The organism is Paenibacillus fonticola DSM 21315 (assembly GCF_000381905.1).
Classification (GTDB): Bacteria; Bacillota; Bacilli; order Paenibacillales; family Paenibacillaceae; genus Fontibacillus; species Fontibacillus fonticola.
This window is the reverse complement of the sequence record NZ_KB907254.1, coordinates 44,854-160,196: the sequence shown is the minus strand read 5'-3', so window position 1 is coordinate 160,196 and position 115,343 is coordinate 44,854. Positions and strand designations below refer to the sequence as shown.

General features: G+C 49.3%; 100 protein-coding genes and 4 pseudogenes (1 of these 104 running past the window's edge). 67 read left to right on the top strand and 37 right to left on the bottom strand.

From position 1 onward, the window contains the following. The 3 genes from G358_RS0112070 to G358_RS0112060 all read right to left on the bottom strand — a co-directional run. Window positions 1–1,442: the 5' portion of a serine hydrolase domain-containing protein gene (locus G358_RS0112070; protein ID WP_276203564.1), read on the bottom strand. Its footprint begins 37 nt before the window's first position; 1,442 of the gene's 1,479 nt are visible here — the first part of the coding sequence; the start codon lies at window positions 1,440–1,442; its stop codon lies off the left edge, out of view. Window positions 1,443–1,785: 343 nt separating this feature from the next. Continuing rightward, window positions 1,786–2,490 (bottom strand): purine-nucleoside phosphorylase, encoded by a 705-nt coding sequence (deoD, locus tag G358_RS0112065; RefSeq protein ID WP_019637484.1) that lies wholly within the window; start codon window positions 2,488–2,490, stop codon window positions 1,786–1,788. A gap of 184 nt (window positions 2,491–2,674) precedes the next feature. After that, the gene (locus tag G358_RS0112060; protein ID WP_019637483.1) at window positions 2,675–3,391 is read right to left on the bottom strand and encodes a Crp/Fnr family transcriptional regulator; all 717 of its coding nucleotides are present in this window, start codon (window positions 3,389–3,391) and stop codon (window positions 2,675–2,677) included. A gap of 334 nt (window positions 3,392–3,725) precedes the next feature. Between G358_RS0112060 and G358_RS0112055 the strand changes: the two genes are divergently transcribed. The 6 genes from G358_RS0112055 to G358_RS0112030 all read left to right on the top strand — a co-directional run bounded on the left by G358_RS0112055 (window position 3,726) and on the right by G358_RS0112030 (window position 11,676). Further along, the gene (locus tag G358_RS0112055; RefSeq protein ID WP_019637482.1) at window positions 3,726–4,781 is read left to right on the top strand and encodes a BMP family ABC transporter substrate-binding protein; all 1,056 of its coding nucleotides are present in this window, start codon (window positions 3,726–3,728) and stop codon (window positions 4,779–4,781) included. A gap of 62 nt (window positions 4,782–4,843) precedes the next feature. After that, a complete protein-coding gene (locus tag G358_RS0112050) occupies window positions 4,844–6,379 on the top strand; it encodes an ABC transporter ATP-binding protein (protein ID WP_019637481.1) in 1,536 nt (511 codons plus the stop codon). Further along, entirely contained in the window at window positions 6,372–7,445 is a 1,074-nt protein-coding gene (locus G358_RS0112045; protein ID WP_019637480.1) for an ABC transporter permease, read from the top strand. Before G358_RS0112050 ends, G358_RS0112045 begins: the two co-directional genes overlap by 8 nt. Before the next feature lie 3 nt (window positions 7,446–7,448). Further along, entirely contained in the window at window positions 7,449–8,402 is a 954-nt protein-coding gene (locus tag G358_RS0112040; protein ID WP_019637479.1) for an ABC transporter permease, read from the top strand. A 168-nt stretch (window positions 8,403–8,570) separates the two neighbouring features. Then, window positions 8,571–9,857: an NCS2 family permease gene (locus G358_RS0112035; RefSeq protein ID WP_019637478.1), complete on the top strand. Its 1,287-nt coding sequence runs from the start codon at window positions 8,571–8,573 to the stop codon at window positions 9,855–9,857. A gap of 148 nt (window positions 9,858–10,005) precedes the next feature. After that, a complete protein-coding gene (locus G358_RS0112030) occupies window positions 10,006–11,676 on the top strand; it encodes a M20/M25/M40 family metallo-hydrolase (protein WP_019637477.1) in 1,671 nt (556 codons plus the stop codon). A 129-nt stretch (window positions 11,677–11,805) separates the two neighbouring features. On the opposite strand, the gene G358_RS30045 is transcribed toward G358_RS0112030, so the two are convergent. The 3 genes from G358_RS30045 to G358_RS33960 form a co-directional block, all read right to left on the bottom strand. Next, window positions 11,806–12,294 (bottom strand): MarR family winged helix-turn-helix transcriptional regulator, encoded by a 489-nt coding sequence (locus G358_RS30045; protein WP_019637476.1) that lies wholly within the window; start codon window positions 12,292–12,294, stop codon window positions 11,806–11,808. 18 nt (window positions 12,295–12,312) lie between these two features. Then, a complete protein-coding gene (locus G358_RS0112020; RefSeq protein ID WP_019637475.1) occupies window positions 12,313–12,987 on the bottom strand; it encodes an N-acyl homoserine lactonase family protein in 675 nt (224 codons plus the stop codon). Between the two features lie 258 nt (window positions 12,988–13,245). After that, a complete protein-coding gene (locus tag G358_RS33960) occupies window positions 13,246–13,941 on the bottom strand; it encodes a 4'-phosphopantetheinyl transferase family protein (RefSeq protein ID WP_019637474.1) in 696 nt (231 codons plus the stop codon). Between the two features lie 228 nt (window positions 13,942–14,169). Here G358_RS33960 and G358_RS0112010 point away from each other — a divergent pair, with 228 nt between their 5' ends. Together G358_RS0112010 and G358_RS0112005 are read left to right on the top strand one after the other, a co-directional pair. Further along, window positions 14,170–14,520 (top strand): ASCH domain-containing protein, encoded by a 351-nt coding sequence (locus G358_RS0112010; protein ID WP_019637473.1) that lies wholly within the window; start codon window positions 14,170–14,172, stop codon window positions 14,518–14,520. Between the two features lie 345 nt (window positions 14,521–14,865). Next, window positions 14,866–15,747 (top strand): alpha/beta fold hydrolase, encoded by an 882-nt coding sequence (locus tag G358_RS0112005; RefSeq protein WP_019637472.1) that lies wholly within the window; start codon window positions 14,866–14,868, stop codon window positions 15,745–15,747. 72 nt (window positions 15,748–15,819) lie between these two features. Here the strand turns inward: G358_RS0112005 and G358_RS34280 are convergent, their stop codons facing one another. Continuing rightward, window positions 15,820–17,646, bottom strand: a complete 1,827-nt coding sequence (locus tag G358_RS34280; RefSeq protein ID WP_019637471.1) for an S-layer homology domain-containing protein — start codon at window positions 17,644–17,646, stop codon at window positions 15,820–15,822. A gap of 307 nt (window positions 17,647–17,953) precedes the next feature. On the opposite strand from G358_RS34280, the gene G358_RS0111995 reads away from it, so the two are divergent. Both G358_RS0111995 and G358_RS30035 read left to right on the top strand, forming a co-directional pair. Further along, a complete protein-coding gene (locus tag G358_RS0111995) occupies window positions 17,954–18,715 on the top strand; it encodes an AAC(3) family N-acetyltransferase (protein WP_019637470.1) in 762 nt (253 codons plus the stop codon). A 71-nt stretch (window positions 18,716–18,786) separates the two neighbouring features. Beyond that, window positions 18,787–19,014, top strand: a complete 228-nt coding sequence (locus tag G358_RS30035) for a hypothetical protein (protein ID WP_157274344.1) — start codon at window positions 18,787–18,789, stop codon at window positions 19,012–19,014. A gap of 64 nt (window positions 19,015–19,078) precedes the next feature. Here G358_RS30035 and G358_RS0111985 read toward each other — a convergent pair whose 3' ends face one another. After that, a complete protein-coding gene (locus G358_RS0111985; protein WP_019637468.1) occupies window positions 19,079–19,930 on the bottom strand; it encodes an AraC family transcriptional regulator in 852 nt (283 codons plus the stop codon). Between the two features lie 220 nt (window positions 19,931–20,150). On the opposite strand from G358_RS0111985, the gene G358_RS0111980 reads away from it, so the two are divergent. From G358_RS0111980 to G358_RS0111965, 4 genes are all read left to right on the top strand, one after another. Beyond that, window positions 20,151–20,654, top strand: coding sequence for a GyrI-like domain-containing protein (locus G358_RS0111980; RefSeq protein ID WP_019637467.1), 504 nt, complete (start codon window positions 20,151–20,153; stop codon window positions 20,652–20,654). Window positions 20,655–21,428: 774 nt separating this feature from the next. Next, window positions 21,429–22,505 (top strand): ABC transporter ATP-binding protein, encoded by a 1,077-nt coding sequence (locus G358_RS0111975; RefSeq protein ID WP_019637466.1) that lies wholly within the window; start codon window positions 21,429–21,431, stop codon window positions 22,503–22,505. 79 nt (window positions 22,506–22,584) lie between these two features. Further along, the gene (locus tag G358_RS0111970; protein ID WP_026342219.1) at window positions 22,585–23,379 is read left to right on the top strand and encodes an ABC transporter permease; all 795 of its coding nucleotides are present in this window, start codon (window positions 22,585–22,587) and stop codon (window positions 23,377–23,379) included. A 17-nt stretch (window positions 23,380–23,396) separates the two neighbouring features. Continuing rightward, window positions 23,397–24,185: an ABC transporter permease gene (locus G358_RS0111965; RefSeq protein ID WP_026342218.1), complete on the top strand. Its 789-nt coding sequence runs from the start codon at window positions 23,397–23,399 to the stop codon at window positions 24,183–24,185. Between the two features lie 288 nt (window positions 24,186–24,473). On the opposite strand, the gene G358_RS0111960 is transcribed toward G358_RS0111965, so the two are convergent. Both G358_RS0111960 and G358_RS0111955 read right to left on the bottom strand, forming a co-directional pair. Then, window positions 24,474–25,448 (bottom strand): glycerophosphodiester phosphodiesterase family protein, encoded by a 975-nt coding sequence (locus tag G358_RS0111960; protein ID WP_019637463.1) that lies wholly within the window; start codon window positions 25,446–25,448, stop codon window positions 24,474–24,476. A gap of 60 nt (window positions 25,449–25,508) precedes the next feature. Then, window positions 25,509–26,396, bottom strand: coding sequence for a TIGR01777 family oxidoreductase (locus tag G358_RS0111955; protein WP_019637462.1), 888 nt, complete (start codon window positions 26,394–26,396; stop codon window positions 25,509–25,511). Window positions 26,397–26,615: 219 nt separating this feature from the next. Here G358_RS0111955 and rlmN point away from each other — a divergent pair, with 219 nt between their 5' ends. The 6 genes from rlmN (at window position 26,616) to G358_RS0111925 (ending at window position 31,927) form a co-directional block, all read left to right on the top strand. Further along, window positions 26,616–27,686, top strand: a complete 1,071-nt coding sequence (gene rlmN / locus G358_RS0111950) for a dual-specificity RNA methyltransferase RlmN (protein WP_026342217.1) — start codon at window positions 26,616–26,618, stop codon at window positions 27,684–27,686. Between the two features lie 120 nt (window positions 27,687–27,806). After that, entirely contained in the window at window positions 27,807–28,037 is a 231-nt protein-coding gene (locus G358_RS0111945) for an LSm family protein (protein WP_019637460.1), read from the top strand. Between the two features lie 205 nt (window positions 28,038–28,242). Continuing rightward, on the top strand, window positions 28,243–29,349 hold the full coding sequence (locus G358_RS0111940) for a glycosyl hydrolase family 8 (protein ID WP_240480010.1): 1,107 nt from the start codon (window positions 28,243–28,245) through the stop codon (window positions 29,347–29,349). A gap of 203 nt (window positions 29,350–29,552) precedes the next feature. After that, complete coding sequence (locus G358_RS0111935; protein ID WP_019637458.1) at window positions 29,553–30,425, top strand: diguanylate cyclase domain-containing protein; 873 nt, start codon at window positions 29,553–29,555, stop codon at window positions 30,423–30,425. Between the two features lie 61 nt (window positions 30,426–30,486). Continuing rightward, window positions 30,487–30,639, top strand: coding sequence for a hypothetical protein (locus G358_RS33455; RefSeq protein ID WP_019637457.1), 153 nt, complete (start codon window positions 30,487–30,489; stop codon window positions 30,637–30,639). Continuing rightward, window positions 30,632–31,927, top strand: a complete 1,296-nt coding sequence (locus G358_RS0111925; RefSeq protein WP_019637456.1) for a glycosyltransferase family 2 protein — start codon at window positions 30,632–30,634, stop codon at window positions 31,925–31,927. Before G358_RS33455 ends, G358_RS0111925 begins: the two co-directional genes overlap by 8 nt. Window positions 31,928–31,964: 37 nt before the next feature. Here the strand turns inward: G358_RS0111925 and G358_RS0111920 are convergent, their stop codons facing one another. Beyond that, window positions 31,965–32,327, bottom strand: a complete 363-nt coding sequence (locus G358_RS0111920; RefSeq protein WP_019637455.1) for a DUF423 domain-containing protein — start codon at window positions 32,325–32,327, stop codon at window positions 31,965–31,967. A gap of 132 nt (window positions 32,328–32,459) precedes the next feature. On the opposite strand from G358_RS0111920, the gene G358_RS0111915 reads away from it, so the two are divergent. The 5 genes from G358_RS0111915 (at window position 32,460) to G358_RS0111895 (ending at window position 37,652) form a co-directional block, all read left to right on the top strand. Continuing rightward, complete coding sequence (locus tag G358_RS0111915; RefSeq protein ID WP_019637454.1) at window positions 32,460–32,912, top strand: carboxymuconolactone decarboxylase family protein; 453 nt, start codon at window positions 32,460–32,462, stop codon at window positions 32,910–32,912. 72 nt (window positions 32,913–32,984) lie between these two features. After that, window positions 32,985–33,923 carry a sigma-70 family RNA polymerase sigma factor gene (locus tag G358_RS0111910; RefSeq protein WP_420836057.1) on the top strand — a complete coding sequence of 313 codons (939 nt, stop codon included), beginning with the start codon at window positions 32,985–32,987 and terminating at the stop codon, window positions 33,921–33,923. A 162-nt stretch (window positions 33,924–34,085) separates the two neighbouring features. Beyond that, window positions 34,086–34,424, top strand: a complete 339-nt coding sequence (locus G358_RS0111905) for a PadR family transcriptional regulator (protein ID WP_019637452.1) — start codon at window positions 34,086–34,088, stop codon at window positions 34,422–34,424. A gap of 25 nt (window positions 34,425–34,449) precedes the next feature. Next, entirely contained in the window at window positions 34,450–35,478 is a 1,029-nt protein-coding gene (locus G358_RS0111900; protein WP_019637451.1) for an HAAS signaling domain-containing protein, read from the top strand. Window positions 35,479–35,612: 134 nt separating this feature from the next. Continuing rightward, window positions 35,613–37,652 carry a catalase gene (locus G358_RS0111895; protein ID WP_019637450.1) on the top strand — a complete coding sequence of 680 codons (2,040 nt, stop codon included), beginning with the start codon at window positions 35,613–35,615 and terminating at the stop codon, window positions 37,650–37,652. Between the two features lie 129 nt (window positions 37,653–37,781). Here the strand turns inward: G358_RS0111895 and G358_RS0111890 are convergent, their stop codons facing one another. The 6 genes from G358_RS0111890 to G358_RS0111865 all read right to left on the bottom strand — a co-directional run bounded on the left by G358_RS0111890 (window position 37,782) and on the right by G358_RS0111865 (window position 42,775). Then, complete coding sequence (locus G358_RS0111890) at window positions 37,782–38,873, bottom strand: copper amine oxidase N-terminal domain-containing protein (protein WP_019637449.1); 1,092 nt, start codon at window positions 38,871–38,873, stop codon at window positions 37,782–37,784. Between the two features lie 83 nt (window positions 38,874–38,956). After that, window positions 38,957–39,778 (bottom strand): phosphonate ABC transporter, permease protein PhnE, encoded by an 822-nt coding sequence (gene phnE, locus G358_RS0111885; RefSeq protein WP_019637448.1) that lies wholly within the window; start codon window positions 39,776–39,778, stop codon window positions 38,957–38,959. Continuing rightward, window positions 39,775–40,575, bottom strand: coding sequence for a phosphonate ABC transporter, permease protein PhnE (phnE, locus tag G358_RS0111880; protein ID WP_019637447.1), 801 nt, complete (start codon window positions 40,573–40,575; stop codon window positions 39,775–39,777). The genes phnE (G358_RS0111885) and phnE (G358_RS0111880) overlap by 4 nt, the downstream gene beginning before the upstream one ends. Next, window positions 40,572–41,345, bottom strand: coding sequence for a phosphonate ABC transporter ATP-binding protein (gene phnC / locus G358_RS0111875; protein ID WP_026342213.1), 774 nt, complete (start codon window positions 41,343–41,345; stop codon window positions 40,572–40,574). Before phnC ends, phnE (G358_RS0111880) begins: the two co-directional genes overlap by 4 nt. Window positions 41,346–41,462: 117 nt before the next feature. Further along, window positions 41,463–41,771, bottom strand: coding sequence for a hypothetical protein (locus tag G358_RS0111870; RefSeq protein ID WP_019637445.1), 309 nt, complete (start codon window positions 41,769–41,771; stop codon window positions 41,463–41,465). Between the two features lie 8 nt (window positions 41,772–41,779). Next, window positions 41,780–42,775: a phosphate/phosphite/phosphonate ABC transporter substrate-binding protein gene (locus G358_RS0111865; RefSeq protein ID WP_019637444.1), complete on the bottom strand. Its 996-nt coding sequence runs from the start codon at window positions 42,773–42,775 to the stop codon at window positions 41,780–41,782. Window positions 42,776–42,995: 220 nt separating this feature from the next. Here G358_RS0111865 and G358_RS0111860 point away from each other — a divergent pair, with 220 nt between their 5' ends. From G358_RS0111860 to G358_RS0111850, 3 genes are all read left to right on the top strand, one after another. Further along, the gene (locus G358_RS0111860) at window positions 42,996–44,603 is read left to right on the top strand and encodes a bifunctional metallophosphatase/5'-nucleotidase (RefSeq protein ID WP_019637443.1); all 1,608 of its coding nucleotides are present in this window, start codon (window positions 42,996–42,998) and stop codon (window positions 44,601–44,603) included. Between the two features lie 235 nt (window positions 44,604–44,838). Next, complete coding sequence (locus tag G358_RS0111855) at window positions 44,839–45,117, top strand: hypothetical protein (RefSeq protein WP_019637442.1); 279 nt, start codon at window positions 44,839–44,841, stop codon at window positions 45,115–45,117. Between the two features lie 210 nt (window positions 45,118–45,327). Further along, on the top strand, window positions 45,328–47,202 hold the full coding sequence (locus G358_RS0111850; protein WP_019637441.1) for an SLC13 family permease: 1,875 nt from the start codon (window positions 45,328–45,330) through the stop codon (window positions 47,200–47,202). A gap of 136 nt (window positions 47,203–47,338) precedes the next feature. Here the strand turns inward: G358_RS0111850 and G358_RS0111845 are convergent, their stop codons facing one another. The 7 genes and pseudogenes from G358_RS0111845 to G358_RS0111815 all read right to left on the bottom strand — a co-directional run bounded on the left by G358_RS0111845 (window position 47,339) and on the right by G358_RS0111815 (window position 54,547). Next, entirely contained in the window at window positions 47,339–48,331 is a 993-nt protein-coding gene (locus G358_RS0111845) for a PHP domain-containing protein (protein WP_019637440.1), read from the bottom strand. 170 nt (window positions 48,332–48,501) lie between these two features. After that, window positions 48,502–49,359, bottom strand: a pseudogene (locus G358_RS30030) (alkaline phosphatase family protein); the annotation flags it as partial. Between the two features lie 44 nt (window positions 49,360–49,403). Then, complete coding sequence (locus tag G358_RS0111835) at window positions 49,404–50,186, bottom strand: DeoR/GlpR family DNA-binding transcription regulator (protein ID WP_019637438.1); 783 nt, start codon at window positions 50,184–50,186, stop codon at window positions 49,404–49,406. Between the two features lie 3 nt (window positions 50,187–50,189). Continuing rightward, window positions 50,190–51,506 (bottom strand): ATP-binding cassette domain-containing protein, encoded by a 1,317-nt coding sequence (locus G358_RS34410; protein ID WP_019637437.1) that lies wholly within the window; start codon window positions 51,504–51,506, stop codon window positions 50,190–50,192. Beyond that, a complete protein-coding gene (locus G358_RS0111825) occupies window positions 51,503–52,300 on the bottom strand; it encodes an ABC transporter permease subunit (protein WP_019637436.1) in 798 nt (265 codons plus the stop codon). Before G358_RS0111825 ends, G358_RS34410 begins: the two co-directional genes overlap by 4 nt. Further along, window positions 52,297–53,265, bottom strand: coding sequence for an ABC transporter permease (locus tag G358_RS0111820; protein WP_019637435.1), 969 nt, complete (start codon window positions 53,263–53,265; stop codon window positions 52,297–52,299). Before G358_RS0111820 ends, G358_RS0111825 begins: the two co-directional genes overlap by 4 nt. Window positions 53,266–53,416: 151 nt before the next feature. After that, complete coding sequence (locus G358_RS0111815; protein WP_019637434.1) at window positions 53,417–54,547, bottom strand: ABC transporter substrate-binding protein; 1,131 nt, start codon at window positions 54,545–54,547, stop codon at window positions 53,417–53,419. A 326-nt stretch (window positions 54,548–54,873) separates the two neighbouring features. Between G358_RS0111815 and G358_RS0111810 the strand changes: the two genes are divergently transcribed. From G358_RS0111810 to G358_RS0111765, 10 genes are all read left to right on the top strand, one after another. Then, window positions 54,874–55,557, top strand: coding sequence for a response regulator transcription factor (locus G358_RS0111810; RefSeq protein ID WP_019637433.1), 684 nt, complete (start codon window positions 54,874–54,876; stop codon window positions 55,555–55,557). Continuing rightward, the gene (locus tag G358_RS0111805; protein WP_019637432.1) at window positions 55,554–56,654 is read left to right on the top strand and encodes a sensor histidine kinase; all 1,101 of its coding nucleotides are present in this window, start codon (window positions 55,554–55,556) and stop codon (window positions 56,652–56,654) included. The genes G358_RS0111810 and G358_RS0111805 overlap by 4 nt, the downstream gene beginning before the upstream one ends. Before the next feature lie 160 nt (window positions 56,655–56,814). Then, the gene (locus G358_RS0111800) at window positions 56,815–57,513 is read left to right on the top strand and encodes an ABC transporter ATP-binding protein (protein WP_019637431.1); all 699 of its coding nucleotides are present in this window, start codon (window positions 56,815–56,817) and stop codon (window positions 57,511–57,513) included. Continuing rightward, a complete protein-coding gene (locus G358_RS0111795; RefSeq protein ID WP_240480009.1) occupies window positions 57,510–60,224 on the top strand; it encodes an ABC transporter permease in 2,715 nt (904 codons plus the stop codon). Before G358_RS0111800 ends, G358_RS0111795 begins: the two co-directional genes overlap by 4 nt. 223 nt (window positions 60,225–60,447) lie before the next feature. After that, window positions 60,448–61,467, top strand: a complete 1,020-nt coding sequence (locus G358_RS0111790; RefSeq protein WP_026342211.1) for a YiiG family protein — start codon at window positions 60,448–60,450, stop codon at window positions 61,465–61,467. Between the two features lie 4 nt (window positions 61,468–61,471). Continuing rightward, window positions 61,472–62,512 (top strand): DUF3829 domain-containing protein, encoded by a 1,041-nt coding sequence (locus G358_RS0111785; protein ID WP_019637428.1) that lies wholly within the window; start codon window positions 61,472–61,474, stop codon window positions 62,510–62,512. A 744-nt stretch (window positions 62,513–63,256) separates the two neighbouring features. After that, window positions 63,257–65,563 carry an ATP-dependent DNA helicase gene (locus tag G358_RS0111780; protein WP_026342210.1) on the top strand — a complete coding sequence of 769 codons (2,307 nt, stop codon included), beginning with the start codon at window positions 63,257–63,259 and terminating at the stop codon, window positions 65,561–65,563. 223 nt (window positions 65,564–65,786) lie between these two features. Next, window positions 65,787–66,194 carry a MarR family transcriptional regulator gene (locus G358_RS0111775; protein WP_019637426.1) on the top strand — a complete coding sequence of 136 codons (408 nt, stop codon included), beginning with the start codon at window positions 65,787–65,789 and terminating at the stop codon, window positions 66,192–66,194. Between the two features lie 18 nt (window positions 66,195–66,212). After that, window positions 66,213–66,965, top strand: coding sequence for an SDR family NAD(P)-dependent oxidoreductase (locus G358_RS0111770; protein WP_019637425.1), 753 nt, complete (start codon window positions 66,213–66,215; stop codon window positions 66,963–66,965). Between the two features lie 90 nt (window positions 66,966–67,055). Then, window positions 67,056–67,811: an SDR family NAD(P)-dependent oxidoreductase gene (locus G358_RS0111765; protein WP_019637424.1), complete on the top strand. Its 756-nt coding sequence runs from the start codon at window positions 67,056–67,058 to the stop codon at window positions 67,809–67,811. A 134-nt stretch (window positions 67,812–67,945) separates the two neighbouring features. Here G358_RS0111765 and G358_RS0111760 read toward each other — a convergent pair whose 3' ends face one another. The 4 genes and pseudogenes from G358_RS0111760 to G358_RS33065 form a co-directional block, all read right to left on the bottom strand. Then, on the bottom strand, window positions 67,946–68,617 hold the full coding sequence (locus G358_RS0111760) for a hypothetical protein (RefSeq protein ID WP_019637423.1): 672 nt from the start codon (window positions 68,615–68,617) through the stop codon (window positions 67,946–67,948). Window positions 68,618–68,656: 39 nt separating this feature from the next. After that, a complete protein-coding gene (locus tag G358_RS0111755) occupies window positions 68,657–69,328 on the bottom strand; it encodes a GNAT family N-acetyltransferase (protein WP_019637422.1) in 672 nt (223 codons plus the stop codon). A gap of 32 nt (window positions 69,329–69,360) precedes the next feature. Further along, a complete protein-coding gene (locus G358_RS0111750; protein ID WP_019637421.1) occupies window positions 69,361–70,218 on the bottom strand; it encodes a carbon-nitrogen hydrolase family protein in 858 nt (285 codons plus the stop codon). 166 nt (window positions 70,219–70,384) lie between these two features. Then, window positions 70,385–70,836 (bottom strand): annotated as a pseudogene (locus G358_RS33065) (zinc-binding metallopeptidase family protein); the annotation flags it as partial. A gap of 46 nt (window positions 70,837–70,882) precedes the next feature. Here G358_RS33065 and G358_RS34535 point away from each other — a divergent pair. From G358_RS34535 to G358_RS0111710, 8 genes are all read left to right on the top strand, one after another. Beyond that, entirely contained in the window at window positions 70,883–70,975 is a 93-nt protein-coding gene (locus tag G358_RS34535; protein WP_084662776.1) for a hypothetical protein, read from the top strand. Between the two features lie 280 nt (window positions 70,976–71,255). Beyond that, window positions 71,256–72,269 (top strand): LacI family DNA-binding transcriptional regulator, encoded by a 1,014-nt coding sequence (locus G358_RS0111740; RefSeq protein WP_019637419.1) that lies wholly within the window; start codon window positions 71,256–71,258, stop codon window positions 72,267–72,269. Window positions 72,270–72,382: 113 nt separating this feature from the next. Continuing rightward, window positions 72,383–73,285 (top strand): pseudouridine-5'-phosphate glycosidase, encoded by a 903-nt coding sequence (locus G358_RS0111735; protein ID WP_019637418.1) that lies wholly within the window; start codon window positions 72,383–72,385, stop codon window positions 73,283–73,285. Further along, entirely contained in the window at window positions 73,282–74,157 is an 876-nt protein-coding gene (locus G358_RS0111730) for a carbohydrate kinase family protein (protein ID WP_019637417.1), read from the top strand. The genes G358_RS0111735 and G358_RS0111730 overlap by 4 nt, the downstream gene beginning before the upstream one ends. Window positions 74,158–74,187: 30 nt before the next feature. Next, window positions 74,188–75,282 (top strand): BMP family lipoprotein, encoded by a 1,095-nt coding sequence (locus G358_RS0111725; protein ID WP_019637416.1) that lies wholly within the window; start codon window positions 74,188–74,190, stop codon window positions 75,280–75,282. Window positions 75,283–75,366: 84 nt separating this feature from the next. Continuing rightward, window positions 75,367–76,893 carry an ABC transporter ATP-binding protein gene (locus tag G358_RS0111720; protein WP_019637415.1) on the top strand — a complete coding sequence of 509 codons (1,527 nt, stop codon included), beginning with the start codon at window positions 75,367–75,369 and terminating at the stop codon, window positions 76,891–76,893. Continuing rightward, entirely contained in the window at window positions 76,890–77,960 is a 1,071-nt protein-coding gene (locus G358_RS0111715) for an ABC transporter permease (protein WP_019637414.1), read from the top strand. Before G358_RS0111720 ends, G358_RS0111715 begins: the two co-directional genes overlap by 4 nt. 2 nt (window positions 77,961–77,962) lie before the next feature. After that, window positions 77,963–78,904: an ABC transporter permease gene (locus G358_RS0111710; protein WP_019637413.1), complete on the top strand. Its 942-nt coding sequence runs from the start codon at window positions 77,963–77,965 to the stop codon at window positions 78,902–78,904. Between the two features lie 36 nt (window positions 78,905–78,940). Here the strand turns inward: G358_RS0111710 and pepT are convergent, their stop codons facing one another. Beyond that, a complete protein-coding gene (gene pepT, locus G358_RS0111705; RefSeq protein ID WP_019637412.1) occupies window positions 78,941–80,179 on the bottom strand; it encodes a peptidase T in 1,239 nt (412 codons plus the stop codon). 190 nt (window positions 80,180–80,369) lie between these two features. Here pepT and G358_RS0111700 point away from each other — a divergent pair, with 190 nt between their 5' ends. From G358_RS0111700 to G358_RS0111670, 7 genes are all read left to right on the top strand, one after another. Beyond that, the gene (locus tag G358_RS0111700) at window positions 80,370–80,747 is read left to right on the top strand and encodes a hypothetical protein (protein WP_019637411.1); all 378 of its coding nucleotides are present in this window, start codon (window positions 80,370–80,372) and stop codon (window positions 80,745–80,747) included. A gap of 430 nt (window positions 80,748–81,177) precedes the next feature. Continuing rightward, a complete protein-coding gene (locus G358_RS0111695; protein WP_019637410.1) occupies window positions 81,178–82,146 on the top strand; it encodes a LacI family DNA-binding transcriptional regulator in 969 nt (322 codons plus the stop codon). 153 nt (window positions 82,147–82,299) lie between these two features. After that, entirely contained in the window at window positions 82,300–83,250 is a 951-nt protein-coding gene (locus G358_RS0111690; protein ID WP_019637409.1) for an ABC transporter permease, read from the top strand. A gap of 13 nt (window positions 83,251–83,263) precedes the next feature. Continuing rightward, window positions 83,264–84,160: a carbohydrate ABC transporter permease gene (locus tag G358_RS0111685; RefSeq protein WP_019637408.1), complete on the top strand. Its 897-nt coding sequence runs from the start codon at window positions 83,264–83,266 to the stop codon at window positions 84,158–84,160. A 115-nt stretch (window positions 84,161–84,275) separates the two neighbouring features. Further along, complete coding sequence (locus G358_RS33450; RefSeq protein ID WP_019637407.1) at window positions 84,276–85,898, top strand: ABC transporter substrate-binding protein; 1,623 nt, start codon at window positions 84,276–84,278, stop codon at window positions 85,896–85,898. Between the two features lie 48 nt (window positions 85,899–85,946). Continuing rightward, complete coding sequence (locus G358_RS32300; RefSeq protein ID WP_019637406.1) at window positions 85,947–88,412, top strand: PfkB family carbohydrate kinase; 2,466 nt, start codon at window positions 85,947–85,949, stop codon at window positions 88,410–88,412. A 3-nt stretch (window positions 88,413–88,415) separates the two neighbouring features. Beyond that, entirely contained in the window at window positions 88,416–90,695 is a 2,280-nt protein-coding gene (locus G358_RS0111670) for a GH32 C-terminal domain-containing protein (protein ID WP_019637405.1), read from the top strand. A 343-nt stretch (window positions 90,696–91,038) separates the two neighbouring features. Here G358_RS0111670 and G358_RS0111665 read toward each other — a convergent pair. Then, window positions 91,039–91,311: pseudogene (locus G358_RS0111665) on the bottom strand (substrate-binding domain-containing protein); the annotation flags it as partial. Between the two features lie 106 nt (window positions 91,312–91,417). Further along, window positions 91,418–92,278, bottom strand: a complete 861-nt coding sequence (locus tag G358_RS0111660; protein ID WP_019637403.1) for an AraC family transcriptional regulator — start codon at window positions 92,276–92,278, stop codon at window positions 91,418–91,420. Window positions 92,279–92,540: 262 nt separating this feature from the next. On the opposite strand from G358_RS0111660, the gene G358_RS0111655 reads away from it, so the two are divergent. The 6 genes from G358_RS0111655 (at window position 92,541) to G358_RS0111630 (ending at window position 99,581) form a co-directional block, all read left to right on the top strand. Further along, window positions 92,541–93,857: an ABC transporter substrate-binding protein gene (locus G358_RS0111655; protein ID WP_026342209.1), complete on the top strand. Its 1,317-nt coding sequence runs from the start codon at window positions 92,541–92,543 to the stop codon at window positions 93,855–93,857. A gap of 80 nt (window positions 93,858–93,937) precedes the next feature. Then, a complete protein-coding gene (locus tag G358_RS0111650; RefSeq protein WP_019637401.1) occupies window positions 93,938–94,822 on the top strand; it encodes a carbohydrate ABC transporter permease in 885 nt (294 codons plus the stop codon). Between the two features lie 2 nt (window positions 94,823–94,824). After that, window positions 94,825–95,682, top strand: a complete 858-nt coding sequence (locus tag G358_RS0111645; protein ID WP_051107677.1) for a carbohydrate ABC transporter permease — start codon at window positions 94,825–94,827, stop codon at window positions 95,680–95,682. A 58-nt stretch (window positions 95,683–95,740) separates the two neighbouring features. Then, window positions 95,741–97,090: a glycoside hydrolase family 172 protein gene (locus G358_RS0111640; RefSeq protein ID WP_019637399.1), complete on the top strand. Its 1,350-nt coding sequence runs from the start codon at window positions 95,741–95,743 to the stop codon at window positions 97,088–97,090. Between the two features lie 4 nt (window positions 97,091–97,094). Then, window positions 97,095–98,597 carry a glycoside hydrolase family 32 protein gene (locus G358_RS0111635; protein ID WP_019637398.1) on the top strand — a complete coding sequence of 501 codons (1,503 nt, stop codon included), beginning with the start codon at window positions 97,095–97,097 and terminating at the stop codon, window positions 98,595–98,597. Window positions 98,598–98,618: 21 nt separating this feature from the next. Further along, window positions 98,619–99,581, top strand: coding sequence for a carbohydrate kinase family protein (locus tag G358_RS0111630; protein WP_019637397.1), 963 nt, complete (start codon window positions 98,619–98,621; stop codon window positions 99,579–99,581). A gap of 155 nt (window positions 99,582–99,736) precedes the next feature. On the opposite strand, the gene G358_RS0111625 is transcribed toward G358_RS0111630, so the two are convergent. Together G358_RS0111625 and G358_RS0111620 are read right to left on the bottom strand one after the other, a co-directional pair. After that, window positions 99,737–100,567: a carbohydrate ABC transporter permease gene (locus tag G358_RS0111625; protein WP_019637396.1), complete on the bottom strand. Its 831-nt coding sequence runs from the start codon at window positions 100,565–100,567 to the stop codon at window positions 99,737–99,739. Beyond that, complete coding sequence (locus G358_RS0111620; protein ID WP_019637395.1) at window positions 100,567–101,454, bottom strand: carbohydrate ABC transporter permease; 888 nt, start codon at window positions 101,452–101,454, stop codon at window positions 100,567–100,569. Before G358_RS0111620 ends, G358_RS0111625 begins: the two co-directional genes overlap by 1 nt. 177 nt (window positions 101,455–101,631) lie before the next feature. Between G358_RS0111620 and G358_RS0111615 the strand changes: the two genes are divergently transcribed. The 5 genes from G358_RS0111615 (at window position 101,632) to G358_RS0111595 (ending at window position 107,863) form a co-directional block, all read left to right on the top strand. Next, window positions 101,632–103,455 carry a cache domain-containing sensor histidine kinase gene (locus tag G358_RS0111615; protein WP_019637394.1) on the top strand — a complete coding sequence of 608 codons (1,824 nt, stop codon included), beginning with the start codon at window positions 101,632–101,634 and terminating at the stop codon, window positions 103,453–103,455. Continuing rightward, window positions 103,448–105,094, top strand: a complete 1,647-nt coding sequence (locus G358_RS0111610; protein ID WP_019637393.1) for a response regulator transcription factor — start codon at window positions 103,448–103,450, stop codon at window positions 105,092–105,094. Before G358_RS0111615 ends, G358_RS0111610 begins: the two co-directional genes overlap by 8 nt. 123 nt (window positions 105,095–105,217) lie before the next feature. Next, on the top strand, window positions 105,218–106,534 hold the full coding sequence (locus G358_RS0111605) for an ABC transporter substrate-binding protein (protein ID WP_019637392.1): 1,317 nt from the start codon (window positions 105,218–105,220) through the stop codon (window positions 106,532–106,534). Between the two features lie 556 nt (window positions 106,535–107,090). Beyond that, complete coding sequence (locus G358_RS0111600; protein ID WP_019637391.1) at window positions 107,091–107,525, top strand: SRPBCC family protein; 435 nt, start codon at window positions 107,091–107,093, stop codon at window positions 107,523–107,525. 2 nt (window positions 107,526–107,527) lie between these two features. After that, complete coding sequence (locus G358_RS0111595; protein WP_019637390.1) at window positions 107,528–107,863, top strand: ArsR/SmtB family transcription factor; 336 nt, start codon at window positions 107,528–107,530, stop codon at window positions 107,861–107,863. A gap of 113 nt (window positions 107,864–107,976) precedes the next feature. Here G358_RS0111595 and G358_RS0111590 read toward each other — a convergent pair whose 3' ends face one another. Further along, window positions 107,977–108,900 (bottom strand): LysR family transcriptional regulator, encoded by a 924-nt coding sequence (locus tag G358_RS0111590; protein WP_019637389.1) that lies wholly within the window; start codon window positions 108,898–108,900, stop codon window positions 107,977–107,979. Between the two features lie 908 nt (window positions 108,901–109,808). Here G358_RS0111590 and G358_RS0111580 point away from each other — a divergent pair. Continuing rightward, on the top strand, window positions 109,809–110,939 hold the full coding sequence (locus G358_RS0111580; protein ID WP_019637387.1) for a YeiH family protein: 1,131 nt from the start codon (window positions 109,809–109,811) through the stop codon (window positions 110,937–110,939). A gap of 311 nt (window positions 110,940–111,250) precedes the next feature. On the opposite strand, the gene G358_RS0111575 is transcribed toward G358_RS0111580, so the two are convergent. Next, window positions 111,251–112,003 (bottom strand): SDR family NAD(P)-dependent oxidoreductase, encoded by a 753-nt coding sequence (locus G358_RS0111575; protein WP_019637386.1) that lies wholly within the window; start codon window positions 112,001–112,003, stop codon window positions 111,251–111,253. Between the two features lie 385 nt (window positions 112,004–112,388). Here G358_RS0111575 and G358_RS0111570 point away from each other — a divergent pair, with 385 nt between their 5' ends. Beyond that, on the top strand, window positions 112,389–112,913 hold the full coding sequence (locus G358_RS0111570; protein ID WP_019637385.1) for a hypothetical protein: 525 nt from the start codon (window positions 112,389–112,391) through the stop codon (window positions 112,911–112,913). A 124-nt stretch (window positions 112,914–113,037) separates the two neighbouring features. On the opposite strand, the pseudogene G358_RS31290 reads toward G358_RS0111570, so the two are convergent. Further along, a pseudogene (locus G358_RS31290) lies at window positions 113,038–113,349 on the bottom strand (antibiotic biosynthesis monooxygenase). A gap of 206 nt (window positions 113,350–113,555) precedes the next feature. Between G358_RS31290 and G358_RS0111560 the strand changes: the two are divergent. After that, complete coding sequence (locus tag G358_RS0111560) at window positions 113,556–114,956, top strand: sensor domain-containing diguanylate cyclase (protein WP_019637383.1); 1,401 nt, start codon at window positions 113,556–113,558, stop codon at window positions 114,954–114,956. A 182-nt stretch (window positions 114,957–115,138) separates the two neighbouring features. Here G358_RS0111560 and G358_RS33665 read toward each other — a convergent pair. After that, window positions 115,139–115,343, bottom strand: a 205-nt coding sequence (locus G358_RS33665) for a hypothetical protein (protein ID WP_205621533.1), incomplete at its 5' end; no start/stop codon positions are given.

Sequence of the window (115,343 nt, the reverse complement as noted above, 5' to 3'; positions counted from 1 at the left end):
TTTTGCCGCAATACAGATCTGCAGGCGAGAGAGAGGCTGCAGCTAAGCCAGGCTCCGGACAGCAGCATTAATCCATTTACGGTGTCGGGCGCCGTCGTGAGACGGTGTAAAGCAGGGACGCCGCTCTCATAAGGAACATAGATGTAAATATAATAGAGAACACTGACTAGTACGAAGCCATTTAGCACGAAGCAAATGAGTACAGCAGGCAGTGACGGTTTTACAAAGCAAAAGCCGCCTTTCTTCCCAGCGGGCCCAAAGACAACGGGCAGCCACATAAGCAATGCAATTAAGGTCAAGAAAGCGCTTATATATAGAATGAGCTTATTTTCAAGAGATATCGTAGGAAAATCGTCTTTAGCTAGATACGCAGGAGCCGCCCCTTCCAATATCCGGGCGATGTTAAAGTTCGTTTCGTCGGTGATGCTTTGCTTGGAGTTGGCGAGCAGAGCGAAGCCGTATGATTTTCCCGGAAGTACGATAAGATTGGCGGTAAACCCCGGCAGTCCCCCTTTTTTCTCGACCGTATTTGCTGTGATCTCCCAGCCGAACCCATACCCGATAGAGTGATCGGATATAACGGCCGTATGCATTTCGTGCAGACTTTCTGAGCGAAGTACGGAGCTGTCCACCCCCGCAGAGCTGGTGAGAAGAAAAGAGATGTATGCCCCCAAATCCTCAGCATTTGTCGCTAAGCCGGCAGAGCCCAAAGTGGCGAAGGCTGGCTGTTCGTGAAACGGGCGAAGCTCACCCCATATATACCGGTGCCCTGTAGCTGAATTGTCCAGTCCCGCTTCCCGCGAGAACGAAGTTCGGTTCATGTCCAACGGTTGAAATATGTAATGATTCATATAGTCGGGAAAAGATTGCCCGCTGACCTTCTCGATAATGAGCTGCAGCAAATCATAGTTCATATTGGTATATTCATAGGTTGTGCCCGGTGAGGCGACAAGCTGCACCTTCTGGAGCTTGCGTTTAATTTGCACGGCGATTGTATCCGCATCGGAACTTTTCACATCATGGGTATTGAGCCGTCCTGGCAGTCCGCTCGTATGGTTGAGCAGGTCGTGGATCGTGATCAGATCAGAGAGGGAGGTGTCCTCCGTAGTGAACCAAGGCAAATAATTCGTGACAGGAGCGTCCAATTGGATGAGCCCTTCATCCCGGAGCTGCATGATGGCTAAAGACGTAAACACTTTGGAGATGGAGCCGATTTGAAAATTTGTTGCGGCATCTACCGGTTGATCTCCTCCCTGTCCCTGCAGCCCGTATCCTTTAGCGTAGACAATGCCGTTCTCATTGGCGAGTACAAAGGCCATGCCTGGAATATTGAATCGCTGCATGTTTTGGGTAATTTCTTCATCTATTTGAACTAACTTATCCTTTGAAAAAGCAGCCGGGCTTGAGAATGCCGTTGAGAAACTGAAGAACCAACACAACATCATAATTGGAAGCAAAATAAGACAGCGGCGAATAAAATGACCTCCTTGTCTGAGAGAGTAAGTCGCATTCGTAGAGTGAATGATACTCATAGAGTGAATGGCATTCGTGAAATTAATGGTACGCCTAGAATTCAAAGCTTCCATCTATTTTACTAGATCGAATCATACATATAAAGGAAATAGCATAAAAATTACTGCTTATCTACAAATAAGAGGTACATATAAAAAACTAAAGGACTACCCAGCACAGCATATGCACATACGGGGCATGCTGCTGGCCGGGTAGTCCTGTTTTATTTGTTTGTGATGGGATTTACTCACTCAAAAGAGTGGGCTTTCAAGCTTACTTCGACACCGTCTCCAAGGCTACTTCGATCATATCGTTGAACGTCGTCTGTCTTTCGTGAGCTGTCGTTTGCTCTCCGGTCAGGATATGGTCGCTTACCGTGAGCAGACTTAATCCTTTTACACCAAATTTGTTGGTAAGGAAGTACAGCGCTGCGGTTTCCATCTCTACGGCCAACACGCCGTGTTTTCCGAGCTTGGTGAACTCATCGCTGTTGTCCGTGTAGAACAGGTCGGAAGACAAGACGTTGCCGACGCGCAGATTTAACCCTTTGCTGCTGCCGACTTCATATGCTGTTCGAATGGAATCGAAGTTCCCGATTTGCGGGAAATCGTATCCGGGAAACTGGTTGCGTATAATTGCGGAATTGGTAGCCGCAGCTTGAGCAACAATGACGTCGCGAATTTTGACGTCGTGCTGAATGGCCCCGCATGTCCCGATCCGCACCAGATGTTTGGCCCCGTAGTCGTTAATCAGTTCATGGATGTAGATGGATGCGGAAGGCATCCCCATGCCGGTGCCCTGAATCGACACGCGTTTGCCTTTATAGGTTCCTGTGAAACCCAGCATACCGCGAACCTGATTGTAGCAGATGGCACCCTCCAGAAAAGTCTCGGCAATATATTTGGCGCGCAGCGGATCGCCAGGCAGTAAGACGGATTCTGCAATTTCGCCAGCATTGGCTTCGATGTGAAAGCTCATGTCAAATCCCTCCAGGTTAGTTATATTGTGCCTGTGGCAACATTACACGAAAAGCATAGCACAATGCAACCAGCGCAACTGTTAGGGGGTTAACCCCAGCTTTGTGAAGTGGTTAACAAAATAATCGTTAGGCCGCTAACGGAAGTGAAGCGCTGTCATTTGATATATTGAGAGCACAGCAAGCCTAATTGTTATACCACTTGCGAAGCGTAGGAAACTCTTCCGTTTCATGACAGATGGACTCTAACAGTTTCATATCAAGGAGGTAAAGATACTTGTCACGAATGTCGATTAATCCTTCGGATTGAAATTCACCCAGCGTCTTGGAGATCGACTCCCTGGTGATTCCGATCATATTGGCGAGCAGTGACTGATTAATTTTCAGATCAATTTTGTAAACGTTATCATGTGCCGTACCAAAATTATAATAAAGATCCATAATTAAGTTAGCCACCTTACCGCGGACGTCATAGAAGGTTAAATAGCGAATCATGCGATTGAGCATCCGAGTGCGCTCTACAAGTATTTTGTAAGCGTTTCGCAGAACAATGGGATATTTATCGACAACGTGCAGGAAGTCCTGACCCGAAATTTGCCAGACGGAGACAATCTCCAGCGCCTCGATGGATGAAATTCGATGATAGCTGTTGGACAGGGGCTCCACCTCACCGATAATATCGCCGGGCAGCGTAATGCTGAGAACGACTTCTTTTCCTTCGTACATGCGATAAATTTTAACCATACCTGAGCGCAAAAGGTAGATCTCATCACTCTCGTCATTCTCAAACATCAGAATATGGTTTTTCTTGAATTGCCTTTCCTTGAGAAACGAGGCAATATACTGCAAATCCTCTTCAGGAAGGCCGGAAAAAATGTGAATGTCTGAGATGTTGTCAATCATACATTCTACGTCCTTTCAGTTTCGTTGTAGGAGCAGCTTGTTTATGACAGTGTAAGAAGCTCTACAGATTATTGTATCACGATTTTACTAAATCATATCACAATGTCATTTTATGTAAAATAAAAGGCGAGGCAATCGCCGCTATAACGTCATCTTGGTTGGGAAAGCTTATGACATCTTTACAGGACAAGGAATAAAGCAATCCTTCCCAACAAACAATAGTTTACACGGTATGTTCCAGAGCTGATGCAGGGGACGGGAAACGAAGATAAGCGGACAAGCAATCATTTCAGTGAAGATCCAAAGGCAAATTAACAATAGGGAGGAACTCCAAATGAAAAAAACAATAAAGACCGTTTTGCCGTTGTTGCTCGTATTTATGCTGATTCTTTCGGCGTGCGGGCAAAAGGGCAATAATCAGGGCGGACCCGGTGCCGGGAATGCAGGCGCACCGGGCGCTGGTAATCAACCAGCGCTGAAGAAGCTGAAGGTCGGCATGGTCACTGACCTTGGCAGCGTAAACGACAAATCCTTTAACCAGAGCGCATGGGAAGCGTTGCAGCAATTGGAGAAGGACCATGGCTTCAACGTGAAATATTTGGAGCCGAAAACCGATGCGGATGTGGTACCGAGCCTGAATCAATTTGTAAAAGCGAATTATGATTTAACCTGGGCGACTGCCTATACGCTGGCAGATGCCATAACGCAGCTGGCGAACGAGAATCCGAATTCGATGTTCGGAATCGTCGACTCCGATCTGACCTTGCCGAACGTGGCAGCCGTGTCGTTCAAAGAGCAGGAAGGATCTTACCTCGTAGGCGTTATTGCCGGCCTGACGACCAAGACGAACAAAATCGGCTTTGTTGGCGGCATGGATATTCCGGTGATCAAACGCTTTGAAGTCGGCTTCCGCGAAGGGATCAAAGCGGTTAATCCGGATGCAAAGTTGATTGTCAACTACACGGGGCTGTTTAACCGGGTAGATATGGGGAAATCAGCAGCATCGACCATTTACAACGATGGCGCCGACATTATTTTCCACGCAGCGGGCTTGACGGGGAACGGCGTGTTCAATGAAGCGAAAGAGCGCAATAGCAAAGGCGGCAAGGTATGGGTCATCGGGGTCGATAAAGACCAATCCTTAATCTTTGGCGATGATGTCACCCTGACATCCATGGTGAAAAAAGTGGATGAAGCCGTTTACCAAATTTCCAAAAGCTTAGCCGAAGGGAACTTCCCGGCGGGCCAGGTCACCCTGATGGGACTAAAGGAGAACGGGGTCGACATTGCGCCGACTTCCGATAAAAATGTAGCCGCCGATGTGCTTGCCAAAGTGGAGGAATATCGTCAGAAAATTATTAACGGTGAAATTGTTGTTCCTCAAGAATAAAAAAATTCGTCCCCTGTCACATACGGTGGCAGGGGACGGAGACTTTAATGGAGGGGTCTAGTGTGACTAAGGCGGATATTGCGTTAGAGCTGAAAGGAATCACGAAGAGATTCCCCGGAGTAGTGGCCAACGATTCGATCAGTTTTCAATTAAAACGCGGGGAGATTCATGCATTGCTCGGAGAGAACGGTGCGGGGAAATCGACTTTGATGAGCATCGTTTTCGGACTGTATCAGCCTGATGAAGGGGAAATTTACGTAAATGGACAAAAGGTATTGATCGATAGTCCGAACAAGGCGATTGACCTTGGCATTGGCATGGTGCATCAGCATTTTAAATTAGTCGAGCCTTTTACGGTGACGGAGAATATCATTCTTGGCATGGAGCCGAAGAAGGGCATGAAGATTGATATTAGAGGCGCCAGCCAGCAGGTGAAGAAGCTGTCGGAGCAATACAGGCTGGACGTGGATCCCATGGGCACGATCGAGTCGATCAGCGTAGGGATGCAGCAGCGCGTAGAAATTATCAAGACGCTTTATCGGGGAGCGGATATTCTGATCTTTGACGAGCCCACGGCGGTGCTGACTCCTCAAGAGGTAAGCGAGCTGCTGGACATCATGCGGCGTCTCGTAGCCGAAGGCAAATCGATCATTCTCATTACCCACAAGCTGAAGGAAATTATGGAGATCGCCGATACTTGCACCATTATTCGCCGGGGGAAGGTCGTTGAGAGCGTTGAAGTCGCCAAGACGAATCCGCAGGAGCTGGCGGAGAAGATGGTCGGCAAGGCGGTAAATTTCAAGACCGAGAAGGAGCCAGCCAAGCCTGACGGCATCTTATTGGAAGTGAAGGATTTAGTCGTTGAAGGCGGCAAGGGCAAAAATGCAGTAGACGGGCTGTCGTTCTCGGTTCGCGCAGGTGAAATTGTTGGCATTGCCGGGGTAGACGGGAATGGCCAGACTGAGCTGATCGAGGCGATTACAGGAATGCGCAGCATCAAATCAGGTGAAATAATTATGCAGGGCAAGAGCATTACGAACCAATCTCCGAAAGCCGTCTCAGAAGGCGGGATATCGCACATTCCGCAGGACCGCCATAAACATGGACTCGTTCTGGATTTTACCGTCAGTGAAAATATCATTTTGCAAACGTACGACCACCCCCAGCTAAATGAGCGCGGCTTCATTAACATGAAGGCGAGGGATGAGATGGCCGCCCGTCTGGTGAGAGAGTTCGATGTCCGTACTTCGGGCATTGATACGAAGGTTCGCTCTATGTCGGGAGGGAATCAGCAGAAAGTTATTATCGCCCGTGAAATCGATAAAAATCCGCAGGTCCTCATTGCCGCCCAGCCGACACGGGGGCTTGATGTGGGAGCGATTGAATTTGTGCACAAGCAGTTGATCAGCCAGCGAGATCAAGGCAAGGCTGTGCTTCTAGTATCGTTTGAGCTCGAGGAAATCTTGAATGTGGCTGACCGGATTCTTGTTCTTTTTGGAGGGCAGATTCTGGGTGAGACGACGCCGGAATCAACGAACGATCAGCAGCTGGGGTTGATGATGGCAGGCAAGCGTGAAGGAGAGGGCGCACATGAATAATAAAATATTGGATATTTTCAGGCGTGAATCTGCTGTTATTCCTGTTGTCTCCATTATTATTGGTTTGCTGCTTGGTGCAATTATTATGTTGATTGGCGGGTATGATCCGCTGCTGGCCTATGACTCCTTAGTAGCCAAAATATTTGGCAGCAGCTATGACTTCGGCGAGGCGCTGCGGACGATCGTTCCGCTTGTTATGTGCGGACTGGCGGTAGCCATTGCGTTCCGCGCGGGCTTGTTCAATATCGGGGTAGACGGGCAAATTATTATGGGGTCGCTCGGTGCGCTTATAGTAGGAACGAAGCTGAGCCTGCCTCCTCTGCTGCACGCTTTGGCCGCGATCATTTTCGGTGGGATTCTCGGAGGATTGTGGGGAGCCCTGATCGGGTATATTAAGGCGAAGCGAGGCATCAATGAAGTTATAACCAGCATTATGTTTAACTTTATTGCCCTGTATTTAAGCCATTACCTGATCCGCAACTTCATGCCGCAGGCGGGCACGCAGCGGTCTGCGATGATACAGGAATCAGCCAGCATTCAAATCGGCTGGCTCTCCCAGCTGATGGGCGGCGCGCGTATTCACTGGGGATTCCTCATTACGATTATCGCCGTCATCTTCTACCACATTTATTTGAACAAGACCAAATGGGGTTACGAGCTGCGCGCGGTTGGATTTAATCCTGATGCAGCACAATATGCAGGTATGAAGGTGTCGGGCGTAATCGTACGCACGATGTTCATCTCCGGTGTATTTGGCGGCTTGGTGGGGACATTCGAAGTGCTGGGCGTATTTAAATATATCGCCATCAACTCGGTCACATCAGGTCTTGGGTTTGACGGGATTGCGGTTGCTTTGCTCGGCGGAAATACAGCGCTCGGCGTACTTCTTTCCGGCATGCTGATCGGTGCGCTGACCTACGGCTCGCAAGGGATGAGCTTTGGAGCGGATGTACCGGGAGAGATCATTCGCATGGTCATCGGGTTTATCATCTTTTTCGTTGCCGCTCCGGGTATTGTGAAGCTGTTTTTCCGTCCACTCACTAATAAAATGAAGAAGAAGGTGTAAGCGATGGAGATTATCAGCAATCTTATCAATGGAACGCTTGTATTCTCTACAGCCTTTATCTTTGCGGCTCTCGGTGGGCTGATATCCGAGCGCTCGGGCGTCATTAACATCGGGCTTGAAGGTTTTATGGTGTCGGGGGCATTCTTCTCCGCTATCATTGCTTATTATGCGGAAAACGCTGGATTAGGCGGATTGTCGCCATGGCTGGGGGTGCTGGGAGCCTTTATATTTACAGCGATTTTCTCCAGCATTCATGCGGTCGCATCGATCCGGTTCAAGGCTAACCAGGTCGTCAGCGGGGTTGTCATCAACATTCTTGCGGCCAGCTCTACCTTCTTCCTGGTCAAGCTGATCTTTCAAGGCTCGGCGGAAACGCCGCTGTTAACGACGGTGTTTCATAAATTATACATTCCTGTGCTCAGTGACATTCCGTTTTTCGGCAATGCGTTCTTTAACACGTATTCGACGACATACATCGCCATTGCGCTTGTGATCGTCATTTATTTCATGCTCTACAAAACTTCATGGGGGCTAAGACTGCGTGCCGTCGGCGAGCATCCGGGGGCTGCGGACACGGTAGGGGTCAAGGTAAACCGGATGCGCTATATGGCTGTCATCCTCAGCGGCTCGCTTGCCGCGCTGGGAGGAGCCACCATCGTGCTAACCTCGAACGGCAATTTTGCGTTTAATACGATTTCAGGACAGGGTTATATCGCGCTTGCGGCCGTTATTTTCGGAAAATGGAATCCCGTGGGCGCTATGCTGGCCTCCTTATTTTTTGGCTTGGCCCAAGCGGTGAAGGATCAGCTGCAAATTTTCGAGTTTGCGGCCAGCATTCCGAATGAATTTTTCTACATGCTGCCGTATGTACTGACGATGCTTGTACTGATTGGCGCGGTAGGGAAGGCCCGTGCACCGAAGGCGCTAGGGGAGCCTTATGACGTAGGGAAACGATAGGAAACAGGCATGTTTGATTGAGGCTTGTTGTGATTCACCATTAAGATAACAAGCAGGAGTAAAGGGGCTGGAGTCGTTTAAGACCTCCAGCTCTTTTAAAATTATGGGTGTTATCAACGAAGATAGACGAAGATAAACGATGCAGTGTCACATAAAGAGGTGTTTTTATTGGATAGCAGATGGGAAAGATGGTTTCAGCTTCGCGAGGAAAAAACAACGGTACGCACTGAAATGGTAGCCGGCTTAACTTCATTTATGACAGTAGCCTACATTATTGCCGTCAACGGAGCTATTCTGAGCCTGGCGGGCATGCCATATGAAGCGGCTACGATCGTGACGGTGATTTGCTCCTTTATCGGCTGTATGCTGATGGCGCTGTGGGCCAATTCGCCTTTAATTCTCGTTCCGGGCATGGGAGATAATGCGTTCTTCGTCTTTACGCTCGTATTTTCGCTTGGACTGAGCTGGCAGCAGGGACTGGCTGCGGTATTTTTGGCGGGGATCATATTTATGATCACGACGGTAACGAAGGGAGCTGACTATTTATCCCGGTCGATCCCCGGGTCGATGATTCATGCGATGACGGCAGGGATCGGATTTTTCATTGCCTTTTTGGGCTTGAAAAACGGGGGGATCATCGTAGCTAGCGAAGGCACCTTCGTAAGCCTCGCTAATTTAAGTGAACCGCATGCGTTAACGACGATTGCTACTCTGGTCATTGCCCTGCCGCTCTTTTTGCGGAATGTGAAGGGGAATTTCTTGATTGCAATCATCGCGGGAACGGGGATTGGCGCGGCGCTGGGCATTGTGGATTTTACGGTGCTGCGTGACTTTAACCTCTCTTTTGGGGGATACGGGGAGCTGTTTCTCGCTTTGGATTTTAGCGGGATCGGGACGTTCCCGTTTTGGACTGCCGTGTTCTCGCTGTCGATGGTCATTATATTTCAAAATATGGGGGCCCAGCTCGGCATGCTCCCGAATAAGTCGAAGTTCAGAAAATCCTTTCAGGCGAATTCCATCTCAGTCATCAGTGCGGGATTGCTTGGCTGCAGCCCGATGACGACGGCGGCGGAAGGGGCGACCGGCATCGCTTCAGGCGGAAGAACGGGACTTACCTCATTCACCGCAGGTCTGCTGTTCATCCCGGCCTTATTCCTTGTTCCCTTGTTCAAAGTCATCCCGAGCAGCGCCATTGCGCCGGTGTTGATCATTGTAGGATGCCTGATGATTATGTCGATGAAGGAAATTCCTTTCGATGACTTTACCGAGGCTTTCCCGGCCTATTTGATGCTGGCGATTATGCCTTTATCTTTCAGCATCGCCAATGGGATTGCGTTCGGCTTCATTGCCTATCCGATCGTGAAGTGGGTGACTGGCCGCCGGGCGGAAGTATCGGTGACGATGTACGTCATCGCCTTTTTCTTCCTGCTGTATTTCATCTTAGGATCGATTTAGAAACGTAGAAACGGGACGAGAATGGTTAATGAACGTGGAAGGCTCTGAGAGCGTCGCAGTTAAATTCCTCACTTGGCAAGTTGATTTTTCACCATTATGATGAGAGGGATACAAGATTTCCTCAAGTTGAAAAATCAGGAGGGGTATTGTGGCTTCATATTATTCATCCCCATCCATCAGGACGGGGTATCAAACAGGCTCAAAGCTTGCTAAGTGGATCAAAGGAATAGGAATACCATTACTACTCATCGGCGCCATCCTGGTCGGCATACTGCAGATCCAAGCGCCGCAGGCGGTTGGGCCGGATGCGCCTCTCACGGAATTCTCCGCTGCACGTGCGATGGAGAAGGTAAAAGTAATTGCAAAAGAGCCTCATCCCGTAGGATCACCTGCTCATGCCGAGGTCAGGGATTATCTTATGGCGGAGCTGAAGGGGCTTGGGCTTCATCCCGAAATTCAGGAGATCGTGGCCTTGGACCGGCATGATCAATCCTGGACGCTGGAGAATATCATGGTACGGATTCCGGGCACGGATAACAGTAAGGCATTGATGATTGCCGCGCACTATGATTCTGTTCCTACTGCGCCGGGTGCCGCAGATGATGGGGCAGCGATTGCAGCAATGCTGGAGACAGTCCGAGCCTTACAAGGATCTGGGCCGCTGAGAAATGATCTGATTGTGCTCATGACCGACGGAGAAGAATTGGGTATGCTAGGCGCACGGGAGTTCATGAATGAGCATCCGTGGGCTAAAGAGGTTGGATTGGTATTCAATTTTGAGGCCCGGGGGAACAAGGGTCCGTCATTTATGTTCGAGACCAGCGACCAGAATGGTTGGATCGTTAAGGAGTTCATCAAAGCTGCTCCTCAGCCGATCGCATATTCGCTCGTATATAACGTATATAAACTGATGCCTAACGATACCGATCTAACGATGTTCCGGGCCGGGGGATTAGCCGGGCTGAATTTTGCCTTTGGCATGGGGTTGAATTCTTACCACACAATGCTCGATACCCCGGAAAATTTAGACCTGGCCAGCTTGCAGCACCATGGAGAGTATATGCTGAGCTTGACGCGGCATTTTGGCGATCTTGATTTGAATCAGCCGGAAATGCAACAGGAGAATCGGGTGTATTTTAACGTGTTTGGCTGGAAGATGGTAAGCTATCCCGAATCCTGGGGAATTGGGCTCATGATATTTGCGGGAATATTATTTACGGTAACACTCTGGTATGGGATGTACCATAGGAGGATTAATTTTAAAGGGCTTGTTGGAGGCTTTATGATTACTCTACTCAGCTTGGCAGCCGCAGGTGGAGTGATTACTTTGGCGTGGAGCCTGTTGCGTTCTAACATGCCGGCGGATCAATATGAAGCGACGGTTACCGATCCTGGCATCAGCATTTACTATTTTATCGGCCTACTGGTGTTTACTGTTGTGATGAATCTGCTGTTGGTCCGCTGGATTTCACGATATATTCGCGCAGAGAATCTTTGGGCGGGCACACTGCTATTGTGGTTCTTGTTATGCGTACTGACAACGTTGTATTTACCGGGCGGAGGCTATTTATTTATCTGGCCGCTGCTATTCAGCTTAGTTGGCTTAAACCTCTCCTTTCGAATGGAGCAGGGGGCCTGGACATGGGTGTCCGCTCTATTTGCTATCCCGGGTCTTATTCTGTTTACACCAATTCTGTACCTCGTATATATGATGATGACACTGGACGTGGCAGGCATATTATTCACTGTGGCTGCGCTGGCGCTCTCATTGATTTTTCCCGTATGCTGTAGAGCGGTGAAGAATCGCAGATGGGCCTAGGGCACGGGCTCGGTGGCAAGCCTACAGTCAAGTACACAGGCATATAGGCAACCATCTAATTGAAAGAACAATATCCTAACTTCTAGGGAGTATTCTCGTGTTATAGGGGATACTCCCTCGCGTTTTACTTTAGCTTTTCTCTTCAGGGGACTTCATTAGCTTGCGATTTTGCAGAGTTGCGGCGATGGGAAAATGGGACAACAATTTCTCAAGTGTGACGCTTACGGCGGATAACTCCTCATCAGAGAACAATTTACCTAGATCCTCGTGCAGCGTGTTTTCAAAATGTACTATTTTCTCGTACTTTTCCCTGCCGAGGTCAGTTAGTTGTAATAACACGTATCTGGCGTCTTTGGGATCGCTAATTTTATGTACCAGTCCATCTTCCACCATTCTATCAATTAACCTGGAAGGGCTCCCCGTTTCACAGACAAGCAATGAGCCGAGATCTTTCAGATTTACAGGCCCCCATTGCTTCAGTACTTGGATAACCTCGGATTGAGAAGCGGTTAAATTGATTTTTTTCATATACTCATTGAGCTGTCGGCTTCCTAATCTTTGGGCGGCCAAAATATAATAGCGGAACCGCTCGGCCTCGAAGCGAGATAGTGGTGGCATAGAAAAACCTCCAAATAATTACGTAAGTATTTGCGGCGTAACCTCAGGATCATGATTAGCGATAATCCGCCTGCAATCGTCTCTTAACGAGAACTCTTGTACCCAACGAAGGGATTGGATCGCCTCTTCCTTATTTGTTATGGCGCCCGGTAATACGAACTGCGTCCAGGAACGTCTTGAATAGCCCACATCGCTAATCAGTAACACCCATCCTTTACTCGTCTGTACCATGACTGTAAATTGGCCTTTGCTGTGGCCGGGAGTATGCACTAAATAGAATGAGCCGTCCTTAAATAAATCGATACCTTTATTATAAGGGCCGAAGGGGATCACTTCCAGCTCGAATGTTTGAATAGGCAATCCCCGCCACATCGAACGAATATAACCGAGGTCTTTATTGGCCGCATCCCACTCCGGCTTGCTCGTTAATATCGTCTTGGCATGACGAACATGTTCAACTCCACTGACATGATCTAAATGAAGATGGCTCAAGAGTACAAAGTCGAGATCGGTATCCGTTAGCCCTACTGTCTTTAAATGCTCCCGTACAGATTGCCCAGGCGGCAGTTTCCCTTTGAATAGAGCGTTGGCGACTAAGCCCAAGTGTCCTCGGGGATTGCTGCGAATCGCTTCGCTCCATCCTGTGTCTACAAGAATTTTTCCTTTAGGGTGGTTTATAAAATAAGCGGACACGGGAAACCAGCTCTTCTTCGAGCTTGGACGGAAAATTCCAGTGTGTGGAGCGGGGTGCACGGTCTTCTCTTGGTAGGCAAGTGCCCGATCAATATAAACCTCGCCCGTATGCCAAATGTGAATGGTTGTTATATGAATCTCCTCCTAATAGATGATGTGTCATTTAATGTGTTGATCCTATAATAAATGACATGTCATCTATTTGCAAGAGAGAGTTTATGAGTTATATGAAACAATACAATCCTCTCAATATCATCCTCATATATAAGCCATAAATTGTTCGTACAGCTCCTCCATGCTCAGCATGCGGATATGATCAGGAAAACGGTCATGCATTGCGCATACGGACAGTTTGTATGCGGGATCAATGTTATATTGCTTGAATGAGCAGCGATTGAGTTCGTTGCAAGTACTCAGCTCAATCCGCTCGTGATCGATACGGATGGTGAAGGAATCGAGCGGCAGGGAAAGCCCCATGCCCGCTGCTTTAATATAGCTCTCTTTTAACGTCCATAAATCGAAAAAGAAACTTAATTTGGCCTCACCCTGCCTGCTATAAAGATCAAGGCACTCCTGCTTGGAGAAAAATCGTTCGGCGATGATTAAATCCATCTCCTTTATCTCTTCTACATCGATACCGACAGGTGCATCGTCTATGGCGCAAACTACCCATTTGCCCGAGTGGGAGTTGTTAAAGTGCAGCTTGTAGTCTTCCCTCAACGACGGCTTGCCGTACGCATTTTGAATCAGGTGTATATCCCTGTTCTTCATGTTCATCTTGCTGCAGATGATCAGCCTGGAGAGAATATCGGCTGTTAAAGTTCTAAGCGCATCTTCTTTATGTATAAATCTATAAATTCGTTCCTGTCTCTCCATGGGGAGTACATTTATGAGTCTCCAAATGGAGAGCGAGGCAATATTCGGTTCTAACTGCACACCGTAGATCTCGGTCATGTTTACTCCCACCTAATCTATTCCATCGATAAATCACATTAACTTCCATTATAAGGGTATTGGTGCATAGAGCAAATGCAAATTACATGCACAACACATGTCACCTGAACATTGCGCGTATTTTCCGCATACGTTGTTGTACCAGAAGGGAAAATGGAGTGCTTGCTGTACGGTAAATTTACAATTGTGATAAAGTTAAGTTGAAGAATTGATGAGGAGGGTAACACTATGCTGAATCATGCGGAACACGATGCCTTGCCGCCTAAGACTTGTTCTATTGAACGCCTGGTCACCTTGCCGGCCGATGTGGAGAAGGTATTGGCAGGGCGAAAAACAGCTGCCCGCCGCAACGGCCGTTATGCGGATGTGGGTGAAATTATGACGCTGAAGGGCCGGGATTTTGTAGTGGAGCAAGTATATTCCCAAGCCCTCGGTGATTTGTCCGAAGAACAGGCTGTGCAAGAAGGCTATGCAAGCCTTGATGAGTACAAGCAGTCCATCCTTTCGTTTCACCCGGGTATGCGTTGGGTGCCAACAATGCGGGTCTGGGTTCACGAATTCAACCCTATACAGAAATAAGTTCATTTGGAAACATTGCGTTTATCCTTATGTACATTCTTGTGCTAGGGCAATTACATCAATCGGTCCATTTTTTGTCCTGATTCCGCTTCTCCTCCGGAATCTTCTCCGATTATGGTGAGGCGAAGCGGGGACATCAAGGCCTATTTATACGTTCAGACCGGATCCGGTCCGGCATGCGAAGTTTATAGTTGCCAACTATAGTTATGGTAGTATTAGGGTTGATAGGTTATAATACCCTAAAGCAATACGGCTTACTACATGCGCCCTACATCTATGTTTGTACACAGATGCGAGAGCGCTTTCTTTTTTTTCATAGTAAAGTAGAGCAGGAGGTTTTTTGAAATGGTAAAGGTTTATAAAAATGAGCGTGCCAAGCAGAAGGTCATGGCATCCTATCAGCGGCTGTTAGACATGTGGCCGGTAGACTTCAGGGAACATGACGTCCCCACCAAGTACGGCATAACCCATTGCATCACGGCAGGCAGCCCAGACCGGCCGCCACTGCTTCTGTTTCACGGGGTTGGCGATAACTCGGCGGTAATGTGGGTGCTGAACATTGAACAATTGTCCCGCCATTTTTATTGCATCGCCGTAGATACTCTCGGGGGTCCTGGCAAGAGTACGCCTAACGAGCAATTTACGAAAAACAGCTTTGTTCAGGTGGACTGGATCAATCAGATTATCGATCATTTTCAATACGAGCGCGTTTATATTGCCGGTGTATCCAATGGGGCATACATGGCGTACAATTACACAGCTTCGAATAGTACAAGAGTACATAAGGCCGTTTGTATGGAAGGCGGGATGGTTACCAACCCATTAAAAACGATGATGCGGACGCTGTTAATGATGTTTCCGGAAATATGCATTCCAACCGAACGAAATTTGCTGCGCATATTGAAAAAACTCAGCTCGCCCAATTCCGATCTTTTTGATACATATCCATTAATAGGTGATCATTTGGCTCTATTAATGAAAACCCATAATCAGCAAGCGATGTTTGTACATAAGGTGGAGAAATACAATCCGGAGGCGGGGATCGCCGCGGGCAGCCAGCTGTATTTTCTTGTGGCTGAGCACCGGATTGATTTGCAGCGGGATTTTCTTCGCATATTGGATGAAGGGAAATATCGGTATAAGGTCATTCCGGATACAGGCCATGGAATTAACCATGAACAGCCTGAACGGGTAAATGAAGAAATCGTTAGCTTCCTGTTAGCGTAATGTAATAGACAAGAGGGGCTGGTCTCTCGGTTATACAACCGGAAACCAACCCCTCTATGTTTTGTTGCTCAATTACTGGATTATTACAGGGATCTCTTCTTCGCTGATCATATTGTAAGCGTAGTCCCCAATCCGTTCTAAGGTAATTAAAAACTTATCGCCAGGCTGCAATTGCAGGGATGCCACTGCTTCGTCCTTTAAAGTAATGAGCAAAATCCCATCCTCGAGGCTTAGAGTGAAATGCTCACCGAGAACGAAATCCTCACTGCTGCTTTCATCAGCCGACTGGTATTTAATGTCTATATGGAAGTCAGCATACCCAACCAGCGGTTCGTCGGCGATTATTGTAATTGTCCCGGCACTGTATACAGAGTCCGTGACTGCCGGCGCTGTTGTATCCATGATGACAGTCAGGAGAGAACTGTCGACTACGGCATCATTTTCATAGAGAGTCAGCTTTAAGGAAGCTGCAATGCCTTCGTTGGCCCCCTCCTTAAGAGAAACTTGCAATCCGCCTTCAGCTCCTTCGACATCGATAAGCTCAGATTCCGAAGTTATCTCGAGATAGCCGATGACCGTCTCACTATCCTCAAGTATTTCGAAATGATGAGTTTGATCATTGTATGCTAATTCCAGCACGTGATCTCCCCTTTGAACTTGGAGGAGGCTGCTGGCATTGCGGAAATAGTATGGATCCGGTGAACTTATTTTAGAGCTGTCTGTAAAAATCAGTATGGGATCGTAATTAACGCGACTGCTGTTGAGTACAAAAGCCGATGCCATGGTCAAGGATAAAGGATGTTTCAATTCAATGACTGAGCTAGGTCTGGAAAGATTGCCGGCTGGATCCACGGCAAATACGCGGTAAAGTCCTGCCTCCAGTTCGGCCGTGCCGATTGGCGTTTCGGTGTTTGCAGCAGCGATCCGTTCCTTTCTGGCGATCTGCTCAGCGACGAGACCTTCCAGATCAGCTTGATTCACCGGTTCGTATATTTCCGGAACAAGGTATAAAAAGCCGGTCTCACTGCTGGCTGCCATGAGATTGCTGCCTATGTATACAGGAGTTTCGGATATGATGCTTACGCTAGGGGCGATTGTATCCCGTTCACTTTCATTTCCGCTGTTTCCAGAACCTGAGCCGCCGCTACTGCTGCCGCTGCCGGTACTGCTGATAAATGGTGCTGGTGTATTGGTCTCTGGTGTTGTTGGTGGTGTTGGAGTTGAAGGAGGCGTTACCTCATCTGAAGGCGTGGCTGGAGACGGCTGGGAATTCCGTCGCTCTTCTAATTGCTGTATGAATTTATTCGCTACAAGGGCCGCAGATTGGCGGTCAGCGCTTTGGAGCGGGTTAAAGGTGCCATCAGGATTACCTTTGATTAATCCTAGTTCGACGGCTGCGGCTACCGCATCCCTGGCATAGCCGGAAATCGAATTACTATCGGTGAAGGTGAGACTGGCCCCCTTGCCGCTGGCATCTATGCCGAGAGCCCGGCAGAACAAAACGGCCATATCCTGTCTTGATAAACTATCGCCATTCCCGAATTGAGAGTTGCCGTATCCATGAATAAGCCCGGCTTTAGCTGCGGCTTCTACAGCTGCAAAAGAATAATGACTCGCAGGAACATCATTGAATGTAGCGGTTCCCGGCGCACTGGTTACATCCAGTCCCATCGCCTTGGCGAGAATAATCGCGAAATCCTGCCTCTGGATTTGTGAGGTTGGATTAAAATTACCATTCGCATCACCGGTAATAATTCCTCTCTCGGCCAAATTTAAAATAGCATCCCTCGCGTAGGAACCGTCGACTTCCATAATGAAGCTGGTTGCGGACGCGGGTGCAGCTAACGTGCTGAGCAAGGCCGTTGTAGTTAAGACTTTGGCCACAAGCTTTTTGCTCACAATTATACCTCCTTTTACATAAAAATTATGTATATTCTGTGACTATATCAACCATCTTAGAGTATCGTTTCACAAATGGCAATCATTTCACTTGCTAGCAGTATATTCCCCTCGTAACACTAGAAAAGATTTTTAGAAGAGAGGCTGTACTTGGCTTCTATCCGGTTTCTTTTCAGCTGTTCTATGATAAGTTCTGCATATTGTGCGAATTCCCCCGATTGCTGTCCCAATCCACACTTGTTGTTACAACCAGGAAAGGTATAATGATGATAAATCATTTCAATTTATCCACAGTTGGAGGTTTGTCATGCACACGAAAAAAAGTTTGCTGGAACAGCTTGAAGGCGCTGGCATTAACCGGCATGGGACCGTGCTGATGCACTCGTCTATGAAAAGTATTGGCGAAGTAGAGGGAGGAGCAGACACGGTTCTGGATGCCCTTTCGGAATATATGAAAGACGGGCTGCTAGTTTTGCCCACACATACTTGGTCTTATATCAATAAGGATAATCCGAAATTTTATGTCGAGACCTCGGAGGTATGTGTCGGTATTCTCCCTGAGTTATTCCGTAAACGTCCAGGCGTGATCCGCTCGCTTCACCCGACGCACTCCGTAGCGGCTCTTGGAAAGGATGCAGCCGAGTTTACTAGTGGAGACGAGCGTTGGGATACGCCCTGTCACCGGGAGTCGGCCTGGGGCAAGCTGCTGGATAGAAAAGCAACGATTTTGCTCGTAGGGGTAGACTTACGCAGAAACACGTTTATTCATGGAATTGAAGAATGGGTCGATATTCCGGGAAGAATGACCGATGGCCATGAGCAGTTGTACACGGTGCTCCCGGACGGTAGAGAGATTCTGGTGCCCTCCCGCCGCCACTGCGGCCTGTCCTGGTCGGAGCACTTCTGGAAGGTCGAAGGTGTACTCGAAGAACAGGGAGCGCTTTATCGCACACGTCTGGGCGATGCTGAGGTTCTGGTTTGCGATACGGTAAAAACGACGGATATTCTCACGGATATGCTGCAGAAAAACCCGGATTTATTCTCGGATAACGAACCATTGGCACAGTAAGCGATTTTTTGCGCCGCGGGAAGTTTCCATCGCGGGGTGTTTCGCTGCATGATGCCGGTAGGTCCGTTGCTGTGCAGTGCTTCATGATGCAGGTCGACCACAATGCTATGCCGTATGATGCGGTCGGCCGCGATGCTATGCCGCATGATGCGGTTGGCTGCGATGCTATGCCGCATGATGCGGTCGGCCGCGATGCTATGCCGCATAATGCGGTCGGCTGCGATGCTATGCCGCATGATGCGGTCGGCCGCGATGCTATGCCGCATAATGCGAGTCGGGCGCGATGCTATGCCGCATAATGCGAGTCGGGCGATCACACATGCAATTATAAAGCCGGCCGTTTTCCGCGGCCGGCTTTGTGGATTATTTTTTTATAATTGGAATCCAAATTTCGCAAAGATAGTCTTCGGCCGAAATGTCGCCCGGCGAATAGACCTCCAGCTCGGGTGCATTCGCGACCTCATAACCGGTAGCTGGGAACCACTCCTGAAATATTCGCTCAAACACGTGCTGGATTGCATAAGGAACCGGCCCGACAGCGTTGAAGATGGCCCAGGTGCTGCTGGGAATGGCAGTTAGATCAAACCCTTCCGCAGCAGTGCTCCGATCTGTTGGCATGGCAATCATATAAGTAAAATCCCCGCTTTCCGGCTGCATGTTCATGCATGCTCCAAGGAAATTCCCGCCGTTGCCGAGCGAAGCGAGCTTATCAATGGAACCATTCTGGTGGCACTCCTGCCAAAATCTTGAGATCTCCTCCTTGTTGTTACATTTTACTTCAATCGATTTGCCGATGACATTAAAAGCCTCTTTGTCTACGATTCTGTAATCCATATCTTGATCTCCCTTCATTGACAGATGGAAGGAAATGCGTGGAAACGCTTTGAGGCTGACACCGGGAGAGCGCGCCTCTGAAGGCGGGACGCCATGAATTTTGCGAAAGGCTTTAGTGAAGGACTCGGGAGAATCGTAGCCGTACTTTAACGCCACATCTATCACTTTGGAGGATGTCATCGCCAACTCCTGGGCAGCTAAAGTCAGTTTGCGCTTGCGCGTATATTCGGCTACAGTCATCCCGGTTAACATGAGGAACATTCGTTGAAAATGAAATGGAGATACGCAGGCTGCCTTAGCAACCTCCTCAATGTTCAGACGTCCTTCCAGCCTTTGCTCGATTAACTCTAAAGCATCCATCATTCGCAACAACGCATCCAATCGTATAACCTCCTCTTACGTAACATCCTATCACCCGCAGGTGGGGTTCTCCTGTCTTTTTGTGCTTGCTTTGAACAGGTCATACGGACAGGTCCATACAGCTATGGTACCCTAACTTTTCTCGGTATTCTATGAAGATTACAGATTTTGTAAGGATCCTGTAGTAAAATAGTATCTGTGAACTCACAACAATAAATTCGATGATAGGGAGAGTGGGCAAATGGTGCAGGTGAATGAGACAGTGATCGTAACAAAACAGGCCTTCAGCGCGGTTGGGCTGCGTTGGGAAGGGACGTTTGCCGAGGCGGGTGCAGGCGGTATACGTGTAATTCAGCGGGAACTGCAGCATCGATGCGGTGAAATTCGCGGTATCGCAGATCCGGGCCATTTCTACGGCTTATCTTACCACGCTTATCCGGGTGGAACGGGGTTTGTACACTATGCGGTATTTGAAGTGACCGATGCCGACCAAGAGGAAGTTCCCGAAGGCATGGTCATGGTTCATGTTCCAGCAATGAAATATGCGAAATACGAGCACCGGGCCGGTCAGAATATCGGCGATTCATATAGCGGCATTTACGCCTGGATTGAGCAACAGCAAGACCTTCGGACGCTCCCGCAGGAAGGGGATGAACTGACGCATTTTGAAATCTATCCGAGCAATCAGGATCCTGACAGCACGCACCCGGAGTTTACGATCATGATTCCTGTTCTGGAGGGTTAATCCACTGCTCCCCCTTAATAGCATGACCTATAGCACGGCTTATGTGGCTCATAGCTTGACTCAGAGTTATGACTCAAAACATATTTATAACTTTGACACATGGCGTGACACATGGTGTGACACATGGCGTGACACATGGCATGACACATGGCATGACGTATAGCATGCCCTTCCATAGAAACACTGAGAGTGACTGTTGACCAAGAGTGGGCTAAAGGGATTAATCCCCAGCCCACTCTTATTTTTTAATGACAAAAGAGTGCATACGCATGAGAGTTTCGATCCAGGGGGTTGGTAACGGACTTAGGATCCGCTATTTCGCCGGGAATGGGGTAGAGCATGGAGCTTACGGACCCTGGTTCCGCTATTGCACTCAAACATAAGCTAAATACAGCGTGTTGTGGCAAATAGAGGCTTCTGTGTCCGATACGAACCCAAAATATGCAAAAAACCTCAAATAGCAAATCGTCTGTCCGTTAGCTAACCTAGCTCACCTCCCCCACCTACCTTACCTACCACACCTCACCTCACCTCACCTTACCTTACCTAACTTCATCTACCCAAACTCCCTCCCTACCTCCCTACCTCCCTACCTATCTACCCTACCTCACCTCAAATCACCTAAACTACCTTACCCTACAGATAGAACCTTACGATGAAATATTCCTTTTACATACAGCTGATCATTTATTGTAGAGGTTTCGGAAGTTGTAATTTATAATAGGAGCTTGGGACGGGACATTATCAAGACTTAGTTTAGCGAGGTAGGTAAATATGAACGCAATAGAAGTGCAGGATTTGCGCAAAGCATTTAAAATACAAAAAAACCGCGAAGGCCTCAAAGGGGCTTTCGCAGACTTGTTCAAGCGGCAGTACCAGGAGGTCGTTGCCGTGAAGGACATTTCGTTCGCCATTCCTCAGGGCGAAATTTGCGGCTACATCGGGGAGAACGGCGCGGGCAAATCGACGACCATCAAGATGCTGACCGGCATATTGGTGCCGACCTCTGGCAGCCTCAACGTTGGCGGATACGTTCCCTATGAGGAGCGGGAGCGCTTCGTGCAAAATATCGGCGTCGTTTTCGGGCAGCGCAGCCAGCTATGGTGGGATATCGGCGTCATCGAATCGTTCCAGCTGCTGCGGAAGGTGTACCGCGTATCCGAGCAGGATTTCAAGAAGCGGCTGGATGAGCTCGTCGAGCGCCTGGATCTCCAGGATCTGCTGAACCGTCCGGTGCGCAAGCTCAGCTTGGGTCAGCGCATGCGCTGCGAGCTGGTCGCCGCGCTGCTGCATAATCCGTCGATCCTGTTCCTCGACGAGCCGACGATCGGGCTCGATATCGTGGTGAAGTCGGAAATTCGCGACTTCCTAAAGGATATGAACCGCGAGCATGGCACGACGATCCTGCTGACGACGCATGATTTGCAGGATATCGAGGCGCTCTGCTCACGCGTCATCATGCTGGATGACGGGCGGATCATTTACGACGGTGGCCTGGAGGAGCTGAAGCAGCGCTGGGGAACGGGGCGCGAGGTGCTGTTCCAATTCGGAAGAGCGACGAAGCTGGAGACGCTGCGGCAGTGGACCGCAGGACTGGCGGTGGAGTGGTCGGCCGAGAACGATCTCAATGCCAAGGTCTGGATTCCGCTGGAGCTCAACGTATCCGATGTGCTCGGCCGGGTGGTGGGACAAGCGGACATTACAGATATCAAAATCATTGAGACGAATACCGATGAAATCGTACGCAGCATATATCAATCCGGTTCGGCGGAGAAGGCCGATGAAGCGGCAGAAGCGGCAAAAGCGGCTGATTCCCTGGCGGATGACACCAAAGAGGTCAGCCATGTCTAACCGTCTTTCGTCCGAGCTGCCTTCATCCAGACAGACCCGCCCAGAAGGGCGGAAGCCGCACCAGAGCGGGAGGCGTCTGCTGCTTGACGCGTATTTGGATTTTATCCGCATCCGTTTCCTGACCATGCTTGCTTATCGAATTAATTACTATACCGGTATTCTAATCTATACCCTCAATATCGGGGTCAACTACTTCACCTGGAAAGCCATTTACGGTGATGGTGATTCCTTGGGCGGCTTTACCGCCGTGCAGATGACGACGTATGTTGCAGTATCCTGGATGGCCAGGGCATTTTATTTCAACAACCTGGACCGGGAAATCTCGTCCGATATCCGCGACGGCAGCATTGCCATTCAATTTATACGTCCTTATAACTATGTATTTGCCAAAATGATGCAGGGGCTCGGGGAAGGCATGTTCCGTTTCCTGCTGTTCATGATTCCCGGCATGGCCATCGCGATGCTCTTGTTCCCGGTGCAACTGCCAACCGCCCCGTCGGCATGGGCTGGCTTTCTTGTCATGCTGATCTTCAGCTTCCTGATCAATTCACAGATTAACGTCATTACCGGCCTTTCCGCCTTCTTCATTGAGAATAATGAAGGCGTCATGCGGATGAAACGAGTGCTCGTCGATCTCTTCTCCGGGCTTATCGTGCCGATCAGCCTGTTCCCTGGCTGGCTGTCCAAGGTGCTTGAGGTGCTGCCATTCCAAGCGATCACCTATTTGCCGGGCTCCGTCTTTACGGGCAGAGTGCAGGGCGTAGGCATCTGGAACGTGTTGGGCATTCAGGTGTTCTGGTTTGCGGTATTAATCATCCCGATGATCCTGTTATACCGAGCGGCGCGGCAGCGCCTGTTCGTGCAAGGAGGTTAACGAGAGGCATGACGAGGATGTTGTATTATTTAGGATTGATTATGGAATATTTCAAAAATTACATGAAAACCCGGCTCACTTACCGCGCCGATTTCTGGGTTGAGGTCATCTCGGATTTGCTGTTCCAGGCGACGAACTTTATTTTTATCCTGGTCGTATTCATGCATACCGATAGCCTGGGCGGCTGGAGTCAAAACGAGGTCATTTTCGTCTACGGCTTCTTCATGGTGCCGTATGCCGTGTTCAGCTGCTTCGTCAACATGTGGAATTTCAGCGAACGCTACATCGTCAAAGGGGAGATGGACCGCGTACTGACGCGTCCAGCGCATCATTTATTTCAAATTTTCCTGGAAAATATCGACCCGCCAGCCCTGATCGGCGGCCTCGTCGGCATCATCATTATGGTGATGAGCGGCGGGCAGCTCGGGCTGCCGTTGGAATGGTGGACCATTCCGGCGCTAATTATTTTGACGCTTAGCGCGGTCGCGATTTATACAGGGATTTACACCGCGCTCACCTCGTTGTCGTTCTATTCAGACGCGCCAACCGGGATTCTTCCGCTCATGTTTAATATCCAGAACTATGGGCGCTATCCTGTGACGATTTATAACCGGGCGATCCAAATTTTGCTGACTTGGGTTATCCCGTTCGCCTTCGTCGGCATATATCCAGCGGCGTTATTCCTTCAGCGCGAAGAAATGACGGGCATGGCACTGCTCACCCCGGTGATGGGGGCAATCTTTTTGGGCATCGGCCTGCTGACATGGAACATGGGAGTCAAACGCTATAAAGGCGCAGGTTCCTAAGACGCTGGATTGCAAAGCTTCATAATTGCTGCCCATTATCGTATCTTGGATCAGGATCCAACAGGTTCACGGCATAACGAATCACCCGCTAAATTTACTTTAGCGGGTGATTTTATATTTATAAGAACAGCAATGGGTGATAGATGCGCAGTCCCCGGTGTTTTCATATGTTGTGCCGTCCCTGGTATTTTCATATGTTGCGCAGTCCCTGGTGTTTCCATTTGTGTCCCTAGTGTATATTTGTGCAGCTAGAGATCATTTGCCATATTATGCGGCAACGGTTTTATGTTATTTAGCGTACAGCGGTGCGATCCGGTCGATTCGGTTCGTCCAAATTCCACCCGTATAGCCTTGGGGAAGCCGCGTTAAATCCTCTTTAGTATCAAAACCTTCCGACCACTCACCGCTGCCACCGACAACAATCACCCGCGTGCCCGCATCATCCATCCGGTTGAGAAATTTATTCGGCCAGCCCCACAGCCAAGTAGCAAATTTCACGGGGATATGCAACTGTGTGTTTCTGCATGCCGCAGGTATATAGCCGCTCCAGCCGACCCCTTCATAAGCAAGAAGGCAGCTTTTGAGCGTTGCCTTCGACATTACCCTCAGCCCGGGCAATTCCTCCTGTAAGGCAGCTATAGGTTCGTCGCCTCCGTAGACGGTTAGCCCAGCTAAACGTTCTTCCGGCAGATCGGCAAGATATTGCGCGAGCTGGCGGCCCTCCGCCGAATCATTGCTCTTAATATGAATCAGGAAGGTTCCGTCCGGAAAATGCTCCAGCACCTCATCCAGCGACGGCATCATTCCAATGCCTTTTCCGCGAAAAGGGTATGTCGCGCCGTTGTCCGCCGTATAGCCATAGCCGATATCGATATCCTTCAGCTCGTCCATCGTATAGTCGCCGACCATACCCTGCACATTCGTCCGGCAATCCAGTGTCCAGTCATGGAATATAGCGAATCGGCCATCCTTCGTCGGCTTGATATCCAATTCCACCATGTCCGCTCCGGCATCGAAGGCAGCCTGCATCGAGGGGAGGGTGTTCTCCAGGTAAGGGTGTTCCGGCTCAAAAATCCGGGTGGCCGTGCAAGTATCCCCTTCCATTCCCTCCATGCTGAACGTTTGACCGAGACCGCGGTGCGCCAGCAGGAAAGGTGAGCCGCTGCGTTCCTTTGTCAGCAGGGAGGTGTTGTTCAAATAAATAAAAGCCGACAAAATAAGCAGAAGTACAATAGGTCGTTTCCATTTTCTTAAAAATTTCATTTATAGCCCCCATTTAATATAAAATTAATACATTGATCGCGCTTTAGCCCCTCCGCCGGTTTAATGCAGAATGCTGCGCAGCGTCTGATCCAGCCTGGGAAATTTAAATTCATAGCCTTCCTGCACCAAGCGTTCCGGAATTACCCAGCGGCTTTTCAACACCAATTCGGTTTCCGTCCGGATGATGACGGCACCGAGCTCCAGCAGCCATTTTGGCGCAGGCAGGCCGAATTTGCGGTTCATCGCTAGTCGCATTCCGCCCATGAGCTCCCGGTTGGTAACAGGGTTCGGGGAGGCGCAGTTGAATACGCCGCTCAAATCCTCCCTGGCCTGCAGAAATGAAATAATGCCGTAAATATCCTCGAGATGAATCCAGCTGAAGCGCTGGGTTCCCGGACCTTGGATACCGCCAAGCCCGAAGCGGACAAGATTTTTGTACGGCGTCATGACGCCCCCGTCTTCTCCAAGGACGATGGAGATCCGCAGCGCCGCTTGCCTAGTGGCGGGCAATTTAAAAGAGAAAAAGGCCTGCTCCCATGCTTGGGCCACCTCGACGGAGAAGCCGGCCCCAATATCGCCTTCAGCTTCCGTCATAGGCCGGTCCTCGGCATGCCTGTAAATCGTGGCCGTACTGGAGTTGATCCAGAGGGCAGGCGGCTGTTTGCAGGCAAGTACGGCAGCGCCGAGAAGCTGGGTCGTCTCCGTGCGCGAGTCCATAATGGCCAGCTTGTTCTTCACGGTATAACGGCAGTTGACGGACTTTCCTGCCAGATTGATCAGCATGTCCGCTTGCTCCAGCGACTCTACGATTCCCTTGTGGTCCCGCCATGAAATATGGCCCGGCTGCCTTGAAATATGTATGACTTCATACCCTTGCTGTTGATACTTCTTACTGAGATAAGTTCCAATGAAGCCGGTGCCCCCGGCTAAGACGATTTTTCTGACCATAAACGCAACAACTCCGTTTCTGCCCGGTAATTTATGGGCGGGTTGATTTATACGCGGTTTCTGATGATTGCAGCGCCGTCTATTCAATGATGTAGACGTTATAAAGGTTACAAAGTTACACTTGCGGAACTATTTCTCAGTAATATGGCCTTGTATTCACAAAAAAGATTTGGGACAATAATAAACAGAATTTTAAGTTCTGAAAAGAGGATAAATATGATGAACACATCATCCATTTATGGATTTACGCTAAATCAGCTCATTGCCTGGCTGGAGGAGCGTGGGCATAGAAAATCGCGCGCACTCCAGGTATGGGATTGGCTTTACCGCAAGCGGGTACACAGTTTCGCGGATATGAATGACATTAAACCGGAGGTTCTTGCGCTGCTTGAAGAGCATTTCGTGATGGAGACGCTGACGGAGCAGGTGAAGCAGCAGTCGGCGGACGGGACGGTCAAGTTCCTTTTTAAGCTGGCGGATGGCAATCTGATCGAGACGGTTTTAATGCGCCATAAATTCGGTCTCTCCGTCTGCGTCACTACGCAAGTCGGCTGCAATATCGGCTGCAGCTTCTGCGCGAGCGGCTTGCTGAAGAAGAGCCGGGATTTAACAAGCGCCGAAATCGTGGAACAAATTATGAAGGTACAGTTCCATTTGGATCAAGCCGGACAGGAAGAGCAGGTGAGCCATATCGTCGTTATGGGCATCGGCGAGCCGTTTGATAACTTTACAAACGTATCCAACTTTATTCGCACGGTGAAGGACCATAAAGGTCTGGCTATCGGGCCGCGGCGCATTACCGTATCGACAAGCGGCCTTGCGGACAAAATTATTGAATTTGCCGACTCCGACCTGCAGGTTAACCTGGCGATTTCACTGCATGCCCCCAACAATGAACTGCGGACGCGCATCATGAAGATCAACCGGGCTATCCCGATCGAGCAGTTGATGGAGGCTACAGACTACTATTTGGCGAAATCGAACCGCAAGGTTACTTTGGAATACATTTTGCTTAGAGACGTAAACGACGGCACAGAACATGCGCAGGAGCTTGCTGAGCTGATCGGCGACCGCCGAAGCGGGGTTACGGTCAATCTCATTCCCTATAACCCGGTCGATGAACACGGCCAGTACCAGAGAAGCCGCAAGGAGTCGATCCTGGCCTTCTACGATGTGATGAAGAAGCAGAAAATCAACTGCAGCGTTCGCCTGGAGCACGGTACGGATATAGATGCAGCCTGTGGCCAGCTGCGAAGCAAGCAAATTAAGAAGGATAGAAAAATATCATAAAAAGTGGTTATAAGTAAGTGCTATAAGTAAATGGTCTCCTTATCTATAGACCTGTGCCGTTACCGTCCCTCATTCTCCTCATAGACTAATATGTAACATCAAAGAAGGAGGATGAGGATCTTGAGTGAGATTTATTATAATTGCTTGCGATGTAAAGATAGAAGAGTCCGCATACTGACCCGGGACGGACGGCGTTATTCCGGAACAGTGGTGGGCGTAGACTACAATAATGTCTATTTGCGTCCCGATGCTAGAGGCGTCGTCACCACCTCGGCCTTTTATCCAGGCTTTTATGGAAATCAAATTTTAACATTAAGCTTGTTTACTTTGTTGGCAATTGCCTTAATTTAAAAGGAATAACTGATTCTGCTCCCCTAAGGAAGGGGAGTTTTTTCCTTTTTTATCCTTCAGACGGACTAATCTAGTCTGAAATACATAGAGCATGTTTAGTAAATATAGGATAGAATGGAGGCGGCATATCCACAATTTAGAAATAAAACTCAAGGAATTTTGCATTACATCAGGTAAAAAATTTATAGAAATAGGACAGGTGAAGATGATGCCAATACGGCTCTATAGCTTCAAAAATTTGCTGATTATCCTGACAATCGTCAGTATGGGGCTTACTACGGCAATCAGCGTATATTCCAAGGAGGCGGCTTTGAATAACGAAAGCTCACCTACCGAGCAGTTTGTAAGGAAGCATATGACGAATCCGAACGGAACCTTGGCTACTTATTTGCAGTCTGGAACCTCTTCCAATCCGGACCTTGTGGCCGGTCGTGAGGCGTTGTCCGAGTCGCTGGGGCTGTGGATGCAATATGCGATCATGAGGCAGGATCAGGCTTTGTTTGACGTCAGCTATCAAATATTGCTCGATCACTTCTTAACGGAGCAGAAATATGTTGCCTGGAAGCTGGACCCGAATGGCCAAATTAAAGTAAACACCAATGCGCTTGGCGACGATTTCCGGATCATCGGCAGCTTGCTGGAGGCCTCCAAGCTGTGGAAGCAGGACAAGTACTTGATTACAGCGCGGGAAATATCAGATGTCTTACAGATGCATGTCCAGAACAACGGCTATTTCGTAGATTTTTATGATTTTGCCAGAGCGGAGGCTCCGTCCACGCTGAGTCTGGTTTATGTAGATACAGCCGCGCTCGGTTTAATGAAGGATCATCAGCTTATTGATTCGGGAACCTATGAGCAATATCAGCAGATGCTCGCGAAAATGCCGAGCGATGGCATTTTTTATCCAAAAACATTTGATGTAAAGCGTTTGAAATATTCGTTTGACGATAGCGTTAACCTGATCGATCAGCTGATCGTAGGCATCCACCTTGCCGAGATGGGGAGGGAGCCCGCGCCGCTCATTTCGTTTCTAAAAAGGGAGTTCCAGCAGCACAAAAAGCTAAAGGGGCGGTATACCCGGGCGACCCGTAAAGCAGAAGTCGCTTATGAATCTCCCTCCGTGTATGGGCTTGCGATACTGCTTGCCTTGGAATGCGGGGATAAGGAATTTGCGAAACAGCTGCACAAGCATATGATTTCTCTTAGAAATAGGGATAATTCCTATTCCGGCGGGTATGTCTTTAATAAGAATACCCACTTTTTCGACAATGTTTTCCCTTTACTCGCCGAAACAGCGCTGAAAAATTCCTGATTTAGGAACCTTGTTTAGAATTTGTATAGTATTCCATTTTACAATGATATTACTTGGGGTGAATAGATTTGTTTCTTCAATAGTAAAAATTAACCCATGGTATTTCCTCATATGAGCTGTTATATGGGGAATGCCTGTTTTTTATATATCCATGGCTGTGTTTGACCCTATGGACCGATAACGTTTAACAAGGAAGGTTGATTATGAGCAGAATACCAACGCATCGAATGGCATGGGGTTATTACATCCTTATATTTCTCGCCATTGTTCAGCAGTTTTTCATCTACCTTAACGTCTACATGGAACAGAGCTATACAGGGACGGAATTTATTCTCAGCGCCGCAGCATTGGCCGCCCTTGTTATAGGGCTGCTGATTCCGTTAGGGTTTACTGTTGTCGGTGTGTTTGTTTTTCTTGTCAGTTATTTTGTATGGCTGGCTACATATGCGCAAATGAATGTGTTGGCTTTTGCCTGGATTTTACTGATTCCAGCCAATGTTGTCTTCGCCGCTGTTATCAAATCAACGCTCATTCGCAGCAAGATTATGATGGACCGATTGCAAGAGCTCCAGCAGCGGGACCCGCAGATCGACCTCGATACGACGCTCAGCAACAAGGAGGCGCTGGCTGAGATCGTAATCAAACAGTCCAATTTGGCTAAACGGTATTCAGACACTTACGGCTTTTGTATGGCCATGTTCAAAATCGATTTCCTGCCGCTCGTGCAGGAATCACTGGGATCAGAGCGGTATGCTCAGCTGCTGCTGGAGCTGTCGCGTACGATTCAGCAGCAGATACGCTACGAGGACTATAAGTTTTTTATCGATAAAGGGCGGTTCATTATTTTGTGTCCGATGGCAAATCATGAGTTTTTGCAGGCGCTGACGGACAGGATTAAGCAGGCCTTGATGGATATTCACTTTCTCGATAAAAAGGGGCAGCCGCTCAAACTGGTCATCCGCGCCGGGGCAGTCGTGTTCCAAAAGGAGCAATTCAGCAAGTATGCGGATATAGAAGCGGTAATTGCTGCGCTGGAAAGACATACGGAGACGGATCTGATCGGAGAGTATATTTAATATCGTATTCTATCACGCCTATTACAAGCATTGATATTGCGGGAGGGAGGTGGGGAGGTCCGTGCTTGCGAAGACATATATTAACTGGTTCATTCCGCTATCTATAGGAGTCAGTATTATTTTTGCAATTATGGTTGTCATTTTGACGATTGCCACCCTTGTTTTCCGCGCCAGGGTAAATAAAAAGTACGATCGGGGGAAGTTCAGTGGCTGATTTCTTGTTGATTGCATGTATGGTTAGCATCTGGATCGCTGTGCTTCAATCGATCGTCATTATGATCGGCGCCATCCGCTTTGTCATGAGACAGAGCAGAACGCCGCTGGTGCTGCCGGATAATATGGCCGATTTTCCTACCGTGACGGTCATCGTTCCGGCGCACAACGAAGAGGTAGTCATCGTAGCTACGGCAAGGCATGTACTGCATTTGAACTATCCCGCGGAGAAAATCCAGTTCATCGTCGTAGCGGATAATTGTACGGACGGTACGGCCGCGAGATTGCAGGCGCTTAAGGCTCAGCCTCAATATGAGCACCGGGATTTCTTCATTATGGAGCGCACCGGGACCGGCGGAAAATCCGGCGCTTTGAACGATGCAATGAAGCTCGCTAGGGGGGAATGGATTTGCATTTTTGATGCGGATGCCGCCCCGGAGCAGAACGCTTTGCTGTTTTTGGTGCAAAAAGCGATGGAGGAGCCTGAGCGGTATGGCGCGGTATTCGGCCGTAACAAAGCCCGCAATCGCGGACAAAACTTCCTCTCCCGGTGTATTAACCTGGAACTGGTGACGATGCAGCGCGTTCTTCATACCGGGATGTGGGAGCTGTTTAAAATAGGGACGATCCCGGGGACGAATTTTATTATTAAAACCTCGCTTATCAAAGATATTGGCGGATGGGACGAAAAGGCACTCACCGAGGATACGGCTGTTTCATTTGAAATCCTAACGCGGGGGCAGTTGATTGCCCTGGCCTCGCAGGCGGAGGCCTATCAGCAGGAACCCGAGGAGCTGAGCGTATATATGAAGCAGCGCGAACGCTGGGCGAAGGGTAATTATCAGGTCGTGCTGGACAACATCCACCATTTGTTCAAACCATCCAGCTGGCGTATCAAGCTTCATGTGCTTAATTTTGCCGCGAGCTATTTCTGGTTTCTCGTTACGATTGTCATCTCGGACCTGATCATTGTCGCTAACATTGTTTATTGGATCATTGCTTTATTCAAGCCGGAAATATCGTCCCCTTTTCAGTTTGATGGCGATGTCTATATATTTCTGATCATTGCCTGGGGACTGATGTATTACTTGTATGTGCTGCAAATTAATTTAGCCCTAGCCAGCGATATTGGGCAGAGCAATATCCGCAATTTCATCTTGTCCTGTCTGACGTATTTTACGTATGCGCAGCTATTCCTCGTCATTTCAGTCCGGGCATCCTACAATTTGTTCATGGACAAAATTACACATCGGGAAAACAAATGGTACAAGACGCAGCGGTTTGATTAGCCGGTCTTGTACCGGAAGCCTGGCGCAAGGGCGCTCCTTAAATGACCGCCACGATCAACAGCACCCACCCTGCCAAGAAAGCGACACCGCCCAGCGGCGTAATCGCTCCAAGCTTGCGGACGCCGGTTAAGCTAAGCGCGTATAAGCTGCCCGAGAACAGAAAAATTCCAGCCGTTAAAAGCCAGCCGGCCCAAATAACAAGAGAGACTGCCTCAACCTGCGCAGATATTAATCCTAGTAACAGCAAGCCGAGGGCATGAGCGATATGGTACTGGATTCCGGTTTGATAAATTTTCATCATTTCCTCGGACAGCTTCCTCTTCAGTGCATGGGCTCCGAACGCCCCTAAAGCAACGGCCAGGAACATCATGCCCGCTCCGAGCAGCAATAATGTCGTCATCGATACAACACCTCCATTCCAAATAGTAGCGGCTCCTCAGGAAGGAGTCAATTCAAGGAAGGGGAGAGGGTGTCACAAAATCGGAGGCTCATTTGTCTACCTTATATCACATGATGAGGGAGAGATGGACGAATGAGTCTAAGGTTAAATGTTCAGAAAGCCAACCCGGCAGCGTATCAAGCGATGTCCGCATTGGAGAAGTACACGAGGGGGTCCAGCGTGGATCCCGTCACGAATGAACTGATCAAGCTTCGTGCGTCTCAAATCAATGGATGCGCCTATTGTCTGGATATGCATGCTAAAGATTTGATGGCGATGGGGGATCACGCCGACCGGATTTTGCTGCTCAGCGTATGGCGGGAGGTTCCCCACCTGTTCACGGATCAGGAACGGGCCGCTTTGGAGCTGACGGAATGCGTGACGAATATTTCGGTGGAAGGAGTGCCGCAGCCGGTCTATGAGAAGGTGAGGCAGCATTTTACCGAGAGCGAATACGTAGATTTATTGATAGCCATAAATACGATTAACAGCTGGAATCGCCTGGCTATTTCATCAGGACTTTACCCCGGTTGTTTCGAGTCATAAAATGGTAATATAAAAAAGAAGAGGAGATCCCGAAAGGAAGCCGTCCCGGCTTCTTTTTGGCATTTGGAGGAGGTGAGCCGCTTGTCGGCGCCATTGGGAAATAAGGAGGCTCAGAACGGACAGGCTGATATGGATATCGGCGCTCTGTATCGGAACTACCGGGGTTATGCTTTTTCCATCGCCTATCGGATGCTGGGTGTGATAACGGATGCCGAGGATGTCGTGCAGGACTGGTTTGCGGAGATGCAATCCAAGGATATGACAGAAATCCGCGATGTAAAAGCCTATTTGGCAAAAGGGATTACGAATCGCAGTCTGAACGTATTGAAATCGGCGCGCAAGCAAAGGGAAGTATACGTCGGAGAATGGCTCCCCGAACCTCTCGTTGCTGATTACGATTCTCCCGAGCGGACGCTGGAGCGGCAAGACGTCATTTCGTATGCCTATTTGGTCATGCTGGAGCGGCTCACTCCGATGGAGCGGGCGGTCTATCTTCTTCGGGAAGTGTTCCAGTATGATTATCCTGCGATATCGGAGATGCTGGGCAAATCGGAGAGCAATTGCCGCAAAATATGCAGCCGGGCCAAGCAGAGCCTCAATTCGGAGGAGATAAGGATTGACGGCCATCCCGCTCCTGATCAGGAGGGTAAAAGGAAGCTGATCGAGCGGTTTATTGCCGCTTTTGAGCGATACCAGCTGGAGGAGCTGCTGGAACTGCTCTCTGAAGATGCGGTAATGATTACCGACGGGGGCGGACACACTCGTTCCGCTATTTTTCCGATTACAAGCCGGAAGCGCGTGTTGGCTTTGCTGACTTCGCCCAAAGCGTTTAAGGAATTGCGCGGGTGGCAAGCTGTGTTGACAGAGGTAAATGGTGAAGTGAATTTAATCTTTGTGAAAAAGGGGCAATTGAAGGGCATATTATGCCTCCAAATGGCAAGCGAATCAAACCGCATCCAACATTTATATTTGCTGCTCAATCCCCACAAATTGAATCATGTACTTGCATGAGCAAGATCTCCGGATCTTGCTCATTTTTTTTATGTACAAAATTTATAACTTTTCAGCGGAGCATGACAATAGACCTTTTTTTATATTATTTTGAATTTAATAATATTATGAACTTTACAATAGTGTGTGGCATACAGTATATTGAGAGCAGGAGTTGATAAGATGACTGACATTCAAGAGATCGTGAATGGATTACTGCAGGAGCTGCGGCGGGGAACGATCATTATCGGCGTGCTCAGCCAACTGTCAGACCCCCAGTACGGATATTCGCTAGTGATGATATTGGAAGAGAAGGGCATGTTCATTGACCCCGGCACGCTGTATCCTTTGCTAAGAAGACTGGAGAAGCAGGGGTTGCTGGACAGTGAATGGGATACAACGGAGAGTCGGCCGCGGAAATATTACCGCCGGAGCGAGTTCGGCACTGAGGTGTACCGGCAGCTATGCACGGAATGGAGGGAATTGAACAGAAGCGTAGAAGGCTTGCTGGACTTGAATTGAATTGATTTTGGAGGAGGAGTGACTCGTGGATATTGTTCAGAGGTATATTTACGCTGTAACGCAGAAACTGCCCGAAGGGCAGAGGGAGGACATTAGGCTAGAGCTGCAAGGCCTAATTGAAGACATGTTGGATGAGCGCACACAGGGCGAGCCTGCGACGGCTTACGACATTGAGGCAGTTCTCCGTGAGTTGGGGAGCCCGCAGGAGCTTGCCGACAAATACCGGCCCCGGCCAAGATATTTGATCGGTCCAGCATTTTTTGAAGTATACATTTCTATACTGCGGATTGTGATGATCTCTATTGTCATCGGGATTACGGTCAGCTTCGGCGTTCAAGCTCTTATAAACCCGGCGGAGATGCTGCAGCATTTTATTAACTATATTATATCGATGATGACGACTGGCGTGCAGGGTTTTGCTTGGGTGACTGTCGCTTTTGCTATTATCGAATACGCCGGTGTGCGGCCGAAGAACAAGAACAAACGGGAATGGTCTCTTGCCGATTTGCCGGAAATTCCTGACCGCAGACTGCTCATTAAGCGCAGCGAGCCTATCGTGGGGATTATTTTCTCCGTATTGTTCGCCGTATTGTTTACATTCTCAGTAGAACTGATCGGGGTGATTGTTTTTCGAGAGAATCTCAGGGAGGTCGTGCCTATCTTCAATGTAGAGAACTTCGCCCGGTATTTACCGCTCATCTGGGGGCTGACGGCACTTAGCATACTGAAGGAATCAGTCAAAATGATTTTCCGCAAATGGACGCGCGGTGTAATGCTGTTCCATGTGGCATTTAATGCAGCCACATTTATTTTGCTGGTGATTATGTTCAAAGATTCTGCCGTTTGGAACCCTTATTTTATAGAACAACTGGTGCAGTTAAGTATTCTGACTCCGGGCAGTGAGGCGTTCGAGTGGGTTGAATCGATCTGGAACAGTGGGGGCAACTGGTTTATAGCTATCGTGGCTATCGTGACAGTGATTGATATAGTGACGGTATGCTTGAAGGTGTATCCGATTCATAAGGGTGCGGTAGAGAACATCCGGAACCACTAATGGCTCTGCGCTTGTGTCTGTCATAACCCGGCGAGCAAGGGGAATAATTTGTTTGCCGGGACTCCCATCGGGGTAAAGGTTAGCGACGTACTCTGTACGCTGACTAACGATCTCGATCAGGAGGAATCAGTGTTATGGATGACCAACACAAATCAGGCGGTAACCGCAAACAGGAGCAGTTGGAGCAGTTTCGCGTGAAGGACGAAGGCCAGAAGATGACGACGAACCAGGGACTGCGGGTCTCGGAGGACGAATTTTCTCTCAAGGCAGAAGAGAGGGGTCCGACGCTGATGGAGGACTTTCATTTCCGGGAAAAAATGACGCATTTCGACCATGAACGCATCCCGGAGCGCATCGTGCATGCGCGGGGGTTTGCGGCTCACGGAGAGTTCGAACTATATACATCGATGAAGCCGTACACGAAGGCCAAATTTCTGCAGGACCCCGGGACTGTAACCCCCGTGTTCGTACGTTTCTCTACGGTTGCAGGCTCTCGCGGCTCAGCGGAGACGGTGCGTGACGCTCGGGGGTTTGCTACGAAGTTCTATACCGAGGAAGGCAACTATGATCTGGTCGGCAACAATATTCCCGTATTTTTCATCCAGGACGCCATCAAATTTCCGGACTTGATCCATGCGCTGAAGCCGGAGCCGCATCATGAGATGCCGCAGGCGGCCTCAGCTCATGATACATTCTGGGATTTCGTGGCTAACAACCAGGAGTCGGCCCATATGATCATGTGGACGATGTCGGATCGCGCCATCCCGCGCAGCTACCGGATGATGGAGGGCTTTGGGGTTCATACGTTCCGGTTCATCAACGAAGAGGGCAAGGCCCATTTCGTGAAATTCCATTGGAAACCTGTACTCGGCACGCATTCGCTAGTCTGGGACGAGGCGCAGAAAATTTCGGGGAAAGACCCAGATTTCCACCGCCGGGATTTATGGGAATCGATTGAGCAGGGCAATTATCCCGAATATGAGCTCGGCGTCCAGCTTCTCCCGGAAGAAGACGAGTTCAAATTCGACTTCGATATCCTCGACCCGACCAAGCTGTGGCCGGAAGAGGACGTTACCGTACAACTGATCGGAAAAATGACGCTGAACCGTAACGTGGACAACGTATTTGCGGAGACGGAGCAGGTGGCCTTCCATCCGGGGCATGTCGTGCCAGGGATTGATTTCACCAATGATCCGCTGCTGCAGGGCCGCTTGTTCTCCTATACGGATACGCAGCTGATCCGGCTTGGGGGACCGAACTTTCATGAGCTGCCGATTAACCGGCCGGTGTGCCCGTTCCACAACAATCAGCGGGACGGCTATGGGCGGCAGACGATTAATGTAGGCCAGGTCAGCTACCACAATAACTCGTTGGCCGGGAATACGCCTTCGCCTGCGACGGAGGCCGAGGGCGGATACGTACACTACCAGGAAAAAGTTGATGGCCGCAAAATCCGTGCCCGGAGCGAGAGCTTCAAGGATCACTTCTCCCAGGCGACGCTTTTCTGGAACAGCATGAGCATGGCGGAGAAGCAGCATATCATCGACGCTTTTTCGTTCGAGCTCGGCAAGGTGAAGAGCAAGTTAGTACGCCAGCAGGTGGTCGACATGTTCGGCAACGTCAGCTTGAAGCTGGCCGTTCCGGTTGCTGAGGCCATTGGGGCTATTCCTCCAGCGGGAGCAGGTTCACAGTCCAGCAAATCCTCCCCGGCGCTCAGCCAGGAGAATACGGTGAAGTCGCCGAAGACTCGCAAGGTTGGTGTGATCGCAGGTACGGGCTTTGCCGGCGCCGAGGCGAACTCGGTGCTGAATGCGCTGATTGCCGAAGGGGTTCAGGTTGAATTTATTAGCGACAAGCTTGGCGTGCTCCACGGGTCGGAGAATACGGAAATTGAGGCCGTGCATACGTTCCTGACCGCCGACTCCGTCTTGTTCGATGGGCTTTACGCGCTCGGCGGAGTGCTAGCTTCTGTTGACTCGGATCGGAAAGCGGCATCTTTTATCCGGGAGGCTTACTCGCATTATAAGCCGATTGGGGCAGCCGCGGGCGGCATGAAATGGCTGGAGCCGCAAATGGAGAACAGCCCGGGCGTCATTACGGGGTTGAGCGGCAGCGGCTTCGCGGCTGGCTTCATTGAGGCGATCGCGGCTCATCGCCACTGGGATCGCGCCTGAGCTTGGGCCTGAGGCAGTTTGCAGCCCAACTGCAAACTAAGGCCGAAGACGATGCAATGAAATGATGGAGAGAGACGACAAAAACGCCCCGCAGTGGAGAGTATTCAACTGCGGGGCGTCTGCTATTCATTAGGGCTGCTGCGGTTGTTCGGCTTCCACGACGATTTTGACCGCTTTACTGATCGCGGGAAGGCTTTTTGTCATGACAGGCTGATAGAACCCGATGACCTTGGAGCCTTGCTTGATGGAGCCCTGATCTACAGGCTTGCCCTCTTTATCGACGATGGCCGTATCGTCGATAAGCCGAAGGACGATGTGATTCTGGGACAGGTCAGTTAACCCTTGGCCCTTGACCAGATAACTGACATGTCCCTGGTCGTCCGTGCGGATTTCCTCGATCGTGCCTGCAGTTCCTAGCAGTTCGCCAGGCAATTCAGCGTCCAGCACGGTGAGGGTGTAGGCTCCGGACTGAGGCGGCAGGCTGAGGGTCATGGCCAGCGAATGCTCCGCTTCCACGGTCATCCCGAGCCGTAGATCTGACCATTCAAGCTTCGTTCCGTCAGGGCTTTGATATTTCGTATCCTCGCTTACATTCAGAACAAGCCCGTCTGGTCCGATTCCTTGAATATGGACGGAAGCATACTTATCGTCCTTATGGATGGCGGTAATAACGCCGGTGGTTTGGACGGTTTGCTGCTGCATCGGCTGTTCTGGTTGCTGCCCCTCCTGCGCCTGCGTTGTAATCGAGACGGAGCCAGTGTTGATGGCCACGGAGGCATGCAGTGCATTTTCGACGAAGGCGGCAGGCACATGCAGTTGTCCCTGCGTCAGCTCGGGAGCGGCTGGAAGGGAGGCGGTGATCCCGTTGTCTCCATAATCCTTCGCTCCTGTCGTGACAGCTGCGCTCATATCGTCCTTGCTTATGGTGGCGGAACGATCCGCTTGATTCCATTTCACGGTATAACCCAGCTGCTCCGCAACAGCGCGAAGCGGCAGCATGACTGCTTCCCCGTTATGCGTTTCATAGGCCATCCCGGACAGAAGCGTTCCGTTGATTTCAATAGCGGTAGCTGATGCCTGCGGCGAGGAGACGATCGGCGCGATATCTGCTGAGGCGGTTGGCTGGCTGGCCGCCGGCTCTGCCGCTGCGGCGCTAGAAGCTATGATCGCCGTGGACAAAGCCAGCATGGCCAGCGAAGTTCTCAAAGTAGTGTTCATCATTGTCATTCCTCTCGACTTGTAATGTTAGTAATTCTACAAGTCAAGACGGGGCTGGTCCTGAAATTGTTGCACAAGCTGACGAATTATACCAGCTTTTTGCGAATCGAGCCGGAGATCATGTCGATGATCGTAATCATGACGATGATGCCAAGCAAAATGATTCCGACCCTTTCCCAATTTCGGGAGCTCAAGGCAAAAATGAGCGGCGTTCCAATTCCGCCCGCTCCGATTATCCCGAGAATGGTGGCGGAACGGACGTTAATTTCGAACCGGTATAACGTATAGGACAGAAAACCTGGCAGCACCTGAGGGATCACGGCGAACCACATAATTTGCAAGCGGCTCGCTCCCGTGGCGATCAAAGCCTCGACGGGACCTTTGTCCAAATTTTCGACCTCGTCGGCAAACAGCTTGCCGAGCATGCCTACAGAATGCAGTCCAAGCGCCAGCACACCAGCGAAGGAGCCCGGTCCGACGGCCTTAATGAACAGAATGGCCATTACAACCTCCGGGAAGGTGCGGATGAAACTCAGAAACATTTTACCGGAACCGGACACCCATCTGGATGAGCTCATATTGGTTGCTGCCCAGAAGGCGAACGGAATGCAAATCAGAGTGGATATAAAAGTGCCAAGCATCGAAATGGCCAGCGTATCCAGCAAGCCCCGGAGCAAATCTTCTCCATCCGGCAAATAGACATAGTCCCAATCCGGCGAGAAAATCCCCGCAACGATCGCCTTGAAAATTTGTCCGGCCGAATCTTTAATGCCGGTATAAGGAATTCCGGAGAAAGCCCAAATATAGATAAGTGCAAGCGCCGCGTAAATCAGCCAGCGGTAAGCTTTTTTCTTCGGTTTGCGGACAGCCTGAGTGTCCAATTTTGTCTTCATCGCCCTATTCATCATAGTAATTTCTCCCGCAGCTTCATGCTCATATAGTCAATAAGGAGTACGATGGCCAGTGTAAAAATGATGATGACGCACGTTTTGTCATATTCCAGGAAACCGAGCGTTACTTCATAGTAATGACCGATGCCCCCGGCGCCAACGAGGCCTAGAATCGCCGCGGCCCGCACGTTGATTTCGAACGTATACAGCACGTAGGAGGCAAAGTGCGCCTGGATTTGCGGAATGACGGCGAATATGATGCGCTGTAAGGAATTGGCCCCGGCCGCGGTCATCGCCTCCAGAGGCCCGTGGTCGATCGTCTCCAGCGCTTCATATGTCAGCTTGGCGATCAGGCCCATGGAGAAAACCGCCAGCGCAAATATGCCCGGGAGCGGACCGAGTCCGAAAATGGCGACAAATAGCGCGGCCAGCAATAAATCGGGAATGGTCCGTACTAAATTCAGCAGGAAGCGCACCGGATAATAAATCCAGCCGGTACGGGTCAAATTGCTGGCGCACAGCAGGGCGACAGGGATCGCGGCTATTGCTCCGAGCGTAGTACCCACTAAGGCCATACGAATCGTCTCCAGCATAGCCTCGACGATATTGTTGAAATAGGTCCACCTTGGCGGGAACATTTCCCGCAGCAGATCAAGCATGTTGGGAAGTCCGGATGCAAGCTCGCCAAGCGAGGATTCCGTCTGCACGGCACTGCCCCAGAGCAGGAGCAGTAGGATGACAGCGGTCAAAATATGCTTCAGCCGGTTGGGTGCTTTGGGGCGATCATTAACTTGTACCGTCGGTTTGGCATTCATACGACTCGCTCCTCCAGCAGCTCATCCTGTTGAATCGGCCGGCCGTAAATGGCGGAGAACACTTCGTCCGTCGCCTCCGATACAGGCCCGTCGAAAACCACCTCGCCGGCTCTAAGGCCGATAATCCGCGTTGCATAGGTTCTGGCTAAATCGATAAAGTGCAAATTGACAATCGTCGTAATCCCCAATTCCTGATTGATTCTTTTCAAGTCGTCCATTACCTGTTTGGTCGTCAGCGGATCTAGCGACGCAACAGGCTCATCAGCGAGAATGATTTTCGCCTCCTGTGCAAGCACACGGGCGATTGCCACCCGCTGCTGCTGTCCTCCCGACAGCTCGTCTGCCCGGGCATAGGCTTTTTCCATAATGTTCACGCGGTTCAGCGCCTCAAAGGCAATATCCGTATCCTCTTTCGGAAACAGCCCTAGCATCGTCCGGAGCGTGGAATGATAGCCGACACGTCCGGCCATGACGTTGCGCAGCACCGTGGACCGTTTGACCAGATTGAAGCTCTGGAAGATCATGCCGATCCCGCGGCGAATCTCGCGCAGCTGCTGCCCCGAGGCGCGTGTAATGGACTTGCCGTCGATTTGAATGTCTCCTTCGGTAATGTCATGCAGCCGATTGATCGAGCGCAGCAGCGTGGATTTGCCAGCACCGGACAGGCCGACGATGACGACGAATTCACCGGGGAGGATCGACAGATTGATATCGTTAAGGCCTTTCGTTCCATTGGGATATGTCTTGGATACATTTTTCAGTTCAATCACGTATATAATCATTCCTTTAAAGGTTAATGTTGCAGGTCTCACTCCAGGGCTATCATAGAAGCATAATTTGTGGCTGGGTTTGCTGACATCATACAATGAGCAGCGCAGCGCACAGCACTAACGCCGGAGGCGTCGCGCACCTACCTGGAAACGTCCCACTTGCCCCAGAAGCGCCACTTTTGCACTGGAAACGTCGAGCTTAAGCTGGAAACACCGTACTGCACTGTTGTACATCGTGCTCACTGTGCCCTGTACGCACGGAGCGGATCCATGCATGCTCGGATATCTGTCGACCATATAGGTCGTCGTAATCTGCGAAGTTCGGCCCGCCGTTCCGAAAAGCTGCGCAAATAACGAGCACAGCCAGCCGCAGTGCAGCAGCACTCCGACTGGCTTATATTCAGTACGTTCAGACTCCCAATTCACATTGTTGCTTACTCCGTTTTTACTTTTTCCCCGTATTCACGGACGATGTCGAAAGTACTGTCTTCCGATTTGACATAGCCTTCGTGTGAGTAAATTTCCTGGATAATGGCGCGGCCTTCTGCATCCTTGCCAATATCGATAAAGGCGTTAGCGATTTTCTCGGTCCATTCGGCGTTCATGTCCGTCCGTACAGTAATCGTGTCGTTCGGGATCGGCTCAGTAAAGGTCAGTACTTGCGTATCTTCGAACACGGCAGGATAGTCGCCTTTCACGACGTTGCGGGCATCCTGGAAAATCGCTGCCGCGTCGACGTCGCCGTTCAATACAGCAAGGACGCCTTGGTCGTGCCCTTTTACCGTAATTGCTTGTACATCCTTCAGCGGGTCAAGTCCGGCTTCCATCAGCTTGCCTGCCGGCCAGACGAATCCGGCGGAAGACGTAACGTTTTGATAGGCGATGCGTTTGCCTTTCAAGTCGCTAACTGATTGGATCGGGGAATCCTTCTTGACGATGATCATCGCCTTGTAGAAGTCAACCAGTTCTTCGGTAGGCTCACCAGTGTCATCTTGTACACCGTAGCGCTGGGCTTGCAGAATTACCTCGGCTGCGCCTTTTTCCTTAGCCAGCACATAAGCGGTTGGCGGCAGGAAGCCGACATCGATCTTTTTGGAAGCCATCGCTTCAATGATTGTGTTGTAGTCGGTCGATACGCTCACTTTGACAGGGATGTTGAGGCGGTCAGTAAGCAGCTTCTCGAGCGGTTTAGCTTTAGCTTCAAGCGTGTCCGCATTTTGAGATGGAACGAACTGAACCGTTAATGTCTCCGGTACATATCCTTCAGCCTCTGGCGTATTGGCTGGTGTGTTCTGCTGCTCCTGCTGATTTGTTGCCGTGCTGTTTGCAGCAGCATCCTTTCCAGTGTTGCCGGCAGAACTGCTGCCGCAGCCGCTAACGAAAGCAATAGACAAGAAAAGGGGTAGAACAAATCTGGCGATTTTTTTCAAACGGTATGACCTCCACAAATTTAATTTTTTTATTATTTCAGTAAACTACAAATATAACTTTATATGAGAACTATTAACGGTTCGTTATAGTAAATCTAGTTTTATGTAAAAAATTGTGTGTTTGCGGCTTTTTAATTTAATATAAATCGCGATTTCACTTGATAGACTAGAAACAGATTCAGAACAAAGACTTTGTTACAGAAGGAGTTAAGAGACTGAAATGAACAAAACGGCCACCTGCGAAATTCTCGTTACAAGTGACATTCACGGGCATATTTACCCGACTGATTACCGGACTGATGAAGAAAGAAGCCTCGGCCTGGCCAAAATATCGTCGCTGATCCAGCAGGAACGCCGGCAAGCTCCAGATTTGCTGCTGCTGGATAACGGGGATATGATACAGGGTTCTCCGCTTACCTCATATTATGTCAAGCATAACAAGCATATCGACGGTTCCCATCCGGTGATCGCTGGATTGAACGAACTGGCCTATGACGCCGTCGTGCCGGGAAATCACGAATTCAACTATGGGCTGGATCACCTGCGCGGCGTAGTTGGCGAATCTCGTTTTCCCTGGCTTTCAGCGGGGATTGTAGATCAGGAGACAGGGGAACCGGCTTTCGGGAAGCCCTATATAGTGAAAAAAATAGGAGATACCGCCGATCCAATCAAGGTAGCGATTCTTGGTGTGACGACGCACTATATTCCTAACTGGGAAAACCCGCTCCATATTGAGGGATTGGAATTTCGCGACGCATTGGAGACGGTCAGGGCCTGGGTACCCCGTATCCGGGAAAAGGAGTGTCCCGACTTGCTCGTCGTCGCCTATCATGGCGGCTTTGAGCGCGATCTTGCCACCGGTGAGGCCGCCGAAAAGCTGACCGGGGAGAACCAGGGCTATGCGATTTGTCAGGAAGTCGCCGGCATTGACGTGCTGATCACCGGACACCAGCATCGCTTCCTCGCTGAGCAAATCAACGGGGTTGCCGTCATACAGCCAGGCTGTAACGGACAGGCGCTAGGCAAAATTACCGTGGACTTCGAGAAGCAGGGAGAGCGGTGGCAAGTTCGCAATAAAGCAGCCAGCCTGTTGGTGGTAGACGAATCCGTGACTGCGGACGAGGCCTTATTGGCGCTTGTTTCCGGCCTGGAAACAAAGACGCAGCGCTGGCTTGACCAGCCGATCGGATCGGTGCAGGGTGATATGGGAATATCAAGCCCATTTGCCTGCCGACAGGCGGATCATCCATTTATGGAATTTGTAAATAAGGTGCAGATGGAGGCCGCGGGGGTATCGATATCCTGCGCAGCGCTGCTTAATAACGAATCCCGGGGCTTCGGAGAAGTCATTACGATGCGGGACGTGCTCGTCAACTTCATGTTTCCGAATACGCTGGTGGTGCTGCGTCTTACGGGGCGGGATATTCGGGCCGCTTTGGAACAGACGGCCGTTTATTTTGTAATCGGCGCTGGCGGAGAACTGGCTGTCAACCCGGCGTATATTGAGCCCAAAGCCCAGCATTACAACTACGACATGTGGGAGGGCATAAAGTATGAACTGGATGTGGCCAGACCGTTTGGCGAGCGGGTCGTGAAGCTGACGGATCTTAACGGGGTGCCCCTGGCTGACGAGCTGGAATTCGATGTTGTCATGAACAATTACCGGGCCGGCGGCGGAGGAGACTATGAAATGTTCAAGGGCAAGCCGGTTGTTAAGGAGGTTGCGGCTGATATGGCTGAATTAGTAGCCGAATATATCCGGCAGCGCGGGACGATTGAGGCGGCCTGCGATTACAATTGGAGGGTTGTCGTGAACGGTGCAACGTAACAACGGCTCAGTGGATCATGGAAATACTGCAAACTGTAATAATCTCGATTAAAAGAGCAGATGACAGAGAAGCAGGGAGCAGAGGATGATTGGATCGCAGGGTCATTGAATCGGAATAACATGAAGCTGCTTGTCACTTCCAAACTATGTTAAAATGACAGACATCAGGGCAAACTGGGCCTGTACAATATTACAAGCAGTCTACGTAGATACTGCGAATGAGGAGTGACGAACGATGAGTGAGAAACTAAATGAGCAGGAACTGGTTCAATATATAGCAGACCGCTCTAAGGCGAAGCCGGAGGCTATCCGGATCGTGTTGAAGCATGAGAATGCTTTCATCAATAATGCCCATCAGGGAGCCAAGGGCGAGGTCGACATCGATGGTGACGAACTGGTGGACTATGTGCTAAGCCGCCCGGACGTGAAGCTCGACGAGCTGATGGTGGAGACGATTTTGGAGCTGGAAATGGACTATTTAATGGAGAAGGGTCTGGCAGGTTACCTCGATTAGCCCGATTAGAAAATGCAAAGAAACCAAAAGCTTCCCCTTCCCCGGTTTCAGCGGCGGGAGGGGATTATTCGTGTTTCAAGATGCAGCAGTAAATGCAGCAGAATATGAGGGATAAGTCTGTTGCGAACAGCTGGACAATGTTATGATATGGCTAATGTCGTGGGTTTCTCCATACATTCTCCATATCCAAATACATAGGAGGAACAGCAAGTGAATGGCCCTATGATTATTACTTTAATCGTTCTTATCGCGGCATCGGCCTTGTTTATTTCGGGCAAGATCCGCTCCGATCTCGTTGCGCTCGGCGCATTGATCCTGTTGATTCTGTTAAATATATTGACCCCTGCAGAAGCGCTGTCCGGCTTCTCCAACTCCGTCGTCATTATGATGATCGGACTGTTCGTGGTAGGCGGGGGAATATTCCAGACGGGTCTGGCCAGGATGGCCAGCCGGATGCTGCTCCGACTTGCCGGTACGAGTGAAACCCGGCTGCTCATTATGGTCATGCTGGTCACCTCTTTGATCGGCGCTTTCGTCAGTAATACAGGGACCGTCGCCGTCATGATGCCGATTGTCGTTAGCCTGGCGATGAGCGCGGGAACCCACCCGGGCAGACTGCTCATGCCGCTTGCCTTCGCCAGCAGTCTGGGCGGAATGCTGACTTTAATCGGAACACCGCCGAACCTGGTCATCCAGGAGACGCTGCTCAAAGCCGGATATAAAGGGCTGTCCTTCTTTTCCTTTACGCCGATCGGGATCGTTTGCCTGCTGGCGGGCATAAGCGGACTGCTTGTCTTGCGGCGCTTCCTGCCCGATTACCGGAAGGAGGAGGGCAGGGGCAAGACAAAGAGCCGGTCACTAAAGGAATTGGCGAAACAGTACCAGCTGTCGCAAAACCTGTTCCGCGTTCAGGTAGTATCGGACTCGCCGATTCAGTCCAGATCGCTGCTCGAGCTGGATATTTCAGCGAAGTTCGAGGTTAACGTTATTGAAATTCGCCGCAAAATATCCGCCAAGAATCAGTTTTTTAAAACGATAAATCAGGAAATCGCCGGTCCGGAAACGGTGATCTATCCGGGTGATATTTTATATGTCAACGGTACCTTCGAGCGGGCCGAGCAGTTTGTTCAGCACTACGGGTTAATTTTGCTTGATCACCACGTCCCGGAGAAGAGCGTGCCGCAGCCGGATCAGGCTGAGCAGTATGCGACCAGCGAAGTAGGGATAGCGGAAGTGATGCTGACGCCGAATTCCAGCCTGATTGGCAGACTGGTCAAGGATTCGGGATTCCGGGAGAAATACAGGGTGAACATTCTCGGCATTCAGCGGAAGGAGCAGTACCTTTTACATAACCTGAAGGAAGAAAGAATGAGGCTGGGGGACGCCCTGCTTATTCAGGGAACATGGAAGGATATCGCGCTGCTGGCTGCAGACCAGGCGGATGTTGTCGTCGTGGGGCAGCCGATAGAAGAATCGCGAAAAGTAACGATGGATATTAAGGCGCCGATCGCCGCAGGGATCATGCTGCTGATGGTGCTGCTGCTCATTACCGAGCTCGTTCCTGCCGTGGCCGCCGTGATGATCGCCGCTGTATTGATGGTCGTCTTCGGCTGCGTGCGCAATATGGAAGAGGCGTACAAGAGCATTAACTGGGAGAGCATCGTGTTGATCGGCGGGATGATCCCGATGTCGATCGCGATCGAGAAGACAGGCGCAGCCGCTCTGCTGTCGGAAGGGCTTGTTAATTCACTTGGCGGTTTTGGACCAATCGCGCTGTTGGCTGGCGTTTACTTTACAACGTCTTTAATGACGATGTTTATCAGTAATACGGCCTGCGCGGTCCTGTTTGCGCCGATTGCTCTTACCGCAGCTGTTCAGCTTGGCGTGAGTCCTTACCCGTTTTTGTTCGCGGTTTCGATCGGGGCCAGCATGTGCTTTGCTTCACCGTTTTCTACGCCGCCCAACGCACTGGTTATGTCAGCGGGGAGATACAAATTCAGCCATTATATTAAAGTCGGCCTGCCGCTGCAGGTGTTTATCGGAGTGGTGATGGTTGCGGTGCTGCCGCTGTTCTTCCCGTTTTGAGGGGCTTGAGGAAAAGGCTGCCCAGCCGGAAGGTTCTGCATTAAAAACGTCCTCGGATCGCTGCTTGTATGGCGAGAGGACGTTTTTGCTGTACTTTGCTTTCAGGGTCAGAGCTTCTTCTGCTCCAGGTTTCATGTTAGAGCGGGACGGAAATTCGCTTTCGCTCTTTGAAGGTGACGATTTCCGTATAGCCGGCAACCCGAGCCATGTCCCGGGCTTCCGGCAGCAAATATCCGGTATGCTCAGGGAAGTGGGCATCCGACGATAGGGTGATCGGCACCTTATGCAGCGATAATACTTTGAGAAAAAGCGGACTCGGGCACGCCTCGGCTACCGGGTAGCGGTAAGAGAGGCCTGTATTGATTTCGGTTGCCACGCCGCTTTGCGCCAATATGCGCGCTGTCTCTTCATACAGCGGCATCAGCAGCGTTTCATCCGATGGGCGAAAGCCGAACGCCTTCAGGTTATCGGGATGAGCGATAATATCAAACAGTCCGGACCGCGCAGCAGCCTGCACTTGTGAGAACAGCTGCTGGTAGGAGGAAAAGTGCTCCATTTTTTCAAACCGGTCTTGGGTAGCCGGATTATCAAAGCCCCAGCCGTTGACGAAATGGACGGAACCGATCGTATAATCCCATGCTGCCATATTCAGCAACTCGCTCAATTCCTCTTCGCCGCCAGCGAAATAGTCCGCTTCGATCCCAAGCAGCAGCTCGGGATACTGGCGCTTCATTTGCTGTATGAACGAGACGTAGTCCTCAAGTGAAGCGATGCATACCTGCTCCAGCCAATCGCGTTGCAGTTCACCGAGCGGGCTGTCGTCCGTAATGATATGCTTCTCATAATAGCTTTTGCATTCGCGGAAACGGTACAGGTGATCTACTACACCGAACACTTCAACACCACGCCTGCGGCCTGCGCGCAAATAATGCTCCAGCCACTCCTGTGTGTAGCAGCCCTGCTTCAGCCGGGCACTCAGCAGTCCTCCCAACAGCTTCGCCCATGACGGGGTATACGGGGACAGATTTTGCAGCGGCGTATGTGCGGCAGCCAGTGATTTCATCGTTTGTGTCAGCCATTTAAAAGTGTATGGCCCTTCCTCCAGATGAAAGTGCAGATCGACAATCATGTGCGGGACTCCGTAAACGCTGCGTCCCCCTCGCGCTCCTGCCCACATTTTTGCCCGTGTTCCTGTTCATGTTCATATTCTTGGTCGCGTTCCTGCTGGCGTTCTTCTTCTTGGTCTCTTTCCTGTTTAGAATAATGAGGCAGCCGCACACCGGGCACCGTATGCAGGCTCATCCGTGGGGAAGGGGGCAGCCCCAGTAAAGCCGCCATGAGAGGAGCAACGGCCAGTTGGGGGATCGGCTCCTCCACGGCGCCGGGGGTAAACGCCCGGCCAATGCCATAGAACGGTACCTCGCGTTCTTCCCGCGTCCGGCCGCCATGCTGCCCGGATTCCGTCATGCCATGATCGGCAGTGACGATGACGGAATAACCCGCAGCGACCCATTGCGGGACAGCCATGGCAAGAATGCTGTCCACGACGCGAACCGCCCCCTCATATTGCTTGCTTTTGCCTCCATAACGATGCCCGGCATCATCGATGTTCATGGAATGCACATATAAAAAATGAGGATGCCAGGACTGTCTTAAATGCTCAGCATCCGCGAACAGATGAGTATCCGGGTAATGATCCTCGAAATAAAAAGCGCCATGCATAATCGGCAGCCGTTCATCATGCTGATGCCGATCCTGGAACGGATTGAAGGGCGCTTTGTTATATAGCTCGCTCACCCAATGGTATGCCGCAGCGGCTGTGGTCAGACCTGCGTTCCGCGCTATATGGAACAGGCTCTCTTCTTCGCTGAGCCTGACGATTTGATTGGAAGTAATGCCATTCTCGCAGGCTGGGGTTCCCGTCAGGAGCACCTCATATAAGGGACGGGACAGGCTCGGGAGCTCTGATATAACCTTGTAGCAGGCAGCGCTGCTTTGTTCTACAAGATGCTCCATATAGCCGAGATACTCCCGTGCGGCATCATAGCGCAATCCGTCCAGGACGATGGTAATTAAGCGGGAACCGTTGTTGTGGGCCTCACTGCGAGACTCACTTTGACTGGCGCTTTCCGGGCTGTTCCATTGCGTTTGTACCATAGCGTTATCGCTCCTTCGGAAAAATGATAAGGATATATTTATTTTTACGCCTCAATCCACTTAATACGACAGTTTTGCAAATAAGGAAGCCAGTCCTCCGGAGGCGGGCTGCTGCTGACAATCATATGGACCGGCTCGATCGGCATGATCGTTACAAAAGAGTCCTTGCCCATTTTGCTCTCATCCGCCAGTACAATCACCTCACCCGCAGCTTCGGCAAATGCTGTGGACATGCTGGATTCATTAATATCATAATCACTGATTCCCCGCTCCAGGGTTACCCCTCCCACGGAAAGAAACGCCTTGTCCACCGAAAACTGCTTCATCATCCGTTCACCTGCCACACCGGAGAGCGATTGCTGCTGCGGATTAAGCTCGCCGCCAATCAGAATGACCTTGCCCGCGAAGCGCCCCGCATTCAGCGATTCCATCAGGGTGAAGGCCACGGCCAGGGAATTTGTCAAAATGGTCAGGCGCTGAAGATCGGCAATTGCTCTGGCGAATTCCAGCGTCGTCGTTCCGACATCAATCGCGATCGTGTCGCCCGACTTCACGAGGCTGGCTGCCCGCTGTCCGATACGCTTCTTCTCATCCGCGCGATAGGACTGGCGCTGCAAATAGGGCGGCTCGAAGCTGGCGAATTTGTGCGGAACGGCACCGCCGTACACGCGTCTCAGCAGGCCGTCCTTCTCGAGAATGTCGAGATCCCGGCGCACGGTTTCCTCGGAGACGGACAATTTCTGCGCCAGGCTCAGCACTTTTACCTGCCCGCGGCTTCTTAACAATTCGAGAATGATTTTTTTGCGTTCTTCAGCCAAAATCGACAATAATCAGGCACCATCCTTCTCTAAAGGTATGCACTGCGAACGGTCGATGCGCAGCGTTACTGCCGACTGCTCTCCTGGCCTGAACGGGCCGTGCCCGGCGAGTGTGTCGACCGTCATAGGGATGCCGCCTACATCTATGCCGTAGCGGACAATGTTGCCAAGCATCATGACAGAGCTGACCTTGCCCGGCCAGTACAATGCGGCACTGTCTCCCGCAGGAGGCAGATGCCTTGACATCCCGAGTAAATCATAGCCCCGCACGACCGACTCTCTCCCCGGCCTGCTGCCCGATTCACGCCTTAACATACCGGCCGAGTCATGACCCAACTCACTGGAGGAATCACGCTCTGGCATACCGGCCAAATCATGCCCTATGCCGAATGAATCATGCCCCAGCATCTCCGATGATTCACGCTCTGGCATACCGGAGGACGGGTACTCTGACATACTGGACGAAGGATACCCCGGCATACTGAACGAAGGGGGCCGGGTCATGGCGTACTCCCCGACGGGGAGCAGGGTAATCGACTCCGGCCGGAGAGCATAGCTGATCCCAGGCTGTGCCGCCAATCCCTCCAGCCGGCCCGCCTCCTGCGGTCCGAGCACGTTGTAGTTGCCGATGAACCGGGCAACAAACTCGGTGCGCGGTGCGGAATAGATCTCCTCCGGACTGCCCTCCTGTACGATGCGTCCGTTGTGCATGACACAGATCCGGTCGGAGATCATAAGCGCCTCCTCCTGATCGTGGGTGACGAAAATCATCGTCATCCCCATTCGCCGCTGCAGCTGGCGGATTTGCAGCCGGAGGCTTTTGCGGATTTTGGCGTCGAGCGCGCTTAGCGGCTCGTCCAGCAGCATCAGCTTCGGCTGCATGGCCAGGGAACGGGCCAGCGCTACCCGCTGCTGCTGTCCCCCGGACAGTGTATGCGGATAGGCCTGGGCTTTGTCCGACAAATCGACCAGCTCCAGCAGTTCGTTTATTTTTCGAGTACGATCACCTTTGTTCATCCTTTTCATTTTCAGGCCATAACCGATATTGTCGCTAACGGTCAAATTCGGAAACAGCGCGTAGGATTGAAACACCATGCCGACCTCCCGTTCCCGGGGGGCCAGTGCGGTAATTTCCTGGTCTTCAAGGATGATGGAACCCTGCTCCAGTTCGGTCAGTCCGGAAATGCAGCGGAGCAGCGTGCTCTTGCCGCACCCGGAAGGGCCGAGCAGGGTGATCATTTCACCTTTGGCAACCTCCAGATGGACGTTGTTGAGCACGTTGGTGCCATTGAATTGTTTGTTTAAGCCGTTCAGCTGCAAATAACTCATAGCCTAATCCCTTTTTTCATGAATTGGCCTATTCTGGTCAGCCCGAGAGAAATGATCAGGATGAGGGTAAAGTACAGAATCGCCATAGTGCTCGCTAGGTGGCCGCTTTCGGACAGCCTTTTGTATAAGTAGATTTGCACCGTTTCGATTTGCCCTCCAACGAGCATGTTTGTCAGTACGAATTCTCCGAAAAGGACGGAGAAAGAAAGCAGCATCGACACCGTGACGCCCGGCATAATGTTGGGCAGGATTACGGTCCGGAAGGCGGCGAGCTTGCTCGCGCCCAGCATTTCGGCTGCATCAAGCAGGGAGGAGGCGTTCAAGGTCAGCAAGCTGTTGCGGAGCCCTTGGTACATATAGGGCAGAATAGCTACGAAGTAAGCGCCGATCAGAATGTAGGCGGTGCCGGATATGGCGAGCGGCCCCGATGAATACGCCCGGATCAGACCGACGGCAGCTACGATGCCGGGGACGGCATAGGGCAGGACGACCGTACTTTTCAACAGGAACTCCCAGCGGGGAAAATAAACGGTGACGACAAACACGGTCGGCAGCATAATGACAAGGCTAAGCAGAACGCTCACAGCGCATAGCCAGAAGGAGTTCCACAGGGCATGCAAAAATCGGGCGTCAAGTGCGATTTGCCGGAACCATTCCAGCGTCCAGGTTTCGGGCAGCAGCGTATTGGTCCATTTGCCGGCAAATGCGTACAGCCCTGTGACGAGCAGGGGCATCAGCAAATAGAGCAGGAGGAGGCTGATTAGAACATGGTGATATTTCATTGTCCGGATCAAATGGAATCCCCTCCTGTGATCGTTCTAGGGCTGGATTGCCCCTTGCTGGCGGAAAACAGCCTTCTACGGGACGGCTTCACCGCTGCCGCGGCATTCCCGTTCCCGGTATAAGCGGCGACTCTTCGCGTCATCATGCTGTTGATCCAAACCGCAGCGATGGAGGTGGCTGCAAGCAGCACGGCAAGGGCCGAACCGAGCTGCGGCCTCGTCACAACGTCTCCGGTGACGAGCGAGCTGATTCTGATGGCCAGCAGATTGTAGTTGCTGCCCACGAGGGCATAGGCCGTAGCATAGGCGCCCATTGCATTGGCGAACAAAATGCCGAGCGTGCCGAGCAGGGCCGGGGCAATACAGGGCAGCCCGACCGTCCGCCAAAATTTAGCCGGAGAGGCGCCCAGCAAATAAGAGGCTTCCTTCCACTGCTCCTGAATACCGTAGAAGGACGGATAAATGAGCAGGATGGCCAGCGGAATTTGGAAATAAACATAAACCAAAGTCAGACCGGTCCAACTGTACAGGTTAAATCCGGCAAACACGTCCCAGCCCCATTCCTTGAACAGCAAAGTGAACACTCCATTATTGCCGAGCAGGATAATATAGGCGAACGCGAGCGGAATTCCCGCGAAATTCGAAGTCATATTAGACAGCATCAGAATGCGGTTGCGCATCGCCGCAGAGAAGCGCGTAATGGAATAAGCCGCAAAAGCACCGATGACGATACCAGCCAGGCTGGAGAAAAGGGAGATGAAAATGCTGTTCTGAATTGCCTTAAGGTAAAAGGCGTTGGTTAGCGCAGTGATATATTGCTGCAGCGTAAAGCCGCCGCCTGAATCCGCAGTGAAGCTGCCGATCAGCATGGACGTGACCGGGATGAGCTGAAACCCGGCGATGAGCAGCGCAAAGGGCAGCAAGGCCAGTGTAAAGCCCAACAGCCGTCTGATGCGGATGCGATGTTTTTTAAGCATAGTGAAAATCACCTGCCATTCCATTTATTGCTTTATTGTTATTGCTCCTGTGCCCATTGCCCCATTGCCCCATTGCCCCATTGCCCCATTGCCCAAGTGCCCAAGTGTCCCCGGACCCAGCCCTTGTTGCGAGGATGAAGCTTCTAAGGGTTTAATTCAAATGGACCAGGACGCGCTCCTGCCAGAGCTGCGGCAGCGTCTTCGCCGTTTCTTCCCACACTTTATAGTCGCCGATCGGTTTGGCATTGCTGTACGCTTCCTGCGGCAGCAGTTTGGCTGCGACGTCCTCGGGGAGCTGTACGCTTGGACGAATCGGGCGGGCATAGCCTTTCGCCAGATTGATTTGGCCTTCATCACTCAATATATATTCGCGAGTCAGCTTGGCGGCGTTCGGATGTGGCGCGTATTTGTTAATAATCGTGGCATAGCCGCTCACCACGCTGCCCTCCTGGGGAATCGCCACCTCGAATCGCTCTTTATCGAACTGGTCACGGTATCCAAGAGAATTGAAATCCCAGAGCAGGGTGACAGGCACTTCGCCCTTCTCGATATTGGCCGCAGACGCCTCGGATAATGAAATGCGTCCCTTCTTCGCCAGCTCCTCAAAGAAGGCGATCCCCGGTTCAATATTGCTCTCATCCCCGCCGAAGGCGATGGCTGCCGCTACTACAGCCATTTGCGCCTGGGCGGCCTTCGTTACGTCGCCGACTATTATTTTGTAGTCTCCGTTTTGCAGGTCGGCCCAGCTTTGCGGCGGTTGGCTGACCAGATTTTTATCGGTCATGAATGAAATCGTCCCTTGATAACCAACAATCCAGTGCCCGTCCTGATCTTTCGCCCAATCGGGAATCTCGTCCCAGTACGAGGTTTTATAAGGCTGGGTGACGCCCTTCTCGATGGCGACCGGTCCGAAGGCGATTCCCACATCGCCGATATCTGCGGTAGGCTTGTTCTTCTCGGCGTCGAATTTGGCAATCTCTTCGGCGCTGGACATATCCGTGTCCTGATGCTCCAATCCATACACTGACTTCATATCTTCCCAAGTTTCTTTCCAGTTCGCCCAGCTATCCGGCATGCCGACGCTGACAACCTGGCCTTCTTCCTTCGCCAGCTTGGCCAGCTCCTCAACGGAGACAACCGCACCGGCAGAATTTCCAGAGGCTGCCGCAATGTCGGCGGTGTTCTGTTTGTCCCCTGAACATGCCGACAACGTCAAAATCAGCATGAAAGTCATTGCGAGTGTCCCGATCATTCTCGGGTGCTTCTTTGTTTTTTTCATCATAAAGTTCATTTCCTCCTACCGTTTTCCGAAATAGTTTTTGTCTGAATCGGAAGCTTTGCCCGGCAATTTCTTGACGGGAACTGTTGGCTGCTAAATGAATAGGTTGTTGTTTGTGCACGTATTGTTGTTGATTTTGTCTTGATTTAACTTTAGTGCTTCATTGTTTTCTTGGTTTCAACGGAAAACCAGATGTTTGTAAAACAAACTTTTGGATATTTGCCTTCGTTTAACATTTCGAGGGAGTTTGGAACGGCGTATGATAGATTCAGTGATACCAATGATGAATGATTTTAATGATCATATTGTCCAAGGAGGGATTGATGCTTATGGCAACGTTGCTGATCGTTGAGGACGATGTCAGTTTGAATAAAGGAATCGCCCTTACTTTGGCCCAGGATGGGGTTGCGATCGTACAGGCCTATAGTTTGGCGGAAGCCGAGCAAGCCCTGTCAGCAGGGACTGTTGATTTAATCCTGCTGGATGTGAACCTGCCTGACGGGAGCGGACTGGATTTTTGCGAGCTGCTGCGGAAGACCTCCCGGGTGCCCATCATCTTTCTGACGGCGAACGATATGGAGAGCGACATTGTCACGGGCTTTGAGCTGGGGGGCGATGATTATATTACAAAACCCTTTAGTCTGATGGTGCTGCGCGCCAGGGTCATGGCCGTGCTGCGAAGGGCTGGACGGCCGGCGGAGGAGGTTTATCGGTGCGGCGGGTTGGTGTTCGATTTTGGGCGAATGGAATTCAGCAATCAGAATGAACCGATTCTGCTGAGCAAAACCGAGCAGAAGCTGCTCAAACTGCTCGTCAGCCACGAGGGGCAATTGTTAACCCGGGAACAGCTGATCGATCGAATATGGAGCGGCGAGCATGAATTTGTGGAGGAGAATGCCTTGACTGTAACGATCAAGCGGCTGCGTGACAAACTGGAGGCAGGCCCGTCTGCCTCCCGGTATATTAAGACGGTCTATGGCTTGGGTTATTTGTGGAAGGGTGAAGAGACGTGACGTATAAGCGAAGTGAGAGGGAGCGTCACGGGAGGCTAGAGGAGCAGTACGGAAGGCCGGAGGAACTGCACAGCGGGCAAAGGGAACTGCACGGCAAGCATTGGGTGCTCTTTGCAATGCTGCTGCTCGTAACGATAGGTTTCTTGGTCGCTGTGCTTCTGGTAACCCAGTGGAATAAGCAGGTGCTCTGGCTTATGACGGGATTTACGGCCATGATGCTGGCCGCTGGCTGGGGCTGGCTGCGGCTCCTGCGCTACAGAACGCAGATGACGATGAACTGTTTGGACGAGATCATTGAAGGGGCGATCCACGGGCGGGAAAGAGTGATGGGGTTTACTGAATCGGGTTTGTCAGCGCTGGAGCATAAACTGATTCGTTATATTGGCATAGCCAAGTCAAGGGAGCTGAAGCTGGAGGCGGAGAGAGGCAAGATCAAACAGCTTATTTCCGATATCTCGCATCAGACCAAAACGCCCTTGGCGAACATTATGCTTTATAGCCAACTGCTGATGGAGCAGCCCGGATTGAATGACGACGCGCGGGAGAAGGCGGAGCAAATTAGCGCCGGAGCGGACAAGCTGGACTGGCTGATCGGCTCCTTGATCAAGCTGTCCAGGCTGGAGACCGGCATGATTTCGATCCATCAGGCTGCCAATCCCGTCATTCATAGCTTGACGGCGGCGATCGCCCAGGTTTACCCGGCAGCGGAAGAGAGCGGGATGACCATGACGATGGACTGCCGTCCGGAGATCGAGGCTTGTCATGATCCGAAGTGGACGAGCGAGGCGCTGTCTAATGTTCTCGAAAATGCGGTGAAATACAGCAGGCCGCAAGGAAGGATCGAGGTCGCTGTAGAGTGCTATGAAATGTTCGTTCGCATTGACGTGGCGGATAACGGCATAGGAGTGGAGGAGGGCGAGCTGAACTATATTTTTCAGCGATTTTACAGGAGCCCGCGTACCGCCCAGTTTGCAGGGGTCGGCATCGGACTCTATTTGGCCAGGGAGATTATAACGGCGCAGGGCGGATATATGAAGGCTTTCTCCCGGGTGGGGGAGGGGACGGTCATCTCGATGTTTTTGCCGCGTTCCCAATGATTCGTTTTGCAGGTGCAAAGCAAAAACAGAGAGGGCAAATCTGTCAATTCCGTTATATTTCAGACACAGGAATGACAGAATCGACTGGTATATTTTAGGATGTGCACAGGTTGTTGAAACAGGCGGTGTACGGACTATTTTTGCGATGGGAGAGAGAAGCATGCCGATGCTTGAAGTTCAGGATTTGAAAAAGCATTACATACAGGGCGAGCACACTGTAAAGGCGCTTGATGGTGTGTCCTTAAGTGTGGAACAGGGGGAGTTTATAGCTATTGTCGGGACGAGCGGAAGCGGTAAAAGCACGCTTCTGCACCTGATAGGCGGCTTGGACCGGGCGACGTCCGGCAAGGTCATTGTAGATGGCCTTAATATTTTCGGCATGAACGAGGATGCTCTGACCATTTTCAGGCGCCGGTCGGTTGGCTTTATATTTCAGAACTACAATCTGATTCCGATTCTTAACGTTTATGAGAACGTCATTTTACCGGTCGAGCTGGACGGAACGAAGGTGGATGCGCCGCATGTAGAGCGGGTTATTCAGGCGCTTGGGCTCGGTGAGAAGGTGAACAGCCTGCCCTCTCAGCTATCCGGGGGACAGCAGCAGCGAGTAGCGATTGCGAGGGCGCTGGCCGCTAAGCCTGCGATTGTACTGGCGGACGAACCGACAGGAAATCTCGATACGAAGACAAGCCAAGAGGTTCTGATCCTGATGAAGCAGATGAGCGAGAAGTTCAATCAGACGATGGTGATGATTACTCATAATGAAGAGATCGCCCAAATGGCGGATCGAGTCGTTCGGATCGAGGACGGTAAGCTTGTGGGCAGCTCCTCTGCTTCTATTAGCGGAGGCAGACGATGAGAGAGGGGCATGTCAATCCAATCAACCTAAATATCCCGCACGACAATCCGCACAACAATTCAAGCCATCTAAACAATCCAAGCAAAGCTAGTAAAACTAGCAAGCCTAACCAACCTAACCAACCTAATCAGCCTATCGAGCCTAGCAAACCTAGCAAACCTAGCAAACTTAACAAGCGTAGCGGGAAGCGGGTATACTCTATCGCTATGAAAAGCTTGAAGGCGAATAAGACGCGTAATCTGCTCATGATGAGTGCCGTCGTCCTGACGACATTGCTGTTCACATCCATCTTCACGATGGGGCTGAGTGTAAACAAGTCCATGGAATTGGCAGCGATGAAGACGGCGGGCAGCGATTTCCACGGCAGCTTCAAGTATCTTACACAATCCGAAGCGCAGCGGCTGAGCGGGCATCCGTCCGTCCGGGAATCCGGCAGAGCGCTTTTAGTCGGCGAGCTGGTCCATCCCGCATTGCAAACGAACCGGGTGGAAATCGACTATGTGGATGATCAGTATGCGAAGCACGGTTTCATTCGGTTTGATGAAGGAGGCCTTCCTGCCGGGGAGAATGACATTGCGCTGAATACATGGACGCTTGACCTGCTGGGCATCCCTCATGAGCTTGGGGCCAAGGTGAAACTGGATATCGATATCGGTCATGGCGTCATCATTACGAATGACTTTCAATTGGCAGGCTATTACGAAGCGGATCAATATGTGGCGATGGCGGGAATCGCTTTTGTCTCGGAAGAGTTTGTGCAGAAGTACATTTCTCATGTTGATCCGGAGCAATCGATTAAGGAAGGCACCTATACAAATACGATACAAATGGGCGTCATGTTCGGAAACGCCTGGAATATCGAGAGCAAGGTCAAAAAGGTGCTGGCCGACACCGGCCTGGATGTTCCTTATGGCGTAAACTGGGCGTATTCCAGTGTATCTCTCACTGAAAATGTAATGAATATCGTGCCTTATTTGCTGCTGGTCCTCATTATTATGCTGAGCGGCTATTTGTTAATCTATAATATTTTCCACATTTCCGTTGTTAAAGATATCCGGTTCTATGGTCTGCTAAAAACGATGGGTACGACAGCCAAACAGCTGCGGGCAATCATCTCGATTCAGGCGCATTATCTCTACTTGCTCTCGCTGCCGATTGGACTTGCGCTCGGGTATGCGGCTGGCTGCTGGATTACGCCCATGATGCTACGCTTCTCGGATATGAAGCTGGAATCCGTCTATTCGTGGAACCCTTTAATTTTTATTGGTGCTGCTTTGTTCGCCTATCTGACAGTGAGAGCGGCGGCGAGCAAGCCAGGCAAAATAGCCGCAAAAATCGCTCCGGTCGAGGCGGTAAAATACGCCGGTGTGAGCGCTGATTCCGGCAGAGGGGCCAAAGGAGCGGGGAGGGTATCTGTCAAACGGTCCATAAGCGGAGCGAGGCTGTATAATATGGCCTGGGGCAATTTGTGGCGCAGCAAAAAAAAGCTGCTGCTCATGCTCGCTTCCCTGGTACTAAGCATCACATTGTTCAGCATGATCTTTACTATCATTGCTTCTTTCGACGTCAACAAATATTTGAATGCTTATATTTCAGGCGACTTTGTGGTGAAAGACGAAGGCTACAAGGATCCAAGCGGTGCTTCTGCTGCTCTGATCTCGGAGGAATTGGCCAGTACGCTGAGCAGTATCGATGGGGTTCAGAGCTTGGATAAGGTTTACTATAAAGGGGATCTGTTCCCGGTCGACGCGCGGATTAAAAAGCTGCTGGAGGCAGAAATGGCCGAAGAGGGACTGAAACGGCAAATTATAGAGTCGCTTCTTGCTGACGGACAACTCGCCATCCAGCTGTATGGCTTGGGGGACGGCTGGTTGGACACGCTGTCGGAGCATGATGTTGCAGCGGGCAAGTTTGATCACGAGAAGTTCAAAACGGGGGATTATGTGCTGCTGACACAGTCGCAAGTTGCGGAGGATGAATATGTAAGCTACTACCAGCCAGGCGACCGGTTTCAGCTCCCGGGAGACAAGCAAAGCTATGAGGTTATGGCGATCCTGAAAACGGAAGCATTCTATGCGGCGGGGACCCAGTTTTTTGGGGTCGGCGGGTTCAATGTTTATTTTCCAGCAGCAGCGTTCAGGGAAGTAGAGGAGCAGCCGGATATTTTATCCGCGACTCTCCATGTGGACCCATCTAAGCATGAGCAGGCTGGCCGGGCTGTACAAGCGTTGACGAAAGGGATTGAAGGGCGGCTGGCCGTGAAATCCCGGGAGGATTACAAGCAGGAGCTGGCGGGGTTCATCACTATTTTTCAGACGGTAGGGTACGGGCTTAGCTTTATTATCGCTCTGATTGGCGTGCTGAATTATATAAATACCGTCATTACAGGCGTGCTGTCGCGCCGCAATGAGTTTGCGGTTCTGGAGAGCATCGGTATGACCAAGCGGCAGCTGAACAAGATGCTGCTGTATGAGGGGTGTTATGTTGTGCTGCTGACGGGCCTGCTTACCTGGACGTTCGGATTACTGGCCACTTATTTTATCGTGAAGGGAATCGCGGGTAATATGGCGTTCACTACATTTCGCATGAATGTACTGCCCGTAGCAAGTACGACGGTCGTTTTACTCGTTATTTCCTATTTTGTCACCAAGACGGCGTATCGGATCCTTTCCAGGGCAACGATTGTTGAGCGGCTGCGGGAGGTGGAATGATGCGGTATAAGGCGAAGCGGATTGAATTCACAACGACAAAACCGGAATACGCGGAATAGACGGAAAATACAGAATATACGGAGTACAGAGAGCACGGAATGGCATATGGACAAAAATGAGTATCGGGAGCAGTTATAACAACCCTGAAAGTCTGTAAAAAAACCCCATCGTTTTGCCGATAAATAAAGGAGAAGGGTTAAATAGAATGGGGGCCTATTACAGAATGAGTAGACGATTGCACTACATATTATGCAGTATATTGCTTTGCTTCTTGCTGAGTTCCTGCAGCCTGATTGATGAGATCAAGGGCAGCTCCAATAGAAGCGGGCTAAGCGTGGAAGAGGAGCATGCAAATGCGAAATACAGCGCCTACATTAATTTGAACAATATGATGACTGGCGGTATGTTCGATAGAATGATGGAGACTTATATCGATGAATTCGGTCTGGATGAGGAAATTTATATTAGTGACGATTTTAGCGAGTTTACTTCCGCGCCTGTGCTGGATGGACTGGTGAATGCTGTGAATACCGCAGTTGATCGTGCTTCTGGTGAGCCATCGTATGGTGATGCAGATGCATCGCTCATTCTTTTAGGACCCACCATGCTTGACTTAATAGATACGATGAAGGAAATATCCACTTACTATAGCGCCAAGACTTTTGTGGACGACCAGTTTGTCAAAGGCAAGGAGCTGCATCGTCAATTTATAGCTCAATATGAAGAGTACGGGCCTTTGGCTGATCAATTTTTTGACGATTTCGACCTGATCGCAGCTCAGCAGAAGCTGAAGGATCTGGATAAACTGAAGGAGCAGGATCTTTTAATTCGGTATTATGCACTTAGTGTAGTTATGCGTGCTCAGGACATTGAGAAAGCCTTTTTTGATGCGGAGATCTACGACGAGAATATTTTAGATTATGATTTAGAAGAATATAGGGCAATGTATGATTTGCTAACCGATGATTTAAATCAGTTTATGGAATATTCCAAGGATGATAAGAGGAGGAAGAAAGAAGCCTGGTCAACGCTTCCTGTATTGGATAGTTCCATGCAAGGCGTTAAAGTAACGGCAACTGATATTTTACAAATATTAGAGACTGGGGATGCGACAATTAATAGCGATACCCAAGGTAAAGTAACGACAGGCGGCCGGAATGCAATTTTGAGCAGCTATTTCACCAAGGTGTCTCGTTTAGTAGACGCTTATAACAATAATATCAAAGTAAAAGTAGGCAATTAAAATAATGAGACAGTTTGGAACATTGGTGTTGGCTTGCTGTGTATTGCTGCTGACGATGACTGCTTGCCAGTCGACCGCAGGCCGGCCGCTGAATAAAGACGCGGGTTTTCGGGAAGATGAGGCTATATCTGTACGACATAAATATGCGGCCTATATATCCCTGGATGCCTACATGGAACAACCTCTTCAAAAGGTTCTTGATTACTACTTTGATAAGTTTGGTTCCGAAAATGAGCTTGTGATGAAAGAAAACGATCATATTTATACCGGTACGATGCTTGAAATTAAGGAAGGGTATAAAGTTAAAGATTGGGGCAGGCTTGCGATGGAGGAGCCGCCTATTGCCGGGGTGGATGATGCTGTCATTAGCTTGTATCCGAAATTGAGGCAGCTGATGGAGACGATGGAAGAGGCGGATTCGTATTATAAGCTTAAGTCGTACGTCGATGATGATTTGGCCAAAGGGCGTACACTGCATGAGCAAATTTACATATTTTCGCAGGAAGTAAACGATAGCAGAAACAAATTCGTCGCCACGCTTGAGCGTGAGCTTGCAGAGTATCGCCAGCTGGAGCTGGAATACATGCAAATGAACGATTTCATGATCCAGCAGACTGCGCTTGAATTCGTAGTGGCAGCAGAGGACATAGGTACATATTTAAAGCAGCATGGGGCCAGCGCCGACAATTTGGCTGAGCTGGATCTCCAGGAATACAAAGTGTTGTACGACCGAATGGTGGCAAGCCTTGAAAATTACTTGAGCTACTGTGATGACCGGGAGCGCATTAAACAAGAGGGATTGGAGTCTTACGACCATAATGTAAACTACCTTAAACATACGATTATGCATGTAAAAGCTTCTGCTACGGATCTTCTCATGCGGCTGCAAGATGCAAAACAAGATGTACATCAAGGCACAAATAAGGAGCAGGCAGGAGTCGCCTATACCTTTGATAAATACGATAAAGAAGGAACTCCAAAGTATTATTTGAGCGCCTTATCGAAACTAAAATTAGAATATAGTAACTTCATGCTCAGCTATTAAAGTTGGCAGAGGAGCAGCTGGAATCAGAAGGACAGAGCTGTTCAATAGGTCCCTAATATAAAAGTTAGACGAAAAACATCGCGTTTGGTGCTGCACTTCAAAAGTTAGATTTTGTATTCTAACTTTGGGGTGCAGCATTGTTTTTCCGTCCAACTTTTTTTGACTTATCTGTTTTTGCTGTTGTGAGATGTTGGTGTGAGGTAGCTGATTGTAGGCAGTTGGTGGTTGTTTATCGGCTGTGCGTAGGTGGATGAGTGTCTGCGTAGCTGTGTATTTGGCTAGGCAACTGGATATATGCAATCCTATCGGACACAGGGGTCGCTATTTGTGAAATAACGAGGAATTTGGAGAGCTAACGGACCTCCGTTCCGCTATTTATCCCAAAAGCCTGGTTTTTGCAGTCCATTTGGTCGAATAGCGGAACCAGTGTCCGCAAGCATAGCAAAGGAGGCCTATTTCAACAAATAGCGGATCTCCTGTCCGTTAACGGGTGACCAGTCCCACGAGTTCAGCCAATTCCATCAATCTCATCAATCTCATCAATTCCATCAATTCCATCAATCTCTCAGACTCATCAATCTTATAAACCTCAGCAGTCGCAGCAATTCACTCTAATGCATGAATACAAAGCAAAGAAATAAAAAAGCGGGCAAGGCAGCCAGCGGCTCTTGTCAAATGCGATATGCTGCTGATCATGGTATAATATAGGAACAAACGTTCTTTGTGTGATTGGCAGGTGAGCATTTGAGTCAGCGGGTGGAATTAGCGGTGCGGCCCCTTGTAGAATACGTGTTCCGGGGCGGAAGCCTGGAGGGTGGGTTCCGGAGCGTCTCTACATTAACGGAAGGCACGAAAGCGCATCAGAAGGTACAGCAGCAGTATGGTGAGCTTGACCGGAAAGAAGTTTATTTGTCTCTGGAAATACCTTGTGGGAAGTTCTTATTTGTTATAGATGGGCGCTGCGACGGTCTGCTGGTTGACGGGGACGGGAGGATCACGATCGAGGAGATCAAGTCTACGGCGCAGGAACTGGAGGCAGTGGACTCCGAGTCCTTCCCTGTTCACTGGGCACAGGCAAAGTGCTATGCCTATATGTATGCCGTGCTGCATGACGTATCTGAGCTGGACATCCAGCTCACTTATGTGCAAATAGATACGGAAGAGCAGAAGCGGTTTGTGCAGACGATGACGCGTGAGCAATTGGAGGCGTTCGTGACCGATGTCATTCAGAGATACGCCCCTTACGCAGAAATGCTGCATCGGCACCGAGTAAAGCGGGATGCGAGCATCGACGGATTAGCATTTCCTTTTCCCGCGTATCGCCAAGGACAACGGAAACTTGCGGGTGCGGTATATACAAGTATTGCCGAGGAGGTCAAGCTGTTTGCCCAGGCGCCGACGGGAATCGGCAAGACGATGTCGACGATATTCCCGGCGGTCAAAGCGATTGGCACAGGGCTGCTGCAGCGCATCTTCTATCTTACGGCCAAGACGATTACGCGGACTGCGGCAGAGGAGGCCTTTGCTCGCCTGCAGGCCAAGGGACTGCATCTTCATGCGGTGACCATTACCGCGAAGGAGAAGATTTGCTTTCAGGAGCAGCTCAGCTGCCGGAAAGAAGACTGCATTTACGCGGACGGCTACTATGACCGGGTGAACGGAGCTATCCTGGATATGCTTGGCCACGAGACTTTGATCGACCGCGGCGTCATCGAGGCGTATGCTCGCAAGCATCGTGTCTGTCCGTTCGAATTTTCGCTGGATGCTGCTTATGCCGCCGATGCCGTCATTTGTGACTATAATTATATTTTTGATCCGCGGGTTTCCTTGAAACGGCAGCTTACCGAGCAGAAGAGGCATACCGCTTTGCTCGTGGATGAGGCGCATAATCTGGTGGATCGCTCCAGAGAGATGTTTTCCAGCGCGCTTGGCAAGTCGGCGTTTCTCGCATTGCAGCGGGAATTTAAGGTGGCGAACAAGAGCTTGTCTGCGTCAGCTAAGGAGGTAAACGCCTACTTCATCCGGCGGAGAAAGCAGGCAGAGGAGAAGCGTTTGATCGAGCGAGAGGCTCCAGATGAGCTGCTCCTGCTTCTAGAGGATTTCGTCCAGCAGGCGGAACGCGAATTGGCTGGGGGTACAGGAGGGGGGACATCCGAATCAGGGTCGCTGCTGCTTGAGACGTATTTTGAAGCCGTCCATTTTGTAAAAATCGGCAAGCTGTACGATGAGCGCTATGTAACGTATGTGGATATTTCCAGCCAGGAGGTGCGGGTAAGAATGTTCTGCCTTGATCCCTCCCATCTGCTGCGGGATATGGGAAAAGGCTATCGCTCGCATATTTATTTCTCGGCGACGCTGGCGCCGATCGGCTTCTACAGGGATATGTTAGGGGCGGAAGCCGACGATTATACGCTATCCATTCCTTCACCTTTTTCCAGGGAGCAATTGGAGGTAGTCCTGCTGCCCTTATCAACGCGTTACCGCGACCGGGAAACGACGGTGGAGCCGCTTGCCGCTTATTTGCGGACATTGACGGAGGAGCGGCCCGGAAACTATTTATTCTTTTTTCCTTCCTATGTCTACATGAATACGGTCTATGAACACTTTATCGCTGAAGGTCCCCAGGCAGATACGATAATCCAGCATGGGGAAATGTCGGAGGCGGAGCGGGAGGATTTCTTGGCTGCATTTGAAGCTGGCCGATCCGGCGGGACTTTAGCGGGATTTGCGGTAATGGGCGGCATATTCTCCGAAGGCGTTGACCTGGTCGGCAACCGATTGACGGGTGTCGTCGTAGTTGGTGTGGGCTTGCCGCAAATTGGCCTGGAGCGGAATATTATTCGCGATTATTTCGATCAAACAGGCAGGAACGGCTATGATTATGCGTATGTATTTCCGGGCATGAACAAGGTTCTTCAGGCGGGAGGGCGGCTTATCCGTTCTGAGCAGGACACCGGATTGCTGGTGCTGGTTGATGACCGGTACCTTCAGCCGCATTACGCCAGGCTGCTTCCGGCGGAGTGGAGCAACCATGCCGTAATCACATTGTAGCCGTGCCGTCACCATATGATGTCATGTGATCTAAGAGCACTTTTGGGGTGTCAAAACCTTGAGAGTGCTTTTTCTGTTGCGGCGATTTGACTCTCGATCATCTTAGATTTAAGATAAAAATAAGATAGTTAAGACCATTAAACTATTATGATTTATTAATTAAATTTCGAATAAAAAGAAATAGAGGTGAGGAGCGCTGAATAAACAGGAACGCTTGTCGGCAATGATATCAGATTATATGAATCGATTCGTAGTCGGATATGCCAAATTGCTCGACCGCGATTTGACGGCACCTCAGTATTTGATTATTCAGATCCTGGCTGAGAACGAGTCGAAAAGCTGTTCAGAGCTTGCAGAGGTACTGGACGTCACGCTGCCGGCCATTACGAATTTGTCCAATAAGCTGGCAGCTAAAGGCTATATTGAACGTATAACGCCGGAAAGTGACCGTCGCAGCGTCTATCTGCGGCTCACGGAGCAAGGACATGAAGTGATGGCAAGCATGCTTAAAAGGTACCAAGAGCTGACCGAGCCGATGTGGGACAGCTTTACAGAGCGAGAAATCGATACATTGTTAAGTGCTTTCGAAAAAATGGGAAGCTTGCTGCCAGTCGGCAAGATCCAGAAATGACAACGGGAGGATACAATCATGGGTAGATTAGACAACAAAGTGGCTATCATTACAGGTGCAGCCGGAGGAATGGGAAAAGCCGATGCACTCCTATTTACCAAAGAAGGGGCCAAAGTGGTCATTTCCGACATCCAGGGAGATAAGCTTCAGGAGGTTGTCCGGGAAATTGAGCAGAATGGCGGCGAGGCGATCGGGTTCGAGCATAACGTAGCTTCTGAAGAAGACTGGGCTCGCGTAGTGGAAGGCGCGATCGCGAAATTCGGAAAAATCGATATCCTAGTCAACAATGCCGGGGTATCGAACGCGACGCCATTTCTGGAGCTGACGGTCGAGCAGTGGGAGAAGACGATGTCCATTAACGTAACTAGCGTATTTCTTGGACAGAAGCATGTTATTCCGCACATGATCAAAAATGGCGGCGGTTCGATCATTAATATTTCTTCCATTGCCGGGCTTACGGGCGGAAGCGGCACAGGCCCTTACACGGCCAGCAAGGGGGCGGTTCGCATGCTCACCAAGGCGACGGCCGTCGATTATGCGCAGCATAACATTCGTGCCAATTCGGTGCATCCGGGCTTTATTGAAACGCCGATGACGGTCGATTTAATGGCCGATGAGAAAATGAGAAATTGGTTCCTCTCGATGACGCCGCTCCCACGGTTGGGCAAAGCGGAGGATATCGCCGCTGGCGTGCTGTTCCTTGCCTCCGACGAGTCCTCCTACATTACGGGGATCGAGCTGCCGATCGACGGGGGATATGCTGCGAAATAACAATTTCGCTGTATTTGTTCATATAAGATATGAAGTTGACAAGACAAGCTCATACTAACTAGGAAACAAACATCAAGGAGAGTGTCACTCATGTCAAATTTAGAGCAGGTAGCGGTAATTACAGGGGCCGGCAGCGGCATCGGCCGCGTCACCAGCTTGAAGCTGGCGGCAAACTACAAGGTCGTTCTTGTCGACTTCAATGTGGAGACGGGGGAGGAGACGCTGCAGCTTGTTAAGTCGCAGGGCGGAGAAGGGATCTTTGTCCAGGCGAACGTGGCTAAGAGCGAGGATGTTCAGAACTTCGTCAATAAGGCGGTGGAAGCCTACAGACGGATCGACTTTTTCTTCAATAATGCTGGAGTCGTACAGAAATTCGCGAAAACCGCTGACGTGGAGGAAGCGGAATTCGACCGTCTGGTAGCCGTCAACCTGAAAGGCGTCTTCCTCGGCATGAAATATGTGCTGAAGGTAATGGAGAAGCAGGGCAGCGGCCATATCCTCAATACCGCGTCAACGGCGGGCATCCGCAGTGAGCATAGCGCCGGCGTCTATTCAGCCACTAAGCATGGGGTTGTCGGACTAACGAAGTCGGCGGCGATGGAATATGTGAAGCAGGGCATCCGTGTCAACGCAATTTGTCCTGGAGGCGTAAAGACCCCATTGACCCAAAACGTGGCGAAGTCCTTCCAAGAGGGCGGCTATGTGCCTGAAGAAATTTCGAACATGCGCATGGGGCGTCCGGCTGAACCTGAGGAGATCGCCGGGGTGGTCGCCTTCATGGCTTCTCCTGATTCCAGCTACATGACGGGATCGCTGGTTACGGTGGATGGCGGATTAACGCTGTAAACCTAGTCTGCGGGTCTGCATGAGCGCAGTTTGGATGGGAAAATGCACAAAGAGAAGAGACCTGTTCCCCGTATCGCCGGATACGCCTAGGAGCGGGTCTCTTATGTTGTTCAGGATAAGTATGAAGATAGCTTCTATAGCGGCAGCAAAGCTATTTCAGTCTGACCTTCCAAACGTTCCACCATGTCGTACCAGGCTTGCGGCCGGTTAGGCAGCACAGCGTAATAACGCTTAAGGAAGCTGACGATCAGCTCGGCCGACAGCCTATCCTGCTCGTCGTCGGTAGGCAAGAAGCACAGATCGAGCCCCGTCACGGCTTCCCCGTCATTGTTCCAGGACGGATGCACGTATTCGAAGTCGAGGCGCTTGTAGCCCAGATGCGAAAGTACTTCGCGTCTCACGAAAGGGTCCATCGGCTTCACGCCGCCAAACTCATGCTCTCCTACCCGGTAAGGGTCATAGATCTCCGCGAACATGCCATGCAGCTTGACGCCGTTCTTCGCAGCCAAAGCCTCCAAATCTTTGCCCCGCTGCTTTGCCAGGAAGGGTCCAATTCCAAGGCCGGAGCGTCCGATAATCGTAAAATCGGTCATGGCCACGTTAAAATCCTCATAATAGCGGTATTCCGTAGCGCCAACCACTTTGCCTTCATGCACGGCGACAAAGACGCGAATGCCCGGGTCCTCGAGCGGCTCTTTCCATAGGTCGAATTCCAGCACTTCTTCCGGCGGGAACACTTCCTGCATCAGTTCGTGCATGCTGCGGAACAAAGGATCTTCAATGTTCGTAATGCGATGATATTCCATGTGTAAACCTCCTAATCGGCTTTTATTATTGTAGGTGATCTATTTTTGAAAAGGATTGCGCCATTCCATCAAAGCCCCGTAATGGCAGGATTCCTCATCCTCCAAATAATTCGGGACGACGCCAACCGGAGTACGGCCGCAGCGAAGCATGAATGTGATGATCGGATCCTTTAGCTTGCCGCTAATAACGGCCTCGAGGTATTCCTCTGCCGTCATATCCCCGGCATGCAAATGATATCCGGGCATTCGCCCGCCGCCAAGCAGCCTGTCCAGCCCAAGCTGGACAACGACGTCATACATGGACAGCATCAGCCATTTGCCGAGTCCCAGCTTCCGGTACGTGGGACGGACGCTAATATCTGCCACATACAGTGTCCCCCCATTGGGGTCATGATTACGAATATAGCCGCCATCCGTTACCTCTTCCCAAGTATGGGCGTGACCGGGTTGACCGCTCTCGTTCTTAACGAGCAGTCCTGTCATTGACCCGGCTATCTCGCCGCCGACCTCGATGCACAGCGCCCCCTCCGGAAACAGCTTGACGTGATTGCCAAGCTGCTCCGTATTCCACCAAAGCTCCGGCGGGAAGGGAGGAGGAAAGCTCTCCTGCTGCACCGCAATCAGGCCGGGAAAGTCTTCCGGGCCATAATTCCGGATGACGGCCGGAACAGGGCGATTCCCGTCAAATACATACAGCTCCTTACAATACATATCCAGCCCTCCTTAATACGCAAAGCAATCGGCTATTTCCAATCCGTGTACAAATCGGTGCGCCGATCCCGCCAGGTTGTGACCGAGCCGCTTTCCCGCACTTGATAAAGCAGGTCCAGATCCAGGTCGGCGGTAACGATCATGTCATCGTTGATCTCGCCTTCAGCAAGCAGTCCGCGCGGCGGGAACGGAATATCGTTTGGCGTAATGATCGCGGCCTGACCGAAGTTGGCGCGCATGAAATCGACCGTTGGCAGCGCGCCGACCGTTCCGGTAAGGACAACGTAGATTTGGTTCTCAATCGTTCGGGCATGGCTCGTATAGCGTACGCGGTGGAAGCCGTGGCGATCGTCGGTGCAAGAAGGACAGAAAATGACGTCTGCGCCCTTAGCTTTGGCCATCCGCACGATTTCCGGGAACTCGATGTCATAGCAGGTGAGCATGGCGATCGTTCCTTTGTCCGTCTCGAACACCTGCAGACCTTCGCCCGCGCTCATGTTCCATTCCTTCACTTCCGTGGGGGTGATATGCAGCTTCGGTTGCTCCCCGATTCGGCCGTCTGGATAAAATAAATGCGCCGTGTTGTACAGTCTGTCGCCTTTGCGCACGACATGGGTCCCTCCGATAATATGGGTGCCGCTCTCTTTGGCCAGCGCCGTGAAGAGCTCCAAATATTGCTCCGTGAATTCGGGAAGTTCGTTTATGCTCAACGCCTGACCGTACTCGTTCCCGATCGACATTAACTGTGTGGTGAAAAACTCGGGAAACAGAATGAATTCGGCATCGTATTCCGCTGCTGTTCTCACGTAATGCCGGCATTGGTCGGCAAACTCCTCGAACGAGCGGATCGTATGAAGATGATATTGCACTGCGGATACCCTGATTTTCATTAGTACCTCCCCAAATGAGTAATAAATAGCAGCCTAGGCTGTTGAACATTCAGAATAGCGCTTTTTGCGCAAAATTTAAAGTGTTTTTGCACATCGTGCGCTCTGCTCCCTGTGTGCAGGGTGTTACCAGTGGCAGGTAATTCGCTGCGCGCAAAAGCGCAGCCGTTTAAGACTGCGCTCTCTCCTCGAACCGCCGGATAATCCCGATGATGACCTCGGTGGCTTTAACCATATTGTCGACTGAAATGTATGCAAATCTGCCGTGGTAATTTTCACCCCCGGTAAAGAGGTTGGGTGTCGGCAATCCCATATAGGATAGCGGGGATCCGTCGGTGCCGCCCCGGATCGGGGTCATGACCGGCTCAATTCCGAGACTTTTCATTACTTCAACGGCGATATTTACGATATCCATGTTGGGTTAGATTTTTTCGCGCATATTGAAATACTGGTCACGGATATCGAGAACAACTTTGTCATGACCGTATTCGCCCTCAGTACGTTGGCGATGCTCTCCAACCTGCTCTTACGGGCTTCGAATTGCTGGCGGTCAAAATCGCGAATGAGATACTGAAGGCGTGTCTCCTCTACATCGCCATTAATCAAAGTGAGATGATAGAAGGGGGGGGGACGGTTTATCCGCTCAGAGCAGGATACCGGCCTGCTTATGCTCGTGGACGACCGGTACTTACAGCCGCATTATGCCAGGCTGCTGCCAGCAGAGTGGGGCAATCACGTTACAATTAAGGAGCATCCCTAGGACGTTGTTTAGTCTGAAGTGGCTCTTTTTTTGAAAATAGGAAGAGGTAAGGCAGACACAAAATTGAAGTAAGGGGATTGGCATATTAATTCGCACCTTTTACCTTAGATTTAAAATTAAATAATGATAGTTAAGAGGGGCAAAATCATAGGTTGCAGTAGAGCAGCCTGGTTATCGATTCACGTATAAAATATAAAGTCCTTGACAGGGGTGGCTGAAGAGCGTATTCTGAAGTCAAATAGAAATGCCAACGATGGCAAAAAAAAATAGGAGTGTTCTGATGAGTCGAGTAACGATAAAGGATGTAGCGCAAAAGAGCGGGATGTCCATTCGTACAGTTTCTCGCGTTATCAATAACGATCCGCACGTTAAAGACAAAACTCGAGTTAAGGTACAGGCTGTTATTGAAGAGCTGGGATTTAAGGTTAATATCCTCGCAAGAAGCCTGAAAGAAATGAAGACGAACCAGATTGTAGTATTCATTGACCGACGTAAAGGGATGTACTGGGGAACATTTCATAATGAATTTCTCCATGAACTTCATCGGGTAATGAAGAAACAAGGATACCGGATGGTTATTTCACCATCCTCACCGGATAGCTTTGAAGAGGACGAGAATGACGGGTTCTATCTGGTTAAGAATGGGATGTGTGATGGCGCGATTATGTTCGATCCCAATATTGGTGATAAGAGGATCGCTTATCTGAAGGATATATCCGTCCCGTTTGTAGTTATCGGTAAAGATGTTAGCCGATTTGATACATCTTATGTCGATGTAGACAATCAATATGTAGGGTATTTCGGTGCCAAGACGATCCATTCTTACGGCTATGAGGATTTCGTTCTCCTTCTTGGAAGCGAAGGTTCACCGATTAATCAGGATCGTGCTGCAGGATTTCAACAATACTGCTTGGAGCAGGATATTAAGAGCAAGCATATTTATGGACTATCGGATTTAGAATCCGTCTATCAGCAAAGCTTGAGACAAATTCAGTCAGAAGGTACCAAGGCAATATTTGTGTCTGGGGATGAGAGAGCCTTAGCTGTATATAGAGCAATATATGAAAGTGGATATAGAGTGGGAGAAGACATTGGAGTGCTTGGTGTAGATGATATCCGGACAGGGGAATATATGTTCCCGGCACTCAGCACAATTGGTCAGCCGAAACGGGATATTGCCGAGCTTGCCCTTAGTATGCTGATAGAGCAAATTCATTCTGAAGACCCAGCAGCTAAAAGAACGCTCGTCGCTCCGACAATCATCCACAGAAGTTCATTGGTGAAGCAAAAATAGGGTTAGACCTATTTTTATAAACATATTTGCCATCGATAGACAAAATGAAAAGTGATATGAAGTGATGCATTCATCACTGAATATATAATTACATCTAAGGGAGGAACTCCAATATGGAATTTTTGAAACTGAATGAAGAAGTGAAAACTGCGCTGGCAGAGGGTAAACCGATTGTGGCTCTAGAGTCTACGATCATTTCTCACGGTATGCCGTACCCGGACAACATAAAGATGGCGCTAGAGGTCGAACAGTTAATTCGTGATGAAGGAGCAGTTCCTGCTACGATAGCGATTATGGATGGGAAAATCTGTGTAGGCTTATCCAAGGAAGAGATCGAACGTCTCGGCACAGATAAAAATGTGTTCAAAGCAAGTATCCGTGATATTCCCAAAGTACTTGCACTTAAAATGATCGGCGCAACAACTGTGGCTACAACCGCTTATGCTGCTGAGTTGGCGGGTATCCGTTTCTTTGCTACAGGTGGTCTTGGCGGGATTCACCGAGGTGTGAATGAGACATATGACATTTCGGCAGATTTGCCAACGATAGCAAATTTGAATATTTGTATTGTCAGCTCCGGGGTGAAGTCAATTCTCGATATCCCTAAGACATTGGAATACCTTGAAACTATTGGTGTGGCCGTATATGGTTATGAGACCGATCGCTATCCTGGCTTCTATGTTCGGGACTCTGGACTACCTGTTGAGAAGATTGAGAAAGACGAGCTCGTCAAGCTGCTTAAAGTGAAAGAAGAGCTTAACTTGAAAGGTTCTGTCTCGGTAACTGTTCCGATTCCTGTTGAAGCTGAGCTTAGTCCAGAATTAGTGGAGTCAACCATTGCGAAGGCGCTCGAAGATGCAGGCGGGCTTGGCATCAACGGTAAGGAAGTTACACCATTCCTGCTTACTCGCATTAAAGAGAGCACAGGCGGGCAAAGTTTGCAGTCAAACATCAAATTGATGAAAAATAACGCTTTGACGGCGGCGCAAATTGCGGTTGCCTACTACCAGTCATGATTACGGTAATCGGTGACCTAGTATCGGATATTATCGTCCATCAGGACGCAATGAATTACGGTACGGATACCGATGCATCCATCCGGCTGCACTGTGGTGGACAAGGCAACAATGTTGCAGCTTGGATTGCACACGAAGGTGTGAAATGCCAATTGATTGGCAGAGTGGGAGAAGACCCTTTTGGGGCTCATCTCCTGGCTCATGCCAGGAAATATGGAATTCACTGCGAGGTTAAGGCAGATCTCCTGCATCCTACCGGTAAAATCATCGTCATGATCGATAAAGATACAGGCGAACGTTCCATGATTGTAGACCGTGGCGCTAATCTGGAGCTCAGTGTCGGAGACATTGTTAACGTGGAGCAAAGTAAATTCATTTATTTATCAGGCTACAGCTTGTTTGCAGACAAACCAAGACAAGCGATTGCTTATGCTAAGGAAATTGCCCAGGCCAACGGGATTCCGATCGCACTGGATCCGAGTTCAACCTATAACTTAAGAGATCATAAAGAGATATTACTTGATTTTCTGGCCGGAATCACCTTCTTGTTTCCGAATCTCGAAGAGGGCGCGCAGCTGACTGGAGAGACTGATCCTACCCGAATTCTGGAGAAACTTAGCGAGCTCGTACCGCATCCTATTTTGAAAATGGGAGAGGAAGGCTGTTTATTCCAGGAGGGTCAAGAGATAGTTCACCTTCAGCCACCGCGTGTTAAAGCCATAGATGTGACGGGAGCAGGAGATTCATTTATTGGCAGTTTTCTAGCGAGGTATTATGACACACAGGACATTCGGAAGTCAGCCCAGAGAGCGATTGATATTTCATCCAAGGTAGTGACACAGAGCGGCTCAATGCCACCTTTGCCCGACTAATGAAGAAGAATACTGAGGGGGAAAATGAATATGAAAAAAGTATTGTTTAGATTTCATACGTTGTTGTCTGTACTCCTTATTAGTGCATTAGTGCTGTCTGCGTGTGGAGCAGGAGGAAACAGCGGTAATGCAAAGGCAAGTAACTCAGGTGAAAGTGGGGCTGATACCAAGAAAGAAGAAAGACAAATTGGTATGGTCACAGATGCAAGCGGTGTCAACGACAACTCATTTAACCAAGGCGCATGGAGCGGTCTGCAACAGCTTGGCGAGACAGAGAAAAATGTCAAGGTGAAGTATTTGGAGAGTAAGTCTAACGCTGACTATGAGACGAACGTGAATAATTTTGTGAAACAGGGCTGGGATCTGACGTATGGTATCGGCTTTCCGTTAGAGGAAGCGATCAAGAAAGTATCTATGGCTAATCCCGACTCGAACTTTGCTATTATCGATTCTAACCTGGGAGGGGAAATTCCTGCCAATGTTGTAGGTGTAACTTTTAAGGAAGAGCAAGGCAGCTTCCTGGTAGGTGTTATTGCCGGGCTGACGACCAAAACGAACAAAGTCGGATTTATCGGTGGTATGGACAGCGCTACGATCAACCGTTTTGAAATCGGCTTTAAAGCGGGGGTTAAGACATCTAATCCTGATGCCGAAATTGCAACCGCTTACGTAGGATCGTTTGGCGCCCCTGATTTAGGTAAGCAGAATGCGGCCACCATGTATGATCAGGGAGCCGACATTATATTTCACGCTTCAGGCGGGACTGGCGATGGATTGTTTAACGAAGCGATTGAGCGCAAAAAGGCAGGTAAAGAAGTATGGGTAATCGGGGTTGATATGGATCAATCCTTGCGATTTGGAGAAGAAGTGACACTAACCTCTATGATCAAACGGGTAGATAATGCAGTGATACAAATCTCCAAAGATTTCTTGGAAGGTAATTTCCAGGGAGGCAAGGAGGTTCAATATGGATTGAATGAGAATGGGGTATCGATTGCAGATACTTCTTCGGTCAATGTAGCAGCAGATATCCTTGAGAGAGTCACTCAATACCGTCAGGAGATTATTGATGGCAAAATCGTTGTTCCTCGCACCCATGATGAATTTGATAAGCAATTTCCATAAAAGTGAGCGACGTCTTGCAACCGAAGGAGAGCGAAAGTGCCTCTCCTTCGGCCAGGCGGTCAGAGTTACCAAGGGGTGAAACGTATGGCTCTTGCAGTAGAGATGAAGAACATCACAAAAACGTTTTACGGCATGAAGGCTAACGACGATATTTCATTTCAAGTGGAAAAGGGTGAGATTCACGCATTGCTGGGTGAGAACGGTGCCGGCAAATCCACATTGATGAATATTCTGTTCGGTTTATATCAAGCCGATCAAGGCGAAATCCTAATTCATGAAACACCCGCAAAGATATCAGATCCGCAGATGGCAATTGATCTAGGAATCGGAATGGTTCACCAGCACTTTATGCTTGTTGATAATTTTACGGTTCTTGAGAATATCATTCTTGGTGCAGAGCCCCGCAAAAGAATGTCGATAGATTATAACAAAGCCTCCAAGGAGATAGAAACCTTATCCAATCAATATGGGCTTAAGATCAACTTGAACAGTCAGGTCAGGGATATCTCGATTGGTATGCAGCAGAAGGTGGAAATTCTGAAGACATTGTATCGCGGAGCCGATATTCTAATATTTGACGAACCAACAGCTGTCCTGACACCACAGGAAATTCAGGAACTGACGAGCATCATGAAAAATCTGACGAGCGAGGGCAAGACAGTCATTCTAATTACGCATAAGCTCAAAGAAATATTAACGATAGCCAATGCTGTAACCGTTATTCGGCGAGGCAAAGTGTGTGATACCTTGCGGGTTAAGGATACAAATGAAGTGGAGCTTGCAGAAAAAATGGTTGGCCGAAAAGTAACGCTGCAATTAAATAAGGATGAGAAGGAACGAGAAGGACTCGTTCTAAGTCTCCGTGATGTTCGGGCGAAGGATAATCGTGGACTGGATGCACTTCATGGCATTGATCTTGAGGTATATGGTGGTGAGATCGTTGGCATTGCTGGAGTTGACGGAAACGGCCAATCCGAACTAGTGGAGGTAATCACAGGCTTAAGACAAGCGCAATCCGGCGAAATGATTCTGGCCGGGAATAACATTTCCGGGCTTCACACAAGGCAAATACATGAGAAGGGGATTGCTCATATCCCGGAAGATCGACACCGCTTGGGCATTGTTATGGATATGACGCTCTCCGAGAATTTGGTGTTGAATAGTTACTTCAAGAAAGAGTTCAACAAGCGGGGGCTGCTAAACGAGAAATCGATTAAAGCCCATGCCCGTAAGCTTATCGACAAGTTCGATATACGTACCCCAAGTGAATCTGCCAAGATTAGGGCGTTATCCGGTGGTAATCAGCAGAAGGCAGTGATCGCTAGAGAAATTGAAGGTGATCCCAAACTGTTGATTGCGGCTCAGCCGACACGCGGACTCGATGTCGGGGCGATCGAATTTATCCATCGGCAAATACTCAATGAGCGCGACGAAGGGAAGGCGGTTCTGCTAGTATCCTTTGAATTGGAGGAAATATTGAGCTTGTCCGACCGGATTGCGGTTATCTATGAAGGAAGAATTGTAGGCATCGTTGATCCGAAGGAAACAACTGAACAGGAGCTAGGTCTGTTAATGTCGGGTCGTTCGGCGAGGAAGGAGACTGTGGAATGAATTTTAACATGAAGAAACACAACATCGGCGTTCCTTTCGTCTCGATCATATTAGCTATGCTTGTTGGTGCGGTGGCTATGCTTCTGGCGGGTTATAATCCAGTCAGTGCATACGCTTCCTTCTTCGATGGTATATTCAGCAGTCCCTATTTGATGGGGGAGACGATTCGGCAAGTGACACCCTTGATATTCACGGGTCTAGCGGTTGCATTTGCATTTCGTACAGGGTTGTTCAATATTGGTGCTGAGGGACAATTTCTTGTTGGGCAATTAGCTGCGGTCGCTGTCGGTATTTTCTTCAAGCTTCCTTTCTTTCTCCATATTCCATTGGCTATTCTTGCTGCAGCTATAGCGGGTGGACTGTGGGGGGCAATTCCCGGTTATCTGAAAGCTAAGCGGGGGGTTCACGAGGTCATTACGACCATTATGATGAACTGGATCGCCTTTATATTGACGAATTATTTGATTCGTACCTATATGAAGGCGGAGTCGGAGAGAAGTATGGACATCCAGCCTACGGCATCGATTTCTTTCGAATGGCTGAGTGACTTGTTTCAAGGGGCACGTATTCATTTAGGTATCGTCATTGCCCTGTTATTTGCTTTCTTGATGTATTTTTTACTGTGGAGGACAAAGCAAGGCTTTGAATTGCGTGCAGTAGGTTCCAACTCATTGGCTGCCAAATACGCAGGAATGAACGTCAAGCGCAATATTATCAAAGCAATGTTTATAAGTGGCGCTCTGGCAGGTCTTGGGGGAGCCTCGGAAGGACTTGGTGTTTACGGTTATATGACGATCTCAAGCGTTTTCCCCGGTGTAGGTTACGATGGGATCGCTGTTGCCTTGATAGGCTCAAATACGTCGATTGGAGTTATATTGGGCGCGATCCTGTTCGGTGCGCTTACCTTCGGAGCACAAAATATGCAAATGGCTTCCGATGTTCCTTATGAAATCATCCGCATCGTTATTGCGTTTATCATTTTCTTTATTGCTTCCAGTGACATTGCCAAGAGTATTCTGGGACTTCTTAGAAAAATACCGCTTCGCAGCAGAAAAGGAGGGGCCTGAACATGGAATGGTTAAGCATTCTTACAACGATCATTCACAATGCCGTCATCTATGCAACCCCTCTGATCTTCGCGGCGCTGGGCGGCGTTTTCTCTGAAAGATCCGGTGTCGTCAATATCGGTCTGGAAGGTCTAATGATCATTGGCGCATTTGCAAGCGCTGTCGTTACTCTGTGGACGGAGTCCCCATTCTTGGGATTGATTGCAGGTGCATTGGCAGGTGTGCTATTGTCTCTTCTACATGCCGTTGCCTCCGTAACATTCCGGGCCCATCAGGTCGTCAACGGGATGGCAATCAACTTCCTGGCTCTGGGTCTAGCTATCTACTTAACCAAGCAACTGTTCAGCGGGTCGGCGCAGACAACAACGCTTAAGACGCTTATTCCGAAGTGGGATATTCCGTGGCTAAGTGAAATTCCCTATCTTGGACCGATGTTCTTCAAGACATATCCCACATCTTATTTTGCCGTACTTGTCGTCATCTTGTGCGGATATCTTCTATATAAGACTTCATTTGGCTTACGACTACGTGCTGTCGGTGAGCATCCGGCTGCAGCTGATACGATGGGAGTACATGTCGGAAGAATGCGCTATACGGGCGTACTGATTAGTGGAGCATTAGCAGGGCTAGGCGGAGCGATCATTACTCTAACGACGACCAGCAACTTCTCCTATAGCACGATTTCAGGACAGGGATACATTGCCCTTGCCGCGGTTATTTTCGGGAAATGGAATCCTTACGGTGTACTCGGCGCTGCCCTCTTCTTCGGGTGTGTGCAGGCACTGAATAGCTCAGCGCAAGTGCTTGGCTTCTCGGCATATATACCAACTGCCTTCATTCAGATGCTGCCATATTTGCTTACCATCATCGTACTGGCAGGTTTTGTTGGTAAAGCAGAGGGACCTAAGGCATCAGGGGAGCCGTATATTAAGGGAAGCCGGTGATCCGGCGGCATATATTCGAGAGCGAGTCCGGTCGATTTACGACTGGGCTCGCTCTTCGAATTGGCAGGCAATCCCGATAATGACTTCAGTAGCCTTAACCATATTATCCACTGAAATAAACTCGTATCTGCCGTGATAGTTCTCGCCGCCCGTAAATATATTTGGTGTCGGCAATCCCATGTAGGACAGCTGGGAGCCGTCGGTGCCGCCCCGGATTGGGGTCATGACGGGCTCAATCCCGAGACTTCTCATTACATCAGCGGCGACATTCACGATATCCATGTTTGGTTCGATTTTTTCGCGCATATTGAAATACTGGTCACGAATATCGAGAACAACTTTGTCAGGACCATATTTCGCCCTCAGTGCATTAGCGATGCTCTCCATTTGGCTCTTGCGGGCTTCGAATTGCTGGCGGTCAAAATCGCGAATGAGATACTGAAGGCGCGTCTCCTCTACATCGCCATGGATCGAAGTGAGATGGTAGAAGCCTTCGTAGCCCTCGGTATGCTCGGGCTCCTCTCCGGCCGGTAGCTGGGCGTGAAATTCCATGGCGATTTTGGCCGAGTTGATCATTTTGCCTTTGGCCGTACCGGGATGCACGTTGACGCCTTTGCACGTAATTTTGGCTTTCGCGGCATTGAAGCTTTCAAATTCCAGCTCGCCAAGCGGGCCGCCATCCACGGTATAAGCGAACTCGGCGCCGAAGGCATCCACATCGAACCGTTCCGGTCCTCTGCCGATTTCCTCATCCGGCGTAAAAGCTATCCGAATTGTACCGTGCTTGATTTCGGGGTGACGAATTAAATAATCCATCGCGGTCATGATTTCGGCAATACCGGCTTTATCATCAGCACCAAGCAGGGTCGTGCCATCGGTCGTAATCAGCGTATGGCCCTTGTATTTGGCCAGTTCAGGAAATTCCCGCGGAGACATTACAATGCTGTGGGCTTCATTCAACGTAATATCGCCGCCATCATAACGCTCCACGATTTGCGGCTGCACATTGGCGCCCGTAAAATCGGTAGCCGTATCCAAATGGGCCAGAAAGCCGATCACCGGTACATCCTTTACCGTGTTGCCCGGGAGCGTAGCCATGACATAGCCATTGTCATCCAGACTAACGTCCTCCATGCCGATCTTTTGCAGCTCTTGAACCAGTTGCCTTGCCAGGGTGAGTTGACCAGGAGTAGACGGGCAAATCTCGTTGTCTTCATTGGATTGCGTGTCGATTCGAACGTAGGAAGTAAACCTGCTAATGATCTCGTCTCTCATGAAATCAGCCTCTTTTCATCATATCGTTGTTATCGTTCATTAAATTGTATCAAACCGGATGTCCGCATGAAAGCGGCCAAAGCAGCGGGAAGCCGTGGAAAGCAGACCCATATGCTAAAATATCCCAAAATCCCGCCGATATACAGAGTGGGATAGAGAATATTTAATTTAGCTGGAGGTGGATTAAAATATGCGTATTTCAGCGGGCAACAATTATTCCGCTGCATCTAGAAAGGCGTACAATGCAGACCGGTATAATCACTCTTTAGAATACAAATTCGACATAGAGGGACAGCCGGAAACAAGTGAAGATCAGAAAAAGAGCGGTCAAACCGGGAAGCTGGTAACAAGCCGCGAAGGCAGCTTCATCCGACAATATTTAGTAAGAGAAGATGGTTCGCAAATATTAATCAGTGAATTTCAGCAGGATGCGGAATTTGCTCCTACTACAAACTATACGAAGAATACAGTAAATAGAATGCATAAGGACGGGATTCATCAGAATACGGAGGAAATGATCGGTCTTCTCAACTTCCAGGCAGGGATTATTAACAGCCGGAAGAAATAGCAGGAACGTAGCAAGATATAAAAAAACATATAAAAAGTGGGAAGGCTAATAATCTCTTCTCACATGGAATCAGTCTCTTTTCATCATATCGTTGTTATCGTTCATTAATTGTATCAAACCGGATGACCGCATGAAAGCGGCCAAACAATGCCTAGTTGAACGGTAAGTAAGATTCCATCAGGTTTCGTATCCTAAGTATATCCGAAATCACTGCCCGAAATGATGCTGAAACAACTGATCAGCCATTTTGGTGAAGGGTATTTTGAGTATCGTTCTCGTAGTACCCCGGGTGTAGCAAAAGTTTTAACCGGTATGAACCACGATTACTAATGCAATGAAAAGATCATATAGAAACGTTTCCAAAAAAATATTGAAACGTTTCCAATTTAGTGTTATTATGATTATCATAAAAGCTTAAGTGAGGGTTAAGATGTCAAGCATTAAAGATGTAGCCAAGTTAGCTGGGGTAGCTGTGGGAACCGTGTCCCGAGTTATTAACAATTCGGGCGCTGTAAGTCCCACAACGCGAAGAAAAGTTGAGAAAGCTATACAAGAGTTGAATTATATTCCTAATGAGATTGCCCGAAATTTCAAAATGCGGAAATCCAAGATGGTAGCTCTGCTGCTCCCGAGTATCTGGCATCCCTTTTTTTCTGAATTGGCTTATTACATTGAAGATGAGTTGGATCGGGAAGGCTTTAAGCTGATGCTTTGCAATAGCGGTGGCAAACCTGAAAAGGAATTGTATTATCTGGAGATGCTTCAGCAAAATAAAGTGGCAGGTATTGTAGGCATTACGTACAACGACATTGAAGATAACGTGAGTAATGACATTCCGATTGTTAGTATCGATAGACATTTCAACAAGAACATCACATGCGTTACGTCGGATAATTATGAAGGGGGGCGCTTGGCTCTAAGAGAACTCGTCAAAGCGGGGGCGAGGAAACCTGCTTATCTAGGAAGCGTTACCTCTGTTTTTAGTGAAACGATGAACCGAAGAGAAGGTTTTATCGATGAGGCAAAAAAGTTAGGTATCGACTATATCGTATACGAAAAGCCGGATCCCGTGGTGGATGACGATGCCTATTTTGGGGAATTTCTAAGGAATCATCGTGATGTAGACGGCATTTTTGCCATAACCGATATGTTTGCCGCTAAATATATAGAAAGAGCAGGCAGGGAGGGGATCCGTGTTCCAGACGATGTGAAGGTCATTGGATACGACGGCATTCAGGATCATCCTTATTTCCATCCTATATTATCAACGATTAGGCAGCCTGTAGAAGAGATGGCGCGTATGACGATCAGGCTACTCTACAAAAAGATCGAAGGCGAAATACTGGATCGAGAAGTTTATCTTCTTCCGGTTGAATTTAGACAAGGTGAAACTACCTGATTAAATTCGTTCAATAATAGACTTCTCCTTATTAGAAAAACACCAACTGCTACGACTGCCTCAACGTGTGGTATTGCAGATTGACGTTTTTCTCAAGAAAAATTGGAAACGTTTCAATATTGCAAAAGTTCATACGAGAAAGGAAGTATCAGGATGAAATCAAGAACTAGCGGGTTGGAGCAATCCATGATCAAACCCAGTCGTAAAACATGGAGCCGAATAAAACGCGATTATGAACTGTATCTGTTTTTGCTGCCAATCATTATGGTTTACCTTGTATTCAAATACTATCCGATGTACGGAGTGCAAATCGCCTTTAAGGATTTTTCCCCTAGCCGGGGAATATGGGGAAGCGAATGGGTGGGCTTTCAGCACTTTATTGATTTTTTCAATTCCTATAATTTTTGGACGATCATGAATAATACGCTGACACTTAGCTTTCTATCGCTGGTGTTTAGCTTTCCTGCGCCAATCATCATTGCAATTATGCTGAATCAGATGCTTGGCAAGCGATATAAGAAATTTATCCAGACCGTTATTTATGCGCCGCACTTTATTTCTACCGTTGTGCTGGTTGGCATGCTCCATGTTTTTTTATCGCCCAACAGCGGAATAGTGAACCACATCATTACCTGGTTAGGCGGGGAGCCTATTCTGTTTATGGCCAATGAAGGTTGGTTCCGTCCCTTGTATATATTGTCAGGGATTTGGCAAGAGACGGGCTTCTCCACAATTATCTACCTAGCTGCTCTAGCGGGGGTAAATCCGGAATTGCATGAAGCCGCGACGATGGATGGGGCAAGCAAATGGAAGCGGATATGGAACGTGGATATTCCAAGTATTTTACCGACGATTGTGATCCTGCTGATTCTAGCACTCGGCAACATTATGAGTATTGGTTTTGAAAAGGCATTTCTGATGCAAAGCGATTTGAACTACGCTACCTCCAATATTATTCCAACCTATGTTTATGAGATGGGGATTCAGAAGGCTCAATACAGCTTTTCAACGGCGGTTGGCTTGTTCAATTCCATGATTAACATTGTCTTAATTGTTACCGTCAACCGGATCGCCAAAAAAATGACGGAAACCAGCTTGTGGTAAGGGGGATCTCACTTTGAACGAATTATTAAAAAGAAGAAGTAGGGGAGACGCATGGTTTGATGTCATCAACCATACCGTATTGACCGTAATCATGCTGCTTGTTTTATTCCCGCTATATTTTGTACTGATCGCCTCATTCTCTGATCCTAATCTGATTTATTCCGGGGAAGTATGGTTGTTCCCGAAGGGCTTTACGCTGGATGGATATGCAAGAATTTTTAACGATTCATCCATTTGGATTGGATACGCCAATTCCATTTTATATGCAGGTGCAGGAACTTTGATCGGCGTAGCTGTGACCGTTTTTGCGGCCTATCCGTTGGCGCGTAAAAATCTGGTGGGGAAAACGTTCATGATGTGGTTCTTAATGATTACCATGTTTTTTAGCGGTGGATTGATTCCTACGTATTTGTTAATCAAGGATCTTCATATGCTGAACACGATCTGGGCCTTGGTTATTCCTGGGGCTGGCGGTGTATTCAACGTCATTATTGTAAGAACCTTTTTTCAATCGTCTATTCCAGATGAAATGTGGGAGGCTGCTTCAATCGACGGTTGTTCTAACACTAAGTTTTTTTGGAGCATTGTATTACCTTTGTCGAAGTCCATCCTTGCAGTGATGGTGCTGTATCATGTCGTTGGCTTCTGGAACGGTTTTTTCGATGCTTTGATTTATTTGAACGATGAAAATAAGTATCCGCTGCAATTGATCCTTCGTAACATCCTTGTCCAGAATCAGGTCAACTCCGGCATGATGGTCGATGTGGAATCCTATGCGGCGAAAATGCGAGTTACCGAGCTAATCAAATATGGTGTCATTATCGTATCCAGCTTGCCGCTGCTCCTATTGTATCCATTCTTGCAGAAATACTTCGTTAAAGGTGTAATGATCGGATCAATCAAGGGCTGATAAAGAGATGGAGCTTGAAGGGGGGGATGTGGAGGGCAGAACGCATTTTAGGTTGTTTACTAAAGAGAAGCAAAACCCTTTTTTCACATGGAAGGATTTATAGGGAGGTTAATGAATGAGATCAATAATTAAAGGTGCTGGACTTCTAATGTTGGCCGGAGTATTTGCCCTAAGTGGATGTTCGGGTGGCGGTGGCTCCAAGAATCAGGCGGGAAATCTGGACGTGACTGCAAGCTTTAATAAAGAGGGTCTTCCAATTGTAAACGAAGCGGTGACGTTAAAAATGGTTTCTCCAAAAGCAGCGTTAGCTCCAGAATACGCTCAAATGGAGATTTTTAAACGGCTGGAGGAACAAACAAATGTGAAGATCGACTGGGAGAACATTCCGGACACCGATTATACAGAGAAGAAAAATCTGCTTTTGGCTAGCGGAAATTTGCCGGATGCCTTTTACGGAGCAGGATTTACGGATTACGAGCTAATCAATTACGGAAAAGATGGAACTATTATTCCGCTGGAGGATTTAATTGAGCAATATGCGCCTAATTTGAAAGCGCTTTTTGAACGCCGGCCGGATATCAAATCATCGATCACAGCGCCGGATGGACATATCTATGGGCTGCCGACTTGGGAAGAGAATAACCTGGGAACCAACCCCTTCTTCCACGTCATCAATAAACAGTGGCTCGATAAACTTGGTTTGAAAGTTCCGGAAACGCTAGATGAATACACGGAAGCTTTGGTCGCCTTTAAAACGCAGGATCCGAACGGGAACGGTAAGCCGGATGAAATCCCGCTCAGCTTTATGCACATGCAATGGTGTATGGACATTGCTGGTATATTCGGAGCTTTCGGTCTTCCGGATAACCTGGAGCATCGGATCGTTCGAGACGGGAAGGTGATTTTTACCGCTACGCAGCCCGAATATAAGGAAGCCTTGAAATATTTTCATGAAAAGTGGTATAAGCAGGGCTTGATTGATCCTGAATCCTTCACTCAGGATGCGGCTCAGTATTTAGCAAAAGGCAAATCAACAGACGAAACGCTCGGCTCCTACATCTGGTGGGAAATCGAAGAGGTTGTCGGACCGGAGCGCAGTCAGGATTATGTTCTGCTGTCCCCATTAAAAGGTCCAAATGGAGATCAATCGATCGGCCGAAGCAATGGCGGCGGTCCGGGACGAGGTGCCTTCATGATTACGAAAGAGAACCGCTATCCGGAGATCACCATGCGTTGGATTGATCAGCAGTATGAACCTTACATGGCGGCTCAAATTCACTGGGGTCCGCTGGATGTCGTTTTCAAGAAAGACGAAAATGGGAAGTTGGTGAACCTTCCGCTTCCTGAGGGAACTTCCGCAGGCGAGTTTCGTCAGAAAGTGGCTCCAGGTTCAGGCGGTCCTGGCGTGATCACCATCGAAGACTTCGGTAAGGTTGTTGATATGGAGCCTAGAGCTCAGCAGCGTGCGGAAGACTTAGAGCAATACTATAATCCATATATGGAGAAGGAAAACTATCCTAGCATCTTTTTCGAGCCGGAGGAACTGGACAAAATCAATAAGATTGAGTCGGAACTGATTAAATATGCAAATACCCAAAGAGGCAAGTTTATTGTTGAGGGCGGCGTGGACGAGAAGTGGGACAGCTATGTGAAGACACTTGAAAAGATGGGCCTAAACGAGTTGATGGAAATTTATCAAACAGGTCTAGATCGGTATAACGAGACTTTACAGCAATAGTAATCATTAAAATATTTAGCAACAAATAGAGATAGGTGGGGAGAAACCGTGCTTGATGTAATAGCCATCGGGGAAGTGCTGATAGACTTTACTCCAGCAGATCGGACAACGGGAGGCAACGACAACCAGCAGTTGGAATGCAACCCTGGAGGAGCCCCGGCTAACGTAGCAGTTGCGTTAGCGCGTTTAGGGGGGCAATCGGCATTGATCAGTAAGGTTGGGGAAGATCATTTCGGTTCATTGCTACGCGATACTTTGATTAGCTGCGGAGTTGACGTGTCTGCGCTTTCGCATACAGAAGAAGCGAATACAACGCTGGCTTTTGTCCATCTGAATGATAAAGGAGATCGATCGTTCAGCTTCTACCGGAAACCGGGAGCGGATACGTTCTTACGTTCAACCGATATCCCGTTCGATATGATTGAAAATTGTCGGGCACTGCATTTTGGAACTTTATCGATGACCCACGAGCCAGCCCGAACAGCAACTAGAGAGGCAGTCCTTAAGGCTAGAGAGGTGGGAATCCTGCTATCGTTCGATCCCAACATCCGGTTTTCATTATGGGAGAGCAAAGAGGAAGCGAGACAGAACATCCTTTGGGGCATGAGTCATGCCGATATCCTGAAAATATCGGAAGAAGAGCTTTATTTCATAACCGGGACAACAGATTTGGAAAAGGGCTCGCTAGAGCTGCAACAACAATATGAAATTGACTTGATCGTAGTAACTTTAGCAGAGAAAGGTTGCTATTACCGACTGGCTGATCACGACGGTTATGTCCCGGGTTTCCAGGTAGAGAGCATCGATACGACGGGAGCGGGTGACGCTTTTCTAGGCTGCTTGCTATATAAAATATTAATGGCTGAAACCTCTTTAAATCAGCTGACCAAACAGCAGATGATCCATATGCTGACTTTTGCTAATGCCGGCGGTGCGTTAGTAACGACACGGAAGGGAGCTATTCAGTCAATGCCGACTACAAATGAGATAAATCATATGATCCATTCAATTCACCAGCGCAATCATGATAGATTCAGACCTGGATTTCATTTCACGCCCCCAGCCCAATGGTTAAATGATCCAAACGGGTTGGTCTATTACGAAGGGGAATATCATCTATTTTATCAGCACCATCCTTATAGCAACAAATGGGGGCCAATGCACTGGGGCCATGCGATAAGCCAAGACTTGGTTCATTGGCGTCATGAGCCTATTGCTCTGTTCCCAGATGAACATGGAGCCATCTTCTCCGGTTGCTGTGTTGTTGACTGGAACAACAGCAGTGGACTGTTCGAAGGTTCTCATGGATTGGTGGCGCTCTTCACCCATGCGGACACATGCCCTGAGACCGAACAACCGCGTCAGCGGCAAAGCTTGGCATACAGCAGCGATAAAGGCCGAACCTGGCATAAATACGAGGGGAATCCGGCTCTCGTCGAGCATGATCTAGTTGACTTCCGGGATCCAAAGGTATTTTGGCACTCGCAAAGTGAAAGCTGGGTTATGGTCATTGTCGCGGGAGATCGAGTTCGATTCTATAGATCGAAAAATTTGCGTGAATGGTCGTTCTCGAGCGAATTCGGAAAGGGGGAAGGCTCCCATGACGGGGTTTGGGAGTGCCCGGATCTCTTTGAGCTGCCTGTAGATGACAGTGGGATTTCGAAATGGGTACTTATTATAAGCATAGGGGATAATCCCTCCTGCCCAGAAGGCTCACGTACGCAGTATTTTATCGGAGAGTTCGACGGATATACGTTCGTTAACGACAACTCGCCAGATCATATCAAGTGGCTCGATTATGGCAGGGATAATTATGCGGGGGTATCTTGGTCAGATATACCTGAGCAAGACGGACGGCGCGTGATCATCGGATGGATGAGTAATTGGAAATATGCCAACGAGACACCTACCGAAATCTGGAGAGGTGCAATGACGCTGCCACGTGCATTATCATTGACCAACCGAGACGGGGACATTGTCTTGATCCAAATGCCTGTTCGAGAAATTGAGCAGCTGCGAAAAGAATCGATGAGCTGGAATAATGTGACGGTTACGCCACAGGTTCCTTTTATGCAGACAACAAACGATGATCTGCTGGAGATTGAAGCGGATATCGATATCCAGTCTGGGGACGCGGTTCATATCATCATGAAATCCCCTGAACAGAGTGAGATTATTATCGGATATGACCCTGTGGATCAATGGCTATTTATCGACCGCTCGAAATCGGGTCTGACTGATTTTCACCCGTCGTTTGCATGCAAGCACGGTGCCAAAGTGACTCCGGAGAATGGAAAAATAAAGCTGCATATCTGGCTGGATCGCAATGCGGTTGAAGTGTATGCAAATAACGGGCTGGTTGCCCTGACGGATCAAATTTTCCCGGATGCTCCGATTCATCAGGTTGGAATAAGCACAAAATCAGGACGGGCCGTTGTAAACTCGCTTCATATCCATGCTCTTAAATCTGCTCATATTTCCCACGATGACAGACCAGATGTTATGGAGGGATGAGGCATGAACCAGAGACATGACGATCCGGGCCTGATGATGCATTGGGCCTTTGATGAAGGAGCGGGGGCGAGCGCTTTGGAGGGCATATCCAAAGTCCAGGATGATATTCAGTACGTATTTAATCAGGCGGAGTTTACCGAACCCTGCGATCCGCAGTGGAGACAGGGAGTATTGGGAAGCGGCCTCTTGTTCGACGGTTACTCGACTTACATTACCCATTCATTTGAAGAGGGCGACGCGGCCGACAACTCCGAATATTTATATGCGCTAAGTATAGGAGTATGGGTAGCGCCGCGCTCTTACGAATGGGGTCATGAGCGTAAATTAGCCGCCATTGTAAATCGTTACGACCTGGACCGCAAGCAGGGATATTTGCTTGGCATGTTTCGTCACGGCTCCTGGTCCTTTCAAGTTGGGCTGGAAGGAGGGGACTGGAAGGAGCTGTGGTCGCCTGATGGCCATGAACTGCCCAAGAATGAATGGTCTTACGTAAATGCTGTGTTCGATGGAAATCAAGGAGAAATGAAGCTTTACCTGAACGGCAAGGAGATCGCTTCCTCGACCTTGCCTCGGGGATCCCGCTTGGCCGAGGCGGCGGATACGGATTTGCTTATCGGCAAAAATAACCATAGCAGCCTGCTGGCAGAGGTATTCAGCCTCCATATGTTTAGCGGTATCCTAGATGAACTTATGATCTATAATCGTGCTCTGAGCGCGGAAGAGGTAGCTGCTTCTTATCGGTATGTGCTGGATTCCGCTCATGAAGGAGTCCAGCCGCAATTAAAGTATGATGAGATCAAGCTGGATCGGACGCCTCTGCTTTCGGATCGGCACAGACCGCAATATCATGTCAGCCCGCCGGCCCACTGGATGAACGAACCCCATGCGCCGATCTATTTTGACGGGCAATATCATTTGTTTTATCAGCACAATCCGCTCGGGCCGTTTTTTCATCACATTCATTGGGGGCATTGGGTCAGTAAGGATCTGGTACATTGGCGTGATCTTCCCGTGGCCCTGGCGCCTGAGAAGGATCAGCTGGCACCCGATGGGATATGGTCGGGAAGCGCGACATATGATGCAGACGGCCTTCCTGTTTTATTTTTTACGGCGGGCAATGATAGTGCTTCTCCGAATCAGAGCGTCGCGCTTGCTCGAAGCACCTATACTACGGATGGAGACACAGATCTGGTTCACTGGGTAAAGCATCCAGAGCCTTTGATCGTGCAGAAGAGGGGCATGGGCGCATTCGGGGATTTCCGGGACCCGTTCGTGTGGAAAGACGATGACGGTTGGTTTGCCTTGGTTGGTTCGGGGATGGAAGGCGAAGGTGGAGCAGCGCTGGCATTTTCGTCGCAGGATATGATGAACTGGGCGTACAAAGGACCATTTTTTAAAGCGGATATTCAGAAGTTTCCTTATCTTGGGCCCATCTGGGAGCTCCCCGTGCTTCTTCCCTTGGGCAATGACAAGCAGGGGGTGAACAAGCATCTATTGCTGGTCAGCCCAGTGGGAGAAGGTGCGGATGTCGAGGTATTCTACTGGATCGGACAAATTGACAAGCAGAGTCTCTCATTCATTCCCGATCAAGAGGAGCCTCAATTGATAGACGTTGGTGATTTCCATTTTACCGGCCCGAGCGGCATGGTTGATCCGAAGACCGGCAGAAAGATCATCTTTACGATAGCTCAAGGCGATCGAACATCTGAACTGGAATATAAATCGGGCTGGGCGCATAACGGCGGCTTACCATTAAGCGTGTATTTACGGGATGACGGACGGTTGGGGATCGAGCCGATTCAAGAGCTTCAGTCGCTGCGGGATACCAAGCGGATATCCCTTCGAGACAAGACATTGGCTGAGACTAATATACTGCTCAAGGATGTTCATGGCGACATGCTTGAGATTCAATTGGAAATAGAGCCTGGCAGCGCCCAGCAATTCGGAATCAAGGTCCGGCGTACGCCGGAAGGAGAAGAAGAAACACTGCTGTACTATGATTCGAAGCAATCGTTGTTTGCGGTTGATCGAACGAAAACAACGCTGCATCCGGGAGAAAAGTGCAGAGGGATTCAGGGAGGAAAACTGGAGCTGCTAGGAGAGAATCTGAAGCTTCACATTTATCTGGATCGCTCCATGGTTGAAGCTTATGCAAATGGATTGAAGAGTCTCACAACCCGTGTATATCCCAGCCGCGAGGATGCGTTGGGTCTTGAGATTTGGGGAGATGGGGACGTGGTTGTTAAATTCTTGGATGTTTGGGATATGCAATCGATTTGGTAGGATGAGCGCTTCGGCGCTCTTTGCCATTTGGATAATATAACAACGCTCAAGTATCTTTGCTTTACGAATTGGAAACGCTTATCCGCCTCGGATTTCAATAGTAATTTTATGGGCCCTATTTCTTCAGCTTGTTGCTTCTCAGTTCTCGGCTACAGCCGAATCTAAAGTTGACACTGGGGAAGTGCTCATTTCTAAGGCTGGCATGGGAATGTCGGTTGCGGAGGCGGTCTATCAAATCCAGAATCCGGGATTTGAAACTGGAGATAGAACAGAAAAATCGAGCAGAGGATAAATAAATCCTTGCTCGATTTTTTTGAATATCTTCCAGAAAAATACCCGGAAATTAGCTGGTGCGCCGAACCATCAGCTCTGTCGGGAAAACTTCTTCAACAGGATCGAGGCGCTTGCCGTCGGTTTCAATGGATTCGATCATCAACTTGGAAGCGGCCTCGGCCAGTTCGTTGATAGGATGTCGGATGGTCGATAGGCTCAGCAGTTCGGAGACGGTCGGCATATCGTCAATGCCCAAAATGGCGAGCTTATCCGGAACAGACAAGTTCAAATCCTTGCATGCCTTTAAGGCTCCGATGGCGGAAATGTCGTTTAAGCAAAATAACGCTTGTGGTGAAAAAGTATGGAAAAGGGGCTGTCTTTAAATTAATTTTAATCCTACTATTAGGCAGCCCCCTAACTAGAAACAACTGCGGTTATCCCAAGGTTTTCTAGTTCCTGTAAAAAGAAGGGGGAGTCCCGTCAACTGTTTTGAATGCCCGGCTAAAAGCATGGATATTCGGGTAGCCCATCTTCTCGGCAATACCTTCAATGGAATTGTCTGTAAACTGAATCAAGTGCTTCGCTCTCTGAATCCGGATAAATTGATGATATTGCAAAGGGCTCATACCAAAGGCCTTTTTAAACAGCCGGATCAAATAATGTTTGCTTATCCCGGACATTTTAGAGATTTCCTCCAAAGAGACTTTACGTTCTGGTGTATGCATCAGAAAATCTTTAACCCTCAGCAAGGTTTGAAAATTAGTAATGAGATGGGGATGAAGATTCCAGTAGTTTTCTCGCAAAATCTGAATCCATAATTGGATAAACAATCCTTTGATTTTAATTTCGAAGAACGGCATCTTCATATCAAATTCGTTAATTAATTGGATCAGCATTTGTTCAATCAGCAACGGGTTCTTAAGGCGGAGATGGCTCGATAAGGGGACAGGCATCCGATCCATAATATCTTCTCGGAACCATTGTTCTTCTTCCTCTGTTATTTTTTCTCTTGAGCGAAAAGAGACCTTAACCCCTGGACTATCCTCTTGATAAAAAAAGTCGAAATGAATGTGGGGCTGCCGCAATTTTCGGCTGATCTTGCGCAGCGAATGGCGCTGTCCCGGCCGAAACAGAAAGATATCTCCCCTCTTTCCCTCGAAAACCTCGTCTTCAATCGTGACTAGCAACTCTCCTTCCATCACGTATAGCAGCTCATAATCGAATAAAACCCGTTCCTGAATGAACCAGGAATCCGTAGTGCTATCATCCATAGCGACTCGAATATATGGCGATAAGTTGTTCAATATCATAAGATAGCGCCTCCATTTCTATATTTCTCCCAATGCGAGCTGAAGCGATTTTTGATAAATAAAACATAACATCTGCTAAATACAAGCGCTTACATTCGTAATAGAATGGCATTATAAGAAGGCGGTCAACCTTCTCTGTAAATTCATATTTGCACAATTTATTTGCGAGTCTCTTTGGAAAGGAGTTTATGAAATTTTCGAGTGACCGTCAATGGGAAATGAAGTTATCGACAAGTTCAACATTTTTCAGGGGGGAATAGAGATGAAAAAATATTTGTCCGGAATGCTAGCGATGTTGATGTTGATTACACTATTAGCAGCTTGTGGAAATCCTAAGAATGAAAACACTACGAATGAAGGAAGTTCAAGCAATCCCAAAGAGCAGACCGTAACTTTGGACATCGCGATGCATGTTGCGAATGTGAAGGATCAGGAGCCGGCGATGTATAAGGCAATTGAAGCTTTTAAGGCCAAGTACCCCGACATCAAGGTCAATTTGACCGGAGCGGATACGAACGATCATATCAAAAAGATGAAGATCCAGGCTCAAACCGGAGAAATGCCCGATATTTTCTGGATGCTGCCCGCTCCCGCCAAAGAGATGAATCAGGCCGGAATGCTGCTGGATTTGAGTGAGATGATTAGAAATACGCCGGAGCTCTCCGCGATCGATCCGATGATGCTGAAAAACTACGAGGATGGCGGGAAGCAGTTCGGCCTGCCATATCAATCGCTCGTCACCGGACTTTGGTACAACAAGGCACTGTTCGAAGAACACAACGTTAAAGTCCCAGAAACTTACGAGGAGCTAGCCGAGGCCGCGAAAGTGTTTAAAGCGAACAATATCGTGACCATTGCGAAGGGTGCAAAGGATAACTACAGTATCTGGGCCTTCCTGGGGATGTTTACCCGCTATGGTTACTTCGATAAGATTGACGCGATTTTAGCGGGAGAAGAGAAGTTTAACAACCCCGACTTCCTCCTCTTCTTCGATAAAATCGCCGAATTGCAAAAACTGGGTGCCTTTCCCGAAAACGTGACTACGCTGAGCTATTTTCAGGCCGTGGAAATGTTCACCTCCGGCAAGGCGGCAATGCTGGACGCCGGGGCCTGGGAAACGGTCAAGCTGGAAGGGAGCCCGATTGCCAAGGACGTCGGTTTCTCCTGGGGGCCTACATTTAATGACGGCGTAGGGAATCAGAAGATTTCTATGATTTCTGCTTCCGCGCCGCTCGTAGCCAGTGCGAAGGTTAAGGAGGACACGGTGAAATACGACGCCGTCCAGAAGTTTTTCACCTTCTATTACAGCCAGGAAGGCATGCAAATCATGGTCGATAATCAGTTGCCCCCGATCAACAGCTTTGAGGCCGATGTAGATGCAGCGGCGCATCCGGTATATGCCGAATTGATTAAAGCGATGAATGAACCGGGATGGGAAAAGCCGTTTGCTCAGCCTGATCTCGTGGTATCCGACGCCATTGGAAACGCTATGTATGACAGCATTTACGGGGTTATTAACGGATTTTACACGCCTGAACAGGCGCTTGATTTGATCGATAAAAAAGTCGAACAGCAATAACGAAGGCACGAGAGGTTGCCCCGAAAGCCTTTGCTGGCAGCCTCTCCCTTCACCTTACAGGATGGGAGGAGCCAAGAGAAATGATCTGGCTAAGCAAAAGAAAAAGTATATTCGTCATGCTGTTTCCAACTTTGCTTCTGTTTACTGGCTATATCATATTCCCGATCATCATCTCGTTTTACTACAGCACGACGAAATTTACGGGCATTGGCACACCTGAGTTTGTTGGATTTAGTAATTATAAACTGCTTTTGGGCGACTCGTTTTTCTGGGTTTCGCTGAAAAATACGTTCATTATTCTAGGCGTATCGCTTGTCTTGCTGATTCCGTTTTCCTTCATGCTTGCCCTGCTGCTGAATCGGACTTTTAAAGGCAGCGATGCTCTGAAGGCGTTGAATTATACGCCTAGCATCATCGCCCCGATCGTCGTCGGTTTGATCTGGGTGTTCGTGTTGGACCCCCAAATGGGTTTGATCAATATCCTTCTGGTGAAGCTTGGACTCGGGAATCTGACTCAGATGTGGATCGGCGGAAAGGCGCTGGCTCCCTACTCCATCGGCATGGTGTTCGTATGGCAGCAGCTTGGATTCATCGCCACGATTTTCCTGGCCGGTCTCAAGATGATACCCAGGGACGTTTACGAGTCAAGCTCCATCGATGGCGCTGGTCCCAAAGAGCAGCTATGGTACATCACTGTGCCAATGATGAACGAAACGAACCGGATCGTCGTCGTTCTGGTCATTACCAATGTGTTCAAAATTTTCGAAACCGTATTTATGCTCACGGGTGGCGGACCGAACCATCAATCTGAGGTTCTGGTCACCTACATGTACAACACCACTTTTACCTCGGCGGAATACGGTTACGGAATGGCGATTTCGACAATTGCGTTCCTGTTGACTATGCTGTTTTCCATCGCCTATTTGAAGCTGAGCAAGTCCAACTTTGAGGGGGAGGGAGGATGACTATGAGTAGAGAGATTAACATCCCTTCGAATCGCAGATGGAAAACGGCAGGGTGGTATATTCTGGCTTACGGGGTTACTTTGATCATTCTGCTGCCGGTGCTTTGGGTATGCTTTCTCTCCTTTCGCACAAGCAGCGAAATTTTGAACAACCCATTCAGTTGGCCCGAGTCATGGAGCATGGAAAATTACAAGCGGGCCTTCGCAACGCTGGATTTTTTCATCCTGTATAAAAATACGGTCATCGTCGCCATCGCCACGATCGTCCTTGAGATCCTCATCACCTTTATGAGTTCGTTTGCCCTAACACGCATGGTGTTCAAGTCAAAAAAAATGCAGAACCTAATCCAGCTCTATTTCATTTCCGGCCTGGCGGTTCCAGCGTTTATCCTGATTTTTCCCGTTTACCGGATTACGATCATGCTGGATTTGCTGAATAGCTACTGGTCGCTGATACTGCCATATATCGCGACGGCGATCGCTTTCAATACATTGCTATTTACCGGGTTTCTGCGAGGATTTCCTAAGGAAGTGGAAGAGGCCGCTATTATTGACGGCAGCGGATTGTATACATTGTGCAGGTCGATCGTTTTTCCAATCATCACGCCTGTTGTTTCCACCGTATTTATTTTTAACATTCTGTATATTTGGAATGAATTTCCGTTTGCGGTGACGTTGATCAGCGACGCGGCCAAATATACGATATCGCTGGGCATTTCCCAATTCAAAGGCGCCTACAGTATCGATTATGGCGGTACGTTGGCAGCCGGCATGCTGCTCATAGTGCCGCAGCTGATTTTCTTCGGCATTTTTCAACGGTTCATCATCGAGGGGATGACGGCTGGAGCCGTAAAAGGGTAGTTTTATTTTTATCTATGGTTTCACATAAATTTATTATAGATGAAGGAGAGAATTCATTATGAACAATCAAAGCGTAAATTTTTTGGGGCAACTGACGCAAATCAAAAAAGTCCGCACAGCCCGGGTATCCAGTTGGGATCAAGAGGGGAAAAACCAGGACTACTGGATGATTCCGGCGGGGGAAAGCATCGTGCTGGGTGATATCGAAGGACCTGGCAGTATTTCGCATATCTGGATGACTTCCTTTTGCCGCAGAGTGCTGGGGCCAAGTGTGATGCGTCCGGACTTGGGGGCTAACATCGCGCCGGTCAATGAAATTCATAACGCTCTGGGCGTAACTTGGGAAGTGCCCGATCCGGCCTGGTACCGCAAGGTGCTGATCAAAATGACCTGGGACGATCAGGCTCACCCTAGCGTGCTCGTGCCATTAGGAGATTTTTTCTGTATCGGCCATTCTATGCCGGGGAACTTTGCTTCGCTGCCATTTACAGTATCCGTCAAACCGGAGGAGCAATTCAAATTCGGCGGAGTCGCCTCTGTCAATTGCTATTTGCCTATGCCGTTCAACAAGCGGGCTAAAATCGAAATTATAAATGAAAACGATGTGCCGTTCGGGCTTTATTTCCATATCGATTATGAGCTTTACCACCAGCCTCTCGATAAAAACACGGCATACTTCCATGCCCAATGGAGACGCGAGTATCCTTGTGACGGCTGGGGCGCGAACTTGCAGGTCAATACGCCGGAGGTCAACCGCGTGGCTAATTTGGACGGGGCCGGCAACTATGTAATTTTGGAAACGGAAGGTGAGGGCCACTACATCGGGTGCAACCTATCAGTGACGCACTTCCAGGGCAGCTGGTGGGGTGAAGGCGACGATATGATCTTTATCGATGGCGAAGAGCTGCCAAGTATCGTTGGCACCGGAGCGGAAGACTACTTCAATCATGCTTGGGGTATGCAGAAGACGGCGTTTCCTTTCTGTGGTTCGATCGTGCATGAAAGCGATGTACCTGGGTATCAAGTGTCCTATCGCTTTCATATTGCCGACCCTATCCATTTCTCGAAAAGCCTGAAAGTCACGATCGAACATGGGCATGCCAACCATCTGGCCGACGACTGGTCTTCGACTGCCTATTGGTACCAGACACTGCCGTCCAAGCCGTTTGGCATTCTTCCGGTAGAGGAAAGAATTCAGCTGATGCCGCAGATTACCAATATCGCTAAGCCGCAGGGCGTGTCCTTGAACGCGGAGATGCAGCAATCGCAGGAAATGGCTGAAGAGCGCATGAAGGAATATTCGCAAGGAAGAAACGAAGAATTGCAGAAGAAACTGGATCGTACACCGTGGCATTCCGAAGGCAACGTAAAGCAAGCCAAACAAGTACGTAAGGCAATGGAGGAATAGACCAATGACCCTTCAAAAAGCGCGTTTGGAGCGGCATGCACAGGCACTGGCTAAAGCGAATGCGGCGATTGCCGCGATCAGGGATGAAGCCGCAGGGGAAGCGTCGAGGCATAAGTATCATTTTATGCCCCCTGCCCGCTGGCTGAACGATCCCAATGGTCTGATCCAGTTTAAGGGAGAATACCATCTGTTTTATCAGTACAACCCTTACGGGAACCGCTGGGGCGCGATGCATTGGGGGCATGCCAAATCAAAAGATCTGGTGCACTGGGAGCATCTCCCGATCGCGCTGGCGCCAAGTGAACCTTACGATCTGGATGAGCGGGGCGGGTGCTTCTCCGGTTCCGCCGTTGATGATAACGGTGTACTTACCCTGTTATACACCGGGACTGTCATCAGGGATGGACAAGTGATTCAAACGCAGTGTCTGGCCACTAGTACGGACGGGATTCATTTTGAGAAATACGAGGGCAATCCTGTGATTGCTCTCCCTCCCGAAGAAGGTTCGGCCGACTTCCGCGACCCCAAGGTATGGAAACACGAAGACACTTGGTATATGGTCGTCGGTTCATGCAAGGAGGGGCGGGGCAAAGCGCTGTTGTACCGTTCGCCTGATCTACGGAAGTGGGAATACGTAAGTGTACTGGCTGAAAGCGATGGCAGCTTGGGAACGATGTGGGAGTGTCCGGATTTCTTTCCGCTTGCAGGCAGGCATGTACTCTTGTTTTCGCCGATGGGTATGGAGAATACGACAACCGTCTATCTAGTCGGGGATATGGATTACGACAGCGGTAAATTCACCTGGGATGTGCAGGGAGAGATAGACTTCGGCTTTGACTATTATGCGCCTCAATCGTTGTTGGACGACACGGGCAGAAGGCTCATTATCGCCTGGCTGAATTCTTGGGACTGGATGCCCTGGTTCAAGGATTTCGCGCCTCCCGTACAGAAATACTGGTGCGGATCTATGTCCATTCCGCGTACCGTAGAGCTGGATGAGGACGGGAAATTGAAATTCCTGCCGGTGGCCGAAATTACTTCGCTGCGAGAAGAAGGCCAGGTTAGTGGAGTTCAGCGGATCGGCAAGGACATGGAAATCGTTCTAACAGAACCAGTGAACGAGGCTTGGGAGATGATCGCCGAATTCGATCTGGAGAACTGTGATGCCGAGGAGTTTGGCTTCAAGCTGCGGGTTTCCGAGGACAGGACGCAGGAGACGGTTCTCTCCTATTTCCCGGCGACGGGAATCCTGAAGTTCGACCGGAGCCGCTCCGACGGCTGGAGCGAAGGTGTATGCACGTGCAAACTAGAGGCGTTCCACAATAAGCTTAAACTTCATATTTTTATGGATACCAGTGTGGTTGAAATATACGGCAATGAGGGGCGTACGGTCATGACTCATAATATTTTTCCGCACCCGGATAGCATGAGTACACTGCTATTTAGCCGCGGCGGATCTGTGAAATTGACCTCGCTCAAAAGCTGGAAGCTCCGCCCTGTCTGGTGAAGATGAAGGGAGATGGATCGGATGTATGATGCAGTTACTATGGGAGAGCTGCTGATTGATTTTACACCGGCCGGGAGATCTGGGCAGGGGCAAATGTTATTTGAGTGCAATCCCGGTGGGGCACCGGCCAATGTGGCTGTGCTTCTGGCGAAGCTCGGTAAGAAGACAGCGTTTTTGGGTAAAGTGGGAACGGATCGCTTCGGTGAATTGCTGTGCTGCACGCTGCAGGATTACGGAGTAAACACGGAAGGGTTAATGTTCTCCAAGGATATCCATACCACCCTGGCGTTTGTTCATCTGGCGGAGAACGGAGAACGCTCTTTCAGCTTCTGCCGAAATCCCGGGGCGGATCTTACCCTCAAAGAAGAAGAATTGAATTATGGCATCATTGAGCAATCCCGGGTTTTTCATTTTGGTTCGCTGTCCATGACGGCCGAGCCGGCGAAAACCGCCACCCTCAAGGCTTTAAAACACGCCAAGAACAAGGGGCTTCTGATCACTTTCGATCCGAATCTTCGCGAATCCCTTTGGGAATCATTGGAGGATGCCAGAAAGGCCATTGAGGAGGGGATGAAATATGCGGACATATTGAAGGTATCCAAGGAGGAGCTTGTTTTTTTGACGGGAAAAGAAGATCCGGGTGAAGGTACTCTGCAACTGATGCGTGCGTTTGACATTCCCTTGATTTTCGTAACGCTGGGAGAGCGGGGATGTTTTTACCGCTATTTGCATGCGATCGGTACGGCGCCGGCCTACTCGGTTCAAATGGTGGATTCTACAGGAGCGGGCGATTCCTTTTTTGGTGCGGCGATCTATAAAGTTTTGGAGATTCCCGGCGGTTTTCACCAGATGACCGTAGACGATGTTGCCGAATGTGCCAGGTTTGCCAACGCGGCGGGAGCGCTAGCCACTGTAAATAAAGGCGGGATTCCGGCTCTTCCGAATAGGGCGACTATCGATCGATTCTTTCGGGAATTGAAATAAGCCTCAAGTGGACGTAATATCCCCGGTACCGCTGGGGAAGCTTGCATCATTAACAACAAGAAAAGATTGCTGGAGGCGGTAAGAGAAAAGCGCCGGGTAGCGGAGTTAAACCGCAGAACCCGGCGCTCTTTATATGCTCTAATCAGATGCTTACCTTACCCTTTTACCGCCCCGGCTACAACGCCCTTAACAATGTGCTTCTGCAGGAACATGAACACGATAATGGACGGCAGCACGGCCATAACCATCGCTGTCATGGCATATTGCCAGTCTGATGTATACTGCCCTACGAAGGTATAAGCGGCCAGCGTCAACGTCTTTGTAGTCGGCGAGCCGTTGACCATCAAGAGTGGAAGCAGGAAGTCATTCCAAATCCACATGACGTCAATAATAATGATCGTCGTTGTTACTGATTTTAGCAGCGGGAAGATGACCCGGAAGAACAGGCGGAAACCGGAAGCACCGTCAATCGTTGCGCTTTCGTCGATTTCATTAGGGATCCCTTTCACGAAGCCGTGATAGATGAACATGGCCAGCGGTGCGCCAAAGCCCCAGTACAGGATGCCAAGGCCCCAGGTGCTGTCCGAAAGGTGGAAGCTTTTTGCCATTTGCAGCACGGACAGCATGATCGATTGAAACGGGATCAGCATCGGCATGATACAAAGGAAGTAAATCAGGTTGCTCAGCTTGGTCTTCGTTCTGGCCAGCTTATACGCTGCGATGGACGAGATCAGAATGATCCCGGCTAGACCAAGCACAGTAATGACGGTATTGTTCAGAAACAATCTCGGATAGTTAATGTATTTCCACACATAGCTGTAGTTCTCGAAGGCTAAACTTTTCGGAAGAGCAATGACGTCGGTCATGACTTCGGAGAAGCTCTTCAAAGAGTTGATGATGGTCAAGAACAATGGATACAAGAACAGCAGCGAGAGAATGACCATAAATACTTCAAAGACGATGCGTCCTGCCTTCTTGCTCTTCATTATGCCTCAACCTCCCTGCGTTTAAAGATCGTCAATTGAATCACGGTAATGACAAGCACGGCGACGAACAGAATGAGCGCTTTGGCCGTACCGTAACCGTACAGGTTGTTCTGGAACGTATCCCGGTAAATATCGTAAGCAACGCTGTACGTTGTGCCGCCGGGGCCTCCGCCCGTGAGGGACAGAATGACGTCGAATACTTTAATCGAGTTCGTCAGCGCCATAAACACAGAGATCGTGATGGAAGGCGCCAGCAAAGGCAGCGTAATGCTGAAGAACCGGCGTACCGGGCCAGCGCCGTCTACTTTGGCTGCTTCCTTCATGTCTTCCGGCACCGATTGCAGGCCGGCGATGTAAATGACGAGATAGAAGCCGACCGATTGCCAAATCGAGACGAGCAGGATGGATATAAAGGCAAGATTCGGTTCCCCGAGCCAGCTCAGCTTGAATATGCCCCAGCCTGTGCTTGCTCCTAGTGATTCGAAGCCCTGCATGAAAATAAACTTCCAGATGAAACCGACGATAACCAAGCTAAGAATATAAGGAATAAAGAAAGCGGCTCTGAGCCAGGTCGTGGATTTCATCTTCATATCCAGGACAAGCGCCAGCAGAATCGCCAGCACGTTCACGAGCACGATGTATAATATCGCGTACTTAATCGTGAACCAGCTTGCGTTCATGAAGTTGGCATCGCCGCTGAAAATTTCCTTGAAGTTGTCCAAGCCTATGAATTTAGGGTTTTTAGATATCCCATTCCACTTAGTTAAGGAATAGCGAATCGTCATCATAAACGGATAATAGAAGACGGCTATAATACTGATCAAAACCGGCAGTGTAAAAGCGCCGAATTCCAATCTTTCAGACCATTTTCTCCCCAGTTTGAACATATCGCACCTCTTTTTCGCAACGTATTTTCTATAGACAAGAGAGCAGCTGTTTCTATACACTCCGTCGTTTTCGGCTATAATAATTATAATTCAGCCTTAAACGCGCCTAAATGGACATAAGAAAACAGTTAAGGGTAAAAAGGTAAACAGTAGCACTGTGAGGGGGGGAAGACAGCCATGATCAAAAGGATAACAGCTGCTATGAAGTCGCTTATTGAGCGGGTATCCAGCCGACTCGTCAATAAGCTTACTTTGCTTTTTACTTCAATTATTATACTGATCGTGGGTTCGCTTACGATCATATCTTATCAAATGCTCCAGAAGGAGGCGGTCAGCAACAGCATCGCCAGCACGACGAACAACCTGATGCTTGTCAACCAGAAGCTGGAGGATTATTTAGACGGGATTGAGCAGTTTTCGCTGCCCCATAACAAATATGATGATATTATTCGGGCGGTAATGAAGGAGGGGGATGACTATGCCGCCAAAATGTATCTCGAAGATTACTTAAGGGATATGTTCTACAGCCGCAAAGACCTGGAGAGCATTTATTTGTATTTGATCGACCAGCAAAAATATTATTCGATTAGCCGTGAGGCTTACAATATTACGATCAGGGTTGGCTATCAGGGCGGAATCGACGAGCAGCCCTGGTATCAGGAGGCGATGAACAGTCCGCGCAACCGCTCGTATCAGTCCTTTGTCCTGCCAGACGCGGTCAGCGGCTATACGATGGTTTCCGAGCCTGAATTTATGGGCTACCATCGCGTGCTGCGCTCGATTGCTTCGCGGGAGCCCCGAGCTGTACTGTCGTTTTATTTGAAGCCGGCGGTGAAGGACAGCATTATGAGCGACATTCCGTTCGAAGAAGGGGAGCATTTGATGTTTCTTGACCCGAGCAATGTTCCTTTTCACATGGATGATCTGGAAGCTTATGAGGCGATCCGCTCGGCGGACTGGCTCCAAGACATCGTCGATGACTCGGGAAGTCCGGTCACTTGGTCGGATGAGGACAAGCGGTACCTTGTCGTTTACGACGTGGGTCAGCAGGACGGCTGGAAGCTGATTAAGCCGATTCCTTACAGCAGCATATATGAAGCGGCGACGAAAGCGCGAAATTTGAGCTACTTGATCGGCCTTATTTTTCTAGTCATATCGGTCATTCTCGTCACTTTGATCTCCAATGCGATCACGAAGCCGCTGAATCGGCTCTCCCGCCATATGCGGCGGTTCAGCGAAGGGACGTTCGATGCGGAAGCTCCGGTGCAGGGCCAGGACGAAATCGCCTACCTGACCCGACATTTCAATCAGATGGTGCGGCGGACAAATGATCTGATCAATGAACGCTACCGCATGAAGCTGGTGGAGAAGAACGCGATCCTCAAGGCGCTGGAGGCGGAAATCAATCCTCACTTTTTGTATAACGCACTGCAGGCGATATCCACGAAAGCGCTCAAGAGCGGAAACGACGATGTGGCCGACATGGTGGATGCCCTGGCTCTCACGCTGCGGTACTGCATAAGCGGCAAAGATATCGTCTACGCTAGGGAAGAGCTGAAGCATATCGAGCGGTATTTGGCGCTGCAAAGCGCAAGATTCGGCAGCCGCCTTCAAGTTGATATTCAGTGGGATGAGTCGCTGATGGAGCTGCAAATTCCGAAGCTGTCCATCCAGTCCCTGGTGGAGAATTCAATCAAGCATGCTGTCGAGAAGGTGTCCACGCCGGTCATGATCGTCGTTCGGGCTACGGTGAGCGAGAGCCATGCTATCATCTCGGTTGATGATAATGGGCCGGGCATTGCTCCGGATAGGCTGAAACAAATTTTGCAGATGCTTGAAGCCGAGTGGGAGGAACAGGAGGGCGATAATATCGGCCTGAAAAATTTGAATACCCGCTTGAAGCTGCTTTATGGCGATCAGTCGGGACTGATGATTCACAGCAACGGGTCGGGGACGGAAATGACGATGAGAATACCGCGGGGAGGCGCAGAACATGTATAAAGTGCTGATTATTGACGACGAAGAGCCGCTGCGCGAAGCGATTAAAATATTGGGCGATTGGGAAGGCTTGCAGGTCGGAGAAGTTTTTGAGGCGACGGACGGCGTGATCGGGCTGGAAATGCTGAAGAAACATCGGCCGGACATCGTGATGGTGGACATGAAGATGCCTGAGATGAACGGGGTAGAGTTTCTGCGCATTGTAGAGCGCGACTATCCTGAGCTAATGACGATCGTCATTAGCGGCTACAATGATTTCGAGTTTACAAGGCAAGCTATTCACTCCAAAGTCGTTGATTATTTACTCAAGCCGGTCAACCGGCAGGATCTGAACCAGGCGCTGCGCAAGGCGATCGATGTATTGGAGGCGAAACGGCAGACTCAAAGTGAGTTCATCACGCGGAACATTGCGTACAACATGTCCCTGCCGAAATTAAAGGAGAAGATATACTTATCCATTATCGAGCGCAGCTTCAAGCTGCAGAGCAATCAGGCGTTTCTTCCGCTGATCGGGGCCGATGAAGCGAATCATCAATTTGGCGCGCTCGTCCTGAAAATGTTGAATATGCAGCATGTCCGGGATCATCGTTTTAACCGGGACACAGAGCTGTTATATTTTGCGGTGGCGAATGTCATTAATGAAGTGGCCATGGAGGACGTCATTTGCTTCAGCTTCCCCAATCCGAAACAGGATGGGGAGATTATCGCTATATTTACGATGCAGGGCGGGTATCCCGAGGATCTGGCGTTCCGGGCGGACTTATTGATGAGAAAGGTCGGTCATACGTTAAATGAGCTGTTTGATATCATATCGGCAGTGGGGGTCTCGCAGGTGTATGAAGAGGTTATGCAGCTGGCGGATGCTTATGAAGAAGCGCGGGCAGCGGCTCTGGCGATCGATTTGCTCAAAATGAAGGGGGCCACGGCCTTTGGCTCCAGGGAAAAAACGGGCGCCCCGGAGGTTCTGTCCTTTACGAGCCGCATGCCTATCCTGCGGAATGCGCTTGAATCGGGCAACATCAACCACGCGAAGGTTATATTCGAACAATTTACGAACAAAATAAAGGAAGCGGACAGCTTCACCATCGGCGAAGCCGAACGGATGATCCGGGAAATTATCGTCTTGTTCAGCGATATGGCGCTTGATCTGGGTGTGGCCCCGGAGCAGCTGCCGGCATCCGGCTCGCACAGTTCGCTGGCAGCTATCGGCTTGTCTGGGGATTTTAGTACCCTGGATAAGTATGAGCGATTGCTTCACTCCATCCTGGAATATTACAGTGAGCAAATCCGGCAATCGATGGCGGTCAATCGTCCGTTTCACATTGAAGATATTAAGGATTATATCGACAGGCATTATTTTGAGGATATCAAAATTTCCATGTTCACCGAAAAATATTTCCTAAGCCGGGAATACTTAATGAAGCTGTTTAAGCAGCAGTTCGGGTTCGGGATTCATGAGTATATGCAGAAGGTCAGAATGGACAAGGCGTGCATTTTGCTTGATGACTCCTCTCTGAAAATCCAGGATATTTCCGAGATGCTGGGCTATAAGGATAAGAACTATTTCAGTAAAGCGTTTCGCAATTACTATGGCCTATCGCCTTCGGAATACCGTTCCAAACCGGCGGGGGATAAAAAGTGAACAACGAGAGGACTACACTTTTTTACCCTCAAGTCGTCACTTATCTACATTTTGATTACGAATCCTTTTCTTTAGAATAGGCTCATAGACATACTAACCAAAGAAAGTGGGGGCGTAAAATTTATGAAGAAAAAATTTCTGGCCATGTCATTCAGTTTAGTGCTGCTGATGGGACTTCTGTCCGCTTGCGGCGGTAACAATGCGGCCAACAACGGAACAAACGGAGCAGCCAATGAAGGCGGTAACGCAGATTCCTCCAAACCGGTAACGATTAACATGTTTACGGCATCTCCAGAATACACAGACGCATTTAATGCTTATATTGAAGAGTACAAAAAAGTGAAGCCGAACGTAACGATCAACCTGGAAATTATGCAGGCTGACTACAACACGGTGCTTAAATCCAGAATTGCCGCAGGCAGTACGCCGGACGTATTCCAAACGACTGCTGGCGGAGATATCGACACCTTTGCGGAGTATAGTGCCGATTTGACGAATGAGCCGCTTGCAGCGGCGATGACGGATGCTGTCCGGTCGAACATGTCTTCTTCCGACGGTAAAGTGCTGGGCCTTCCGGTCAAAGGCAACCTGTTTACGCTGATCTACAACAAGGACTTGCTTGAGGAAGCAGGGATTACGGACGTTCCTGCAACGACGGCTGAATTGAATGATGCAATTGCCAAGCTTGAAGCGAAAGGTATTACACCGTTCGCCAATGCGTACAAAGAGTGGTGGGTATGGAAGCACGTATTCCAGCATTTCGTGGATGCGGCGGCCCAAGATGCCAATATGACCGCGAAGGATTTGGTCGAGAGCTTCATCGCTGGCAATACAACGTTCCAGGAACATCCGGTTCTGTACAATAACTTCTTTGAGTTCATTGATACGACAGTTAAGCATGGAACAGACAAACCGCTGGAGCGCGACAGCAACGCTCAGGTAAGTGATTTTGCATCCGGCAAAGCCGCGTTTATGACGGGCAAAGGCGCTTGGGATGAAGAAGCGATTAAGAAAATCAATCCTGATATGAAGATCGGGATTGCCGGTTATCCGGTAAGTGATAAAGCGGAGCAAGCTCTCATTATTACGGGGGCTGACCAGGCACTGCGCATTTACAAAGACTCTAAAGTAGCTAATGAAACGATCGAGTTCTTCAACTGGCTGTATACTTCCGAATACGGGAAAAACTGGTTCTCCAGCGTAGCGAAAGTCATTCCGCCAATCAAGGACGCTCCGCTGCCAGAGCTGGATATGCCGAAACAAATGGATGAAATTTTGCAAGTGCAGCCATCCGGCGATTTAGCCATCAACTACTCTTTGGATACGTTCCACCAAAAATTTGGTGAGCTTATGCAAGCTTATATTGGCGGCAGTCAATCCAAAGACCAAACTGTGACCGAGATTCAAAAAGCCTGGATTCAACTCGGCTCGGCAGAATAATTTAACGAACCCTAAACTTTCCACTCTTAACTCAGCACCCTCTGGTGCTGAGTTAAGTTATTTATAGGAAGTAAAAAGGCCGAGAATTGTGTATTCGCGGTCATATGCATGGCAGGCAGTAAGCGAGGGAATAAGAGACAGTAGACAACAAAATTACTAGCGACAGTAAAAAGACGGCAAAAGGACAGCAAAAGGCAGATAAAGGCAGCGAAAGGCAGCGAAAGGCAGCAAAAGGCAGCAAAAAGACAGCAAAAAGACAGCAAAGTATTCGGTGTAACGGGTAAAGAATTCGCCAGATCGAAGCGAAGCTCTAGAAGACAGCAAAAAGACGATAAAAGGACGACAAAAAAACAGCAAAAAATAGCAAAAAACAGCAAGAAGGCATTAAGAAGGCATTAAGAAGGCATTAAGAAGGCATCAAGAAGACAGCAAAAGAATTGCCGCTTGACACGAAACCTTTTGGTGTCATATTATTATTGTTGTTATTATGAAACCAAAAGGTTTCCTATTCCGCGAAATTGATTTTAATAAATGGTTAATAAGGAGAGATACAGAAATGAACAATGACAACTACGCTAACGGCAACGCGCTTCCGGATATCCGGCATACGATTTTGCTGAATGCGCCAATCGGCAAGGTATGGGAAGCAGTTGCTACGTCTGAGGGGATTACTGCTTGGTTTATGCCGAACAATTTTGAGCCAAAGGAAGGGTTTGAGTTCGTTCTGAATGCCGGACCATTCGGAGATTCTCCCTGCAAAGTGACGGAAATTGATCCACCGCATCGGCTTTCTTTTACCTGGGGTAAGGATTGGACGTTGTCCTTTGAACTGATCGAAGTAGGCGGGCAGACGGAATTTACGCTAATCCATGGCGGATGGAGCGCGAATCAAGTGACCGAGTTCGGGGAGGCTCATTCGATCGTACGCCCTCGGATGGACCAGGGCTGGGCCGGACTGGTTAAGAAATTGGCCTCTTGCGTGGAAGGCTGAAAATGACAGCGGCCCCGAAATACGATGTATTTCAGGCTATAGCCGACCCGACCCGCCGTCAATTGCTGGGTTTGCTTAGCAGGCAGGAAATGCCCGTGAAGGAGATCAGCGGGCACTTTCCGATGAGCCGTACCGCTGTGTCCAAGCATTTGCACGTTCTATCCTCAGCCGGGCTTGTCCGGGAGCGGAAGGTCGGCCGGGAGACGAGATATCGCTTAGACCCAGAGCCGCTGCAGGAGCTGCAGCATTGGCTGGATTACTTCGAGCAGTTCTGGAACAACAAGCTGTCTATGCTTAAATATTATGTGGAGAATGAGGAAAGCAGCGGGGATGAATAGACGGCCCCGTCTTTGGAAGGCACTGCAGGAAGGCTTGTTGCAGGACGGCTCGCCGCAGGACGGCCGCCAGCAATCTTTATGCTTGGCGGCTGGGAATTATGGAGTGTACGGAGTCAATGGAGTGAATGGGCATCGAGGTTATTTTCCACCGTTTGCCGCTGCTCTTGCACCTTCTGCTGGAATACTTCCGCAGCTAATGTGAGGGAGCCTTGTCTGTTGCGAATGAAAGACAACTCCCTTTTCATAGCAGGTCCGTTGAAGGCAATTTCCCGGAGCTCTCCATTGTCCAGCTCTTTGCGGACGGTCAGGCGGGATAGCACGGCGATCCCCAGCCCCGCAGATACTGCCTCTTTCACGCCTTGACTGCTGTTAAACACATATGAGCGCCTTGCTTGCAATTCGTTCACTTGCAGGAAATGATCACTAAAGGCACGTGTGCCGGACCCGGCTTCGCGAATAATCCAATTCTGATCGGCCAAATCAGCCGGATTTACTGTTGGAAGCAAGGATAACGGGTGCTTTGGCGCTGCAACGAGAATCATTTCATCCTGCATGTAGGGAAGGATAATCAGGTCCGGATGGTCGCTTACAATGCCTTCGACGAGCGCAAGATCAAGCTCATTCGCCCGGATTGCTGCCACAATCTCTTCCGTATTGCCGATCGTCAGCTGCAAATCGACTTCAGGATACTGCTCGGCGAATTTGGCCAGCAGCCGCGGCAGAATATATTCACCGATCGTAAAGCTGGCCCCGATTTGAATTGAGCCGGTAACCACTTCATGAAGCAGATGAATTTGCTGCTTGGCTTCCTCGTACAAGCCTAAAATCTGCTTTGCCTTGCGATACAGAATAGTCCCTTCCTCAGTTAGCTTTACCTGCTTGGGGGAACGCAGCATTAGTTTAGTGCCGAGCTCGTTCTCCATATTTCGAATATGCTGGCTTACGCCAGGCTGTGACATATTTAGAAGTTCTGCGGCCTTTGAGAAATGACGTTGCTCCGCCACCGTAACAAAGACACGCAGTGTATCGACGATCATACTCACTTCCCCCTTTCAATAATCCCATTGTAGCCTGCTTCGAGTTGACTCACAATCTGTACAACGATCCGCAGCATCTCCACATTAACTCTATAACCTCTTATGAACCTATATCAACTCCACGTCAACTCCACGTCAACTCAACATTACCTCTATAACCTTTTGAGAACCCATATCAACTCAACATCACCTCTATAACCTTTTGTGAACCAATATCAACTCTACACCCCCTTATGAACCTATATCATCCAAGAAATTTGGGAACAACAGCGATCGTAGGAACACTTTATATGTTTGCGTTACATGGTGTTATATACTTGGGCGACGTCCAACTCAATTGTTCAACTTATATAAATGGATTTATAGTAGTTAGTTTCTGCGGTAAAGAAGGGAAAGTAAATTTTAATGGATTAGATGTCGTTAAAGAAAGGGAAATGGCCAATCATGGCAGGATACTTGATTTTAGGTACGCAAAATCCATCTAATCCCCTGAAACATTCGTATAGAGCATAATTAAATACATGAATTCCATTTAGTGTACGGCAGCTCATATAAGATGAACTACAAGACGTACTTGCCCCACTTCCATTTCTATTGTTCGACTTTTATAGCGATACAGCGAATCGCGATCCATACTGAATCGCGTTTTTGACTTATATAGTGATTCATTAGCGATTTATATTGAATCGATTTTTTTGATTTATATATCATAGCACTTTAATCATCAGTTTTGCTTATGATGGAGATAGCAGATCCGTATTTCACTTCTGGGGCGCCGGGATTTATAGTAAAGATACCAGCGCTGGAATTGACCATTTAGAGGGAGTTAGAAGCTATCCTTGCCATCATGCGGAAAGGATAAACGGCTTTTTGGGCAGCCTCTAAATTCGATCTTTGGAGTGAACATCATGGCACAAACAGTACAGTCACAGGCCAAGGTTGCACCGTTCAAACGGAGACCGGGCATCGGTTTTGTGCAGGGCATAGGATTAACCGTGCTGCTGGCCGCATCTGCTAAATTGTTGTCCTATTTGCCCCTGCTGAGCATAATGGGACATCTCGTGATTGCTATTATGCTCGGATTAATATGGAGGGCTATTATCGGAGTCCCGGAGTATGCTGTCAGGGGCGTTTCCTTCTCCAGCAAAAAGCTGCTGCGCCTCGGCATAATTCTGCTAGGGATGAGGCTTAATATACAAAGCGTAATGGAAGCGGGGCCTCAGGTCTTGGCTATGTCAATTATTCATATCGCCTTTACTATTGCGGTCGTATACAGCTTGGCCAAATGGCTTAAGATCTCCGATGAGCTGGGCATACTGACGGCATGCGGAACCGCCATTTGCGGAGCGGCCGCCGTTGTGGCAATAGCGCCGCAAGTGAAGGCAAAAAATGAGGAAACTGCCATTGCGGCGGCGGTTGTCGCTCTCCTCGGTACATTGTTTACTTTGATCTATAGTTTTATCTATCCACTGCTTGGATTATCCGCCCATCGTTATGGGGTGTTGGCAGGAGCTACGCTGCATGAAATTGCTCATGTCATAGCGGCAGCGGCGCCTGCGGGCAACACGGCCGAGGACATTGCGGTCGTCGTCAAGCTGACGCGGGTAGCGATGCTTGTGCCCGTATCGCTTTTACTGGGAATATGGATGAACCGAAAGGAACGGAGAGATAACAAGGCGAGGGCGAGAGTACAGCCTAACGTAGAGGAACAGCCAAATGCAGCGGCACGGCCTAACCCGGCGGGAGGAACGATGGCGTCTTTGTTCTCCCGCTGGCGCAGCATTCAGGTTCCCTGGTTCATTCTCGGATTTGTTCTGATGAGCGGCTTGAATACTTGGGGCGTTATTTCGGAGCCGATCGCCGGTATGATCGTGGCAGCAGCTTACTTGCTTATTGCTGTAGCGATGGCTGGGCTCGGTCTTGGAGTTGATCTTGCCGTGTTCCGCCGCTTGGGCATAAGACCCTTCTGGGCGGGGCTGATCGGATCTGCAGCATTATCCATACTTGGCTATGGCATGCTGTATTTCATTGGGGCATGATTTATTCTTTATATATTTACATCTGTCTACACTGTCCGCCACCAAAGGACAAATATATGCAATGTCCACCTTACTCCCTCTTTAAGCGGCATTTCTTACTTTCCAGAAGGGACAGCCCGCAGGAGAAAGACCGTTTTGTTTATCGACTGGAACGGTATTGTGCATGTGGCTGCCTGCTGAGATTGGCAAGCATGACAAAAAAGCCGGGGAAGGGCATGAAATCTAGCCCTTAGAGTGGACAACGGATACATCCCCCACCCCTGGACTGGTTCATGCCCCTTTTCGGCTTTTTACGTATTATGCACTTGACGTTAGCCGTTCATGCTGCTGCCGCCATTGGCTCCAAGCACCTGGCCCGTATAAATGTTGGCGTCGTCCGAAGCGAGGAACATAACGGAACGGGCGATTTCCTGTGGGAACGCCAGTCTTCCCAGCAGATGGCGGGAATCGCTCTTGTGCTCGCCTTCTTCCAGTGAAGAACGGACATCGGAGAAGGTTCCGCCTGGGGCGACTGCATTCACAAGCACGTAGGGAGCAAGCTCCCGGGCCAATGATTTGGTTAAAGCGGTAACGCCGCCTTTGGCCGCAGCATAGTGCGACAGCTCCGCTCCGCCCTGACTGGCCAAATCGGAGGTGACGTTAATGATTTTACCTGCTTTTTGGGCGAGCATGCGGCTGGCTGCCTCACGCGAAGTATAGAAAGCGCCGTAAAGGTGAATCTTGATCATGCGATCCCAGTGTTCGTCGTTCATCTCCGTAATTTTTACCGCTTGGGCAATGCCTGCGTTATTCACTAAAATATCTAGCCTCCCGAACTGCTCGTCCAACGTTTGGAACATCTCTTTAACCTGAGACGGGTCGCTTACATCGGCATGGACCGCTTCAGCCCGAATGCCGTAGGATTCTGCCTGACGCTTTACATCGGCTGCCTCCTTGTCGTCACCGTAATAATTAATCAGCACATGGATACCTGATTTCGCCAGCTCCAGCGTAATCGCTTTGCCGATTCCTCTGCTTCCCCCTGTAATGAGGGCAACTTTGTGTTGTTTACCGTTACTTGACATTCCCATAATGCTCCTTTGCCTGATTATTCGTATCATTCCGATTTGTTTCTGACATGCGCTCAGTTAATGGGCACATTAATTCATCTCTTTGAAATTATACTATGAATTGTGAAAATGAGGACAAAATACTATAAATATGATCCTTAAGCTGGATGTTCTCCTGCCAGTACGGGATTCAGACTATGGAATAACAAAATTATTGTCATCGTTATTCGATTTTTTTAACTTTATTGAGACCCTTTTGTGCTTGATGAATTATATAATTAGGATGAAATGAAATATTTTAAGTTTGAACGAACTACATAAATGGTTATAAAAGATTATAGCCATGTATTAATATACAAGCTAAATTTCATTTCGAAGACCGGAAAGGCGGGAGCTCGCAATGATGAGAAAATGGTTATCGGTCATGGTCCCTCTAGTCCTAATAATTGTTATGTCTTCGTTAAATATGTCCAGCTCGGGTGCTGCGGAAACGGGTTATACGCCAGTGGAACAGGCCCCCGATACGAAAAGTGTATACATTGAACAGTTTGATGCATCAGCGGATGGTGCCCGGATAACCGTAGATGAAATACAGTGGTTCGAAGGGGAAGAGGCCGAGAAGGCATTTCAGCGGTACGAACCGGAGGCTGGGATTGACGGGCCGCTGGACGGTTATTACATCGTTAATGAGGATGGTGCTTTGACAAGCTATCCCGTAGCGGAAGACGTCCGGATTATCATGCAGATTTATGACCGGACAGGTGAGCCGGAAGATGTAGATATTCAGTGGAATGAGCAGGTGAGCTTACCGCAATTCCTTCAGATGTTCCAAAATACCGAATGGATAGATGTACGGGACTTTCCTTACCATATTACCGTTAAAGATGGTGTGATCGTGCAAATTGTCCAGCAGTACATTCCATAACTAGGATACAACTGAATAACAAAGAATGATAACGAATGATAATGATATCAAGTGATAACAAGGTGACTCCATATTGTAAAAAAAATGCCCTGTCCATGAATCGTATTGGATGGGGCGCTTTTTATTATTGCGCGGGGCCTTTGACCGCCTTCACTTCGTACACGGCATGGGCAGATCCAAGCACGAACTCGGGCTTGCCATGCTTACGCTGCCTCCGGTGGCCTTCGTTATGGGCATCGCTTCTTTTCCCTGGCTTTCCAGTGCGCTTCCGATTCCCAGCGGATCAGTACTGTTATTTGCTGCTCGGCTTTTGAACAAGCACGCTCAAATCAATAAATCCGGGCGACTTCTCGACGGCGCCTTCGCCGCAGAATCTCTGCACGATTTGCTCCTCGAATCCTGCTTGAATCGTTATCGTCTTTGTCTCCACCCACATTCGTTAGCTACTCCTTATGAATTATAGTAAAATGCTGGTCATAGCACAGTTGCTAAGTTACTAACCATTCTATCGATAATAATTCATTGTCAATTAGAGGCGATTCCGTGCAATTCTAAAGAATCGTCTAGCAAAAAAATACCGATCTAGTATACTATAATTTAACACGTAGTTCATTATGCCTATTCAAGGAAAGAGTGAAGTGGATGCATAAAGAAGCGGAACTAATTCAGCAAAAGAATGTATTAATGCTCAAAATATTGTGGGGTTTCTTCGGGGCTGCGAATGTGATCAACTTGCTCATCGAGGGTAAGCTGGCTCCTGTATACCCTGCTGTCGGAATTGTCCTGTTGTTAATCCTAACCGCAGTCGTTTTACAAAAGCGCTGGCCCACGTTCACCATGATGCTGACGGTGTGCTTCCTCTTTGTGTTCTTCTACTTTTTAATTATAGGAGATCCTTATTTGCCGAATTTTATATTTATGGCGCTTGTCCCTCTTCTCAGTTTATTCTATCACGATTACCGGGCAGTACTCCTGTCGGGAATTTTATTTGTCATTTCTTCGGCATTTTTTTTCTTTACTTTGCAGGAGGTGCTTTTTCCCGGTCTTCAGGCCAAGGAAGTGTCCTATCTAATCTCCTTCGGCTTATTTGTAACAGCCTTCTCGATGATTCATACGCATTTGACAAGGAACCTGTGGCGTCGTGCGGGACAGAGCGAGGAACGCCTTAGAACGATTCTTGACAGTGTCTCTATCGGCATATGGACATTTGATTTTAGCACCATGCAAATGGAAGTTTCGGACGGATTTGAACAATTAACCGGCTTCACCTCCAAGTCGTTCCGTCAAAACATGACCCAGTTCAACGAACTTGTATATCCGGATGACGAGCATATTTTTCAGAAGGCTCAGCAGGATATGATTCTCGGCCGCAGCAGTACGGTAAGCGAGTACCGGATTGTATGCCGCAACGGAGAAGTGAAATGGGTGCAAAACCGCGGTACGCCATACTTTAATCATTTGAACCATATGGTTCGATTGGAAGGCGTCATGATTGATATTACGGATCGGAAGCAGATGGAGGAGAAAATTGAACACCTCGCTTATCATGATGAGCTGACAGGGCTTCCGAATCGCACGCTGTTCAGCAAGCGGTTTGAGGAGTATGCCAGTAAGGGGAAATTTTCACTCGCAATTTTGTTTATTGACCTTAACGACTTTAAGGAAGTGAATGATACATTTGGTCACGATGCCGGGGATTTGCTGCTGAAGGACATTGCGGGAAGATTGACGGGAATTGTGCGAGAGCAGGATATGGTATGCCGGCTCGGCGGCGACGAATTTCTGGTGCTGCTTGTCGACATAGATGAGAGCCGGGTGGTCAAGGTGGCTGATCGGATTAAAGAGAGTCTGTCTGAAGGATATTTATATCAAGGGTATCGGCTCACCGCTGGGGCGAGTATCGGCTTCTCCGTTGCACCGAGCGGAACAGGGGATCTGGAAGATATGATTAGGCAGGCGGATGAAGCGATGTACGGGGCGAAGAAGAGCAGAGTCCGCTCGTATTTATCACAGCAGGAGAAAGTAGCATCCCAGGAGGTCTGAGCTCAGAGACTGCGGGGTGCTTTTTTTAAGATTATCAACTTTCACAGATAGGAAAATTGCTTGAACTTTGGTGCATTCCTTCGGGTGGATTCGGCGTCAACTCCAGTTAACGGCCTTCGGATCGACCCAGCGATAGGGCGATTCAATGAAGCGGTACTCGTTAATACAGGGGAACATACCCGCTAATGCGGGGAACGTAGAACAGTGGATTTCAGTTCCGTTCCGCCTGGATCCGGCCGCTGCGGTAGTGATGTGTATGAATTTTCATATACACTCCCTGGATCCGGCCGCCCCGCGATTGAATGTGTATGAATTTTCGTATACAATCTCTGGATCGGGCTGCCCCGCGATTGATGTGTATGAATTTTCATATACACTCTCTGGATC

Bases quoted from the DNA above. Each gene is read 5' to 3' on its own strand.
- G358_RS0111995 (WP_019637470.1), top strand. From the start codon at position 17,954: ATGCACACGAAAAAAAGTTTGCTGGAACAGCTTGAAGGCGCTGGCATT.
- G358_RS0111775 (WP_019637426.1), top strand. From the start codon at position 65,787: ATGATATCAGATTATATGAATCGATTCGTAGTCGGATATGCCAAATTG.
- G358_RS0111765 (WP_019637424.1), top strand. From the start codon at position 67,056: ATGTCAAATTTAGAGCAGGTAGCGGTAATTACAGGGGCCGGCAGCGGC.
- G358_RS0111710 (WP_019637413.1), top strand. From the start codon at position 77,963: ATGGAATGGTTAAGCATTCTTACAACGATCATTCACAATGCCGTCATC.
- G358_RS0111630 (WP_019637397.1), top strand. From the start codon at position 98,619: ATGTATGATGCAGTTACTATGGGAGAGCTGCTGATTGATTTTACACCG.
- G358_RS0111975 (WP_019637466.1), top strand. From the start codon at position 21,429: ATGAACGCAATAGAAGTGCAGGATTTGCGCAAAGCATTTAAAATACAA.
- G358_RS0111580 (WP_019637387.1), top strand. From the start codon at position 109,809: ATGGCACAAACAGTACAGTCACAGGCCAAGGTTGCACCGTTCAAACGG.
- G358_RS0111920 (WP_019637455.1), bottom strand. From the start codon at position 32,327: ATGACGACATTATTGCTGCTCGGAGCGGGCATGATGTTCCTGGCCGTT.
- G358_RS0111740 (WP_019637419.1), top strand. From the start codon at position 71,256: ATGAGTCGAGTAACGATAAAGGATGTAGCGCAAAAGAGCGGGATGTCC.
- phnE (WP_019637448.1), bottom strand. From the start codon at position 39,778: ATGATGAATAGGGCGATGAAGACAAAATTGGACACTCAGGCTGTCCGC.
- G358_RS0111735 (WP_019637418.1), top strand. From the start codon at position 72,383: ATGGAATTTTTGAAACTGAATGAAGAAGTGAAAACTGCGCTGGCAGAG.
- G358_RS0111810 (WP_019637433.1), top strand. From the start codon at position 54,874: ATGGCAACGTTGCTGATCGTTGAGGACGATGTCAGTTTGAATAAAGGA.
- G358_RS0111960 (WP_019637463.1), bottom strand. From the start codon at position 25,448: ATGAAATTTTTAAGAAAATGGAAACGACCTATTGTACTTCTGCTTATT.
- G358_RS0111625 (WP_019637396.1), bottom strand. From the start codon at position 100,567: ATGAAGAGCAAGAAGGCAGGACGCATCGTCTTTGAAGTATTTATGGTC.
- G358_RS0112005 (WP_019637472.1), top strand. From the start codon at position 14,866: ATGGTAAAGGTTTATAAAAATGAGCGTGCCAAGCAGAAGGTCATGGCA.
- pepT (WP_019637412.1), bottom strand. From the start codon at position 80,179: ATGAGAGACGAGATCATTAGCAGGTTTACTTCCTACGTTCGAATCGAC.
- G358_RS0111855 (WP_019637442.1), top strand. From the start codon at position 44,839: ATGAGTGAGAAACTAAATGAGCAGGAACTGGTTCAATATATAGCAGAC.
- rlmN (WP_026342217.1), top strand. From the start codon at position 26,616: ATGAACACATCATCCATTTATGGATTTACGCTAAATCAGCTCATTGCC.
- G358_RS0111715 (WP_019637414.1), top strand. From the start codon at position 76,890: ATGAATTTTAACATGAAGAAACACAACATCGGCGTTCCTTTCGTCTCG.
- G358_RS0111610 (WP_019637393.1), top strand. From the start codon at position 103,448: ATGTATAAAGTGCTGATTATTGACGACGAAGAGCCGCTGCGCGAAGCG.
- G358_RS33450 (WP_019637407.1), top strand. From the start codon at position 84,276: ATGAGATCAATAATTAAAGGTGCTGGACTTCTAATGTTGGCCGGAGTA.
- G358_RS0112045 (WP_019637480.1), top strand. From the start codon at position 6,372: ATGAATAATAAAATATTGGATATTTTCAGGCGTGAATCTGCTGTTATT.
- G358_RS0111750 (WP_019637421.1), bottom strand. From the start codon at position 70,218: ATGAAAATCAGGGTATCCGCAGTGCAATATCATCTTCATACGATCCGC.
- G358_RS0111965 (WP_026342218.1), top strand. From the start codon at position 23,397: ATGTTGTATTATTTAGGATTGATTATGGAATATTTCAAAAATTACATG.
- G358_RS0111785 (WP_019637428.1), top strand. From the start codon at position 61,472: ATGAGACAGTTTGGAACATTGGTGTTGGCTTGCTGTGTATTGCTGCTG.
- G358_RS0111935 (WP_019637458.1), top strand. From the start codon at position 29,553: ATGAGCAGAATACCAACGCATCGAATGGCATGGGGTTATTACATCCTT.
- G358_RS0111720 (WP_019637415.1), top strand. From the start codon at position 75,367: ATGGCTCTTGCAGTAGAGATGAAGAACATCACAAAAACGTTTTACGGC.
- G358_RS0111690 (WP_019637409.1), top strand. From the start codon at position 82,300: ATGAAATCAAGAACTAGCGGGTTGGAGCAATCCATGATCAAACCCAGT.
- G358_RS0111695 (WP_019637410.1), top strand. From the start codon at position 81,178: ATGTCAAGCATTAAAGATGTAGCCAAGTTAGCTGGGGTAGCTGTGGGA.
- G358_RS34535 (WP_084662776.1), top strand. From the start codon at position 70,883: ATGCTCGTGGACGACCGGTACTTACAGCCGCATTATGCCAGGCTGCTG.
- phnE (WP_019637447.1), bottom strand. From the start codon at position 40,575: ATGAATGCCAAACCGACGGTACAAGTTAATGATCGCCCCAAAGCACCC.
- G358_RS0111820 (WP_019637435.1), bottom strand. From the start codon at position 53,265: ATGCTTAAAAAACATCGCATCCGCATCAGACGGCTGTTGGGCTTTACA.
- G358_RS0111725 (WP_019637416.1), top strand. From the start codon at position 74,188: ATGAAAAAAGTATTGTTTAGATTTCATACGTTGTTGTCTGTACTCCTT.
- G358_RS0111905 (WP_019637452.1), top strand. From the start codon at position 34,086: ATGACTGACATTCAAGAGATCGTGAATGGATTACTGCAGGAGCTGCGG.
- G358_RS0111755 (WP_019637422.1), bottom strand. From the start codon at position 69,328: ATGTATTGTAAGGAGCTGTATGTATTTGACGGGAATCGCCCTGTTCCG.
- G358_RS0111895 (WP_019637450.1), top strand. From the start codon at position 35,613: ATGGATGACCAACACAAATCAGGCGGTAACCGCAAACAGGAGCAGTTG.
- G358_RS0111955 (WP_019637462.1), bottom strand. From the start codon at position 26,396: ATGGTCAGAAAAATCGTCTTAGCCGGGGGCACCGGCTTCATTGGAACT.
- G358_RS0111645 (WP_051107677.1), top strand. From the start codon at position 94,825: ATGAGTAGAGAGATTAACATCCCTTCGAATCGCAGATGGAAAACGGCA.
- G358_RS0111890 (WP_019637449.1), bottom strand. From the start codon at position 38,873: ATGATGAACACTACTTTGAGAACTTCGCTGGCCATGCTGGCTTTGTCC.
- G358_RS0111615 (WP_019637394.1), top strand. From the start codon at position 101,632: ATGATCAAAAGGATAACAGCTGCTATGAAGTCGCTTATTGAGCGGGTA.
- G358_RS0111635 (WP_019637398.1), top strand. From the start codon at position 97,095: ATGACCCTTCAAAAAGCGCGTTTGGAGCGGCATGCACAGGCACTGGCT.
- G358_RS0112040 (WP_019637479.1), top strand. From the start codon at position 7,449: ATGGAGATTATCAGCAATCTTATCAATGGAACGCTTGTATTCTCTACA.
- G358_RS0111700 (WP_019637411.1), top strand. From the start codon at position 80,370: ATGCGTATTTCAGCGGGCAACAATTATTCCGCTGCATCTAGAAAGGCG.
- G358_RS0111575 (WP_019637386.1), bottom strand. From the start codon at position 112,003: ATGTCAAGTAACGGTAAACAACACAAAGTTGCCCTCATTACAGGGGGA.
- G358_RS0112060 (WP_019637483.1), bottom strand. From the start codon at position 3,391: ATGATTGACAACATCTCAGACATTCACATTTTTTCCGGCCTTCCTGAA.
- G358_RS0111940 (WP_240480010.1), top strand. From the start codon at position 28,243: ATGATGCCAATACGGCTCTATAGCTTCAAAAATTTGCTGATTATCCTG.
- G358_RS0111570 (WP_019637385.1), top strand. From the start codon at position 112,389: ATGATGAGAAAATGGTTATCGGTCATGGTCCCTCTAGTCCTAATAATT.
- G358_RS0111980 (WP_019637467.1), top strand. From the start codon at position 20,151: ATGGTGCAGGTGAATGAGACAGTGATCGTAACAAAACAGGCCTTCAGC.
- G358_RS0111640 (WP_019637399.1), top strand. From the start codon at position 95,741: ATGAACAATCAAAGCGTAAATTTTTTGGGGCAACTGACGCAAATCAAA.
- G358_RS0111790 (WP_026342211.1), top strand. From the start codon at position 60,448: ATGAGTAGACGATTGCACTACATATTATGCAGTATATTGCTTTGCTTC.
- G358_RS33960 (WP_019637474.1), bottom strand. From the start codon at position 13,941: ATGACCGAGATCTACGGTGTGCAGTTAGAACCGAATATTGCCTCGCTC.
- G358_RS0111730 (WP_019637417.1), top strand. From the start codon at position 73,282: ATGATTACGGTAATCGGTGACCTAGTATCGGATATTATCGTCCATCAG.
- G358_RS34410 (WP_019637437.1), bottom strand. From the start codon at position 51,506: ATGAGTTATTTGCAGCTGAACGGCTTAAACAAACAATTCAATGGCACC.
- G358_RS0111595 (WP_019637390.1), top strand. From the start codon at position 107,528: ATGACAGCGGCCCCGAAATACGATGTATTTCAGGCTATAGCCGACCCG.
- G358_RS0111620 (WP_019637395.1), bottom strand. From the start codon at position 101,454: ATGTTCAAACTGGGGAGAAAATGGTCTGAAAGATTGGAATTCGGCGCT.
- G358_RS0111650 (WP_019637401.1), top strand. From the start codon at position 93,938: ATGATCTGGCTAAGCAAAAGAAAAAGTATATTCGTCATGCTGTTTCCA.
- G358_RS0111915 (WP_019637454.1), top strand. From the start codon at position 32,460: ATGAGTCTAAGGTTAAATGTTCAGAAAGCCAACCCGGCAGCGTATCAA.
- G358_RS0111845 (WP_019637440.1), bottom strand. From the start codon at position 48,331: ATGATTGTCGATCTGCACTTTCATCTGGAGGAAGGGCCATACACTTTT.
- G358_RS0112010 (WP_019637473.1), top strand. From the start codon at position 14,170: ATGCTGAATCATGCGGAACACGATGCCTTGCCGCCTAAGACTTGTTCT.
- G358_RS0112055 (WP_019637482.1), top strand. From the start codon at position 3,726: ATGAAAAAAACAATAAAGACCGTTTTGCCGTTGTTGCTCGTATTTATG.
- G358_RS0111600 (WP_019637391.1), top strand. From the start codon at position 107,091: ATGAACAATGACAACTACGCTAACGGCAACGCGCTTCCGGATATCCGG.
- G358_RS0111670 (WP_019637405.1), top strand. From the start codon at position 88,416: ATGAACCAGAGACATGACGATCCGGGCCTGATGATGCATTGGGCCTTT.
- G358_RS0111795 (WP_240480009.1), top strand. From the start codon at position 57,510: ATGAGAGAGGGGCATGTCAATCCAATCAACCTAAATATCCCGCACGAC.
- G358_RS0111605 (WP_019637392.1), top strand. From the start codon at position 105,218: ATGAAGAAAAAATTTCTGGCCATGTCATTCAGTTTAGTGCTGCTGATG.
- G358_RS0111760 (WP_019637423.1), bottom strand. From the start codon at position 68,617: ATGGAATATCATCGCATTACGAACATTGAAGATCCTTTGTTCCGCAGC.
- G358_RS30045 (WP_019637476.1), bottom strand. From the start codon at position 12,294: ATGCCACCACTATCTCGCTTCGAGGCCGAGCGGTTCCGCTATTATATT.
- G358_RS0111770 (WP_019637425.1), top strand. From the start codon at position 66,213: ATGGGTAGATTAGACAACAAAGTGGCTATCATTACAGGTGCAGCCGGA.
- G358_RS0111800 (WP_019637431.1), top strand. From the start codon at position 56,815: ATGCCGATGCTTGAAGTTCAGGATTTGAAAAAGCATTACATACAGGGC.
- G358_RS0111815 (WP_019637434.1), bottom strand. From the start codon at position 54,547: ATGATGAAAAAAACAAAGAAGCACCCGAGAATGATCGGGACACTCGCA.
- G358_RS0111560 (WP_019637383.1), top strand. From the start codon at position 113,556: ATGCATAAAGAAGCGGAACTAATTCAGCAAAAGAATGTATTAATGCTC.
- G358_RS0111660 (WP_019637403.1), bottom strand. From the start codon at position 92,278: ATGATATTGAACAACTTATCGCCATATATTCGAGTCGCTATGGATGAT.
- G358_RS0111655 (WP_026342209.1), top strand. From the start codon at position 92,541: ATGAAAAAATATTTGTCCGGAATGCTAGCGATGTTGATGTTGATTACA.
- G358_RS0111590 (WP_019637389.1), bottom strand. From the start codon at position 108,900: ATGATCGTCGATACACTGCGTGTCTTTGTTACGGTGGCGGAGCAACGT.
- G358_RS0111860 (WP_019637443.1), top strand. From the start codon at position 42,996: ATGAACAAAACGGCCACCTGCGAAATTCTCGTTACAAGTGACATTCAC.
- deoD (WP_019637484.1), bottom strand. From the start codon at position 2,490: ATGAGCTTTCACATCGAAGCCAATGCTGGCGAAATTGCAGAATCCGTC.